General features: G+C 64.5%; 103 protein-coding genes, 1 tRNA gene and 3 pseudogenes (2 of these 107 running past the window's edge). 54 read left to right on the top strand and 53 right to left on the bottom strand.

What is annotated here, in order from left to right; genetic code table 11:
• A protein-coding gene (locus EBN1_RS01040; RefSeq protein ID WP_193759530.1) for a hypothetical protein crosses the window boundary here: on the bottom strand, positions 1–547 show its beginning. Its footprint begins 953 nt before the window's first position; 547 of the gene's 1,500 nt are visible here — the first part of the coding sequence; it begins with the start codon at positions 545–547; the stop codon falls past the left edge of the window.
• On the bottom strand, positions 522–1,424 hold the full coding sequence (locus EBN1_RS01045) for a ParA family protein (protein ID WP_011236058.1): 903 nt from the start codon (positions 1,422–1,424) through the stop codon (positions 522–524). The genes EBN1_RS01040 and EBN1_RS01045 overlap by 26 nt, the downstream gene beginning before the upstream one ends.
• Positions 1,425–1,501: 77 nt before the next feature.
• Between EBN1_RS01045 and tnpA (EBN1_RS01050) the strand changes: the two genes are divergently transcribed.
• The 3 genes from tnpA (EBN1_RS01050) (at position 1,502) to EBN1_RS01060 (ending at position 3,840) form a co-directional block, all read left to right on the top strand.
• The gene (gene tnpA / locus EBN1_RS01050; protein ID WP_041645449.1) at positions 1,502–1,828 is read left to right on the top strand and encodes an IS66 family insertion sequence element accessory protein TnpA; all 327 of its coding nucleotides are present in this window, start codon (positions 1,502–1,504) and stop codon (positions 1,826–1,828) included.
• Positions 1,828–2,166 (top strand): IS66 family insertion sequence element accessory protein TnpB, encoded by a 339-nt coding sequence (gene tnpB / locus EBN1_RS01055; RefSeq protein ID WP_011236696.1) that lies wholly within the window; start codon positions 1,828–1,830, stop codon positions 2,164–2,166. The genes tnpA (EBN1_RS01050) and tnpB (EBN1_RS01055) overlap by 1 nt, the downstream gene beginning before the upstream one ends.
• A 96-nt stretch (positions 2,167–2,262) precedes the next feature.
• A complete protein-coding gene (locus EBN1_RS01060) occupies positions 2,263–3,840 on the top strand; it encodes an IS66-like element ISAzo15 family transposase (protein ID WP_011236060.1) in 1,578 nt (525 codons plus the stop codon).
• Between the two features lie 248 nt (positions 3,841–4,088).
• Here the strand turns inward: EBN1_RS01060 and mobH are convergent, their stop codons facing one another.
• Together mobH and EBN1_RS01070 are read right to left on the bottom strand one after the other, a co-directional pair.
• The gene (gene mobH / locus EBN1_RS01065) at positions 4,089–6,224 is read right to left on the bottom strand and encodes a MobH family relaxase (protein ID WP_011236061.1); all 2,136 of its coding nucleotides are present in this window, start codon (positions 6,222–6,224) and stop codon (positions 4,089–4,091) included.
• A gap of 3 nt (positions 6,225–6,227) precedes the next feature.
• On the bottom strand, positions 6,228–6,689 hold the full coding sequence (locus EBN1_RS01070; RefSeq protein WP_041645451.1) for a hypothetical protein: 462 nt from the start codon (positions 6,687–6,689) through the stop codon (positions 6,228–6,230).
• 620 nt (positions 6,690–7,309) lie between these two features.
• On the opposite strand from EBN1_RS01070, the gene pilL2 reads away from it, so the two are divergent.
• From pilL2 to EBN1_RS01165, 19 genes are all read left to right on the top strand, one after another.
• On the top strand, positions 7,310–7,798 hold the full coding sequence (pilL2, locus tag EBN1_RS01075) for a PFGI-1 class ICE element type IV pilus protein PilL2 (RefSeq protein WP_049780132.1): 489 nt from the start codon (positions 7,310–7,312) through the stop codon (positions 7,796–7,798).
• Complete coding sequence (locus EBN1_RS01080) at positions 7,795–8,481, top strand: hypothetical protein (RefSeq protein ID WP_011236065.1); 687 nt, start codon at positions 7,795–7,797, stop codon at positions 8,479–8,481. The genes pilL2 and EBN1_RS01080 overlap by 4 nt, the downstream gene beginning before the upstream one ends.
• Positions 8,482–8,490: 9 nt before the next feature.
• A complete protein-coding gene (locus EBN1_RS01085; RefSeq protein ID WP_011236066.1) occupies positions 8,491–8,988 on the top strand; it encodes a hypothetical protein in 498 nt (165 codons plus the stop codon).
• Complete coding sequence (locus tag EBN1_RS01090; protein WP_011236067.1) at positions 8,985–9,566, top strand: lysozyme family protein; 582 nt, start codon at positions 8,985–8,987, stop codon at positions 9,564–9,566. The genes EBN1_RS01085 and EBN1_RS01090 overlap by 4 nt, the downstream gene beginning before the upstream one ends.
• Positions 9,567–9,755: 189 nt before the next feature.
• Entirely contained in the window at positions 9,756–11,891 is a 2,136-nt protein-coding gene (traD, locus tag EBN1_RS01095; RefSeq protein ID WP_083782921.1) for a type IV conjugative transfer system coupling protein TraD, read from the top strand.
• Positions 11,888–12,655, top strand: a complete 768-nt coding sequence (locus tag EBN1_RS01100; protein WP_011236069.1) for a TIGR03747 family integrating conjugative element membrane protein — start codon at positions 11,888–11,890, stop codon at positions 12,653–12,655. The genes traD and EBN1_RS01100 overlap by 4 nt, the downstream gene beginning before the upstream one ends.
• 10 nt (positions 12,656–12,665) lie before the next feature.
• A complete protein-coding gene (locus tag EBN1_RS01105) occupies positions 12,666–12,971 on the top strand; it encodes an integrative conjugative element protein, RAQPRD family (protein ID WP_041645452.1) in 306 nt (101 codons plus the stop codon).
• A 7-nt stretch (positions 12,972–12,978) separates the two neighbouring features.
• Positions 12,979–13,215 carry a DUF3262 family protein gene (locus EBN1_RS01110; protein WP_041645454.1) on the top strand — a complete coding sequence of 79 codons (237 nt, stop codon included), beginning with the start codon at positions 12,979–12,981 and terminating at the stop codon, positions 13,213–13,215.
• A gap of 82 nt (positions 13,216–13,297) precedes the next feature.
• Positions 13,298–13,729, top strand: coding sequence for a TIGR03745 family integrating conjugative element membrane protein (locus tag EBN1_RS01115; protein ID WP_049780134.1), 432 nt, complete (start codon positions 13,298–13,300; stop codon positions 13,727–13,729).
• Positions 13,730–13,738: 9 nt separating this feature from the next.
• Positions 13,739–14,173: a TIGR03750 family conjugal transfer protein gene (locus EBN1_RS01120; protein WP_049780136.1), complete on the top strand. Its 435-nt coding sequence runs from the start codon at positions 13,739–13,741 to the stop codon at positions 14,171–14,173.
• A 15-nt stretch (positions 14,174–14,188) separates the two neighbouring features.
• On the top strand, positions 14,189–14,965 hold the full coding sequence (locus EBN1_RS01125; protein WP_011236073.1) for a PFL_4703 family integrating conjugative element protein: 777 nt from the start codon (positions 14,189–14,191) through the stop codon (positions 14,963–14,965).
• 3 nt (positions 14,966–14,968) lie between these two features.
• A complete protein-coding gene (locus EBN1_RS01130) occupies positions 14,969–16,057 on the top strand; it encodes a TIGR03749 family integrating conjugative element protein (protein WP_011236074.1) in 1,089 nt (362 codons plus the stop codon).
• Positions 16,058–16,066: 9 nt separating this feature from the next.
• A complete protein-coding gene (locus tag EBN1_RS01135; protein ID WP_011236075.1) occupies positions 16,067–17,518 on the top strand; it encodes a TIGR03752 family integrating conjugative element protein in 1,452 nt (483 codons plus the stop codon).
• The gene (locus tag EBN1_RS01140) at positions 17,505–17,978 is read left to right on the top strand and encodes a TIGR03751 family conjugal transfer lipoprotein (protein ID WP_011236076.1); all 474 of its coding nucleotides are present in this window, start codon (positions 17,505–17,507) and stop codon (positions 17,976–17,978) included. Before EBN1_RS01135 ends, EBN1_RS01140 begins: the two co-directional genes overlap by 14 nt.
• 13 nt (positions 17,979–17,991) lie before the next feature.
• Entirely contained in the window at positions 17,992–20,844 is a 2,853-nt protein-coding gene (locus EBN1_RS01145; protein WP_011236077.1) for a conjugative transfer ATPase, read from the top strand.
• Positions 20,844–21,371, top strand: a complete 528-nt coding sequence (locus EBN1_RS01150) for a hypothetical protein (protein ID WP_041645456.1) — start codon at positions 20,844–20,846, stop codon at positions 21,369–21,371. The genes EBN1_RS01145 and EBN1_RS01150 overlap by 1 nt, the downstream gene beginning before the upstream one ends.
• A 2-nt stretch (positions 21,372–21,373) precedes the next feature.
• Positions 21,374–22,690, top strand: a complete 1,317-nt coding sequence (locus EBN1_RS01155; RefSeq protein ID WP_011236079.1) for an integrating conjugative element protein — start codon at positions 21,374–21,376, stop codon at positions 22,688–22,690.
• 56 nt (positions 22,691–22,746) lie between these two features.
• Positions 22,747–23,055, top strand: a complete 309-nt coding sequence (locus EBN1_RS01160) for a hypothetical protein (protein WP_041645459.1) — start codon at positions 22,747–22,749, stop codon at positions 23,053–23,055.
• 17 nt (positions 23,056–23,072) lie between these two features.
• A complete protein-coding gene (locus EBN1_RS01165; protein ID WP_011236080.1) occupies positions 23,073–24,686 on the top strand; it encodes a conjugal transfer protein TraG N-terminal domain-containing protein in 1,614 nt (537 codons plus the stop codon).
• An 8-nt stretch (positions 24,687–24,694) separates the two neighbouring features.
• On the opposite strand, the gene EBN1_RS01170 is transcribed toward EBN1_RS01165, so the two are convergent.
• Positions 24,695–24,997 (bottom strand): hypothetical protein, encoded by a 303-nt coding sequence (locus tag EBN1_RS01170; protein WP_041645461.1) that lies wholly within the window; start codon positions 24,995–24,997, stop codon positions 24,695–24,697.
• 158 nt (positions 24,998–25,155) lie between these two features.
• Here EBN1_RS01170 and EBN1_RS01175 point away from each other — a divergent pair, with 158 nt between their 5' ends.
• From EBN1_RS01175 to EBN1_RS22940, 8 genes and pseudogenes are all read left to right on the top strand, one after another.
• Complete coding sequence (locus EBN1_RS01175) at positions 25,156–25,830, top strand: DsbC family protein (RefSeq protein ID WP_049780138.1); 675 nt, start codon at positions 25,156–25,158, stop codon at positions 25,828–25,830.
• Positions 25,827–26,246 (top strand): TIGR03757 family integrating conjugative element protein, encoded by a 420-nt coding sequence (locus tag EBN1_RS01180; protein ID WP_011236083.1) that lies wholly within the window; start codon positions 25,827–25,829, stop codon positions 26,244–26,246. The genes EBN1_RS01175 and EBN1_RS01180 overlap by 4 nt, the downstream gene beginning before the upstream one ends.
• A gap of 11 nt (positions 26,247–26,257) precedes the next feature.
• On the top strand, positions 26,258–27,247 hold the full coding sequence (locus EBN1_RS01185; protein WP_041646743.1) for a TIGR03756 family integrating conjugative element protein: 990 nt from the start codon (positions 26,258–26,260) through the stop codon (positions 27,245–27,247).
• Positions 27,248–27,252: 5 nt separating this feature from the next.
• Positions 27,253–27,774, top strand: a complete 522-nt coding sequence (locus EBN1_RS01190) for an integrating conjugative element protein (protein WP_157866557.1) — start codon at positions 27,253–27,255, stop codon at positions 27,772–27,774.
• Between the two features lie 43 nt (positions 27,775–27,817).
• A complete protein-coding gene (locus EBN1_RS01195) occupies positions 27,818–28,342 on the top strand; it encodes a hypothetical protein (protein ID WP_162014365.1) in 525 nt (174 codons plus the stop codon).
• 10 nt (positions 28,343–28,352) lie between these two features.
• Positions 28,353–29,258: a DUF3262 family protein gene (locus tag EBN1_RS01200; protein ID WP_011236087.1), complete on the top strand. Its 906-nt coding sequence runs from the start codon at positions 28,353–28,355 to the stop codon at positions 29,256–29,258.
• A gap of 30 nt (positions 29,259–29,288) precedes the next feature.
• Positions 29,289–29,951, top strand: a complete 663-nt coding sequence (locus tag EBN1_RS01205; RefSeq protein ID WP_011236088.1) for a hypothetical protein — start codon at positions 29,289–29,291, stop codon at positions 29,949–29,951.
• Between the two features lie 965 nt (positions 29,952–30,916).
• Positions 30,917–31,141: pseudogene (locus EBN1_RS22940) on the top strand (DUF4197 family protein); the annotation flags it as partial.
• 75 nt (positions 31,142–31,216) lie between these two features.
• Here the strand turns inward: EBN1_RS22940 and EBN1_RS01210 are convergent.
• The 6 genes from EBN1_RS01210 to EBN1_RS22945 all read right to left on the bottom strand — a co-directional run bounded on the left by EBN1_RS01210 (position 31,217) and on the right by EBN1_RS22945 (position 37,746).
• Complete coding sequence (locus EBN1_RS01210; protein ID WP_041645464.1) at positions 31,217–34,387, bottom strand: FAD-binding oxidoreductase; 3,171 nt, start codon at positions 34,385–34,387, stop codon at positions 31,217–31,219.
• A 55-nt stretch (positions 34,388–34,442) separates the two neighbouring features.
• Positions 34,443–36,020, bottom strand: coding sequence for an IS66-like element ISAzo15 family transposase (locus EBN1_RS01215; protein WP_011236060.1), 1,578 nt, complete (start codon positions 36,018–36,020; stop codon positions 34,443–34,445).
• A gap of 96 nt (positions 36,021–36,116) precedes the next feature.
• Positions 36,117–36,455, bottom strand: coding sequence for an IS66 family insertion sequence element accessory protein TnpB (gene tnpB / locus EBN1_RS01220; protein WP_011236696.1), 339 nt, complete (start codon positions 36,453–36,455; stop codon positions 36,117–36,119).
• Positions 36,455–36,781, bottom strand: coding sequence for an IS66 family insertion sequence element accessory protein TnpA (tnpA, locus tag EBN1_RS01225; protein ID WP_041645449.1), 327 nt, complete (start codon positions 36,779–36,781; stop codon positions 36,455–36,457). Before tnpA (EBN1_RS01225) ends, tnpB (EBN1_RS01220) begins: the two co-directional genes overlap by 1 nt.
• 19 nt (positions 36,782–36,800) lie before the next feature.
• Entirely contained in the window at positions 36,801–37,433 is a 633-nt protein-coding gene (locus tag EBN1_RS01230) for a hypothetical protein (protein WP_041645467.1), read from the bottom strand.
• 187 nt (positions 37,434–37,620) lie between these two features.
• A complete protein-coding gene (locus EBN1_RS22945; RefSeq protein ID WP_422103704.1) occupies positions 37,621–37,746 on the bottom strand; it encodes a hypothetical protein in 126 nt (41 codons plus the stop codon).
• 552 nt (positions 37,747–38,298) lie between these two features.
• Between EBN1_RS22945 and EBN1_RS01235 the strand changes: the two genes are divergently transcribed.
• From EBN1_RS01235 to EBN1_RS01245, 3 genes are all read left to right on the top strand, one after another.
• Positions 38,299–38,703, top strand: coding sequence for a nuclear transport factor 2 family protein (locus EBN1_RS01235; RefSeq protein WP_041645469.1), 405 nt, complete (start codon positions 38,299–38,301; stop codon positions 38,701–38,703).
• Between the two features lie 132 nt (positions 38,704–38,835).
• Positions 38,836–39,144: a hypothetical protein gene (locus EBN1_RS01240; RefSeq protein ID WP_049780141.1), complete on the top strand. Its 309-nt coding sequence runs from the start codon at positions 38,836–38,838 to the stop codon at positions 39,142–39,144.
• A gap of 24 nt (positions 39,145–39,168) precedes the next feature.
• A protein-coding gene (locus tag EBN1_RS01245; RefSeq protein WP_085938645.1) for an IS3-like element ISAzo18 family transposase occupies positions 39,169–40,304 on the top strand; the annotation gives its coding sequence in 2 pieces (ribosomal slippage) (positions 39,169–39,421 and positions 39,421–40,304; 1,137 coding nt in all).
• A gap of 845 nt (positions 40,305–41,149) precedes the next feature.
• On the opposite strand, the gene EBN1_RS22950 is transcribed toward EBN1_RS01245, so the two are convergent.
• From EBN1_RS22950 to ilvD, 5 genes are all read right to left on the bottom strand, one after another.
• The gene (locus tag EBN1_RS22950) at positions 41,150–41,362 is read right to left on the bottom strand and encodes a VOC family protein (protein ID WP_422103722.1); all 213 of its coding nucleotides are present in this window, start codon (positions 41,360–41,362) and stop codon (positions 41,150–41,152) included.
• A gap of 84 nt (positions 41,363–41,446) precedes the next feature.
• Positions 41,447–41,959, bottom strand: coding sequence for a cytochrome P450 (locus tag EBN1_RS01250; protein WP_241762786.1), 513 nt, complete (start codon positions 41,957–41,959; stop codon positions 41,447–41,449).
• Between the two features lie 71 nt (positions 41,960–42,030).
• On the bottom strand, positions 42,031–42,465 hold the full coding sequence (tnpA, locus tag EBN1_RS01255) for an IS200/IS605-like element ISAzo20 family transposase (RefSeq protein WP_011236098.1): 435 nt from the start codon (positions 42,463–42,465) through the stop codon (positions 42,031–42,033).
• Between the two features lie 91 nt (positions 42,466–42,556).
• Positions 42,557–43,222, bottom strand: a complete 666-nt coding sequence (locus tag EBN1_RS01260; protein ID WP_011236099.1) for a cytochrome P450 family protein — start codon at positions 43,220–43,222, stop codon at positions 42,557–42,559.
• Between the two features lie 48 nt (positions 43,223–43,270).
• The gene (gene ilvD / locus EBN1_RS01265) at positions 43,271–44,974 is read right to left on the bottom strand and encodes a dihydroxy-acid dehydratase (RefSeq protein WP_011236100.1); all 1,704 of its coding nucleotides are present in this window, start codon (positions 44,972–44,974) and stop codon (positions 43,271–43,273) included.
• A 195-nt stretch (positions 44,975–45,169) separates the two neighbouring features.
• On the opposite strand from ilvD, the gene EBN1_RS01270 reads away from it, so the two are divergent.
• The gene (locus EBN1_RS01270; protein WP_011236101.1) at positions 45,170–45,814 is read left to right on the top strand and encodes a rhomboid family intramembrane serine protease; all 645 of its coding nucleotides are present in this window, start codon (positions 45,170–45,172) and stop codon (positions 45,812–45,814) included.
• Positions 45,815–45,947: 133 nt separating this feature from the next.
• Here the strand turns inward: EBN1_RS01270 and pdxR are convergent, their stop codons facing one another.
• A complete protein-coding gene (gene pdxR, locus EBN1_RS01275; protein WP_011236102.1) occupies positions 45,948–47,354 on the bottom strand; it encodes a MocR-like pyridoxine biosynthesis transcription factor PdxR in 1,407 nt (468 codons plus the stop codon).
• A gap of 108 nt (positions 47,355–47,462) precedes the next feature.
• Here pdxR and EBN1_RS01280 point away from each other — a divergent pair, with 108 nt between their 5' ends.
• The 3 genes from EBN1_RS01280 to EBN1_RS01290 all read left to right on the top strand — a co-directional run bounded on the left by EBN1_RS01280 (position 47,463) and on the right by EBN1_RS01290 (position 50,060).
• Positions 47,463–47,924 carry a carboxymuconolactone decarboxylase family protein gene (locus EBN1_RS01280; protein WP_011236103.1) on the top strand — a complete coding sequence of 154 codons (462 nt, stop codon included), beginning with the start codon at positions 47,463–47,465 and terminating at the stop codon, positions 47,922–47,924.
• A gap of 65 nt (positions 47,925–47,989) precedes the next feature.
• Positions 47,990–48,430 carry a carboxymuconolactone decarboxylase family protein gene (locus EBN1_RS01285; protein WP_041645476.1) on the top strand — a complete coding sequence of 147 codons (441 nt, stop codon included), beginning with the start codon at positions 47,990–47,992 and terminating at the stop codon, positions 48,428–48,430.
• A 391-nt stretch (positions 48,431–48,821) separates the two neighbouring features.
• Positions 48,822–50,060, top strand: a complete 1,239-nt coding sequence (locus EBN1_RS01290; protein ID WP_011236105.1) for a hypothetical protein — start codon at positions 48,822–48,824, stop codon at positions 50,058–50,060.
• 368 nt (positions 50,061–50,428) lie between these two features.
• Here EBN1_RS01290 and EBN1_RS01295 read toward each other — a convergent pair.
• The 7 genes and pseudogenes from EBN1_RS01295 to EBN1_RS01325 form a co-directional block, all read right to left on the bottom strand.
• A pseudogene (locus EBN1_RS01295) lies at positions 50,429–50,632 on the bottom strand (integrase); the annotation flags it as partial.
• Between the two features lie 156 nt (positions 50,633–50,788).
• Positions 50,789–51,787, bottom strand: a complete 999-nt coding sequence (locus EBN1_RS01300; RefSeq protein ID WP_011236106.1) for a site-specific integrase — start codon at positions 51,785–51,787, stop codon at positions 50,789–50,791.
• Complete coding sequence (locus tag EBN1_RS01305; protein WP_011236107.1) at positions 51,784–52,728, bottom strand: tyrosine-type recombinase/integrase; 945 nt, start codon at positions 52,726–52,728, stop codon at positions 51,784–51,786. The genes EBN1_RS01300 and EBN1_RS01305 overlap by 4 nt, the downstream gene beginning before the upstream one ends.
• Positions 52,725–53,963 (bottom strand): site-specific integrase, encoded by a 1,239-nt coding sequence (locus tag EBN1_RS01310; protein WP_011236108.1) that lies wholly within the window; start codon positions 53,961–53,963, stop codon positions 52,725–52,727. The genes EBN1_RS01305 and EBN1_RS01310 overlap by 4 nt, the downstream gene beginning before the upstream one ends.
• A 48-nt stretch (positions 53,964–54,011) precedes the next feature.
• Positions 54,012–54,896, bottom strand: a complete 885-nt coding sequence (locus EBN1_RS01315) for a tyrosine-type recombinase/integrase (protein ID WP_011236109.1) — start codon at positions 54,894–54,896, stop codon at positions 54,012–54,014.
• Positions 54,889–55,866 (bottom strand): tyrosine-type recombinase/integrase, encoded by a 978-nt coding sequence (locus tag EBN1_RS01320; protein ID WP_011236110.1) that lies wholly within the window; start codon positions 55,864–55,866, stop codon positions 54,889–54,891. The genes EBN1_RS01315 and EBN1_RS01320 overlap by 8 nt, the downstream gene beginning before the upstream one ends.
• Positions 55,863–57,116 carry a site-specific integrase gene (locus EBN1_RS01325; protein ID WP_011236111.1) on the bottom strand — a complete coding sequence of 418 codons (1,254 nt, stop codon included), beginning with the start codon at positions 57,114–57,116 and terminating at the stop codon, positions 55,863–55,865. Before EBN1_RS01325 ends, EBN1_RS01320 begins: the two co-directional genes overlap by 4 nt.
• Positions 57,117–57,621: 505 nt before the next feature.
• On the opposite strand from EBN1_RS01325, the gene hflX reads away from it, so the two are divergent.
• Positions 57,622–58,944 carry a GTPase HflX gene (gene hflX / locus EBN1_RS01330; protein WP_041645482.1) on the top strand — a complete coding sequence of 441 codons (1,323 nt, stop codon included), beginning with the start codon at positions 57,622–57,624 and terminating at the stop codon, positions 58,942–58,944.
• Positions 58,945–59,274: 330 nt separating this feature from the next.
• Here the strand turns inward: hflX and EBN1_RS01335 are convergent, their stop codons facing one another.
• Positions 59,275–59,784 (bottom strand): GNAT family N-acetyltransferase, encoded by a 510-nt coding sequence (locus EBN1_RS01335; RefSeq protein ID WP_041646751.1) that lies wholly within the window; start codon positions 59,782–59,784, stop codon positions 59,275–59,277.
• 208 nt (positions 59,785–59,992) lie between these two features.
• Entirely contained in the window at positions 59,993–61,225 is a 1,233-nt protein-coding gene (locus EBN1_RS01340; RefSeq protein ID WP_011236114.1) for a glycosyltransferase, read from the bottom strand.
• Between the two features lie 135 nt (positions 61,226–61,360).
• Here EBN1_RS01340 and EBN1_RS01345 point away from each other — a divergent pair, with 135 nt between their 5' ends.
• Positions 61,361–61,936 (top strand): TetR/AcrR family transcriptional regulator, encoded by a 576-nt coding sequence (locus EBN1_RS01345; protein ID WP_197531843.1) that lies wholly within the window; start codon positions 61,361–61,363, stop codon positions 61,934–61,936.
• Positions 61,937–62,330: 394 nt separating this feature from the next.
• Here EBN1_RS01345 and EBN1_RS01350 read toward each other — a convergent pair whose 3' ends face one another.
• The 4 genes from EBN1_RS01350 to EBN1_RS01365 form a co-directional block, all read right to left on the bottom strand.
• Entirely contained in the window at positions 62,331–63,026 is a 696-nt protein-coding gene (locus EBN1_RS01350) for a helix-turn-helix domain-containing protein (protein ID WP_241762787.1), read from the bottom strand.
• A 262-nt stretch (positions 63,027–63,288) separates the two neighbouring features.
• Entirely contained in the window at positions 63,289–65,124 is a 1,836-nt protein-coding gene (locus EBN1_RS01355; RefSeq protein WP_197531844.1) for a reverse transcriptase domain-containing protein, read from the bottom strand.
• A gap of 422 nt (positions 65,125–65,546) precedes the next feature.
• The gene (locus EBN1_RS01360; protein WP_011236118.1) at positions 65,547–67,073 is read right to left on the bottom strand and encodes a hypothetical protein; all 1,527 of its coding nucleotides are present in this window, start codon (positions 67,071–67,073) and stop codon (positions 65,547–65,549) included.
• Positions 67,051–68,094, bottom strand: a complete 1,044-nt coding sequence (locus EBN1_RS01365; protein WP_011236119.1) for a hypothetical protein — start codon at positions 68,092–68,094, stop codon at positions 67,051–67,053. The genes EBN1_RS01360 and EBN1_RS01365 overlap by 23 nt, the downstream gene beginning before the upstream one ends.
• A 299-nt stretch (positions 68,095–68,393) precedes the next feature.
• On the opposite strand from EBN1_RS01365, the gene EBN1_RS01370 reads away from it, so the two are divergent.
• Positions 68,394–69,207 (top strand): IS5-like element ISAzo24 family transposase gene (locus tag EBN1_RS01370; protein WP_076611219.1). Its coding sequence is split into 2 segments (ribosomal slippage): positions 68,394–68,729 and positions 68,731–69,207, totalling 813 coding nucleotides; the frame shifts between segments, so codons are not numbered across the junction.
• Positions 69,208–69,813: 606 nt separating this feature from the next.
• On the opposite strand, the gene EBN1_RS01375 is transcribed toward EBN1_RS01370, so the two are convergent.
• Together EBN1_RS01375 and EBN1_RS01380 are read right to left on the bottom strand one after the other, a co-directional pair.
• Positions 69,814–70,299, bottom strand: a complete 486-nt coding sequence (locus tag EBN1_RS01375) for an OmpA family protein (protein WP_011236124.1) — start codon at positions 70,297–70,299, stop codon at positions 69,814–69,816.
• A gap of 413 nt (positions 70,300–70,712) precedes the next feature.
• Entirely contained in the window at positions 70,713–70,985 is a 273-nt protein-coding gene (locus EBN1_RS01380) for a hypothetical protein (protein ID WP_041645484.1), read from the bottom strand.
• A gap of 296 nt (positions 70,986–71,281) precedes the next feature.
• On the opposite strand from EBN1_RS01380, the pseudogene EBN1_RS01385 reads away from it, so the two are divergent.
• The 5 genes and pseudogenes from EBN1_RS01385 to EBN1_RS01405 all read left to right on the top strand — a co-directional run bounded on the left by EBN1_RS01385 (position 71,282) and on the right by EBN1_RS01405 (position 76,501).
• Positions 71,282–72,253, top strand: a pseudogene (locus EBN1_RS01385) (IS1595-like element ISAzo7 family transposase).
• A 489-nt stretch (positions 72,254–72,742) separates the two neighbouring features.
• The gene (locus EBN1_RS01390) at positions 72,743–73,333 is read left to right on the top strand and encodes a JAB domain-containing protein (protein WP_011236127.1); all 591 of its coding nucleotides are present in this window, start codon (positions 72,743–72,745) and stop codon (positions 73,331–73,333) included.
• A 397-nt stretch (positions 73,334–73,730) separates the two neighbouring features.
• Positions 73,731–74,303: a hypothetical protein gene (locus EBN1_RS01395; protein ID WP_011236128.1), complete on the top strand. Its 573-nt coding sequence runs from the start codon at positions 73,731–73,733 to the stop codon at positions 74,301–74,303.
• Complete coding sequence (locus EBN1_RS01400; RefSeq protein ID WP_157866559.1) at positions 74,300–74,572, top strand: hypothetical protein; 273 nt, start codon at positions 74,300–74,302, stop codon at positions 74,570–74,572. Before EBN1_RS01395 ends, EBN1_RS01400 begins: the two co-directional genes overlap by 4 nt.
• Before the next feature lie 357 nt (positions 74,573–74,929).
• The gene (locus EBN1_RS01405) at positions 74,930–76,501 is read left to right on the top strand and encodes a recombinase family protein (protein ID WP_197531845.1); all 1,572 of its coding nucleotides are present in this window, start codon (positions 74,930–74,932) and stop codon (positions 76,499–76,501) included.
• A gap of 322 nt (positions 76,502–76,823) precedes the next feature.
• On the opposite strand, the gene EBN1_RS01410 is transcribed toward EBN1_RS01405, so the two are convergent.
• Positions 76,824–77,924, bottom strand: coding sequence for a DUF3616 domain-containing protein (locus EBN1_RS01410; RefSeq protein WP_011236131.1), 1,101 nt, complete (start codon positions 77,922–77,924; stop codon positions 76,824–76,826).
• Positions 77,925–78,009: 85 nt separating this feature from the next.
• On the opposite strand from EBN1_RS01410, the gene EBN1_RS01415 reads away from it, so the two are divergent.
• Positions 78,010–78,846, top strand: a complete 837-nt coding sequence (locus EBN1_RS01415) for a DODA-type extradiol aromatic ring-opening family dioxygenase (RefSeq protein WP_011236132.1) — start codon at positions 78,010–78,012, stop codon at positions 78,844–78,846.
• A 46-nt stretch (positions 78,847–78,892) separates the two neighbouring features.
• Here EBN1_RS01415 and EBN1_RS01420 read toward each other — a convergent pair whose 3' ends face one another.
• The gene (locus EBN1_RS01420; RefSeq protein WP_041645489.1) at positions 78,893–79,360 is read right to left on the bottom strand and encodes an Rrf2 family transcriptional regulator; all 468 of its coding nucleotides are present in this window, start codon (positions 79,358–79,360) and stop codon (positions 78,893–78,895) included.
• Between the two features lie 225 nt (positions 79,361–79,585).
• Positions 79,586–82,249 carry an anaerobic nitric oxide reductase flavorubredoxin gene (norV, locus tag EBN1_RS01425; protein WP_011236134.1) on the bottom strand — a complete coding sequence of 888 codons (2,664 nt, stop codon included), beginning with the start codon at positions 82,247–82,249 and terminating at the stop codon, positions 79,586–79,588.
• A 624-nt stretch (positions 82,250–82,873) separates the two neighbouring features.
• Between norV and EBN1_RS01430 the strand changes: the two genes are divergently transcribed.
• Positions 82,874–83,203, top strand: a complete 330-nt coding sequence (locus EBN1_RS01430; protein WP_011236136.1) for a hypothetical protein — start codon at positions 82,874–82,876, stop codon at positions 83,201–83,203.
• A 166-nt stretch (positions 83,204–83,369) separates the two neighbouring features.
• Complete coding sequence (locus EBN1_RS01435; RefSeq protein WP_011236137.1) at positions 83,370–84,071, top strand: VIT1/CCC1 transporter family protein; 702 nt, start codon at positions 83,370–83,372, stop codon at positions 84,069–84,071.
• Positions 84,072–84,092: 21 nt separating this feature from the next.
• Here the strand turns inward: EBN1_RS01435 and EBN1_RS01440 are convergent, their stop codons facing one another.
• Together EBN1_RS01440 and EBN1_RS01445 are read right to left on the bottom strand one after the other, a co-directional pair.
• On the bottom strand, positions 84,093–84,821 hold the full coding sequence (locus EBN1_RS01440; protein WP_011236138.1) for an alpha/beta fold hydrolase: 729 nt from the start codon (positions 84,819–84,821) through the stop codon (positions 84,093–84,095).
• A 126-nt stretch (positions 84,822–84,947) separates the two neighbouring features.
• Positions 84,948–86,225: a phospholipase D-like domain-containing protein gene (locus tag EBN1_RS01445; RefSeq protein ID WP_197531846.1), complete on the bottom strand. Its 1,278-nt coding sequence runs from the start codon at positions 86,223–86,225 to the stop codon at positions 84,948–84,950.
• A 384-nt stretch (positions 86,226–86,609) separates the two neighbouring features.
• Here EBN1_RS01445 and putA point away from each other — a divergent pair, with 384 nt between their 5' ends.
• Positions 86,610–90,287 carry a trifunctional transcriptional regulator/proline dehydrogenase/L-glutamate gamma-semialdehyde dehydrogenase gene (putA, locus tag EBN1_RS01450; protein WP_011236140.1) on the top strand — a complete coding sequence of 1,226 codons (3,678 nt, stop codon included), beginning with the start codon at positions 86,610–86,612 and terminating at the stop codon, positions 90,285–90,287.
• Between the two features lie 19 nt (positions 90,288–90,306).
• Here putA and EBN1_RS01455 read toward each other — a convergent pair whose 3' ends face one another.
• From EBN1_RS01455 to EBN1_RS01490, 8 genes are all read right to left on the bottom strand, one after another.
• On the bottom strand, positions 90,307–90,867 hold the full coding sequence (locus EBN1_RS01455; RefSeq protein WP_011236141.1) for a DUF2889 domain-containing protein: 561 nt from the start codon (positions 90,865–90,867) through the stop codon (positions 90,307–90,309).
• A gap of 93 nt (positions 90,868–90,960) precedes the next feature.
• Positions 90,961–91,272, bottom strand: a complete 312-nt coding sequence (gene mnhG / locus EBN1_RS01460) for a monovalent cation/H(+) antiporter subunit G (protein WP_011236142.1) — start codon at positions 91,270–91,272, stop codon at positions 90,961–90,963.
• Positions 91,269–91,550 carry a K+/H+ antiporter subunit F gene (locus EBN1_RS01465; protein WP_011236143.1) on the bottom strand — a complete coding sequence of 94 codons (282 nt, stop codon included), beginning with the start codon at positions 91,548–91,550 and terminating at the stop codon, positions 91,269–91,271. Before EBN1_RS01465 ends, mnhG begins: the two co-directional genes overlap by 4 nt.
• Positions 91,547–92,029, bottom strand: a complete 483-nt coding sequence (locus tag EBN1_RS01470) for a Na+/H+ antiporter subunit E (RefSeq protein ID WP_011236144.1) — start codon at positions 92,027–92,029, stop codon at positions 91,547–91,549. The genes EBN1_RS01465 and EBN1_RS01470 overlap by 4 nt, the downstream gene beginning before the upstream one ends.
• Positions 92,026–93,642, bottom strand: a complete 1,617-nt coding sequence (locus EBN1_RS01475; RefSeq protein ID WP_011236145.1) for a monovalent cation/H+ antiporter subunit D — start codon at positions 93,640–93,642, stop codon at positions 92,026–92,028. Before EBN1_RS01475 ends, EBN1_RS01470 begins: the two co-directional genes overlap by 4 nt.
• 141 nt (positions 93,643–93,783) lie before the next feature.
• A complete protein-coding gene (locus tag EBN1_RS01480) occupies positions 93,784–94,131 on the bottom strand; it encodes a Na+/H+ antiporter subunit C (RefSeq protein ID WP_011236146.1) in 348 nt (115 codons plus the stop codon).
• Positions 94,131–97,034, bottom strand: a complete 2,904-nt coding sequence (locus EBN1_RS01485; protein ID WP_011236147.1) for a monovalent cation/H+ antiporter subunit A — start codon at positions 97,032–97,034, stop codon at positions 94,131–94,133. Before EBN1_RS01485 ends, EBN1_RS01480 begins: the two co-directional genes overlap by 1 nt.
• Positions 97,035–97,706: 672 nt before the next feature.
• Positions 97,707–99,029 (bottom strand): IS110 family RNA-guided transposase, encoded by a 1,323-nt coding sequence (locus tag EBN1_RS01490; protein WP_041645493.1) that lies wholly within the window; start codon positions 99,027–99,029, stop codon positions 97,707–97,709.
• Positions 99,030–99,400: 371 nt separating this feature from the next.
• On the opposite strand from EBN1_RS01490, the gene tnpA (EBN1_RS01495) reads away from it, so the two are divergent.
• A complete protein-coding gene (tnpA, locus tag EBN1_RS01495) occupies positions 99,401–99,835 on the top strand; it encodes an IS200/IS605-like element ISAzo20 family transposase (protein ID WP_011236150.1) in 435 nt (144 codons plus the stop codon).
• A 99-nt stretch (positions 99,836–99,934) separates the two neighbouring features.
• Here the strand turns inward: tnpA (EBN1_RS01495) and EBN1_RS01500 are convergent, their stop codons facing one another.
• On the bottom strand, positions 99,935–100,969 hold the full coding sequence (locus EBN1_RS01500; RefSeq protein ID WP_011236151.1) for an IS630-like element ISAzo32 family transposase: 1,035 nt from the start codon (positions 100,967–100,969) through the stop codon (positions 99,935–99,937).
• Between the two features lie 382 nt (positions 100,970–101,351).
• Between EBN1_RS01500 and EBN1_RS01505 the strand changes: the two genes are divergently transcribed.
• The 3 genes from EBN1_RS01505 to EBN1_RS01515 all read left to right on the top strand — a co-directional run bounded on the left by EBN1_RS01505 (position 101,352) and on the right by EBN1_RS01515 (position 104,811).
• The gene (locus EBN1_RS01505; RefSeq protein ID WP_041646779.1) at positions 101,352–102,164 is read left to right on the top strand and encodes an IS5-like element ISAzo23 family transposase; all 813 of its coding nucleotides are present in this window, start codon (positions 101,352–101,354) and stop codon (positions 102,162–102,164) included.
• 161 nt (positions 102,165–102,325) lie between these two features.
• Positions 102,326–103,396: a hypothetical protein gene (locus tag EBN1_RS01510; RefSeq protein ID WP_011236154.1), complete on the top strand. Its 1,071-nt coding sequence runs from the start codon at positions 102,326–102,328 to the stop codon at positions 103,394–103,396.
• Between the two features lie 239 nt (positions 103,397–103,635).
• Positions 103,636–104,811, top strand: coding sequence for a transposase (locus EBN1_RS01515; RefSeq protein WP_041645500.1), 1,176 nt, complete (start codon positions 103,636–103,638; stop codon positions 104,809–104,811).
• Between the two features lie 201 nt (positions 104,812–105,012).
• Here the strand turns inward: EBN1_RS01515 and EBN1_RS01520 are convergent, their stop codons facing one another.
• The 5 genes from EBN1_RS01520 to EBN1_RS01540 all read right to left on the bottom strand — a co-directional run bounded on the left by EBN1_RS01520 (position 105,013) and on the right by EBN1_RS01540 (position 112,223).
• The gene (locus tag EBN1_RS01520; RefSeq protein WP_011236156.1) at positions 105,013–106,713 is read right to left on the bottom strand and encodes an IS1634-like element ISAzo14 family transposase; all 1,701 of its coding nucleotides are present in this window, start codon (positions 106,711–106,713) and stop codon (positions 105,013–105,015) included.
• Positions 106,714–106,944: 231 nt separating this feature from the next.
• Entirely contained in the window at positions 106,945–109,068 is a 2,124-nt protein-coding gene (locus tag EBN1_RS01525; protein ID WP_011236157.1) for a S8 family peptidase, read from the bottom strand.
• Positions 109,069–109,242: 174 nt separating this feature from the next.
• Positions 109,243–109,319, bottom strand: a tRNA-Arg gene (locus EBN1_RS01530).
• A 209-nt stretch (positions 109,320–109,528) separates the two neighbouring features.
• Positions 109,529–110,416: a cache domain-containing protein gene (locus tag EBN1_RS01535; protein WP_011236158.1), complete on the bottom strand. Its 888-nt coding sequence runs from the start codon at positions 110,414–110,416 to the stop codon at positions 109,529–109,531.
• Between the two features lie 118 nt (positions 110,417–110,534).
• Complete coding sequence (locus EBN1_RS01540) at positions 110,535–112,223, bottom strand: alpha-glucosidase (RefSeq protein WP_011236159.1); 1,689 nt, start codon at positions 112,221–112,223, stop codon at positions 110,535–110,537.
• Between the two features lie 155 nt (positions 112,224–112,378).
• Here EBN1_RS01540 and EBN1_RS01545 point away from each other — a divergent pair, with 155 nt between their 5' ends.
• Positions 112,379–113,374 carry a glucokinase gene (locus EBN1_RS01545; protein WP_011236160.1) on the top strand — a complete coding sequence of 332 codons (996 nt, stop codon included), beginning with the start codon at positions 112,379–112,381 and terminating at the stop codon, positions 113,372–113,374.
• Positions 113,375–113,406: 32 nt separating this feature from the next.
• Here the strand turns inward: EBN1_RS01545 and EBN1_RS01550 are convergent, their stop codons facing one another.
• Together EBN1_RS01550 and EBN1_RS01555 are read right to left on the bottom strand one after the other, a co-directional pair.
• Entirely contained in the window at positions 113,407–114,264 is an 858-nt protein-coding gene (locus EBN1_RS01550; RefSeq protein ID WP_011236161.1) for a metallophosphoesterase family protein, read from the bottom strand.
• On the bottom strand, positions 114,264–114,599 hold the final stretch of the coding sequence (locus tag EBN1_RS01555) for a diacylglycerol/lipid kinase family protein (protein WP_011236162.1). Its footprint extends 648 nt past the window's final position; the window shows 336 of its 984 coding nt (coding positions 649–984); the start codon falls outside the window, past its right edge; its stop codon occupies positions 114,264–114,266. The genes EBN1_RS01550 and EBN1_RS01555 overlap by 1 nt, the downstream gene beginning before the upstream one ends.

The following is a 114,599-nucleotide window of genomic DNA, read 5'->3' on the forward strand; positions in this document are numbered from 1 at the left end:
CCCGGGCCTTCTCCCAGAAGGTCGTTTCGCCATGAGTCTGGTTTTCGGTGAGATGCGCAGCGAGAACGTCACTCTCGCTCACCCAGGGCCGGAAGACCGCTCGCACCCACTCGTACTTCGCATCCTGGGTCTCACGCCAGAGTTCCTGCACGACCTGTAGCCGGGTGTTGGCGCCGGCATAGCACATGTACCGACCGGCGCCGGGACGGCGGGTCACGGCGATCGCATCGTGGAGGCCTTCGCGGGACTTGATGGAGGCCCGGATGTCCGCGTACAGGGGGTTGGTCCGCAAGCGCGGGTTGCGATCGTAGCAGTCGACGTCCGAGCATCTCAACATCATCCAGCCTTCTGCATCCTGACCCGCCTTGAGGTCGGCCGCGGCGTTCTCAGGACTCTTCACGGTGAGACTGTGGGCGGCGAGAAGCGCCCGCCGCTCGGCCGTGCTTGACGGTCTGGGACTGGGCGCCCGGAGCCTTCCTTGCTTTTCCATGTGCAGGGCCAGGTCCTTGATGGAGATGGTTTCAGGCAGTCGCGTCTTGGATGTCATCACCTACCTCGGCACGCAAAGCGGTCGCCGGCCCACCAGCGTGGTTTCCAGCCAGACTGGGGATCAGCTCCCACAGGAGGGTGTGCATCGTCTCCCGCGCCCGCGCGGGATCGATCCAATGGACGGGAAGCTGCGCGGTCGCGGCGCTCTTGTACGCCACCGCGTGGGGCACGACGGTGTCGAGCACACTCACTCGGCATTTCAGCTTCCGGTACTCGTCGCGAATGGCCTTCACGATTTCGCGCGCATCCCGGGTGTTCTCCTGGCGATAAAGGATCGCCTGCATGGCGGGCACGGAAAACCCGAACGCGCTAGCGGTCTCGACACGATCGAGCAGTTTTTGCGTGCCGTCGAGAAACTCCCGCGCCGACAGAATGTCGGGCGAGACCGGGGAAAGTAGCCGGTCGGCGGCCAGAACCGCGGCATCCTGGAGGTGGCCCACGGCCCCCTGGGTGTCGATCATCACCACGTCGTAATGCTCGGAGATGAGGGGGCTGCGGAGCGCGAGCTTGATGCGCAGCGCGCTGTCCATGCGCGGCGCAAGCCAGTCCTGAAGTGTGCCCTCCGGCGCGTCGGAGACGACAAGATCGAGGCACCCGTTCGGATTGAGCCGGGGCTTTCCTCGTGGCGCACTGGGCGCGAGCGCAAGGTCGATCGTCGAGATGCAGTCGGCGGTGAGCGCCCCCTGCTTGATCATCTGAGTGAGCCCGTGCGGCGCCAGTCGGCCGATCGGGAAATACCGGCTGAGACTGGGCTGGACATCGGCATCGATCAGCAGCACCCGCATGCCAAGGTCTGCCAGGAGCGCGCCGAGATTGGCGTTAAGGGTAGTCTTGCCGACACCGCCTTTGGTCGAAACGACGCTGTAGACGATCATCGGTAAGCGTCCGCCGCTCCCACCTGTAACAGCCCCCCGGTTTTGCCGACACTCCTGATTTTCACCCGGAGGTCGTGATGAGCACACAATCGGAGCGCGTTGCGCGCTGGCGCGAGCACGTGGAGCGGTGGCGCCGCAGCGGTCAGACGCAGGCGGCCTACAGCGCCGCGCATGGCGTGAGCAAGAAGTCACTGGGGTACTGGATTCGGCGGTCGCGCCACGAGTCAGCGCGCGAGGCGGATTCGGTCCTGACGCTGGTGGCGGCGCGTCCTGTCGGCGTTGCGCCGCCACGGCAAGCGGGGGATGTGCTGTCGCTGTGCAGCCCGTCGGGCTGGCGCCTGCAGTTCGGTGCGCTGCCGCCGGCGCCGTGGCTCGCCGAGGTGCTCGCGCACGGGGCGACGTGATGATTGCGCCGGAGCAGATCTGGCTCGCGGTCGAGCCGATCGACATGCGTCTGGGCATCGACGGCCTGTCGGCACGGCTGCAGAACAGCCTGGGCCGCGCGCCGTGCGATGGCAGTGCGTACGCCTTCATCAACCGGGCCCGCACGCGCGTGAAGGTGCTGCGGTGGGATGGCACCGGAGTGTGGCTGAGTCAGCGGCGTCTGCATCGGGGCAGCTTCAGCTGGCCCGCTGCCGACACGGCGGTGTTCGCGCTGTCGGCCGAGCAGTGGCAGTGGCTCGTGGCGGGGGTCGAGTGGCAGCGCCTGAGTGCCGCCGCACCGGCTCACTGGCGGGTGTGACCGGTGTGCCGGCAGCGTCGACGATCCGCCACGTAAAAATTCCTGAAACCCTTGTGGATGCTGGGATTCAGCGCCTTCATCGGGTATAATTCCGGCATGGATTTCGCCGCCGAACTGACCGCTTTCGACCTGCCGCCCGCGCTCGCGCAGCAGGTTCAGCGGTGGGTCGCGCAGGCGGCCGACGTGGCCCGCCTGGAAGCCGAGCTCAAGCTGAGCAAGCTCAAGATCGAGGCCCTGGTCCACGAGATCGCCACCCTCAAGCGCCTGCGCTTTGGCGCGCGCAGCGAGACGCTGCCGGCGGGCATGAAGGACTTGTTCGACGAGACGCTCGCGGCCGATCTGGCCGCGTGCGAAGCCCGGCTCGAGGCGCTGCGCGACGCCGCGGCATCCGAAGCCGAAGCGTCTCCGAAGGCCCCGCCCGAGCGCCCCCGCGCCGGCCGCCCGCCGTTGCCGGCACACCTCGAGCGCATCGAACACCGCCACGAGCCCGAATCCTGCAGCTGCGCCGCGTGCGGGCAGGATCTGGTCAAGATCGGCGAGGACGTCTCCGAGCAGCTCGACATCATCCCGGCCAAGTTCTTCGTGCATCGCCACATCCGTCCGCAGTACGCCTGCCGGCACTGCGAGACGGTCTCGACCGCCCCCGTGCCGGCGGCGGTCATCGACGGCGGCCTGGCCGCGCCGGGGCTGCTGGCGTGGGTGACGGTGAGCAAGTTCGTCGATCATCTGCCGCTGTACCGGCTCGAACAGATTGCCCGGCGCAGCGAGGTGGCGCTACCGCGCTCGACACAGTCCGAGTGGATCGGGCGTATCGGGGTGGCGCTGTCGCCCCTCTACGCTCGACTGGTCGAGCATCTGTTGGCGGGTACGGTGCTGCATGCGGACGAAACCCCCGTCGAGCAACTCGATCCGGGGCGCGGCAAGACGAAGCGGGCGTATCTGTGGGCCTACCGCAGCAATACGCTCGGCGCCGACCCGCCCATCATCCTCTTCGATTACCAGCCCGGGCGCGGCGGGCAATATCCCCAGGCCTTCCTGAAAGGCTGGAAGGGCATGCTCATGGTCGATGACTACGCGGGGTACAAGGCGCTGCTGGGGGGCGACATCGGCGAGTTGGCCTGCATGGCCCATGCAAGACGCAAGTACTTCGAACTGCATCAGGCCAACAAGAGCCCGGTGGCGGCCGAGGCGTTGCGGCGCATCGGCGAATTGTATGCGCTCGAAGAGCAGGCGCGCGACGTCTCGATCGAGGCGCGCGCCGAACTGCGCGCGCAGTACGCCCGCCCGCGTCTGGAGGCGATGTACCTGTGGCTCGTGCAGACCCGCAAGACCGTGGCCGATGGCGCGGCGCTGGCGCGCGCCATCGACTACAGCTTGAAGCGCTGGCCGGCGCTCGCGCGTTACGCGAGCCGTGGCGACTGGCCGATCGACAATAATCCAATCGAGAACGCCATCCGCCCGATCGCTCTGGGCAAGAAAAATTGGATGTTTGCGGGTTCCGAAGCCGCCGGCAAGCGGGCCGCGGTGATTCAGTCGCTGCTCGCCACCGCACGCGCCAATGGCTTCGAGCCCCTGGCGTGGCTCTCCGACACCCTCGAGAAGCTGCCGGCCTGGCCCAACAGCCGCATCGACGAATTGCTGCCGATCAGAAAGAAAGAGTCTGCGCAAGCGTAAGAGGGCGTGGAAGCGGCGGACGCTTACGATCATCGAGCCCTCCTTGAAAAGAGACAGAAGGGGCGAATCGCAAAGGGACGGAGAGCAAATGGGAAAGCAGTGTGCCTACGGGATGGCCGTCGGTACGCGCTCGCGTTGCGACGAGCGGTGTCCCACATGGAATTTGCCTATCAAGAAATAAGATTAGTCAGGCGTCCGTGCTTGTCAAGCGTCGGACATGGCAAATGCAATCACTCGCGGCGATCACGCTACGTCGTTCCCGATGGGGTCTTCTGGGCGAACGGCACAACGTTCGGATTCGCGGGCGGAACCGGATTGATCCAGCGCTCGGGATGCTTGATCACCACCGCAGCGAGCTTTCCAGCCGGTTTCGCGCCCCGCCCGAGCACCGTGTAGTGGAGCACGTTGGCATTCCCCGAGCCGACAACGTGCCACCTCGCCTTGATGACGTGCCGCTGGATGCCGGTTCCCACTTTGTCGCCGCTTGGCGCGTGCGGCGGACCGGTGCCGTCATCGCCATACAGCGCGGCAAATTCGCGGAATGTCCGCGGCGAGACCAATGCCATCCCTTCGGGCACGAAGTGCACGGGCGCGCCTGCCTCGTTGTATGGAATCGAGCCGTCGGCCAGGCCTTGTTGCAGCCATGTCATAAAGCGCAGCGCGGCGTCGCTTGGACCGAGACCTTCGCTGCCCATCCTGTTCGGTTGCGCGGTATCGGCGGATCGCGTTGGCTCACGCACGAATGGGGTGACGGGGCCGCTCATCGGCGAGGGTATCCGGGGTAATGTTTTCGGATTCGGGTCATCCTGTGCAGTCACTGAGTCGTCATCGGAGAGGAATCCGTCCTTGTCTTCCTCCTCTGTCGCGGCGGGATCCGGCACAGCAGGGCGCCGTTGCGGCGCCTGAGTGACCGTCGTGTCTGACAGTCTGGAGGCGGCGTGCGGCGGCCGGGGCGCGGGAATGTCCTGACCCTGGCATTTCTTGCCGGGTCGTGGCCGCGCTTCCTCAGTATCGCGCGCGAGAGCCTCTCCCTGCCCCGCGTCCGTGCCCTCACCCGCCTCTCGCCTGTCACGCGCGTTGCGCGGCGGTTTCACGACCATCGTTCCCTCGAACGCAGCCGGGTACGCGTCGGGGCTGCCGAAAAGCTTGTCGAGCGGAAACCTGAGCATGGCGAGTTCGTGCGCGTAGCCGCCACCGCGCACCTCCACGTACCAGACGGCCTGCCCGGTGTCCGGATTGCGCTCGAGCACGCCATAGTCCTGCCAGGTGTCGAACAGGCGGTCGTTCTTGCTCGCGCCCGGAAGGCTCTCGCCGCCGCCGGGTTCCACACGCGCGATCTCCTCGCGCACCGCGTCGGCCAAGCGCTTGGCCACGAACCAGATTGCGCCATCGGCGACCCAGCCTGCGGCACCATCCCGATTGAGTGGCAATCCTCCTTGGCGCAGCAGCCGGCGCATCGCGGCCATCAGCTGCTCGATCAGCGGGACGGTTGTCGCAGCGCTGAACTGACTGCGCGGCCCTTGCTGCAGATTGCTGGCTGCTGAGCGCCGATCGGCCAGGCGCACGATCTCGGTCAACACACTCGTTGCGTCATCGCCCGACCATACCGCCTGCAGCTCGAGCATGACCGACGGCTCGCGCGCCAGGAAGGCGAGCGCCGTGGCCGGCACGATGCGCGGCGCCAGGACCAGCGGCAGGCGGCGGTGCGCTCCGTAGTCGCGCTCCGCCTTCGGTGCGAAGCGGACCTCGTACTCGGCTGCGCCAGCGGCCACCATGTCCCCCGCCATCGGCAACCACGGGCGCAACGGTCCGTCCGCGCGTTCCGCGAGCACGACTCGCAGATCGGTCATCGGCTTGCCGATGTCGTGGAGCAGCGCGGCGAAGATGACCGCATAGGTCCAGTGATCCCGCTGCCGGTCGACTACTTCGGCAGCGCCCCCACGCGGAAGCAGATAACCATTGCGGATCGCAATCGCGGCGTGCACCACCTCCACGGTGTGGGCCGCGAGTCCACCGACATGGGCGTGGTGATGCGCCTCGCTCGCCGGCAGGAGCTGCACGTACCGCAGGGTCTGCCCGATCGCGGGCGCGAAGTCCCGCTCCCAGACGGCCTGGCTCAGCTTCGATTCGCGGTGGATCTGTTGCAACGCACCGGCGAGGTTGCAGACCTGGATCAGTGTGGAGGCGTCGAGGACCTGAAGCCATCCCGGGCGGCTGGCCGCGAGCGCCCGCGCGTCACCGGCCGTCGCGGTCGGTGACCCGGCCGCATCCGGGGCGGCCGGGCACGACGCGCGACGGCCGCTCCTGTCGTGATAACTGGCCCAGATTAACCAGACGGCCAGCACTGCCGCAACGAGCAAGAATCCGGCAGCCAGCATGGCCATGGGTCACCCCCGGCGCTCACGCATCTGTGCGGCACAGAACTGGGTCAGCAGCCCGATCTGGAGCACTTCCCGTCGCGGGTAGGGGTGTTCGGACTCCCAGACCTCGACGGTCGCGCCCCGGCAAAAGGCGCTGAAGGATTCCACGAGGGGCTCCCACTTCTCGCCGCCGCGCTTCGCACGGAAGCGGCAGAACGGTAGCGCCGACAGGTCCGCGGCCAGCCGCGCCGGGTCGACCGGCTCGAGGATTTCCACGTAGCGGGCCAGGAGATCTCGCACAGCGAGAACGGGATCGTCCTCCGGGTAGAGGTAGGCCTCGAGTCCGTCGAATTGCGCAAGCCAACGGAGTACGACACCGCGCCAACCCGGCTCTCCGAGGCCCTCGAGGAAATGGCCGATCGTGATGACCGCCTGGGTTCGGGCGTCCTCCTGATGCGGCGGAATCGGTGGTGGCGGCATTTCGTTCATCAGCGTTCCATCTCCAGAATGCTGTCCGTTGCCTTGTTGTTTGCCTTCGCTGTGATCCCTTAAGCGGCCGGCCGTGCGACAGCCGTATGCGTACTTTCGTCGCATGCCAGCATTCGCCATCCGTGCAACATGCCCGCCTGCAGCGGCCAATCGAATAGGGTGCGGGAGGTTTTCCTTTTCGTCATCGGTAAAGTCTCGGAAGATTCCGCGACTTTACGCTTGACATGCCGCAGGGATCGTGATCACCCCTTTTCCGCCTTTGCAGCCGCGTGCACCGGCACGCTGCCGCACCCCTAACCGGTCGGCATTTGCCGCAGGCACCCCGTGCCCGTCAATCCTTCGCCCAGACCGGATTCAAGGGCTGGGCGCCCTTTCGGATTGGGCCGGTAACCCGTTGCTGCGGACCGCCGCCGGGCTGCCGCCTTTTGGCGCCGTTTCCGTGACTATCATTTTTGCCCTATCCACGCAAGCATAAAGCCGAAAAATCTTTCTCGATTTGACGAATGCGCCGCGCGGCCGCGCTCGCCACACTTTGCACCGTGACTGGCCGCTGACCGGAGCCTGCATCCCCGACGGCGCCTCAGCGGCGGAGATGCCTTTTTCAATCACGGAGCAGTTCGATGGATCGCGTTACCGCAATCACTCTTCTTCTGCTTGCCACCCCCGTGTCGGCCACGCATCCGGACCCGACGCACCCGGATCCGGTCCGCCTCGCGCGTTACACGACTGCGCCGGCGACGCCGGACCCCGCCATGACGGATCCAATGGCGGTCGTGGCCACCGTCCATTTTCCCCGCGAGCACGTGCGCACGGTGCGCGATGCGGTTGCCTTCCTGCTCCTTCGCACGGGCTTTCGGCTCGAATCGACAGATTTGGCGGCGAGTGCGCTACTCGACATGCCCCTGCCGGAGTCCCATCGCGATCTTGGCCCCTATCCCGCCCGGGCGATCCTCGAGGTCCTGGTCGGCCCGCCTTATCGCGTGCAGATCTCCCTGGTCGATCGCACGCTCTCCATTGGTCTCACGGATGAAGGCAGCAACGCCGAGCGGGTCGCCGCCGTTCGGCCGCCGCTCGCACCGCAGGCCGCAGCGCTGGAGCCGCTGAAGTGACCGCCCCTTCGGCACAGGCCGAAAGCGAATCGACGGCGCGCATCACGCCACGGCTCGCGAGGATTGCCCGCAACCAGCGCCCGGTGATCCTGGCCCTCATCGCTGCCCTGGTCCTCGCCGGCGGCGCCTTTCTGTTCGTCGCGTCTGAGCAACCAGCGGCGCCCGCCCCGTTGCCGCAAGCTCAACCCCTCGAAGCGATCGGGCAGCACACATCCCCCATTCCGGAGTTCGACGCGCCGGCCCCCGCCGATCCGATCGGCTCGCCTCGCCTGGATCAGCTCGACGAGCGGGTCGACGCATTGTCTCGTACCGTGGAGTCGATCGACGGGCAATTCTCGGAGATCAACAACCGTCTGGTCTCGCTCCACCAGGTGAGCGACGAGCTTCGCGTGCGCCTCGAGGCTCTGGCTCAGCGGCGCGAACCCGCCTCCGTTCCGGCGCGCCGCGTGGCGCCGACCAGAACCGGAGCCGTCACGAAAACCAGGATCCCGGCAGTAGTTTCGGTCGATACCTGGGGCGGTCAGCCGTCCGTGGCGATCCGGGACGTCAAAGGCGACCTCGCCTTTTACCGTGAGGGCGATACCGTCGGTGTGGCACGGATCCAGCGCATCGACGCACAGGCGCGCCAGGTTCACCTGCGCCTTCCCGACGGCACCGTCACGGCCGTCGGCGTACGGCACTGAGGGCATGTCGTGAGAAAAGTCCTTCCCGCCTTCGCCCTGCTGATCGTGCTGACAAACGTCGGCGCCGTGGAAACAGGGGAAACCCGAATCGACACTGTCGGCCGCAGCGCCACGGACCCTGGCCGATCCGAACGCGCCCCTATGGAAGTGTCACGGACCGATGTCCTGGAGGCCGGCTACTGGGGAATCACCCTCGAAGAATTGCACCGCGCCCGGCATCTGATGCGCGGCCCGCGCGGCGCCTTCAGCGACCCCCGCATCAGTCCGATCGAGGTGCTCGGCATCCACGCGCGATCCGACACCGAGCGCGACCGCTACGCCGCGCTGTTCGCGAAGCTCCTGCACGAGGACACCGACCGCGTGCTGGCGTGGCAGCGGGCTGGCGACACCGCCATGCGCCGACTCTATCCAACCGACAAGGCGGTCGACTTTTCTTTCGGTCGTCCTGCGGGCGGGGGAAAAACACTGCCCAACTGGTTCTTTTCACCGGGGGGTTCGGCGCAATGACGCCCAATGCCACCCGCCGCGCCTTCCTGGTGCAGGCCTCCGCAGCGTTGGCGCTGCTCGCCGTACCGTCGCGCTCCCACGCCCGGGCGCAGGTGCGCAAGACGCCGCCCGCATATCCGCCAATCCCGCCGGCCTATCGCCACGTCGCCGAATCGCTCGCGCTTCCCGCCGCGATCCTGTACGGCGTCGCGATCCAGGAGTCGGTGATGCGCTGGGGAACCGTCTCTTTGCCTTGGCCCTGGACCCTCAATGTGCGCGCCGTCCCACGCCGCTACGGCGCCTATGAGACGGCGGTTGCCGACCTGGAGCGAATCCTGGCGCAGGGCGTGCGCAACGTGGACTGCGGAACCATGCAGGTCAACTGGCGCTACCACGCCGACAAGCTCCGTACCCCCGCGCTCGCGCTGGAGCCCTGGCACAACCTGAAGGTGGCCGGTTTCATTCTCCTCGAGTGCCGTGCGACCACCCCGAGCTGGTTCGACGCCGTCGGCGCCTATCACAGCCCCGGCGACGCCGAACGGGCTGCCCCCTACGCCCGATCAGTGTTTCGCCATATCGGCAGGATCCGCGATGCCTGAACGCGCGCCCTCCTCCCTACTGAAGGCTTTTGTGCTCGCCGTGCCCCCCGCGGCGCGTCACCGCAGCGCCTACGATTCCCCTCCCGCCGCAATGGCGGTTTCGGCACAACCGTGGCCACTCTCCCACCGGGCCTCCTCCCTGCCCACCCTCCCGGCCACGGTTGTGCCTACCTTTTCGAGGGGCTGGAAGTGAGCCGCGGAGCGATCGAGGCCTGGCTCCGACCGCCAATCGAGATCTGGAGCGCAGCGGCTTCGGCAGGGTGCGGGCTGATCGCGCTGGTGGCCCCCTGGGCGCTGATGATGCCGGCCGAACTGGGACTCGCGACCGCCTCCCTCGCCTTCGGCTTCGCCGGCTTTCGCGGGAATCAGGCCTGGCGGGTCTGGCGTTATCAGTACGGGCTGACGCGCTACAAGGTCACCGCCGTAGCACCCCACCGGCTTCCCCGCATCCCCGGCAAGCTCTACCTGGGCGAAGGCTTCGCCTGGGGACAGCAGCATACGCAGCGGCGCATGGATGCGACGCGTCCGCACGCCCAGGCGTATCTGGTGGAGGGCCCGTTCATCCGCTCGACGCGGGCGGCGCTCCGGGCCCTGCGCTCCACGCCCCTGAAGCCCCTCGCCGCAGCGCTCATGCTGCCACGCTGGTGGAACCCGCTCTCCGAGCCGCCGGACCTCGGCGGCACGCCGGTCCTGCACGGCGTGGAGCCGAAGGAGGTCCCTGTCACGCTCGGGCAGAAACACCGCCCCGGCCACCTCCTCGTCCTCGGTACGACCCGCGTCGGCAAGACGCGCGGCATGGAGCTCCTAGCCACTCAGGACATCCGCGACGGCAAGGTTGTGATCGTCATCGACCCGAAAGGCGACGCGGACCTCATGCTGCGTGTCCATGCCGAGGCGGCACGGGCCGGCCGCCTGGACCAGCTCTATCTCTTCCACCTCGGCTACCCGGACATCTCCGCCCGCTACAACGGCATTGGCAATTTCGCCCGTATCACCGAGGTCGCGAACCGCACCACCAATCCGCTCCCGTCCAGTGGAAACTCCGCCGCATTCAAGGAGTTCGCCTGGCGTTTCACGAACCTCGTCGCCCAGGCGCAGGTGGCCCTGGGACAGGTCCCGACCTACGACCTGCTGCTGCGCGATATCACCGACATCGAACCGCTCTTCCTGCGCTACGCCACGCACGTGCTCCAGACCCAGGGCCCCGGCAACTGGGAAGTGCTGGTCGAACAGGTACAGGCCCGTATCGAGAAGCGGCAGCTCAGCGTGCCGCGCACCCTGCAGGACCGCAGCGAGCGCCTCATCGCCTTGGTGCATGTACTGAAGGACCTGCAACTTCCCGACGCCGTCCTGCAGGGGCTGGCCACTGCGGTGCGCTACGAGCGGAGCTTCTTCGAGAAGATCGTCGCCTCCCTGGGGCCGTTCCTCGAGAAGCTCACCACCGGCCCCGTTGGCAAGCTCATCTCCCCGGACTACTTCGACCCGACCGACACCCGGCCGATCTTCGACTGGATGCAGGTCATTCGCCAGGACGGCATCGTGTACGTGGGTCTCGACGCCCTCTCCGATGCCACGGTCGCCGCAGCCGTCGGCAATTCCATGCTCGCCGACCTCGTCAGTGTCGGGGGCAAGCTCTACAAGACCGGCCTCAATCCGCATCACCCGACGGGCAAGATCGTCCTGCCTGAGGTGGCCTGCCACTTCGACGAGGTGAACGAGATCGCCGGTCCCGAGTTCGTGCCGATGGTGAACAAGCTGGGCGGCTCCGGCTTCAGCATCACCGCCTACACGCAGACCATCCCGGACATCGAGGCCCGGCTCGGCGACGCCGCCAAGGCGCGCCAGGTGCTGGGCAACTTCAACAACCTGGTCATGCTGCGGGTCAAGGACCCCGGCACGGCCGAGTTCTTCTGTAATCAGCTGCCCGACGTCGACGTCCAGCACCTTATGGTAGTGACTGGGGTCAGCGACACGGACGGCTCAACCGAGACCGATTTCACCTCCCGGAACGAAGACCGTCTCACCACCCTGCGCGAGCCGATGGTGTCGCCCGCCGACATCATGGCCCTGCCCCAAGGCCAGGCCTTCGCGCTCCTGGAAGGCAACCGCCTCTTCAAGCTTCGCTTCCCGCTCCCCGATCCCGCCAACGACCGCTTCATCCCCGCTTCACTGCAGGAGATCGCCGTCCAGATGCGCGCCAAGTACCGGACGTCCGAGCACTGGGCAGGCCAGACGGACTGGCTGAAGGACATGCCGGTCGGACTGGTCACGCCGCTCGGCTTTGTTGACGAGCCTGCCGACGAGCCCGGAGGGGAGGCCAAATGATCTCCGCAGCAAACCCGGCCACTCAGCGTCCGCCGCCCCGGGCCTCTACCGCGCCCGGCGCCGCCCACTCGCGCGGCCCGCTCGGAGCGCTTGCGGGCCTCGTGCTCGGACTGGTGTTTGCGACTTTCAGCTCCTGGGTCTTCGGGACGGCGCTGATGATCGTCGGGGACTACAGCTTCTGGAAGGAGCGCGGCCTCGATCGCGCCCGGGCCGCGGTCGACGAGGATCTCGGTTATATCCGCGGCTTCCCGCGTTCGCTGATGGTCGAGGACACGGTCGGCTTCGCCGCCGGCCTTGCCGAGCGCATGACGCGCCCCTACACGTGGCTGGGTGCTCCTGCCTTCATCGCACGCGCCCAGGCCGTGGAGCCGGACAGCGCGACCAATCGCCACGCCCGCATCGCGGTACAGGCGATCAAGGAAGGCGGGCGCTGGATGGAGATCTCACTCCACGTGGCGCGGGACACGGCGATACGCCTTGCCGTCGCCTTTTATGCCTTGCCCGCATTCGTCATGGCGGTCTGCATCGGCCTCATCGACGGCCTGGTGCGGCGTGACCTGCGCAAGTGGTCGGGGGGCAGGGAATCCTCCTATGTCTACCACCACGCGAAACGCTTCACCTGGTGGTTCCTGACCGCCGGTTTCACCGCCTATCTCGCCTGGCCCTTCGGGGGCTTCAACCCGGCCTACCTTGTCCTCGTTTTCGCGCTCCTGGTCGCAGCGTCGGTCTCGACCACGGCCTCCACCTTCAAGAAGTATCTCTGAAGGAGTCACCATGCACCCATCCTTCCGATTGCTGCCGTTCGCGCTCGCCATCGCCGCCTTCGCGCCATTCTCCGTCGCCTACGCCGACGACGATCGCGAGCGCGAGAACCTCGCCCGCCTCGAGCACGAACTCGCCCTCCTCACCCGTGAGGTCCGTGCCGCCCGGGGCGACGCGCCAACCCGCGCCCGGATCCACTTTCAGTACGAGGACCTCGCCCGCGATCTGGAAATGATCCGCGCCGGCATCGCCGATCACCTCAGCGCGCCCCGCCAGCCTCGCCCGGTCGAGCCGCTGAAGGGCGACTACCGCCGTTGATCTTGTCATGTCCCTGTCATCCGAACAGGCAGCCGCCTTCGCGCAGGCCGCGGGCTTGTCGGCCGGCGACATCGCGGAGGTCCTGGCGCTGCTCGTGGGGGCCGTCGTCGTCCTCTGGGCCGCCGATATGATGCGCCGCCTCGGCATGGAGGCCATCGACAACCCCAAGCGGCTGCCCCAGATGACGTTCTACAAGCTGCGGGTCCTGATCATCGTCTTGCTGCTGATCTACTTCCTCACCTAGATCGACGGCCAAACCGGCAGGCGGGCCGCGGGTCTGTCGGCGATTTCCAGGCGCGGCGTATCAACCTCCGGAGTACGACACGATGAACCCTTTCCCCTCCCAGGCGACCGCCGTCCCGGCGGTACCACTCACACATCCCTTCGCAGCCCCGGCGAAGCCGACTCACCGGTTCCTCGCCCGCGCTTCGGCCCTCACGGTCGGCATTCTCGCCTTCGCCCTCATGTCCGATCCCGCCCTCGCCGAGCTCCCCACCGCGGTGACGGCCGACGGGGCCGCGTCCGGCGACTACATCGAGATTCTCAAGCAGTACTTCAAGCTCGGCCTCCTTGCACTGGGCCTGATCATCGCCGTGATCGCATTCCTCAACGTCGGGGGCGGCTTGCTCGCCATGTTCAACAGCTTCCGAACAGGGCGAGCGGAACTGGGCGATTTGGGCATGTTCGCCGTCCTCGGTGTCGTGATCCTCGTTCTTGTCATGTACCTGCTCAACGAAGCGGCCGTCATCATCACCTAAACCCCCACCATGGAACCGTCCAGTCCTCTGGCCCAGCCTGACGCGACCTTTGGCGCGCACGGCGCGCCGCTGCCCGATCGCGTGAACGCCGAGCCCGCCATCATCCGGGGTCTCTCGTCCACCGAGTCAGTGTGGGTCATCGGACTGGCGTTTCTCCTCTGGTTTCCGGTCAGCGGCGTCCTGGGCTTCGCCTTCAGGAGCCTGCCGATGGCGGTGTTCGTCATCGTGACCGGCCCGCTCGCCACCGCGTGGCTCGTCTCGGGACAGATGGCCACGGTCAAACGCAATCGGCCCGACTACTACTACATCCACCTGGCGCTGCACAGGTTCGCATCGATGCACCTCATCCGCTCCCCCTTCGTCACACACTCGGGCGCATGGGACATCGGCCGCACGCTTCCTCCAGTGCAGGACCGCAAGGCCCGCCGGCGGCCGCTTCTTTGATCTGGAGCAATGGCCATGTCTGGACTCACCGCCGCCCTCGCCAACCGTGACGCGACGATCCGCCGTCAGGCGTGGTTCATCGCAGCGCTGATGGTGTTGCTGCTGATCGCCTTGGTCAGTTGGCGCACCACTGCCACCGATATCATCGCCCACGTACCGCCCGATCTCTCCCGCGGAGCCACCCTGCAACTGGGCCGCGTGACTGAGGTACCTCACCCTAACGTCTATGGATTCGGGTTCTACATCTGGCAGCAGGTCAACCGCTGGGCCAAGGACGGCTCGAAGGACTATGGCGCGCAGATCTTCGCCCTGCAGCACTACCTCACCCCCTCCTGCCGCGAGCAACTACTCCAGGACTTGCAGATCAAGGCGGGCGACGCCGAGCTCATTCAGCGCACGCGCGCCCTGATGGAGATCCCGGGCTACGGGTACAGCGCCAATCGCGTCTCCAACCACGGCAACGGCGGCTGGACGGTGCTCATTGACGCCCAGCTCATCGAGACGTCCCGGGCCATGCCGGTCAAGGACGCCTTCGTCCGCTACCCCCTCCACGTCGTGCGCTACGACGTCGACCGCGAGAAAAACCCCTGGGGCCTGGCACTCAACTGTTTTGGGGGCCGCCATCCGGAGCGGATCGACCCGCACGCCCTGGAAGTGCCGGCTGAGCCGCTACCGCACCCCGCCGCCTCGCTGCCCCCCACCCTCAAGGCGCCGGACTTGCCGCCCGCGCCGCAAGCGCCCGCCCTGCCCCAGAAGCCTGCCGCTGCGCGTGCGGGCGAATCCAAGGAGTGATCGATGTCCGCCGCATCCCGTCTCTTGATCGCCGGCGCGTGTGTGCCCCTCGTCGCGCCTGCGATGGCCGAGCAAGTCGTTCAGCCACCAGGTCTCGCGACGCCGAGGCCGCTTACCGCACCGGTCGACACCGGCGTGCCGGCCCCTTCGAGCGTGGGAGCGGAATCCTTCGGCCTGGGCGCGCTGCCGCAAGGGCGGATGGTTCTACCGCAAGCGGTCAGCACACCGCCCGCGGCGCCGCTCCCGGCCACTGTTCCAGCCCCCGCTCAAACAGACGCCGCGGCATCCAAGAAGCAAGATTCCGTGCCGCCGCCCGAGACGGAGGAAGCGCCATTGAAACCCGCCCCCCGTGCCCGCAAGGCCTCGTCTCATGACAACGGTGGCACGCAGCACGCGCTCTTCGAGCGCCTCCCGGTTCACGTCCTGCTCGCCCCCGACGCGGAGCGTCTGGTGCATTTCCCCTTCGTGGCCTTGATGGACCTGCCACCCGGGCTCGAAGGGCTCCTCGAGGTTCAGATCATCGAGGACACGGCCTATCTCACCGCCAACGCCCCCTTCCCGCGGGCCCGGGTGCATGTGCAGGCAATCGACGGCACCGCCAAGATCCCGCTCGACATCGAGGCGGCGGAAGGGGTAGCGGTGGCCCCCATGCTCCAGGTGCATCTTCCCAGCGGCGACGATGCGGACGATGTCGCATCCACCGGGTCGCGGGAGGCGCCGACCGTCGACATGATCGAGCTCACCCGCTACGCGGCCAAGACGCTCTACGCCCCAAGCCGCCTGGTGCCCGTCCTGCCGGGCGTGCAGCAAGAGCCCGTGGACCGCAAGACGGTGCCCGGGCTTTACCGCGGGGCCGAGGTTGAGACTGCGCCGTTGGGCGCCTGGTCGAGCGGGTCGCTCCATGTGACGGCGGTGCGCTTCACCAACCGCTCGGACCGTCCTCTGGAGCTCGACATTGAGCAGTTGCGCGGCCGCTGGATCGCCGCCACCCCGCAGCACTGGCGGCTGCTGCCGCGCGGCTCCGAGGCGGACACCACGGCCGTGTACCTGATCTCGGACCGCCCCTTCGCGGCCGTTCCGCTCTGGCGCTAGGACGTCATCATGCATGTCAGCCAGAACAAGCTGGTGCCCGTCCTCACGGCCGTTGCCCTGACGGTGACGGGCTACATCCTCTACAAACAGAGCGAGCATCCGGGCGTCGAGCCGGGCGCGCCGATGACGGAGGTGCCTCTGCCTCCCACGCAGAAAGGGGCCGATGCCGATACACCCCAGGAGACCCTCAAGACCGTCGTGGCGGGCTACAGCGAACTCAACGATCGCGTGGCGGCGCTGGTGGATGAGAACCGGCGCCTGCTCGAGGAGAACACGCGCAAGCAGCGCACCGAGGACCGGATCCGTGAGCAACTCCGCAAGGAGCTTCGGACCGAGATGACGGCCGAGATTGAGGCCCTGAACCGCCGCCAGGCGCCCACAGCAGATACCGGCGGACTCCTCGAATCGGCGCTCGGCCCCGGTAACCTCCCCCGTGGTTTCGGTTTCGACAGCGGCTCGAAGGCTGGCAATACCGGCGGGACGGTCGCGGCGGCGCCCACCCGCGTGCTGCCGCTGGGTTACGAGATGGGCAAGGGAGCGGACGGCAAGGAGGGCGTCGTTCGCAAGCTGGCACTGGCAGACACCACGGCCACGGCCGCCAGGCGCACTCGGACCGCGCCCTCCTCCCAGGCACGCAAGACGGTTCCCGCCGCTATCCCCTTCTTCACCATCCCCGAGAACGCGACGCTCACCGGTGTCGCCAACATGACGGCGATCGTCGGCCGGGTGCCGGTGGACGGGAAGGTAACCGATCCCATGCAGTTCAAGCTGCTCCTGGGCCCGGAGAACCTGGCCGCAAACGGTCACTACCTGCCGCGAAACCTCACGGGCGTGGTCGTCTCCGGCATCGCCATCGGCGACATGACCCTTTCCTGCGCCGAGGGTCTCATCCAGTCGCTCACCTTCGTGTTCAATGACGGGAGCATCGAGACGGTGAGCCGCCGCAATAACGGCACCACCCCTCTGTTCGGCGCCACCGATAGCTCAAGCGGCCACATGCCGTCGCTCGCTGCGGCGCCGAAGCTCGGATGGATCTCCGACCGATACGGCAACCCCTGCATTCCGGGACGATTCGTCACGAACGCGCCCGCTCATCTCACCGATGCGATCGGGCTGCGGAGCCTGGCGATCGCGGGCCAGGCCGCGGCGGCTGCGCAAACCACCCAGACGGGCAACGTGTTCGGGACAACGACGAGCCGCGTCACCGGCGACACGGGAACCTACATCCTGGGCCAGATGATGGGCGGCGCCACCGACGAAGTGACGAGCTGGATCATGCGGCGGCTGACCAACTCCTTCGACGCCGTGGTCGTTCCCGCCGGCGGGGAGGTCGTGGTGCACATCGACACTGAGATCCCGATCGACAAATCCCCCGAAGCCCGCCGGCTCGACTACGGGCGCCTGGACACCGGCTCCGCGCGACTTTCCCAACTCAGAGGCACCTACCATGGACTCGACTGACCCGACCTGCCGAATCGTCTTGCCGCTCCTGGCTGCCATTACCGTCACAGCATGCAGCGTCGCCGGGCCGCGCTCCTCGCCCCTGCCCGCGGAGGGGCCGACCATGGAGCAGATCTACCGGGATCGCACCGGCGAAGCCGACCGTAACCGCGCACGGGAAGCGCTGCCGCTGCGCCCGGCGGAGGAGATCCGCCCCGGGCCCGTGCGCGAGTCGGCCCTGCAGCAGATCGAGCAGCGCTTCGCGCGGCTCGAGAACCCGGATCTCATCATGGTTGTCTTCCCGCACCTCGCCCACGGCAAGTATCCGGTGCCCGCGTATGTGACCGCCTTCCCCATGTACGAGTCGGTGGAGTACCTGCTCCCCGGAGAGGGCGACGGCCCGCCCCGTCCAGAGACGCCCAGCGTGCCTTCGGCACTGGGCGGGAGCGAAACGACCGTCCGTGCCCCGGGCGGCAATTAGGGGGAGACGGCGCATGTTCGGCTTCACCCGCATGCTGGGCTTTGGCCCGAGCCACGACGATCCAACGAGCACGGGTGCGTCCCGGTCCGGCGAGCCCATCGTGCCCCGCCAGCCCTTCCGGATCCGCGACCGGCGCCGCTTCGCGGCGCGTCCGCCCAGCATCACCGATCAGTTGCCCTGGGTGGACTACGAGCCGGAGACGAACACCTTCCTCTTGGAGGATGGTGTCTCCCGCGCCCTCCTCTTCGAGCTCGAGCCCATTGCCACCGAGGCCAGCACCGACCAGTACCTGCAGGCGCGCTGCGTCGAGATCCAGTCAGCGCTGCAGGCGCTGCCGGAATACGACGAGGCGCCCTGGGTGGTGCAGTTCTTCTGCAACGACGACACGGATCTCTCCTGGCAGATCGAGCGCCTTCGGGATTACATCCTCTCGGTGCATGAGAAAGCCCCGGAACGCGCCCGCGCCATCCTGGAGAGCGACTTCACCCGGCATTTTTTCGGCGAGATGGCCGAACACTTGGCCCAGGTGTCGCGACCGGAAGGGCTCTTCACCGACGAAGGCGTATCGGGCAACCGCTGGCGCGGCCAACTGCGGCGGGTGCGCTGCGCGATCTATCGCCGCTTTCCCGAGGGCTTTGACTTCTCGCGGGAAGTCCTCGACCCCGTCGAGAAGCTCCAGCAGACGGCCCGGGGCCTGATCGCCGGGCTCGGCCAGACGGGCGTCAAGGCCCGGCCCATGAACGCCGCGGACTTCTACGCGTGGCTGCTGCCCTTTTTCAATCCCAAGCCGGACTTCGCGGCCACGGCCGGGGAGTTGCTGCGCCTGTGCACCTACCCCACCGAGGATGTGGCAGCGGAGGGGCTGGACCTCGCGGAACTCCTCTTCCTCTCCCCGCCGCGCTCGGATCACAAGGCCGGGCTGTGGTTCTTCGACGGGCGCCCGGTGCGCGCCCTGGCGCTCCAGTCCGTATCGAAGAGGCCGGAGATCGGTCATTTCACCGCGGAACGCGAGCACGCCGGCAAGCACTTCGCACGCTTCGAGCGGCTCCCCGACGGAACCATGCTCTCCGCGACCATGGTGATCTACCCGCAGGACACCATGCGCCGGCGGGTCGAGGGCATCAAGAGCGCTTCACGCGCCAACACGATCGACGCGATCCACACCCATGACGAGGCCGTCCAGGTCCTCGACCACATGCGCGCCGACAAGCTCTACCCCTTGTACCTCGTGCTCTTCGTGCGAGGCGAGGACGTAAAGCAGCTGGGCCGCCAGGTGGCCGATCTCACCGCCGTGCTGCACACCTCGGGCCTCAAGCTGATCCAGCCCACCGACGAGTTGCAGGGCTGCGACGTCTTTCTGCGCGCGCTCCCGATGTGCTTCGACCCTGCCTATGACGGGAAGCAGCTCCGCCGCAGCCGGTTGATCTTCGCCTCCCAGATCGCCGCCTTGCTGCCCCTCTACGGCCGTGCCCGCGGGACCGGGCATCCGGGCTTCTGGCTGTGGAACCGGGGCGGTGAGCCCTTCCTCTTTGATCCGCTGAACCCCCGCGATCGCAACAAGAATGCCCACTTGCTCACGCTGGGCCCGACGGGAGCCGGCAAGTCGGCCACCCTCTGCTACCTCGCGATGCTGGTGATGGCCATCTACCGCCCGCGGCTTTTCATCGTCGATGCGGGAAATTCCTTCGGCTTGCTGGGCGAGCACCTGCGCGCCCACGGCCTCACTGTCCATCGGGTGGAGCTCACCCCCGACGCGGACCTGTCGCTGCCGCCCTTCGTCATGGCGCCTCGGCTCTTCGAACAGGAGGAAGAGAAGGCGCTGGCGCGCGCCATGGAATCGCCCGAGCTCGAAGCGCTTCCATCTGACAACTCGGAGCCACCACGGAAGGTGAAGGATGACGACGATGAAGAAGGCGCCGATCCCGGCAAACGGGATGTCCTGGGCGAAATGATCATCGCGGCCACCCTGATGATCACCGGAGGCGAGGAAGGCGAGATGCGCAAGATGAGCCGTGCCGACCGCTACCTGATCGCGCGCGCCATCCTGACCGCGGCGCACCGTGCACGCGATGAGGGAAAGCCCCATCCACGGGCCCAGGACGTGGCCCAGACGCTCATGGCCATGCGCAACGACGAGAGCCTCGGGCTCGCCCGCCGCGATCGCGCCGAGGAGATGGGCCAGGCGATGATGGTCTTCTGCGACGGTCTGCGCGGGCGTCTCTTCGACCGCTATGGCATGAATTGGCCGGACGTCGACGTGACCATCGTCGAGATGGGCACCCTGGCCCACGAGGGCTACGAGGACGCCCTTGCCGTCGCCTACACCTCGCTCGTGAACCACGTCCAGGCCCTGGCGGAAGCCACCCAGCACGACCATCGACCCATCGTGAATCTGACCGACGAGGGCCACATCGTGACGATCAACGAGCTCCTCAACGTCTATGTCGTCAAGATCACGAAGATGTGGCGCAAGCTCGGCGCGTGGTTCTGGCTGGGAACGCAGAACATGAAGGACTTTCCGGAGAGCGCCTCACGCATGTTGAACATGTGCGAGCACTGGATGCTGCTCACGATGGACCGGGACGAGATCGAGCAGGTCGGCCGCTTCCGCACCCTCACCGCTGAACAGCGCGCCCTGATGGAATCGGCGCGCAAGGAGCCGCCGAAGTACACCGAGGGCGTCATCCTGAATCCGAAGATGCAGGCCCTCTTCCGCAACGTTCCGCCGCCCCTCGCCATCGCGCTGGCAATGACGGAGAAGCACGAGAAGGCGCAGCGACAGGACATCATGACCGCCACCGGGTGCACGGAGCTCGAGGCAGCCTATGCGATCGCCCGCGAGCTTGCGGCAAAGAGGGCCGCGTGATGGACATCCTTCCTCACACGTGCAGCGAGTTTCCCTTTGCGGTCCGGCTCGACCGCGTGGTGGCCGAGGCCCGGCCGCATCACCGGTTGCTCTTCCTGGAGCATCTCCCGGACGACACGTTCATGCCCTGGGCTCGCGCGCGGGCGCTCGCCGAGCCCGAGAATGTGGCCCACCTCCATTTCTATGCCGATGGCCGAGGCCTCGTTACGGGCGTCGTCGCCGGCTATGACGTGGAAGGCGACGGCCTGGACGACGCCCTGCGTACGGTCCTCACCGGCCGCACCCTCGTCCTCGTCGCCGGCGCCGATACCGCGTTCAGGCGGCTCGGCGCGCCGTTCCTCGCGTGGCTCGACTGGGCCGCAGCCCATCTCCCCCTGACCGTTGCCTGCACCGGCCACGCCGGGCGCTTCCTCCCGGGGCTGCGCCAACACGCTGTGGTCGTCTCTCAGTTCTCCGACGCCCCGGTCGGCGACACGAGTGCCGGCCGCGCCGGCAATGCCGTCCAAACACCCCGCCAGGACTCGTAACCATGCGCGCCACGTCCCTCGCCCTACTCCTCGCTTTCGGCGCGGCGACCACGTCCGCGGAAGCCGTGGAGATCCCGAGCTCGGGATCCAGCCTCTATTACCGTCTCGGCGGCGGCGACCCCGCGTCACGGGCGCCGAACCCCTCCGGGGTGCCGTACAAGCTGGGGCTCTCCGGCGTGGCAAGGATGCACTACGCCTGCGGTGCGTACGACTTCGAGGTGTCGTTCCAGAACCTCATGAACCAGTTCGCCCACCTCGGCACCCAGGTGACCCATGCGGTCCAGGCCGGCATCGCCGCCCTGCCGCTGTATCTGTTCCAGCGCGCCTCACCCGGGCTGTACGAGCTGTTCCAGACCTACGCAAAGAAGGCCGAGGTGGCCATCCAGATCGCCACCAAGACCTGCGAGGAAATGGAGGCCCAGGTCAAGGCCGGAGAGGATCCCTATGAAGATTTCATCCGCGTGGCGCGCGGCGAGGCTTGGAAGAAAGAGGCCGCCGGCGGGAAGGATGTGGTGCAGGCGAAGGAGAACGTGGGGGCAAAGAACGGAAACGATGGTGTGACCTGGGTGGGTGGCGTGAAAGCGGGCGGCGTTGGTCAGAAGGCGATCAAGATCGTCTACGACACAGTTTTCGGCGGGTTCAACGTCACCATGGGCCAACCGCCGACTGCATCGGCCCCGGCCTATTCAGCAGTAAAGCTGACTGAAACTTTCTCAACCCCGGACGTGGCGGCCACCTATGCAACCGATGTGCTCGGCGATCTTGAGATCTTTACCTGTACCGATGACTCGTGCCCTCCGCATCAGTCGAAGATGGGTCTCGGCCTCGTTCAGAAGTTCGAACTCGAGATTCCGGATGCTCAATCGGAAGTTGAGATCTTGCTCGCCACGCAGGTGCCACGAGGAAACGACCTGAAGGCCGCGTCGGCCCCCGGTCTTCTAATCACCCGCGAGGTGATCGACGCGATTCGAGAATTGCCTTCCATCGAACGCCACATTGCTAAGGAACGCTTGGCCCAAGACGTCGCCTTGGCACGAACGGTCGACAAGGCCTTGACGATCCGCAATTTACTTCTTACCGGCCGCATGATGCCCGAGGTCTATAAGACCGCGAACCAGCAGCTCGAAGCGAAGCTCGCCGAACTGAACCGCCATATCGACGACGTGCTGTACGAGTCCAACGTCCGCAAGCGGGTCATCTCGGAGACCGCCGGAACGCTGCTCGACAGCTACCACGCGTTGCGCGCGGCATCGGCCGCAAACTCGGTTCAGCAGCCCGTCGACAAGCGTCCCCTCATCGACGGCCGGGTGAAGAAGTGACCGTTCATCCGCTGCACCCATCGGCCCGGCGCCCGCGGCGTTTCCTTCGGACGGCCGTGATTACCGCCCTCGTCGTCCTGTCGCTGATTGTCTGCATGGTGCTCGCTCTCGTCCTTTTCGGACAGCAGGATGCCTTGTTGGCAGCGCATCACCGGATCCGGGCAGCCACGCCGTGGCTGGCGCTGTTCCAGTTGGCGGCAATCGCCGCCCTGTGGCTTGCCTGGCCATGGCTGGTGGACCGGCTTCGTACGCGCTGGCCGGAGGACGCCCGTGCCGCTTTGCTCGCCGCCCGCCACCGCATCTGCATCGGGCTCCTGCTAGTCGAACTCGTGGTCGTGCTCGGCCTCCCCTTCAACCTTCTCTGACGAGGAGTACTCAAGCGATGGGCGTCGACAGCTACCTCGAGCTCTTCACCACGATGTACGGCTGGGCCTTCGCCGGTGTGATCCGCGACATCCTGGTGGAGACGGGCCTCATCTTCCTGCCGTTCCTCATCGTGCTCATCGACACCTGGCTCCACGCGCACCAGATGAACGTCGGCGAAGGGGCGGATGCGGCGTGGATGGTCCGGAAGATGGAGGTGGAGTTCTGGAGCGCCGTCTTCGTGCTCGCCTTCTGTTTCACCCCGGTCGGGACCAGCCTTCAGAACGTCAATCTCTACTACACTCCGCCTGCCACAGCGGTGAGCACGGCGCCCTTGAAAGCCACCGGATCAGTCTCGGACAGCACCTTCGACGAGGCTTTCGAAGGGGTGCCGCAGCAGATCGCCTTGCCTCCGTGGTGGTTCACGGTGATGAGCCTGTCTGCGGGGTTCAACGATGCCGTGCGCGGCGGCATCTCGGGCGGTCTGAGCGGCTTGCGGCAAGTGGAGGAGCTGGCAAGAACCGCCGCGGTTGAGGATCCTGCACTGCGCGCCGAGACGCAGCGCTTCTACAACGAGTGCTACCTGCCCGCACGCTCCCGGTATCTCCCCAACGAGCTCTCGCCAGCGGCAGAAACAGCTCTGGCCGCCTACGGTGCAGCCGATCCGGACTGGATCGGCAGCCACGTGCTCCAGGCCGATCCCAAGCTGTACCCGGCGTTGCACGCCCGGTCCGGCGTGGCCGGTTTTCCCCTGGACATCGGCGATGGCGACGCCGACCTGGACGAGAACACGGTGGTCCCGGACCACGGACGGCCGACGTGCCTCGAATGGTGGCAGGACGGCACCAACGGACTGCGCGCCCGGCTTGCCCAAAGCATCGGAATGGTTGGCGCACTGGACGATACCCTGCCCCAGCAAGTCGCAGCCCTTTTCAGCTCCGTATCGGCCGAAGTCCGGCAGGACGGCCTCGCCCGCCTCGCCATGGGTCGCTCGGGCCCCGTGATCGCACCGGAAACCATGCTTCCCGACAGCCGGCCCTGGTATCAGGCACTGATGAGCGCCGTGCCCGACGTCGCCGGCATGGCAGGGATGGTGAACAAGGCAATCCACACCCAGGCGTCCCGCTTCCCGATCATCCAGTTCGCCACCATGGCCCAGCCCCTCATCCTGATGGCGATCTACATGTTCCTGCCGCTGATCCTCGTCTTCGGGCGCTACAGCCTGTCGATCATGTTCCTTGGCGCGCTGGCGATCTTCACAGTCAAGATGTGGGCCGTCATGTGGTTCATCGCCGCCTGGCTCGACGAGCATTTGTGGGTGGCCATGTACCCCTCCGCCGAGACGTTGTTCCACAACATCCTGCACCTCGAGTTCGATGCCGCCCTCAAGCGCAGCACGCTCAATACCTTGCTGATCGGTCTGTATGTGGGTCTTCCTTTGGTATGGAGCGGAATGATGGCTTGGGCCAGCCTTCACGTCGTGCACGGAATTGATTCGATGAAAACCAGTGCCATCAACGCTGGCATGGCCGCCGGACAGACAGGCACGTTCGCTCTGTCAGGCCGCCTAGGCCAATTTGGCCGAGCACTCAGCGCCGCTCGGCAGGCGCAACAGTGGGGACCACTACGATGATCACATGGTCAGTAATGGAGGATTGGAGCCCCAGAATACGCTCCGACCCGCTGCCCGTCGCGGCCCACGGCGATGGGCTCGCGCCCGTGCTCTGTGTACCCGGCATTACTGAAATCCCCGTTCTCGGCCGCACCGGCCCCGGAGTCGAACGGCGCAATGTCATTCCGCCCGAATACGCCAGCACCGCGTTCGCTGCGCTTCATTTCATCACGCTCGGTCACCAAGAAGAAATCCAGCAGTCTCGCCGCCGCCCCCAGGAGCACGGCGACGCCGACGAGCGCCGCGCGGCCAACACTCGCCAAGGTCTTCATGCGTGTCTCCTGTGAGGATTGATTTAATGACAGTTACCCATTCTCAAACATACGCCACCCTCCCCTGGGCGGCCACTGCCAATCTGTGCCGCGCTGTAAGCGCCCTCGCTCTGGCTGCCGGCGCCTGCCTCGCCTTCGGCACCGAGTCACGAGCAGACGTGCATCTCGAAGCGATCAAGGCGGCGATTTCCCGTCATTCGAACGGCAACGTGCAGGTGGACGCGGTCGCGGCGACCCCCGTCCCGGGCATCTTCGAAGTCACCAACGGCCGGGAGGTCTTCTACGCCGATTCGACCGGTCGCTACGCCTTCGTGGACGGTCGGCTCGTCGACATCGCGGAGAAGCGGGACCTTACCCAGGCCCGCCTCGAGCAGCTTGCTGCGATTCCCTTCGACGAGTTGCCCATCGACCTGGCAATCAAGACGGTCCGCGGGAACGGCGCCCGCAAGCTGGCGGTGTTCGAGGATCCCGCCTGCCCGGTCTGCCGTTCCATGCAGGATACTCTGGCCGCTCTCGACAACGTCACGATCTACACTTTCGCCTATCCGGTGGTCTCGCCCGAGTCGATCCCGGCCGCGGTTTCGGCCTGGTGCGAGCCGGGCGACCAGCGGGACCGGCAGTGGCAGACCTATATGGACGGCGCTCCGCCTCCCCAGGCGATCGCGCCGCAGTGCGAGCCGGCCATGCAGCAGGTGGGCCGCATCGTGGAGTTCGGCCGTACCCGGGAGATCCGGAGCACGCCGACGCTCGTCTTGGGCGACGGGCGGCGAATCGTGGGCGCGATGCCGCGCGAAGAGCTCGATGCGGCGCTGACGCGAGCGGCTGCGCGATGAGTAGCCTGCACACGCGGCTTGTGACCGCCCTGGTGGCCTCTATCTGGGCAGTTCCACCCGTCGGCGCGCAGGAACAGGTGGAGATCTTCCTGCTCGCCACCCACGAGGTTCGGGGCGCCCAGGGGGCGAAGGTGTTCCATGTGGACGCGGTCGAGCACCTTGCCGCGTCGCTGTCGGCTGGTCTGCCAGCGGATCCGACCCAGGCCGCAGCCCTTGCGCGCCGACGTTTCGATGCCTTGAGCCAAGCCGAACGGCAGGGCGCCGGTGCGGGCGCGCAAGCCCTGGCGCTCGCCGCCCAGTACGGGCTGACGAAAGTGCCCGCGATCGTCTTCGATCGACGGGCCGTGGTCTACGGTGTCCTCGATGTCGAGGAGGCCCGGGCGCTTTACCATGCGTGGCGGGCGCGGGGCGGATGAGGGCCAAGCCAATGAGCCGCTTCGTCCGGCTCTTTGCTGCATCCCTGTGCGTCGGGACGCTGGCATCACACGGCATGGCGGCTGAAGTGACCACGACCGCGGCACTCGTCGCCCAAGCCGTTGCGAGCTACCCGACCTGCAGCGCCTGGCATGCCTCGGGGATCTGCTTCTGGCTGGTGTGTTCGCCGTTCGGGTGCAGCGTTAAGACCTCGGTGCGATTCTCTCACTTTGCTCCGGATTTGGTGGTGAGCACCTACCACGATGTCGCCACGCATCCGTGGCCGGAGATCGGCATTCCCTTGGCGGCCGCGACCAAGACGACACTCAGTTCGCTCCTCACCACGCCGCTCTCCGACAGCGCGGGCACCCACTCCCGGGGCGACCGCACCGACAAGAACCGGCGTTTCCGCGACGCCGATGCCATTGGTCACCCTGCCACCCGCGTCGGCACCTGCCCCACGGCGGTCGATCCGTTCGTTCCCTATTACCAGTCCACCCTGGACGCCATGGTGTGGCGGTCCTACCTGCCGGCCGAGTTGCTCTATCCGGCCTCATGGATCCCCGGCATGCGTGAGGTGGGGTCCTGGCCGGCCAATACCTGGGGCAACGTCTATCCGCGTACCGGCGAGGTCGTGCAACAGCACGAGGTGAAAGGTGCCGCCGTGCTCTCCCAGCGGATCGCCGACTTCGTGACCCGCTCGGGTCAGCCGCACGTGTATGTGCCCGTGTCTTCAGGGAAGCGGGGGGTGCGCGACGGTCAGCTCGTCTGGGACCCACCGCCCGCCATGGAGACGAACCTCCTCGGCGGACTGTGGCAGATGAATGTGGCGGTCCCCACCGGCTGCCACGTCTTCGGCTTGAATGACACGCTGAGCCCCGTCTCCTATGGGGATGCCAAGACGACGCAATCCGGGAGCTACGCCTATACCTTGTGGCGGCCGTACGCCTGCTGCCGCGTGAGGGGCAAGTTCATCGGGTATCTCCAGTGGGGCATGTGGTGATGACGATGCGTGTGCTCGTGTCTGCGATCGCCGGGACGCTGGCGTTCCCCGTCTGGCCGGCGGATCTTCCCGCCTTACCGCTTACCGTCATCCACGACGCCGGCGGTGTCCCGATCGCACCGGACCCGCGTCGCGAGGCTTCCCCGGCGCCGCGTCCGGTTTCGCCGGGGCCCGCTGCCGTGACGCGAGCCGCGGTTTCCTTCCCGGTGGTCTCCACCCGCGCCGGGCCTGGGCGATTGCTGCAGAATCCTATGCCCGCGAGACTGCCAGGCGGCCTTGGCCAGCCCATCTTTATCGTCGGCGACGATGCGCCGTCCCAGCAGTGGCTGCAGCGCAACCTGCAGGCGCTCCACGGCATGGGGGCGCGGGGCATCGTAGCGACCGTACGCTCGCCGGCGGATCTGGAGCGGCTGCGCATCGCCACAGGCCTGCCGATGGTACCGATGCCTGCCGACGACCTCCTGGAGGCAGCCGGCATCCGGGTCTGGCCCGTCCTGATCGCCGCCGACGGCTCGATCTCGCAATGAGGTGCCTCCTATGAAGTGCTTCCCTTCGTTCCAGGCGTCCGTCATGGCCGCCCTCGCGCTGCTTCATCTCACCATGGGCCATGCCGCCGAACCGTCCGGTAAGGCTCACGTGCTTGCCGGCGCGCTGTTCGCATCGGTGCCGTCCGGCAGCCTTTCGGGCGCGGACCGCGCCGCAGTCGCCGCCCTCGCCCCCCTTGCCTTGCGCGACGGCGTGGTCGTCAGCACTGTCCGTGGCTGCGAAACCGCGATGCACCCGGAGGTCGCGCTCGAGGACCTTAACGGCGACCGTGTGCCCGAGGTGTTTATCCTGGCCGGCAACACTTGCACGTCCGGCATGACGGGCAAAAGCGTCTGGCTCTTCGCCAGGCGCCGCGACGGTCGTTGGGCCCAGCTGCTCGATGCCGGCGCCGCCGGCTACCGGATCCTGCCGACCGCAACCTTCGGCTGGCGCGACATCGCCCTGGGCGGGCGCGGCTTCTGCGAGGGACTCTGGCGCTTGGGCCCTCAGGGCGAGTACGACTATGCCCGGTCCATCCAGGCCGACGGCACGCCGTGTCCCGAGCGATAGGAAGAGCACGATGAGCCTACCCCGCCGCCTCTCCTGCCTGCTGCTCCTGGTGGCCACCTTCGCTTGGGCGGGCGTGACCTACACGGACTTCCTGAAGGCGCTGGCCCAGCGCGAAAGCAGCCTCAACCCGGCAGCGACCAACCTGCACGGTTATGCGGGCCTGTTCCAGTTCGGCGAGGCCGCTCTGGAGGACGTCGGTCTCTATGCGGGCGACGGGACTTCCAAGAACGACTGGAGCGGAAACTGGACGGGCAAGTTCGGCGTCACGTCCTTGGACGACTTCCTCGCGAACCCGGGCGCGCAGACGCAGGCGGTCGCCGCTTACCACGCACAGGTGTGGGACACGCTGAGGCGGGTCTACAGCGCCGACAAGTACGTCGGCTCCACCGTCAGCGGCATCACGATCACCCAGTCCGGCCTGGTCGCCGCGGCGCATCTCGTGGGGGCTGGAAAGGTCGGCGACTGGCTGAGTTCCGGAGGTGCCACGACCCCCAAGGACGGCAACGGTACGACGATGACCTCCTACCTCTCGGCCTTCGCGGGCTACACCGTCGGTGGCTCGGCGCCCTCCTGGGCAGAGGTGCTCGTCGGCAATCCGGCCCAGTCGGGAGGCGGAGGCTACGTCCATACCCCGCCACGAATGGAGGCGGGATCATCCGGGCTTCTGTCCGGGGTGAAGAGCCACGGCTTCGGGAGCGCAGGCGAAGGCTTCCGGGCGGCGACGGGGTATCAAATGGACGAGGTGCGCACTATGTTGACCGAGCTCGTAGCCATGGTGCTGCTGACCTGGATTGCGTACGTGGCCATCAGCAAATGGCGAGCTTACGGCGCGGGGGGCGAAACAACTCGTGACATGACGTTCGATATTCTGCGGGCTATGGTCACCACATCCATCGTGCTGTTGTGGATGGCCTGAAAGTTCTGTGGATCAAGTTAGGTGAGGACCATGGAGACCGACTGGATGATGAGGCGACTGCGCCACATCGGCTTGGCTTTGTTGCTTCCGGTGGCACTCGGCACCACGTCGGCGCGGGCCGACGTGCTCGACGGGATCGTGTTTGGCATGAAGTGCCTCGGGGCGGCGGATCGCCAAGCCTGCGAGGAGCGGTCAAAGCGCGAGGCGGAGGAGACGCGTGACCGGTTGAGGCAACGACCCGAAGCGTCGGATCGAGAACAGCGTGTAGGATCCTCTGAAGAGGAAGAGTCGGCAGGCGAGAAGGTTCACCGCAATTGGATCGTGAACGTCGTTTGTCGGCAATTCGCCAAACGTTCGCCGCGTGACGTAGACACGAACTATGCGCGCGCCATGACCCACTACAGCTTCATGACGCCAAGAGAAGCGAAAGCGCTACCTGGCTTCGGTGAAGGTGTTATGCGTGCGGCAGGGTATTCACACGAGGTCACGCCAGGCGCCCTCTATCGTCTCGAACAAGTCGTCCATTCGCCCGACGTCGCCGGCGGGAAACGCCAGTACAAGTTGATCCTCAACCTGGCGCGCAACGGCTCGGGGACACGCGTGACAGGCCAGTACTGCGTCACGACCGACGATCCGGCAGGGTGGCAGGATTTGCCACCCCAGGTCCTTTCGAGTCTCAACAACACATTCTGACCCGGGAGACCAGCGATGCTCGAGGATGAACGGCCCTGCCCATACTGTCGCAGCGCCCGCGAAAACAAGACGAACGTCGAACGGCCTTGTCGGGCCTGCGGCGGCTCCGGGCGTGAGCGGGGCTCAAACGACGACGTTTGCCGGGCATGCAACGGCCGGGGGATGGAGTCGACGTGGGAGGACCAACCCTGCTCCGCGTGCCACGGCCGCGGATACCTGTAAAGCGTGCTTCGCCCCACAGTTAGGCAGCGCCCCCGTGGCCTGCAGCCGCGCCGCACGCCACGGTTGCGCACACCTTATCCACAGAGCTGTCCCACGCTAGCTGTGGATAAGTCTGATCGAATCGTGGTGCATGCCTGGTCTGCTCGCGGCGGACTTCCGCAAGCTAGCCGTTGATGGCCGCTGTCATAGGGGTTTCGATGAGAATGACGGCGGCGCTGGGGCGACCCATCCCTGCCTGCGCTTTCGGTAAAACACGGACATCGTCTACGTCACCGTGGCCCGGCGCATGGCATACGTTTCGCGCCCATCCGACAATCGTCCAGCGACTCATCAGCAATAAGGCCCTCCGGATCGAAGAGTGCCCTGGCTCCGACAACTGAGCGCCCTGCCCTTCGTCCCCGACTCCGACTGCTAAGTCGGATGGCAACTTCACAAGAGCACCTGACGTTCGCCGACCTACTGCTCTCGTCGCATCGCCGGCTTGAACTGCCGGCCAGCATGCCGTTCGGCGGCTTGCCAACGTCAGGTTTACGGCGCCCCCTCAGAATCACACTTCCGGCCATCACCCGCCGTTGGAGATCCGGCCAGGACTTCCCTCGCTGGATCGTCTTGGGTGACCGGTTTACGGCGGCCAACTTGCACCCCGCCTTGGCTCGACCCGGCCAGAAGGAGACGGTAGAGATTTCGCCCAGTAGCGGCCATTGCCGCGCACGGGACAGGGTGGCGCCCGCAGGACGCTTGAAATGGTCAGCGCCATGACCCGCGCGACCAAACAGGCTGGGACCAAGGCAATACCGTTGCTCGCGACTGCCATCGAGAACCTGAGCATGCAGGATGCGAAGGGCACCCTGAGCGGCGACGAAACCGCGGCGACGGAATATTTCCGCAGGACCACCAGCGACCAACTCACCCAAAAACTCCTGCCCCTCGGCACTCGGGCGACGGGCCGGGTCGGCCTGGCGGAAAAATACAGGCCTTGCGATCGTGTACGTCCAGGCGTCGGTGTGGTGGAAGGCGTGCGCGCGGCGTGGCGTATCGAACCATCACGCCAGACCGCAGCGCCGCATGAAGATGTTGGTAAAGGTTCCGCCGCCCAACGCGCGCTGAACAGCCTTCCACGCATCGATGCGCGGATTGCCGTAGGTGCTCTCGAGATCGATGAAGCGCAGCATGCCGTTGCTCTGCCCCCAATGCAGCGCACCGCCTTCGTTGCGCGTGAGTTGCTCGACCAGGCGCACCAGGCCATGCCCGTCGGGACGGCCGATCAGCGACACCTCGACCATGCCGCTCGGATCGAAGCGCTCCATGCCCAGCCACGCGCTGGTGCGGCCGGTGACCCGCAGCGAGAGCCAGCCGGCGGGGAACATTTTGCTGTCGCTGGCGACACCCTGGTCGAAGGCGGCGAGCACGGTGTCGACAAAGGAAACCGCATCGGGCACCACGACCATCAGCCCGGGCTGGTCGAGGCTCGGCACCTGCGGGAAGAAGCTGAAGGCGGCTTCCACCGAGGTGCCGCCCAGCGTCGGAAACGCGCGCTCGGTGCTTCCGCCGGCCATCACCTTGTAGCCCACGTCGATGGTCGGATCCGCGGGGTTGCCGGGCAGCGGAAAGGTCTTGCGCATCACCAGGTCGGTGACGGCGCGCACCGCCCACGGGTAATTGTTCTCCTTGCAGAAAACCAGCAACGCATGCAACTGGTCGAGCACGCTGCCTTCGCTCGAAGGGCCGTGAAAGTGGAAGTTGAGCGCCTCGTGATGGCCGAATTCAGGACTGTTGGTGATCGCGTTGCGGATATCGTCGGCGCTGACGTCGGTGGAGTTGGCGAGCGGTGCCACACCCTGCTTGCCCTGGAGCGGCACTTCGGCGCGGTTGCTGACGTAGCAGTTGTGGCTGCCGTCCGCATTGCGGATCGGATTCACCACGACTTGGGCGAAGCGATTGGGGGGGTTTCCCAGGTTCGGATTGGCGCGCAGAAAGTCGCGCATGCCGGTCCACGCCCCGTTGAAGAAGTCGGCAAACGCGTTGGGCGAGGTCTCCGCATTGAAGGCCTCCCAAGTCGACCACCTGTTCCATTGCAGCAGCGAATACTGCGGCACGACCTCGAGGATCACCGCGTAGATGACGCCCATCGCCCCCATCGACACGAGGGTCGCGCGGAACATGTCGTCGTCGTAGTGAATGGTGTCCGCAAGGCATGGGTAGACCCGCCGCAGGCGGGCCGGGTCGGTGACGTGCGCGGCCGGTTCGATCCAGTGATGCACGCCGCCGGCGCCGACCAGATAGAGGGCGCGGACCGCGTCGGCGAGCGGCGGACGATCGAAGTCACCGCCGTGCGTCCCGGTCGAGAAGGCGCCGGCGATGGTCTGGCCCGAGGAACCGCCCATCGTCCGCAGCGCGCGGCGAGGGCTCTGCTCGTCGAGGAGGGTGTTGAGAAAGTTGAGGGTCATGCCGGCTTCGACGAAGAAGAAACCGGCCGGGTCCTGGCCGTCGGCGAGCACCGCGGAGAGAAGCGGCTGCAGGCTGCGGTCGAGCGTCGTCGTCTCGACTGCGTGACCGAAATTGCCCTCGAAATTGCGCGCGAAGCTGTGGAGCTGCGCCTCGTTGAGCGCGCCGGCGAGCCCCAGCCGTCGCAGCGGTCCGGCCACGGCCTGGATCGCGCCTTGCATCGGGGTATCTTGCGGCAGCACGGTCTCCGAGAAGCCCCAGCCGCTGCCCAGCGCGCGCACGCTCTTGCCCTGCGCCTCGGCGTCGCGGATGGCGCTGGCGAGTTCGTACTGCGTCGTCGGGCGATACTGCGTGGGGGCCGGCAGAAAGCCGAGGAAGGTCTCGTCGGAGTCGACGATGCCCCAGTTGCTCCACGGCTGGTCGCCCCGTGCCCACGCGCCCGACATGTCCTCGAGGGCTTGGCAGTGCTCGGCCGGCGACTGGAAGAACACGAAGAAGAGCCGCCCTTCTAGATGGCCCGAGGCCATCGCGCGCACCTCGACCGGGCCGCGCGCCGCCACGTCGGTGGCAAAGTCGACCGGCATGCGCGTCTGCCCCGGAGCGACCGGGACGGCGGCGGCCACCTGCAGCGCGTCCGGGCGGCTCGACAGCAGCCTTACCTCGATCCCGCCGGCTGGTGCAGGACAGGAGAGCTCGACCACGAAGCGGCCGTTGCTGCCTGCGACCAGCTCGTCGCCGGCCGGCACGTCGCGGATGAGATCGAGGCGCGCCACGCGCTGAATGGTCAGCGCCAAGGGGTTCGCCTGGCCGCACGCCTGCGGGCCGGCAAGACTGCGCGCTTCCAGCGTGAACGTCTCTTCGCTCGCCGCATCGAGCGCCACGCAACCCTGCGCGCCGTCCTGCCGCACGATGTCGCCTGCGGCATTACGGATCACGACCTCGATGCGCGCGCAAGCCGGAAGCGACGCGCTGGGCAGCGGGTCGTCCAGTCGCACCTCCCAGCACAGGTTGATCAGCCGGCAGGCCTCGGCCACCACCACCGGTCCAGGGTCGCCATCTGCCATGAATGAGGCAATCACCGGCGGCTGGATGACGTTGATCAGCACGGGCGTATCAGGGGTCACCGAGCCGCCCGGGAAATCGGGAAAATCGAAACCGCACAGCCGCTCCAGGTTACCGCCCGCGCCGCGGCCGCCGGTGGCGAAGGGCCCGCGCAGGAAGACGTTGCCGGTGCGCGAGTTGGCAGGAATGCGGAATCGCAGCTCCTGCGCGGTCACACCGACCGCCGCGGCAGTGATGTCCTGGCCGCGGAAGATCAGGCGCACGTCGGCCGGCAGCGGCACCGGAAATTCGCGCCCCGCTGCCGGGCGTCCGATGAAGATCAGGTTCGGATCGTAGTCATGGCACACGCAATCCGGCTCGACCGAGGCCAGCAGATCAAGATAGGGGTCGTCCAGCACGCCCGCCACCGCTTCCTCGTAGAGCGTCGCGCACAGGTCGGCCAAGTTCTCGCACCATCCTGGCTCCAGCTCGCCGGGACCACCCGAATCGGGCGGCGTCGGGATATCGGGGGGCGGCAGGCCGCCGTCGTCCGGTGGCAGGATGGGCTCCGAGGGGCCGCCGAAGCCGCCGCTCGGATCGGTCGGGTCGCCGAACCCGCCGAAATCCCCGCCGGTCGCGCCACTTGGCGCCTCGCCGGGCGTCGTACCGGCGCGCGTCGTGCCGCCCTCGACCGTCGCCTGCCACAGGGCGCTCTCGAACTGCGCCACCAGGCCGAGGCGGTTACGCAGATAGGTCGTAAGCGTCCGCCGCTTCCACGCCCTCTTACGCTTGCGCAGACTCTTTCTTTCTGATCGGCAGCAATTCGTCGATGCGGCTGTTGGGCCAGGCCGGCAGCTTCTCGAGGGTGTCGGAGAGCCACGCCAGGGGCTCGAAGCCATTGGCGCGTGCGGTGGCGAGCAGCGACTGAATCACCGCGGCCCGCTTGCCGGCGGCTTCGGAACCCGCAAACATCCAATTTTTCTTGCCCAGAGCGATCGGGCGGATGGCGTTCTCGATTGGATTATTGTCGATCGGCCAGTCGCCACGGCTCGCGTAACGCGCGAGCGCCGGCCAGCGCTTCAAGCTGTAGTCGATGGCGCGCGCCAGCGCCGCGCCATCGGCCACGGTCTTGCGGGTCTGCACGAGCCACAGGTACATCGCCTCCAGACGCGGGCGGGCGTACTGCGCGCGCAGTTCGGCGCGCGCCTCGATCGAGACGTCGCGCGCCTGCTCTTCGAGCGCATACAATTCGCCGATGCGCCGCAACGCCTCGGCCGCCACCGGGCTCTTGTTGGCCTGATGCAGTTCGAAGTACTTGCGTCTTGCATGGGCCATGCAGGCCAACTCGCCGATGTCGCCCCCCAGCAGCGCCTTGTACCCCGCGTAGTCATCGACCATGAGCATGCCCTTCCAGCCTTTCAGGAAGGCCTGGGGATATTGCCCGCCGCGCCCGGGCTGGTAATCGAAGAGGATGATGGGCGGGTCGGCGCCGAGCGTATTGCTGCGGTAGGCCCACAGATACGCCCGCTTCGTCTTGCCGCGCCCCGGATCGAGTTGCTCGACGGGGGTTTCGTCCGCATGCAGCACCGTACCCGCCAACAGATGCTCGACCAGTCGAGCGTAGAGGGGCGACAGCGCCACCCCGATACGCCCGATCCACTCGGACTGTGTCGAGCGCGGTAGCGCCACCTCGCTGCGCCGGGCAATCTGTTCGAGCCGGTACAGCGGCAGATGATCGACGAACTTGCTCACCGTCACCCACGCCAGCAGCCCCGGCGCGGCCAGGCCGCCGTCGATGACCGCCGCCGGCACGGGGGCGGTCGAGACCGTCTCGCAGTGCCGGCAGGCGTACTGCGGACGGATGTGGCGATGCACGAAGAACTTGGCCGGGATGATGTCGAGCTGCTCGGAGACGTCCTCGCCGATCTTGACCAGATCCTGCCCGCACGCGGCGCAGCTGCAGGATTCGGGCTCGTGGCGGTGTTCGATGCGCTCGAGGTGTGCCGGCAACGGCGGGCGGCCGGCGCGGGGGCGCTCGGGCGGGGCCTTCGGAGACGCTTCGGCTTCGGATGCCGCGGCGTCGCGCAGCGCCTCGAGCCGGGCTTCGCACGCGGCCAGATCGGCCGCGAGCGTCTCGTCGAACAAGTCCTTCATGCCCGCCGGCAGCGTCTCGCTGCGCGCGCCAAAGCGCAGGCGCTTGAGGGTGGCGATCTCGTGGACCAGGGCCTCGATCTTGAGCTTGCTCAGCTTGAGCTCGGCTTCCAGGCGGGCCACGTCGGCCGCCTGCGCGACCCACCGCTGAACCTGCTGCGCGAGCGCGGGCGGCAGGTCGAAAGCGGTCAGTTCGGCGGCGAAATCCATGCCGGAATTATACCCGATGAAGGCGCTGAATCCCAGCATCCACAAGGGTTTCAGGAATTTTTACGTGGCGGATCGTCGACGCTGCCGGCACACCGGTCACACCCGCCAGTGAGCCGGTGCGGCGGCACTCAGGCGCTGCCACTCGACCCCCGCCACGAGCCACTGCCACTGCTCGGCCGACAGCGCGAACACCGCCGTGTCGGCAGCGGGCCAGCTGAAGCTGCCCCGATGCAGACGCCGCTGACTCAGCCACACTCCGGTGCCATCCCACCGCAGCACCTTCACGCGCGTGCGGGCCCGGTTGATGAAGGCGTACGCACTGCCATCGCACGGCGCGCGGCCCAGGCTGTTCTGCAGCCGTGCCGACAGGCCGTCGATGCCCAGACGCATGTCGATCGGCTCGACCGCGAGCCAGATCTGCTCCGGCGCAATCATCACGTCGCCCCGTGCGCGAGCACCTCGGCGAGCCACGGCGCCGGCGGCAGCGCACCGAACTGCAGGCGCCAGCCCGACGGGCTGCACAGCGACAGCACATCCCCCGCTTGCCGTGGCGGCGCAACGCCGACAGGACGCGCCGCCACCAGCGTCAGGACCGAATCCGCCTCGCGCGCTGACTCGTGGCGCGACCGCCGAATCCAGTACCCCAGTGACTTCTTGCTCACGCCATGCGCGGCGCTGTAGGCCGCCTGCGTCTGACCGCTGCGGCGCCACCGCTCCACGTGCTCGCGCCAGCGCGCAACGCGCTCCGATTGTGTGCTCATCACGACCTCCGGGTGAAAATCAGGAGTGTCGGCAAAACCGGGGGGCTGTTACAGGTGGGAGCGGCGGACGCTTACGATAGGTCGTAGCGTGAGTGGTGTGCACCGGCTTTCTCGCCCCGTCGCGCACATCCAGCTGGAATCCCGCCTGCAGCACGTCGCGGGCGCCGCTCAGCACCTCGTCGCAGCGGCGCGCAGCGCCAGCCGACGCACCCGGGCCGCCGCCCGGCAGCGCGCCTTGCCCACTTGGCGCAGCACCGGAACCGGCGCCGTCGGCGCTACCCGAAGCGGCTCCGGCGGGGGCCGTCGCCGAGGCGAAAAGCGGCCCCAGGAATCCCCGCACGGGACGCGCAAGCTCGTCCCGCAACGCCTTTTCCGCATCCTTGCTCCCGCCCAGCACATTGCCCGCGAGCCGCGCAATGGCATTCAATTCGCGGATGGCGGTGGTGACAGCCTTCGGGGCGCGGGCGTGGCGCAGGCGGACGTTCTGCACCCACGCAGCCAGCGCGGCCAGCGCAACCAGCCGGTCGCGCGAAATGATGGCAGAGCCGCGCGACGCAGCGGCAAGTTTGGCCGAAATCCTGCCAGCCGGAGAAGATCGTTGCGCCCTGGAGTCGTCGCTGCGCATGCCTTTCGATACGTCGCGGTCCGTCATGAAGGTCTCCTGCCAGGGCACACCGCGCGCTCGTCCCGGCGCCTTCGCGATGACGTACCCCAAAAATAGACCATGAGACGCCACCGGCAAGTGGCCGGTCGCCCTGATCGGCGGAGCGACCTCGCGCGCGCCACACACACCGGTCGTTCGCGACAGCCGCACGGCGAGCGAGGGTCCGGGAGCCAAATCAGGCCCGCCTCACGCCGCCTACCGTCCGGTAGAACTTGATGAAGGCCCTGACCTTGCGCGGCGTACGCTGCCCGGGCGGATGCACGGCATACACGCCGCCGGTCGGGAGCAACCGCTGCGGCAACAGGCGAACGAGGTTGCCGCTCGCGAAATCAGCTTCGACGCTGAAGTGATCCAGCCCGAAGATCGCGGCGGGCGCCGTGTCGGATCAGCGCGCGCAGGGTGGCGGCCGAGTCCCCTGCGGCCGCGGCGGTTCTCAAACCGAAGGCCCGTCACAGCAACCGCCGACCGCGCAGCCTCAATCGTCGTCTCCGGTACCCACGGCACCCTCGCAACCTACTGCGCCGCCTTCACCCGTCGCAGCAACCACTCGTAGCGACAGTACTGCTTGGAGCGGGTGGATAGCCGTCGGCGGCGTCGGAAACCCACCCCCGGGGGTGTTCGCGAGGGGGCGAGCTTGTCCAGAGCTATCGCGCAGTCTGCTTTCCTCACCGGCCTCAAGCGAAGCGAAAATTCCAGTGCTGGCGCGAGTAACGTCCAACCCCTCCATCGAGCGGACCGCCACAAGCAAGCTTCGCCTGCCAAGCAAGCTTCGCCTGCGTGCGTCTGCCGCTCAAGTCGAACGTTGGGCGTCAGGAGTATCATCGTGGGTGGGCGCGACGAAGGAGGTCAAGTCATGCCGAACGTGAAGGCAGCGGTCACCATCGAGGTCTTACAAGCCTTTGCCGAGGCGTGGAATCGCCATGATACTGAGGCCCTCATGTCGTTCATGAGCGATGACTGTGTCTTTGAAGCCTCTGCAGGCCCGGAAATCTGCGGCACCCGCTACGCGGGCCGTGAGGCAGTGCGGGCTGGCTTCGCTGAAGTCTGGGCAACCTTCCCCGATGCTCACTGGGGCAACGCGCGCCATTTCGTCCACGCGGACAGGGGAGTGTCCGAGTGGACGTTCACGGGAACGCGGGCGGACGGCACTCGCGTCGAAGTACAGGGTTGTGATCTGTTCACCTTTCGAGACGGCAAGATCGTGCTGAAGAACTCCTACCGCAAGAACCGTCCGCCTCTCGGTAGCCCGAAGGGCTGAGTCTGCGGGGGCGCCGAGCCCATGACGCGCAACCTTTCCATCGATCGGACGTCTTCCGCCGGCAAGCTTCGCCTGCTTGCGTCTGCCGCTCAAGTCGAACGTCGGCGCCTTGTGCGCGCCGAAGGAGCATGAATGCACCCCATCGTCTATATCGACACCTCCTCGATCCGCGACGGAAAACTCGAGGAACTTAAGGTGGCCATGAAAGGCTTGGCCGCGTTCGTGGAAGCGAATATGCCGCAGCTAACGTCGTATGGCTTCTTCCTCGATGAGACCCAAACACAGATGACCGTCGTCGCCGTTCATCCCAACTCGGAATCGCTTGAATTCCACATGGATGTAGGTAGCGGCGAGTTCCGAAAATTCGTGCATCTCAGAGCGGGCCCCGGAAATTCGGACAGCCGGATAGGTGGTAGCCTTGCCCCAGCGATGGCCGCGTGAGCGGCCCTGAAATGGAGCAAGAGCATGACGAGAAGGAAACGGCGAAACCACTCGCCGGCGTTCAAGGCGCAAGTGGCGGTGGCCGCGCTCAAAGGAGACAAGACGCTGGCCGAGCTGGCGCAGCAGTTCGACGTCCATCCGAACCAGATCGCCGACTGGAAGAGCCAGTTGATGGAGCGCGCCGCGCACGTGTTCGGTGACGCCTCGGCGACCGCGACCGCCGCACCGGATCTGACGAAGCTGCACGCCAAGATCGGGCAGCTGACGCTGGAGAATGATTTTTTAGAAAGCGCGCTCACCAAGGCGGGCCTGCTGAGCGCAAGAAAATGATCGACCGCACCCATGAACTGCCGCTGACGCAGCAATGCCGGATTCTGCGTCTGGCGCGCTCGTCGATGTACTACACGCCGCGAGAAGTGTCGGCGCACGATCTGGCGCTGATGCGCCGGATGGACGAACTGCATCTCGAGCACCCGTTTGCCGGAGCGCGGATGCTGCGGGATTTGCTGCGCGCCGAGGGGCATGCGATCGGGCGCAAGCACGTCGGCACGCTGATGCGCCGCATGGGCATCGAGGCGCTCTATCGCAAGCCCAACACGTCCCGGCGCCGCCGCGGTGACGAGATCTATCCGTACCTGCTGCGGGATCTGAAGATCGAACGCCCCAACCAGGCGTGGGCCGCCGACATCACCTACATCCCGATGCGCAAGGGTTTCGTGTATCTGTTCGCCATCATCGATTGGTCCTCGCGCCGAGTGCTGGCGTGGCGGCTGTCGAACACGCTGACCACCGACTTCTGCCTCGATGCGGTGCGCGAAGCGCTGCATCGCTACGGCCGCCCGGAGATCTTCAACACCGATCAGGGATGCCAGTTCACCAGCACCGATTTCACCGACCTGCTCAAAGACAACGGCATCCAGATCAGCATGGACGGCAAGGGCTGCTGGCGCGACAACGTCTTCGTCGAGCGGCTGTGGAAGAGCGTGAAATACGAAGAGGTGTACCTCAAGGCCTATGACAGCGTCGCCGAGGCCAAGGCCCACCTGGGCGCCTACCTGCGCTTCTACAACGAACGCCGGCCGCACCGCGCTCACGACGGGCGCACCCCCGACCAGGCGTACTTCGGCGCGCTCCGCGATGAGACGCCGCTGGCGGCATGACGGCACAAAGGCTGGCTCCGTGGATTTATGGACGATGCGCTTCGCGCACCGGGCCGCTTGCCGTGGAAAAGTCTGACGACTTTCCCACCGCGCAGCCCTTCGCCCACAAGCTCCACCGAGCTCGAACCGATTTTTATAAAATATGAGAAAGTCAAAACCAACCCAGACCTCGGGCCCCCGGCCCTAACCGGCAAGGCTCCACTTATCGAACCGGATTCCCTGTCCAGACAATCGGGGCCACCTCTCTCATCGACCTATCGAAGATCGAAGTCTACGGGCGAGTTAGCGAGGGGGTGCTTGAGCGGCTGCACCAGAAGGCACGAATGCTGGGGAGCGGGACCGTGGCCGTTTATGAGTTCTATGCAGGGTTCGCTCGGTGAGAACGAAGCGCTCAGCCTACTTCAGCCAATAATGCTGCCGCAATCTGTGCTTAGCGAGCATGCCGCCCAGCCATCACTTGCAGGGGGCGCGCCGCAAGCGGCGCGTCCCTGAAACAGAACGTTGAACGACAGCGTCGCGCCAGTCTCGATGACGGCAATGGGTCGAAAGTTCGAGTTCATCGGCCGCAGAAGCCGCCATTGACCGTCAGCAGCGGCTGAACGGCGGTTGTCCGGCACATTGCGGCCCGACTCAGGCTACAAGACCAACGGCCGTTCAGGCCGAGATGCTGAAGCACAGCATCCGGCAGGTCTCGGAGCGGAACAGCCATTCGAAAGTCCGTTGTCGAGAGAAGGTGACCGGCCGGCAGCAGGCGGGATTTCTCGCTCGGCGAGCACCGCGACCTGCCGTTCGTCGCTGACACGGCATCCGCATCAGCCGTGCCGAGCGGCCCGATCGCAGCGATATCAATCTTTCTCATCCCCATCATGGCTTCGAACGCGCTGAGCCGCAGCTGGATCAGGATCGGTGATGGCGGCTGTCAGGGCGCGTGGCCTGATTTGCCACAACAGTCTCCACTTGTCTTTGCACTCGCCGCATGCGCTTTCCTGTCCGTCATTTTCTACAGTCGCCTTCCACAGGAGGTCCGTTTCAGTCTGGTCGTTGGTCCAACCTGAAATCCCACGGCAACAACATCTGCGGGCGCCGAGTTAATGGTAGGTGGCACGTGCCAGCATCCAACTCATGCGCCAAGGCGAACGGGGTTACGCCAGCACGATCGGTACCATGGCCCAGCCGCCAACTGGAGACACGGCCCGCTCGGCTGGCCGCTGCGAGTCGAGTGCAATCGACGACGTCGCGGCGAGGAGTTCTTGCATCGCGATGCGCATTTCCAGCGTCGCCAGCAAGCGTCCGGGGCACGCGTGCCTTCCGATGCCGTACACCAGGTTTCGGTCGGCGTTGCGCTCCGGATCCATGGCGTCCGGGTCGCCGAAGACCGCCTCGTCCCGGTTCGCGGACGTCCAGTTCAGTTTCACGCGTGCGCCTTGCGGCAGTTCCGCGCCACCGATCGTGACAGGGCACGTCGTCACGCGGCGATTGGACACGAACGGGTCGTCGATCCGAAGGATCTCATCAATGATGGCATCGATCTCGGCGTCAGGCACGCCCGAGCGCAGATAATCCTGCACAGCTGGGTGCGTCGCCAAGTAATGGACCAGCACGCCAATACACTGTGCGATGGAGCCCAGGTCCCCACCCGTCCAGTCAAATACCACCGGCAAAGCCGGTGGCTTGATTTTGTGAGCGCCTCAAAGGCGCCCATGAAACCGTGGGCCGCCCCTGGCGGCTACGCCATCGGAAGCCTCATCTGATCGTAACGCTCGTCCTCCTCTTCCTGAGCGCGGATGTACGCCCGCACGATCGCTTCGTCCAGACCAACCGTAGAAACGAAGTAGCCGCGCGCCCAGAAGTTCTCGCCAGTAAAGTTCTTCTGTCGGCCGCCGAACCGTCGCGCGATCTGGATCGCACTCTTGCCCTTCAGATACCCGACCACGTTTGAGACCGCATACTTGGGAGGAATGCTCAGGCACATGTGCACGTGATCGCCCATCAGATGCCCCTCCACAATCTTCGACTCCTTGTGTGCCGCCAACTCGTGGAGCATCTCCCCAAGATGCCGACGTAACGCCCCGAACAGCTTCTTCTGGCGCCTCTTCGGTATGAACACCACGTGATACTTACAGTCCCATCTCGTGTGACTCAGGCTCTGATACTCTTTCATCGTGAATCTCCTTCTCTTGGCGGAGATCGAAAATTCACGCTGACCGTCGTATAGGTCAAACCTCTGTGAGTCCCCCGGCAAAGCCGGGGGCTTACCTCATTACTGAGTTACGCAGAACCGACACGATCTCCGCGTCGGTCAGCGGCCGGCCGTTCACTTCGGTGCGCATGAGCCGGGCGGTGACATCGTCTGCGCCGTCCTCGTGCGCAGCGCCGCGGCGCGGCTCGAGCACGGAGCGGATCAGGTCGTCGAACGACTCCGCCACCCGCTGCGTCCACGACCGATCGCCCGAGCGCGTCGCGGCATGGTTCTCGGCAACCCAGTCCACGAGGCGATCTTCGAGATCGGCCGGCCAGCCCAACCACGCGCTTTGCGCCCGGACCGCAAACCGGACGCCCACTTGGGACACGGCGTCGACGGCAACGCCCCTGGGCAGCGACGCGGCCAAGCCGGTCGCCACCCGACGGAATCGCTCACGGAAGGGCGCGAGCGCCTCCGGGGTGAGGAAGCCGTCCACGGCCTCCCGGTATGCCGTGTGCTCGGCCGAGTCCATGCCGTTCGGGACGTGGAGATGGCTCGACACCGCGCTGGAAAACCGGTCATCGCTCAGCGCAGCCTGCACGACCAGTTCGTGTCTCAGCAACACCCACTCGCCCTGGGCGTTGCGCACGACGCCGTGCCGGGGACGCAACTCGTCGGTGTAGGCCCTCAGGTCCCTGCCAGTGGCAGACAGATCATCAGGCATGTGGTCGGTCATCCCTATCCCCTCCATGCGTTCCAGGCAGACGGCGGTCGATGCCGACACCTACAAGTCCAGATCGGTAACCGCGCCCTTGCTCGCGGAACTGGCGAACTTCGCAAACTTCGCCAGCACGCCGCGGGTGTAGCGCGGGGACGGCGGCGTCCAGTCGGCGGCTCGGCGCGCGAGCTCTTCATCACCGACATTCAGCTGGACGAGCTGCCGGTGCGCGTCGATCGTGACCGAGTCCCCTTCGCGAACCAGCGCAATCGGGCCACCGACGAACGCTTCGGGGGAAACGTGGCCGACGACCATGCCCCAGGTGCCTCCCGAGAAGCGGCCGTCAGTGATCAGCCCGACCGACTCTCCCAGCCCCTGCCCGACGAGCGCCGACGTCGGGGCGAGCATCTCGCGCATGCCGGGGCCGCCCTTGGGTCCCTCGTAGCGGATTACCACGACGTCACCCTCCACGATCCGGCGCGCCATGATCGCCGCCATCGCGTCGTCCTCGGAGTCGAAGACGCGCGCCGGGCCGGTGATGGCGGGATTCTTCAGGCCCGAAATCTTCGCCACGCAGCCTTCCGGCGAGAGGTTGCCCCTGAGGATCGCCAGATGGCCCTCCGCGTACAGCGGATCGGACAGCGTCCGGATGACGCCCTGATCGGCACGCGGTGCCGCCGGCACGTTCTCCAGGACCTCCGCGATCGTCTGCCCGGTGATCGTGACGCACGCGCCATGCAGCAGCCCGGCGTCGAGCAGCAGCTTCATCACCTGCGGGATGCCGCCTGCCTGATGGAGATCGGTCGCGAGGTAGCGCCCGGACGGCTTCATGTCGACGATGACCGGCACGCGACGCCGAATGCGCTCGAAGTCGTCGATTGTCCACGGCACTTCGGCCGCGTGGGCAATCGCCAGAAAGTGCAGCACCGCGTTGGTCGAGCCTCCCGTCGCCATGATCACGCTGACAGCGTTCTCGATCGCCTCCCGGGTGACGATGTCGCGCGGGCGAAGGCCGCGTTTGATCGCCTCCACCAGCACCCGGGCGGACTCCGCGGCGCTCGCGAGCTTCTCAGCGTCCTCGTTGGCCATCGTCGAAGAATATGGCAGGCTCATGCCGAGCGCCTCGAACGCGGCGCTCATCGTGTTTGCCGTGTACATCCCGCCGCACGAGCCGCTGCCGGGGCAGGCGCGCTTTTCGATTTCCTTGAAATCGACCGGGTCGAGCTGCCCCGCGATGAATTCCCCCACCGCCTCGAAAACCGAGACGATGTTCAGATCCCTGCCCTTGTAATGCCCCGGTTTGATCGTGCCGCCATAGACATAGATTCCAGGCACGTTGGTGCGGACAAGCGCCATCATGCCGCCGGGCATGTTCTTGTCGCATCCGCCGATCACGACGACCCCGTCCTGCCACAGCCCATTGACGCAGGTCTCGATGCTGTCGGCGATCACTTCCCGCGATACCAGCGAATACTTCATGCCCTCGGTGCCCATGCCGATGCCGTCGGACACGGTGGGAGTACCGAACAGTTGCGGATTGGCCCCGGCCTCCTTCAAGGCCGCGGCCACGGTATCGGCCAGCGGTTGCAGCCCGCTGTTGCAGGGCGTGATCGTCGAATGTGCGCTCGCCACGCCAACCATCGGCTTGCCGAAATCAGTTTCCCGATAGCCCATCGCGTAGTACATCGATCGATTGGGCGCCCGCATCACGCCTTCGGTCACGTTGCGGGAACGTTCATCGATCCGGGCTGGACGGGTAGGGTCGGACATATCGTCTCCTTGCTGGTAGCGGTTCGCATCCCCGGCTTCAGGGCATCGGCCGCGCCCCGATGTTCCTGTAAATCATAGGCCGAGGCGCCCACGGCCGCACTGGCCGGCTGCGCCGCCCGCCGAGGTCGCGAGCGAGCCTAGAATGAAGCAAGACGCGCATATAGCGGGCCGAAGTCGGCCGATGAGGCAAGGACGATGGACGTAGACATTCCCGACCCAGCCTACACGAGTTCCGAGCGCGCCCGCGCGAGCTTCCGCCTCGCGTTCAGGATCGCGCTCTGCCTGGTCGCTTTCCTGTGGCTGATCCAGTCGGTGAACACGGCGCTCGACCTGGGCCTCGAGCGGTTCGGCGTGCGCCCTCGCGAGTGGAGCGGACTGCCCGGCATCGTACTGGCGCCGCTGCTGCACGGCAGCTTCGGCCACCTGATCGCCAACACGGCGCCGCTGCTGGTGTTGCTTACGGCGATGCTGCACCTCTATCCGGGCTCGGCCGTCCGGGCACTCCCGGCGATCTTCCTCGGCCCCGGCGCCGCGGTGTGGCTGCTCGGCCGCGCATCGGTCCATATCGGTGCGAGCGGTGTGGTCTACGGTTTGGTCGCTCACATTTTCCTGGCCGGCGTGATCCGACGCGATCGGCGCGCATTCGCCGCGTCCCTGCTCGTGTACTTTCTCTACGGCAGTCTGGCCTGGGGAGTCCTACCGATTCAGCAGGGGCTGTCGTGGGAAACTCACCTGGCAGGTGGCCTGATCGGCGCGCTGTCGGCGATAGCGCTGCGGCGTCTCGATATCCCGCCTCGCCGCCGCTATGCCTGGGAGGACGAAGAAGGCGGGCGCGAATGATCCATTGCATGGCGCGACGAAAACCGGCCACCCGCGCGTGAAGCGCCGCGAGAGCGTCCCTTGCGGTCACTTCTGCCGCCGCGCCGCCGCGATGGATCGCCCCCACTCGTATTCACGACAACATCACGCTGCGTCAGGAGAACGTCTGGATGAGTTGACGTAGACGATCGCATGCGACGGGGAGATGAGCTTCGGGTGTTGTGGCGACACCGAGAAGAAGCCCCGGGCGTTGAATTCCGGCGGGACTGAACCACGTAGACAGTGGAGACGGCGCCAGCCCGAAGGCCAGTGCTTCTCGGGCGATAACGCTGTCGCGCGCCCCTTCGGGTAGCCATAGCAGTACGCCGAGGCCTGCCGGACGGGCGGGATATCCCATGGACTGCACCATTGCAAGGAGCGCATTACTCCGACCAGCATATACGCGCTTCATGCGACGTAGATGCCGCATGTAGTGCCCGTCGCGCATGAACTCCGCCGTTGCCCACTGCACCGCGGGACCGGGAGCGGGAGCGAGACACAGGACCGTTTCGGCAAATTGCGGCACCAAGGCAGGAGGCACGACGACGAAGCCGAGCCGCAGCGTGGGACTGATCGTCTTGCTGAACGAGCCGATGTGGACCACACGTCCGCTGCTGTCCAGTGATGCCAGCGCGGGGGCCGCCCGGCGCTTTAGCTGGAGCTCACCGAGATAGTCATCCTCGATAATCCATGCGCCGGCGCGCGTTGCCCATTCGATCAGTCGAACCCGGCGGGCGAGCGACAGCGGGACTCCGGTCGGAGCCTGCTGCCCGGGCGTCACCAGCGCCAAGGCCGCATCCGGCGCATGCTGCATGCCGTAAGCAACGTCGATGCCGTCGTCGTCAACGGGGATCGGGACCGGGGCGAGCCGAGCGATTTCAAGCGCTTTGCGGCTGGGAGGAAAACCGGGATTCTCCACCCAGGCGGATCGCCCTTCCGGCTGGAGGACCCTGAGCGCGACGCCGAGTGCGCCGGAAAAACCCGCCGTGATGAAGATCTGGGACGGACGGCATTCGATACCCCGCGAAAGTGCCAGATGCGCCGCAATCTCGCGTCTGAGTTCGGGTTCGCCGCGCGGATCAGGATAGACGAGCGGAGCGGCGACTTCGGCGCGGGCGGCCTGAGCGCGCAATCGGGCGAAAAGTGCGACCGGAAAGCTGTCCGAGGCGGGCACGCCGTTCTGGAACACGGCTGTCCCGCTAAGGAAGTCCTGGTACAACTGCGGCAACGCATCCGCCGTCCTGGACGGGTCCGGAGCTGCGCGCTTCGCCGGATGGTCCGCCACTCGCGTACCGCCGGAACGCGACGAGACGACGAGCTGCTTATCCGCCAATCGCTCGTAAGCGGTCTTGACGGTGCCCCGTGCGACGCCCAGTTGTGCGGCGAGGTCCAGCCACGAGGGCAATCGTGCGCCGGGCGCGAGCACTCCGCTGTCGATCGCTGCCGTGACGCCGATGCGGATCTGTTCGGCCAGGGAGGTCCCGGCCGTTCGATCGAGCTTGAGATCGAGGATCTTCGCCATGCTCCATGGTACATCCTGAATATACGTTTTTGGTTCTTTTTAATGAACCTCAGCGACTACATACTCCTGTCCACACGATCCCGTGCTCCCGAGAAATAGGTTTTTGAAATGAGTGAAAGACTGGATTACACGAAAACCTCGCCCGGTGGCGTGAAAGCCTTCGGCAGCGTCTACGGCTACGTCATGCAATCCGGGCTCGATGACGTGCTGGTCGACCTGGTCTATCTGCGCGTGAGCCAGATCAATGGATGTGCCTATTGCCTGGACATGCACACTCGCGACCTCGTCAAGAAAGGGGTGAAGGTCGAGAAGTTGGCGCTCGTGCAGGTGTGGCAGGAGGCCGGGGAACTGTTCAGCGATCGCGAACGGGCAGCCTTTGCGTGGGCGGAAACGGTGACCCGGGTGGCGCAGACCGGCGTTCCGGATGCCGAGCTCGAAGCCGTCAGCCGCATCTTCAACGAGAAGGAACTGGCTGACCTGACGATGGCCATCGGCTTGATGAACGCCTACAACCGCCTCGCGATCAGCTTCCGTCGCACACCGGAAGCGGTTCTTGCAGCCAGGTCCTGAAAAGGGTTCGAATTTTTTCTACCCGACGACGGCAGTTCGCGTCGCTTCAATTACAGGTTGAACACATGGAACAGCGATTCGACATCACCAAACTTATCCCCGAGGGCTATAAAACCATGTACGCGCTGCACACCTACGTGCAGGGCGCCGGTCTCGATCTCGGCCTGCTCGAACTGGTGCGCCTACGCGTGTCGCAGACGAACGGTTGCGGCTTCTGCGTCGCCATGCATATTCCGCTGGCGCGAAAGTACGGCCTCACCGAACATCAGATCAATCTCGTCGCCACCTGGAAGGAATCGCCGGTCTTCAGTGTTCGCGAGCGGGCGGCACTGGCTTGGGCCGATGCGGTGACAGCACTTGCCGGACAGGAGGTGCCGGATACGGTCTATGAACAAGTGAAGGCCGAGTTCAGCACTGAGGAGATTGCCAACCTCACGCTGTGCATTGGTGAGATCAACACCTGGAATCGCCTCATGATTGCGTCGCGCACGCCGCCAGCGCTGTAAAGGCGGCGTCGGCCGATCGTTTCAGAAACGATTCGCAGTGAGTGCGAGCAGACTGCTGTTCTTCGAATCCAGCCCACGCGGCGACAAGGCGAAGAGCAGCGAGTTCGGTTTCCCTCTGCTGTCGGCGATCACGGCACCATCGCGCGTGGGCTGAGGGCTCGCCCCCGGCCCACAATTTCACTGTGCCGGCGGCGCCCGAGACTTGGGACCACCTGGTCAAGTTGATTACTTGAACGTTGTCAGTTCTTTGTCGTCGGTATCCACTACAAAGATTGCAAGCAGCTTTGCGGGTTTGGTTTTGCTCGCGTTGCGGCTCACTGGATGACTGGCGCCCGGCGGCTCCGACCAACTCTGCCCAGCCGTGTAGATTCGGCGTGAGAGGACAACCCCGATGGAAACTTCGCCAAACCCGATCGATATTATCGAGAAGTATTTCGACGCCGAACTCAGGCCGGAAACTCTAGGGGAGTTCGATGGCATCGATCCCGAGCGATGGATCGACTTCTCCAAGCACTATCTCGCTGCGATGAAGAGCGGCTTCGCCAACGCATATCTCGATGCACAAGCAGCTCCGGCCCACGCCGTCCGGCTCTACTTCGAGCCTTCAATCGCCCACGACTGGGCAGAGGCCCTGCAGAAACGCTTCGTCGAAACGCCGCTGCTCGGCTACAGAGCGTTCCTCCCCGGAAACCCTCGGATCACTCGCGAGCAGGTTTCTGAGTTTCTCAATCCGCTAAAGAAACATCTACTGCTGGCGGACTCGGTATTTGTCAAAGATAACTTCTACTACTGCTTCGATATGGTCGCCGACACAGTCAGCCGCAACGGTTGGCGGGCTGACCCCAACGTGGTGTCGCTCGTTGATATGAGTATCGCCCGGATACGAGCCTATCTGCCCATCCTGGCCGAACTGCGCGACCTCATTTGGTCTAACGCGCTAGTGTTCATGCCGTACTACATCACGCCGACCTTTCCGTATGCCAACGTGCCGGCCAAGCTCAATGGTCATGTCGAGCGACTGCGTATCGTTGACCCATCTGGGGAGGTATGGAAGGACGGCATCCCAGCGCACGAGTTCGAGAAAGTCCTTGTGCCTTGGCTCAATGCCCGCCTCCTGGGCCTGGACCCTGTTTACCTGACGGACGCGATGGCTCGGATCGGAGGGACGCTGAGCTTCGACGGCGATGCAGCTACGTCTCCGGCGAGTGACTTGCTATCGGTGAGTATCCTACCCTTCGGCGGAGCGGGCGAGATCGATCTGGACACGCTCTGGGATATGCGCCGCAATGAATCCGTTTTCGCACATGTTCGCTTGCTAACTGCCCAGTGCAAGAAGCATCTGGAGGACAACCTCGGCCAAGGGGCGACACCGAAGGCCGCAAACGCATTGGGCAGGCAGTTCCTGCAGGACCACCTTGCGTCCCTCCCAACGCAAAAAGTCATTTCCTTCGCGGAGAAACCGTCGGTGTCGTTGGTCTGGCGGACCGCGCTCGCTGTCGCCACGCTTGGCACATCAGAGATCGTCGGCCCATTGGCATCCGCCGTCCTGGACAGTAGCGTCGCCAAAGCTGCCCTCTCTCGCCTAGCCCCCGAACGCCGAGCAATCGCCTACCTAAACGCTGCCCTATGATCGTTGCTTTCCATTTTTTGTGTCGCAGTATTCCTCACCCGCGTAGCCGGGAGCTTGTCTCTACGCGCAGGCCGCCCAACAACCGGTTGCAGCGGACGGTCCGCTGCGCCACCCGCCGCTGAACGGCGACGTTGAACGACAGCTTTCGTCAAAAGTCAACGGCGGCATTGGGTCGAACTGACTCATCAGCGAGCGGCCGCTTACGGGAACCGAACCTCCAACGGCGGCTTTCCGGCGATGAATTCGAAGAGTTGTCGGTCGCAACCCGACCCCTATGTGCAGGACGCAACTATGCGCAGTTGGCTGGATATTGTCGGTGCCGACCTTGATTCGGCGAGGATTTGGGCCGGCACCGTCTGCGCATAGTTTCAAAGGGTCTGCAGGAAGCGCATGAGCGAGTCAGGCGCCTGGAACCGACGGATGGTGGTGTCGGGTGGGTCCAGTCGTGCGAGTGCCTTCTCCTTCATTGCGAGGTCGGCCTCGACGTAGCGGTGGGTGGTCGTGGCGCTTTCGTGACCAAGCCATAGGGAAATCACGTTGAAGGGCACACCCGCTTGCAGCAGATGCATGGCCGTCGTGTGCCTCCTATGTCGCTGAAGAGATAGTCGCCACTATCTACCCTTCCTGACTATGTCGAGTGACCCAGAGGAGCTTTCACGATCGTTCGACAAATCGCGTGGTGCCTTGCGTGGTGCCTTACACATCACCCGACATAGTTTTTGTCTGCCCTACAGACTATTCAAGAAGTTCAGGAGCTGGTCTCCCGGTTTATAGCGCCCGGGCGTGCCGTGGGGTGGAGCTGTCTTCGCAAGGGCCTGCTCCTTCATTTCGAGGTTCGCATCGAGATAGATCTGCGTGGTCTCCACCGATTCGTGTCCGAGCCACAAGGCAATCACCGAACGATCAACGCCCGCTTGAAGCAGGTCCATGGCCATCGTGTGCCTCAAGCGGTGAACAGTGATTCGCTTCTGCGTCAACGAAGGGCACGCCTCCGAGGCCGCCAAGCGATGCTTGTTCAGCAAGTACTGCACGCCGTGGACGCTGAGACGCTCGCCCTTGGCGCTGGGGAAGAGCACGTCGCCCTCTCCGCGTTGCGGCTCGCGCAGCCAGGCTTTCAACACGGTGAGCGTGGACTTGGCCAGCGGCGTACAGCGTTCCTTGCGACCCTTGCCCACCACGCGCACGTGAGCGCCGGCCCCGAGGATGAGGTCGTCGCGTTTGAGCCCGGTCATTTCAGACAAACGTAGCCCTGTCTGCACCGCCACCAGCAAAAAGGCGTGATCGCGCCGGCCAGACCACGTGTGCTGATCCGGAGCCGCCAGCAAGGCATCGACTTCGGCACGTGCGAGAAACGAGACCAAGTTGCGCGTGAAGCGCTTGCTGGGGATGGCGAGCACCCGCTGGATCTGCGCGGAATGCTCGGGGGCCTCGAATGCCACGTAACGAAAGAAGGAGTGGATCGCAGTGAGGCGCAGATTACGGCTACGGATGCTCACCCGTCTGCACTTCTCCAAGTCATCGAGAAACGCCACGATCAATGGGGCATCGATCTCCTCCAGGCTCAGCCGTGACGGTGACTTATGCAGCCGTTGCTGAACGAATTTCAGAAATTGACGAAAGGTATCGCGATAGGAGCTGATCGTGTGCGGACTCGCTTGGCGTTGCTGCATCAGGCGCTGGGTAAAGAAACGCTCCAACAGCGCAGCAAAGCTGGCAGGGGTGATCATGGCCGATCCTCCCAGCGCCGCTCGAGCCGGCGCATCGCCTCGCGCATCAGTTCCGGAGAACTGCTCAAGTACCACTGCGTATCCTCGACGTGGACATGGCCGAGGTAGGCGGACAGGATCGGCAGCTGACGCTGCGGATCTTGATCACATTGGTACCAGCGCACGAGGGTATTTGTCGCAAATGCGTGCCTCATGTCGTGCAGGCGTGGTCCGTGACTGTCCGATACCCCGCGTAATCCAATCTGCCGCGACAAGGCGTAGAAAGTTCGGTGAATATCGCCGCCGTCCAAACGATTGCCCGAGCTGGATACGAACAGGTAGGAGGACACCGGCCGTGCCTCCCAATGACGGTTGCGTCGCGCGATGTAGTCGGCAAGTACTTCGCAGGTGGAGCCATGCAAAGGTACGAGTCGAGACTTGCCGAACTTGGCACCGCGAATCGTCAACGCCGCCGCCTCGAGATCCACGTCCTGAAGCTGGAGGTTGCGGGCTTCGCCCAGGCGCAGGCCCGAGACGCTCAGTAACCCGAAAAGGGCATGGAAGGTCCACGGGCGCAGCGCACCGCGTTCATAACGGCACGGCATCGTGAGCGCCGCGCCCAGCAAGCGCCGAATCTCCTCATCCGAGTACAGGTACGGGCGCGCTCGCTTGGGTTGAAACGGCAACAAGCCCGGCGGCGGAATCTGCGTGCGTGGGTCCGTGGCACTGTGATGGCGAGCAAATCCGCGTACGAAACTCAGTCGCTGCGCCCAGTGCGCCGGTTGGACGTTTGAAGGTTGTTGCGCCCAGGCGAGCGCCAACTCATGCGTTACATAGTCGGCGCGGCGCCGCTCCATGAACGTGACGAAGTCATGTAACGCCTTGCCCGCCTCGCGCAGCTTGAACCCCAGAGCGCGCCGCAGACTCAGGTACTCTTGAACGGCCTGTCGCAGCGTGTTCATCGCGCACCTCCGGGCCACGGCAGAGCCAGGGTGCGCAATGCCTCGAGGTCGACCTTGGTGTAGATCTTCGTGGTCTGTGGATGGCGGTGACCCAGCAGCTCGCCGATCTCGCCCAGCGAGGCGCCCTGGCGCAACATCTCGGTGGCCAATCCGTGGCGAAACTGATGCGCCCCCCTCGTAGGGGCGTGGATGCCGGCGCGCTCGATCGCGTGCCGGACCAGGGAGCACACACCGCACGCTCCCTGGAAACCGCGGTTCGGCGCTCTGGTACGCAAGAATACGCGACGGCTGGCGCTACGCGGGCGCCCCGAGTGCAGGTAGGCGACGATCGCTTCGCCGACCTCGACCGGCAAGGGAAACTCGTTTCGCTGGCCACCTTTGCCGCGTACATGCAATTGTCCTGCGTTCCAGTCGATGTCATCGAGTTCGAGAAATGCCACTTCGCCCGAACGCAAGCCCAGTCGTGCGAGCAGCAGCAAGATGGCATAGTCACGGCGCCCTGTCGGCTGATCCCGATCGATGCTGCCCAGCAACTGACGGACTTCTTCGGCTGCGATCGCCCGCGGGATCGACGTCATCGACCAGTTCGCCACGACCGGTACGGCGGCGGCCAGATCCCGGGTGACGTCGCCACGATAACGCGCATAGCGCAGGAAGGAGCGCAGCGCGGTGGTCATGAGCTTCGCGCGCTTCAGATGCAGGCGCGGAACTTGGCCCTGCACAAATCTCACGACATCGCTGGCATTCAGGCGCGAGAGCGTGGCGCCTTCCTCGCCAAATTGTTGCTTGAGAAACTCCCGGACGAACGGCACGTAGTTGATGATCGTTGCTGTGGCTAAACCACGTGCTTCGCACAAATACTGCGCATAGTCTTGGACACAGTGCTCAACTGCGGTCAGTCGGGTGGGCTCGACCTTCTCCTGCGGAATCACGCCCTCACGGCGCAGAAAGGTAATGAGGTGTTGAAGCACCGCCGTATCACCGCGACCAGGTCGCAGATACCGGGCGCGATCACGTAAATACTCGACGGCGTGCGCACTGCAGATGCTGTCCACCTGGATTCCGCTTTGTCCAAGCCATCGACTAAAACCTGCAGCGATCCGAACGTGCCGCCTCAGCGAAAAAACGCTGTACCCCTGTTCGCCCACGAAGTTCGCAAATGACGCAAGGTGTGCCGCCAGCGGCCCTTCAGGCGGCCGCGATAGAACGACTTGCTCATGGATGAAGTAGGTCATGATCGACTCCTCTCCCCGAATTACGGGGGGTGCTGAGAGGAGTCCAGATTATCTTTCTCTAAGCTGCTGCAAGTACTTGAAACTTCGGGATCTAGCGGCACAACGAGACATAGTCAGGAAGGGTAGATAGTGGCGCAGCACGTGCGGCGAGACATGCTTCTTCAAGAGGCTGGGCTCCTCTTCAGACGCGCGGGCGACCGCGAGTTTCAAGCGCTGGGCGACATTGGATCGGGACATCGCCTGTCCATCACGATTGGGTAGCAAGGCGGCCTCGCCACGGCGTGTCGGATTCAGCCGCAGCCAGGCGCGGATCTCTTGAACCGTCGTCTTCCACAAGGGCACCGATCGCTGCTTCCGCCCTTTGCCACGCAGGTGGACGCAGGCCGCGCTGTCGAGCACGACATCGATCACACGTACGCCGATGATTTCGGAAACCCGTGCGCCGGTGTTGTAGAGCAATGCGAACAGCAAGTGGTCACGCTGCGAGGACCAAGTTGCTCCGGGCTGTCCGAGCACCGCTACCATTTCCTCCCGCGTGAGGAAGCCCACCATGGGCCGCTCGAAACGCTTCATGGGCACCGCCAAGGCTCGTTCGACGACGTACAGAGATGCCACGTCACGTCGGCCGGCGAACTTCAGGAACGCACGCATTGCGGTCAGCCGCAAGTTGCGGGTCCGAATGGCGTTGTGCCGCTCGTGTTCCAGATGGTCCAGAAACGCCAAAATCATATCGGGCTGGAGGTCGGCCAGTTGCAAGGCGGTCGGTGTCTTACCCAATTTCTGAGCGGCGAAGTCAAGAAACAACATCAGCGCATCGCGGTAGCAGGCCACCGTGCGCGGACTGACTGCCCGCTGGGCGACCAGATACTCGGTGAAGAATTGCTGGACCAGCGCGGCAAATGACGGCGGCTTCGGGGTGGCGGTATTACGCATCTGGCACCTCCGCCTGCGACATGAACGACTCGAAGCACCCTGCGGCCAACGACATCAACTCCGGCACCGCCGAGAGATACCAGTAGGTATTGGTCACCATCGCGTGCCCGACATAGGTCGATAGCGACAGCATCGCCTGATCGATGTCCACGCCTTGGGCTTGCCACTGCACGATCCGTCTCACGACAAAGGTGTGCCTTAGGTCGTGGATGCGCGGGGCATGGTGCGTGCCGCGGTTGTTCCAGGCCAGTTGCTTACGCAGGCCGGCGAAGACGCGTTCTACCTCGTTCCTGGTCAGGGGCGAGCCTCGCCGTTGCCCGCGGGTGACGACGAAGAACGGTGCATCGGCCCGCGCAGACTCGATGACGAGGTCGCGCATCCAGCGATAGCGACGCAGCGCTTCGACGGTGCTCGGGTGCATGGGCACGTAGCGCGACTTGGCGAACTTGGTCCGCACGATGGTGAGCATGCCGTACTTGAGGTCGACGTCGGTGTCGCTCAGCGCCACCGCTTCCGAGACGCGCAGGCCGGTGCTGGCGAGCAGACCGAACAGGGTTTCGTAGACGAGCCCCCGCAAACCGGGCGCCGCTCCCAGCCGCCGGGCCGCGGCCAGCAGCGCGACGATCTCGCCTTCGCTGTAGATGTGCGGAGCCTGCCGCTGCGGCAGCCGGCCGAAGATCGCGTCATCGGGGACTTCGGTGCGCGGCTCGAACTGCTGCAGCCAGCGCGTGAAGGAACGCAAGCACTTGAGCCGGCGCGCCCAGGTGCTCGGATCGGTGCTGGCGTGGCTATCACGCCGCGCCCAGTCGGCCATGACCTCCACGGTCAACGGGCCGTGGTGACCGACGGCTTCAACATGACGGGCGAAACTATGCAGCGCATAACCCGGCGTGCTCAAGGCGAAGCCCAGGCCACGACGCTCGGCCAGATAGTGCTCGACGTGCGTCTGCACGGAGATCGCGGAGCTCATACTGCGCTCCCCGGCCAAGGCAAGGCGACCTCGGCAAGCTTGCGACTGTCGAGCTTGGCGTAGATGAGGGTGGTGTTCAGCGAGCGGTGACGTAGGACATCGGCGACTTCCTTGAGGGAGGCCCCTCCCGCCAACAACCTGTTGGCCATCGTGTGGCGAAGCAGGTGCGAGCGCGTGTAGGGCAAGCCGGCGCGCTTGAAGGCCTGACGAATCGTCTTGCGCACAAGGTCGGGACCGGCCGGCTGATCGCGTGGTGCCACATGGCGGACGAAGATCGCGCGGTTGTGCGTCTTGGGGCGTTCGTGCTTCAGATAGGCAGCGATAGCGGCGCCCGTGGTCACCGGTAGCGGCAGCACGTCGTCGTGGCGACCCTTGGTGTGGCGTACCGTGATCGTGCCCGCGCGCCAGTCGATGTCGTCGAGGCTGAGTCGGGCGACTTCACCGCTGCGCAGCCCGAGATCCAGGGCGCAGCGCACGATGGCGTCGGCACGCCGCAGGGAGCGCCCCGCCTGACCGAGCGAGCCGACCAGCTGCTCGACTTCTTCTGTAGTCAGGGTCTTGGGAAGTGAAGCCAACTGCCAGTTGGCAGGGTACGAGACCGCGCCGATCAGGCCGTGCACGGCGTCGCCAAGCGAAGCGCGGTAGCGGAAATACCCGCGCAGCGCTGCCACCACCGTGCCAGCGTTTGCCGGCTTGCTGTAGAGCTTGGCTTGCTGCGCGAAGAAGCGCCGCACATGGTCGGGCCTGACGGCAGCGACGTCGATCTCGTCCTCGCCGAAACGGGTAACCAGCAATCGTCTCACGATACGCAAAGCCGAGCTTCTGGTCTTGGGGGCCAGACCGCGTATATGGTCCATGTGCTCGTCGTAACGACGCAGCTCCTCGTCCACTGGCGTTGTGCGCATCGTTGGCGGGGCAACTACGCCCTCTGCTCGCAATACCGCCAGCAGATGCGCGAGGGCGGCGCTCAAATTGCGTCGATCACGGTGAACAGCGCCGGTGCAACGACATCTCGGAAGATGATCGTCAAGAAACTCGGCGATGGCCGCCTCATTGATTTGGCTGACGGGCAGGCGACCGTCATGCATCCACTGAGCGAAGTGGGCAACGCTGCCGACGCAATTGACGAACGTAGTCTTGGCGTAGCCGCGGTCAGTCAGGTACTGCTTGAATGCATCAACATGAGGCGCGAGAGGCCCTTCGGCGAGCCAGTCGATGCAGGCGGGTCGAGGCGATCGTGTGTTTCCCATGGTGGTCTCCTGAGGTGGAGCCACCACTGCACTCGGCAGCGGAAACTATGTCGAGGATTGCGATGACCGAGCCCGTCGGACACCGGGCCACGGCTCGTTGGATCAAGTGCCCCCTGCAGGAACTGCGCATAGTTGCGTCCTGCACATAGGGGTCGATACCGCCAGTTCGATCAATTGGACACCTGCCGTTCGACGGCGCTGAACGCCGTGGGACGGTTTTCCGCAGCACTGCCGCCACTCAATCGGGCGTGTCTGGCCGGCGGCTGAGCAGCACCTTGGCGCCCCGGCGAAGGGTGACGTCCTTGAGGGTGATCATGAAGTCAGGGCTCTGATAGGGGGTTGCGGTTGCGGGCGGATAGGGGAAAGAACGCGCGCGGGGACCGCACTGCGGAGCTCGACCGAATCGGGACGGACGCAAGGATACGTGCTTTGGCGAAGTTCACCGAATAGGCCGTCGCCGAAGTGTACTATCCGGCTTTGCCCACTCACGAGACGTAATCTCCGAATGCAAAGCGAAGTCCAGGGAAAGCCCACGTACGCCGTCGCCGCGGCCGTCCAACTGCCGAACGTGAGCGATGTCGAGTTCGAGGCGTCACTGACCGAGCTGCGCGAGCTTGCGAAGACCTTGGGGCTGACGGTCGTCCACACCTTCATCCAGAAGCGTTCCGGCTTCGACACGACCGCCTACCTCGGCACCGGCAAGCGGCAGGAAATCCGCGAGTTCGTCGACGCCGGCGGCGTCGTCGACGGCAAGTCCCACGAGATCGACGTGATCCTGGTCGACCACGAGATTTCGCCGTCGCAGGCGCGCCACCTCGAGCTGGAGGTGGGCTGCGAGGTGACGGACCGCACGATGGTCATCCTTGAAATCTTCCATCGCAATGCGCGCTCCCGCGCAGCCCGCGCGCAGGTGGAGATCGCACGCCTCGGCTACATGGCCCCGCGCCTGCGTGAGGCGGCGAAGCTCGCGGGACCGCAAGGTCGGCAGCGCAGCGGCACCGGCGGCCGGGGCGCCGGCGAGTCGCACACCGAGCTCGACCGACGCAAAGTGCGAGACCGCATCGCCGAACTGCAGGAGGAAATCGATGCGATGGAGGTCGAGCGCAAGACGCAGCGCGCGCGTCGGCAAGGGCGTCAGAGCGTTGCGAACGTCGCGCTCGTCGGCTATACGAACGCCGGCAAGTCGACTTTGATGCGGGCGCTCACCGGCAGCGAGGTGCTGGTCGCCAACAAGCTTTTCGCGACGCTCGACACCACCGTGCGGGTCATCTACCCGGAGAGCGTGCCGAGGGTGCTCGTCAGCGACACGGTCGGATTCATCAAGAACCTGCCGCACGGGCTCGTCGCGTCATTCAAATCGACGCTCGATGAAGCGCTGGATGCCTCGCTACTGCTCCACGTCATCGACGCCAGCGATCCCGGTTTCGAGCGCCAGCGGGAGGTCACGGACCAGGTGCTGGCGGAAATCGGCGCCGATGTGCTGCCGCGCCTGCGCGTCTTCAACAAGATCGACCACGTCGGCGATGCCGAGGCGCAAGCCGAACGCGAAGCGGCGTTGCGGGCGCAGTACCCGGACTGCGTCGTGATGAGCGCCCGTCGTCCGGAAGACGTGGCGAAGCTGCGCCAGCGGATCGTCACCTTTTTCCAGCAGGACCTTGTCGCCGCCGAACTCTTCCTTCCCTGGTCGGCACAGCAATGGCGCAAGGACATCTACGCGAATTGCGAGGTGGTGGACGAGCGGGCGGACGACGAGGGCGCGTTCTTCCACGTGCGCGGGGAGCGCGACACCGTGGAGAGCCTGCGCGAGCAGTTCGAGCAGGTGCGATGAGCTGAGGGTATCGGCTCTACAAGCGAGCGAAGAACCAGCGCCCGTCCAGTTTGACAGACCGGCGCTGCGCTCCGCTGCCAAGCGGTATGCCGCGAAGCTCGTTCGGCCACTTCCGTTCGGTCCCCTTGGCTTCAGAGCCGACATTCGAGCGCCCGCTCGACGCTGCCATTTGCCCGATTGCCAGATAGTGCAGTTCGGCCGAAACTGCCTGCCAGCTCGCACAACATGAGGGGCGGCAATGCGCGCTTACACTGGCCGCCCAGTTCTCACGCGGATTGAACGGCAGATCACGACCGCCTCGATCTGACGGTTTCGACCCAGACCCACCAATCACCTGGTCATGCCAAATGCGTGATGATAGGTGACCGTGCCAGTCGCCATCGGTTGTCCGAACGACAGTGCCATGAAGTATTCGGGAGGCACGTCTGGCAACACGAGACCGGCCTCGTTCGCAAAACCGAATCGCTTGTAATAGGAAGGGTCACCAAGGACAACGCAGCCTGATGCACCTTGTGCGGAAAGCCGAGCGAGCGCCTCGCGCATCAGTTGCGCCCCGATGCCGCGTCCCTGCAGCTCGGGAATGACCGATACAGGCCCCACCCCGAACCATCCTGCCGCGCCACTGGATATGGAAACCGGTGAAAGGACGACATTCCCGACGATTACCCCATCCATTTCAGCGACCAGCGAAACCGAGAGCGCGCCGGCATCGCGCAACGCCGCAAGGATGAACTGTTCGTTGTGGTCCGAATGAGGCGCGTGGCGAAAAGCTGATTCCGTTACGGCCTCGATTGCCGCAGCGTCTTCTGGAGCTTCGGAACGGATGATTAGTTTCGTCATGTGGGTCACTGTAGGTGGCAACAGACGCTTCTGGCCGATACTTCCCTGCCGGCATAGGCCCCGCAGGCGCCCGCTCGGCGCAAATCGTCCAGGCGCCGAGCGGCTGCTTGCTGGAGCGGTTCCGAAGGGATCGTATCGGCCAGAGGCGCAATTTTGTCCGCTTGGTAGTTGTCGTCAAAACGACGATTTCACTCGGCAAGCCGTCGGATCAGGTGCGCATCGCCACACAAAACGAACCCTTGATCAGTTTCTCAATCTCGCCTACGGCGGTGCCCAGCCCATCTTCCTTTTCCATCTGCTCGCCAAGCTGCGCTGCCCGCTTCTGGACCCCCTCGCCTTCGACAAAGCCTATCGCCTTCCCCAGCAGCCCGGCCTCCAGCTTCGCCGCATCGAGTGCTGGCGGCGCGACGCCCAGACGATTCAGGCGTTCGGCCCAGAAGGCTTGATCGCCGGCAAATGGGATGACGACGGACGGCTTGCCAGCGCGGGTGGCGGAATGGGTCGTACCGGAGCCACCATGATGGATGACGGCGCTGGTGCGCGGGAGCAGCCAGTCGTGCGGGGTGGTACCGATACGCAGGATGTTGTCAGGCAGCCCGACGTCGTCCATGCCGCTCCAGCCGGGGTAGAAAAGTGCGCGGCGGCCGGCCAACGCAGTCACCAGCGTTTCTGCCATGTGTTGCCCATCTATCCCGGCCATGCTGCCGAAGCCGACATAGACTGGCGGCGGGCCGGCGTCGAGAAAGTCGGTGAGTTCGGGCGGTGGCGTGAAATCGGCGACCGGCGTCTGCCATTGGCCGCACAGGCGCGCGTGGGCCGGCCAATCTCCGGGCTGCGGCAGGATCGTCGGTGAAATGCCGTAGAGCATCGGATGTTCGATCGGCAGATCTCGACGCGGCGGCAGCCTGAGCACACTCTGGCGCGCTTCATTCAGGGTTTTCCTGAAAGCAAACCAGAGCAACTGGTTCGTTGCCCGGAGGCTGGCATGGTTGAGCCAGCGTGGCACCAGAGCGGCGGGCAGGAAAGGCGAAGGAAACTCGCGCGAAGGCGTGAGCGGAATCATTCCGCTGCCGATGACCGGGATGCTCAGGCGTTCGGCCACCGATAGGCCGATGAAGCCCGCCAGGCCGGACGTGAGGATGGCGTCGCAGCCTTCGGCAGCCGCCAAGGTTTGAACCGTCCAGGCGCGGGTGTTGGCGTTGGTCAGTTCCACCAGTGCCTTGGCCGTGCCTTTTGGTCCGTGGCGGCTCCATTCGGAGAACAACTGGCGGACGTCGCCGGGCAGCGCCGAGTTGGCCAGGCCGAGTTCTTTGGCCGAGCCGAGGGCGCGCGCATCGCCGAGCAGATGGACAGCGTGGCCGCTCCTGCGCAGCGCGTGGCCAACGGCGACGAGCGGCCGGGTGTCGCCTTCCGTGCCGTACGTGAGGATCAGCAGTTTCATAGAAACGCCCTAAACAGTATACGTCGTATACTTTAGCGTCCTTTATACTTCTCGGCCATGATCTCTCTGACCGATCTGGAAACCCCTACCAAGGTGCTCGCGAGCGGCCGGCGACCGCTGAAGAAGGCGCACCTGATGGAACGCATTGCCGCTGCTGCGGGGGAATTATTTCAAGCCGCTGGCTACATGACCGTGACGATGGAGCAGATTGCCGCCGCCGCCCAGGTCTCCAAGCGCACGTTGTACAAGTATTTCCCGGCCAAGGAGGCGGTGCTGGCGCATCTGCTGGAACGGGAACTGGCGCGCGACCTTGCCGGCCGCGGTTTACGATTCGACCTGAACGCTCCGTTCCGTGCCAACGTCTCCGCACTACTGGCGGAGTCGGCTGCCTGGTGCGAGCGTCATCCCGACTATCTGCTGCCCTATATCCGCTACAAGTTCGCCAGCTTCGAGCCGAATGCCGAAACCGCCGACAAACCCGCCGACAGCGGGGACATGGTGCAGATGTGGACGCTGCTGATCGCTGCGGCCCAGCAGCGCGGCGAACTCGATGCGACACGCCCGGCCGAACAACTGGCGATCTATTTCCATTACCTGTATTTCGGCGCGCTGATGCGCTGGATCACGGATCGGCGGCTCGATCTGAAGCAGGAGTTCACGACAGTGGTATCGCTGTTCGTCGATGGTGCCTGCGCTGCAAGGCGACAGTAGTATTCCCCTGCAAAGCCGCGGAATTTACATTATGAGCATGTCAAAGCGGCAATTCGGGGGCTAACGGGATCCCGGTCCTTTATGGCAACTTTTAAGGTTATCGATCACTGCACGGGTGGTCCGGGCGCAGTCCGTCGGAGGCGGACAGAGCGGCCGCTCGAACGAATTTGCGTACGGGCTGCCGCGTCCAGTACCGGCCGAACGGCAAGTCCCGGCCCCGGCCGGTCGATCACCTTCTCTCGACGACAGACTTTCGAGGGGCTGTTTCGCCCCGAGACCTGCCGGATGCTGTACTTCAGCATCTCGGCCTATGCTGACGTTTGACCCCCTTCAAGACAAGGACGGCTCTGAATCCAAGAGCAGTCCTTGGCATATCTATGAAAGCCGGGGCGACTCACCATCGAAGAGGCATTGATCGAGGAGTTGCGAACTCCGTCGGCTCCTTTCCCCGTGGGAATGCAATCACGTAAAGCACTGTGACGGGCATTGGCTTCGCATCCGGCACACCACCTTTAACAACCATTTTGCGGGTTGCGTATCGCAGTGACACCCCAAGTGCGTCGAGCGCGTCGATGTGTTCTTGAAGGACGTCGTAGATGGAAAACTTGTCCCGCTGCGAGTATATGTCGGCGCAATCCCTATAATCTCGGAAGTAGTCAACCAACTCAGCGAAGCACTCGTCGGCTTCACGGCACAATTCGAAGGCCGGTGTAGACAGGTCCATTGAGGCTAATTCCACCAGGCTGGCCAGCTCTTTTCCTGTGCTTAGCGGCAGTGCCTGCAGCGTGATGTTTTCCTTGTCGAACTTCTCCTTCGACGCATTCAATTCGTCTTCGGTCGGGATGACGTAGGGCTTGTTGAACGCGTCAATATCCTCGATCTCAAAGGCTCGTGCCAAAGCCCTGCGTGTATCAAGGTCAGAGGCTTTGCCACCCTCCACGCGTTGTATGGTTCGGGTGCTCAGGCCAGAAAGCTCGCCCAGTTGCTCTTGCGACCACTGTCGTAGCTCACGGTGAAGCTTCACCACCATGCCCAGTTCTTCCGGCGTGAGTAGGCGGGATCGTTGTGCTTTGTCATTAACAGACATCATCGTTCTCCATCGGTTGTTTGATGGAAGCAGTGTGGATCGCATCGATGAACGGCAACACGACAGCAGGACGACAGTACGACGACACGGGTCCAAAGTGGAGCTTTGGCTTCCTATGCGTGCTACTCGGCCGTTCCTGCGGCCAATCCGCACTGATTGAGCGGCGGCTATTTTTCCCGCGGATTGTCAGCTGCCAGATCTCCGGGTCTCATCCGGAGGTAACGGCGGATTAGACGGCGGTGTAACCTAATCCGCGCGCAGACGTTTAGGGCATAACCGGCGGTGGCGGAGTCGGAGCGGGTGGAGGTGCGGTCGGTTTCGCAGAGGGCGCCGCCGTCGCAGGCGAGGCAGGCGCAGCTGCACTCGCTGCGGGCACGAGTACCGCCGGCGCGACCAGCGATGCTTTGTATGCTGCAATTAGCTCATCGATGATCTCGATGCACAAGTTTTCGTCATGCCCATCGCCCATGTACGCTCCGCGTTGAGCCATGCCCGCAACTCGGAAGCGGTCATCGGTGAACGGGCCTCCGCTGTTGCCGGGCCGGATGCTGCCTGCGCCGGTGATCGTGAAACTGTTCATCCCTGCGTGTGGCGATGTTCTGTTCAGGACCGTTTGACTGTTGACGTCCGCCAAGTTCCACTGTTTCCACGCCGGGTAGCCGATGAGAAATCCTTTCGCACCGGGTTCGATGGGGTTGTCCATCGCAGAGAAATATCGGTGCTGTGGTGGGTCTTCGAAGGCGAGCAGGGCAAAATCCATCTGTTCGTTCCGGTAAAGAATCTTTGCGTCCCATGACTTCTTCGTTCCCGGCTGAATCAGTTTCAAGGCCTTGTCGGAGAGGAACGGGCTTTCGTAGTCGATCTGCGCAAGGAACTTCCCCTCTTCGCCGTTCTGCCATTCAAGTACGTGATTGCAGGTGACGAGCAGGTTCAGTTCGCGGTAGACGAAAGCGGTTCCCTGACTGATCGGGACCTCGGTTCCGACTCCCGGTTCATCATAATCACCCATCCACTCCACGACGAAGCAGGCGTCCCGTGCCGTCTCTTTGTCACGCACGACGGGTTCGACCGGCAGTTTGGGGGCCGTGAACGTGCCAGTAGCGGCGGTGATCAGTACCGCGCTGTTGTAGCGTTCGGCAAGCCGGGTATAGATCAAGTCATCCTTGCCGCGCACCATGCGCAAGTAGAGCAACTTCCCCCACAAGACGTTCTTTAGGTCGGGCACCTGACCGCGCCGGGTTTGACGCTTCCACGGCTTCTTTTCGTAGGCGCCGCTTCTTGCGGCCGTCACTCGCTCGTTCCACACTTTGTTCGCCGCTGCGTAGCCATGGCTCTCCCAAGCGATCAACGCACCGCGAATCCGATCAATGAAGACACGCGGGACGTTGGGGAACTGGTTTATCGTCAGCCCTGTTACCTCCATTCGTCGGTTCCGGTCGCAAAGACGCGTTTTCGCAGAGTTGATCTTGAAGTGATGCTGATTGACGATAATGTCGTGCAGTTCTGTTCCGATCACTGTGTCTCCGTCGCTATCGACGGAGCAGATCGCGGCCGGCAGTTTGATCGTCTTACGGGTGCGAAACGAAAACGTGATGTCGTCGGCGTACCGGGAATATCGCGCGAGGCAACGGCGGGCGAGCTCAGTCAGGTCGCGGTCCAGCGTCCGGCATACGAGGTTGGACAGAAAGGGTGAGGTCGGAGCCCCTTGCGGCAGCGTCTTGTCGAGCGTGCAGATGTGCGCGATGACGGTCGCAACTTCGTGTGAGAACTTGAACGGGTGGTGCAAAAGCACCCCGCGGACGCGGTAGAAGGTGATGCTTGGGAAGAAGTCTTCAAGGTCGATGTTGAAGATGTGGTGATTCTTCGGGGAGCAATGCACCTGTGCGTTGGTAAGGATGCTGCGCTTGGCGACGAACCCATGCACCGCGGGCTTCAATGGCGTGGAGCGCTTTTGAAGGAAATCCAGCACCTTCAACTGTATGACTTTAAGCCGCTTGCGCGGCTCGAAGATCGTGCGGTCCGAGCCGTCCCGCTTTTTGATAGTGAAACTCTTATATGGCGGGCGTGGGTATATGATCGCCTTCAGGCTGTCGTACGGCATGCCAAGCACGTCTCGTGAGAATGAGGCTGGCTCACTCCGGACCAGTGCCTCGACAATCTGGTCTAAGCTCAGCAAGATCGCCATAGCAGCCCGTTGCGCGTGTTGAAGTTGGGGGATGCCGCCCCCGTCCGTCTTTCTCCTGTATCTGTGGATCGCGCAATATTGCTAAGCGACGATCGGCGAACCGCGCGGGGTTACCTCGTGGGAAGCCTACGTTAACGTGGGCCCGGTTAAGCTCCGGAGGGGGCGACGAGCGATTGTAAGGGCTGGCGCAATCGAGATGCAACTTTCCAAGCGGCGCTTTTCTTACATAGCAAGGATGTGATTAGGGGCCCGAACTAGGGATAGGAAAAACTCATAGTATCAAAGGAATGGCACGAACGGCACGCCGAGCAGCATGATGGTCGCCCAAACCTAAATGCTCACTTTGGGCGGACGGCATCTTTCGGCTTCACGTCCAGCTCACGCCCTCCGACGCTTGCGGGCCTAGCCGGCTCACTGGAAACATCCTTCCGGTTGCCATCATCCGCCGCGCTACCGCTGGCCGCCGAAGATCGACCTACATCGCTAGTCGCATCTGGAACCGCCCGCGCCGGTATCTCAGGCGAGGGTTCAACCGTTTTGACGGTTGCTGCACCTCTACCCCACCAACCAAAAATTACGATGGCTGTTAGTACTGCAACCCCAACGCCCCCTCCCCACGCCACCTTGAAGAAAGTGCGCTCCGCTCGATTGGCGGGCTTACTGACCATGCTCTCGTATTCAGATCGCGGCAGAAAACGGTACAGCCGCGGCTGCCAATCCCTCCTCAACTGGCGTTGGAGCTGTATAAAACCGTAGCCAGAATAGATAACCACCCCGACGTACGCAGCCACAACGGCCATTACCGCTACAATCAACTCATAGCTTGCTGCGGTGCTAACGCGGGCGGCAATAAGGCCAAGGCTGATCGCCAACGCGCCGGCGACCGCGGTTACCAGCTGTCTCGTCGCGTCGGTAACCTTGGCGGTTTCCTCCGTCACGGCCTTTCGCAGATCGGCCAACATCTTCAGCGTATCGCGCCCAAGATCTGAGAGTGATACTTGATAGGCAACCTTCGCTCCATCAAGTGAAGATGAAATATTGCTAATGAAACACTGGAAATCATCACCATTGCCGCCAGCGGAACGAGCAATGTCATTTGCCAGCAAACCGTGGCGCAGTTCTGCCTCGCGCTCGTTCTCAAAAACCCAGCTCGCGGCACGCTGAAGGTTATTAAAGTGATCAACGCCGATATCATCGGCCAAGCTAGCGCGTTCAGCGGGCACGCTGATAGAAAGCTTAGGAGGCCCCTTGAACTTCAACTTCTTATCTATCGGATCGATCTCGTCAGCCAGCGAGTTGAGGAGAGCAAGTGAAGATGCCCTCATCCAGACTTTGGAAGCCGGATCCTCAAATGAGGAACTTACCTCCTCTCGGAGAAGCCATGGGCGAACATCCTCTGGCGCCAATCGTTCTGCGCCGAACTCACGGACCAAAGAGCGAGGGCTCTTAGTATTGGCTGAAGGTTGATATGGTTCTACTTCACCCCACGATTGGAGCACCCTCGCATGGGTGACTATCCGCTGTGTCAGTCTCGCCACTTGCCAATTGACAGCGGTGTGACCAACTCTGAGCCACTCAGCAAGACCAGTATTGGTCAATAATACAAGCGCATCGCCACCAAAAGATGGCTTTCGGAGCCGTAGCCGATACGGCCCGAAATCCTGAAGTAGCTCATTATCCCGCCACTCCGTCCCTGCGCTGTCATACAGATCGAAGCTCCAACCCAGCTCATTGCATATTTCAATAATGTTCTTAGCTGCGTTAGTCGCCAAGCCCGACACCGAGATGTCATTCTCAGACTCTCTAATGAAGGCTTCATCGGTGCTCAATCGATCGAGCAGCTCAGCGAGCAGGATCACGGACAAGCTTGTCCTCCGTTACGCAGGCGGTTTCGATCGTAAACCTCTCCGCACCGGCAGCCAGTCTCTCACGCCGAACGGTAATCCCTTCTGCATCATCCGGATAAGTCAGTGTTACCCCTTCCGTTGTGCGAACTTTACGAAGAGGCGCTCGCCGTAGCACCTGTCTGTCCGGTCTGAACTCTAGCCCTTCAAGCTTGGCCACACGAATCCTACGTCGAGTGGTTGACTGTATCGTACTCCTGACCTCTTCATCCTCAGGGTTGCCAGCAGCTGCCAGTACCGCGTCCGTTATCGCTGCCTCATTTATCTCCTGGCGGTCACGAAGAATTCCCTGCGCTCGCCGAAATGCACTAGGGACGTCCTGCTCAGGAAGCAGTTCCTTACAGGCAGTCAGCGTCGTTCGCAGGACTTCGATAGTCTTCTTGTTCAAATCTTCATCGCTGAGCGTTCTGGAAACGTCGAGAAAGGTGGCAAAGTAGTCACCGATCTCCGGAGAGGACTTCATCCGATCTCGGGCGGAGATGGGCAACTCTGCGACGCCGCCAACCACACGCACGATGGTTGACTTCTGAATCGCCTTTTTATCGGCGATGAACGCCGTGACTATTCGTCGCAACAGGCCACCTTCATCCACCGCGGCTTGCTCGATCGCCTCGCGGTAATCATACTTCACGAAACTGTATATCTTTGTCACTGGGTCATGTGTGGACAGCTCAAAGATAAACAACGCACCGTCACGGCTACTGCCCACGTGCAAACGCGAAAACTCCCGCGATAGCGCCTGAGCTCCTTCCTCGAAGCTCACTGCACCAGTTGCAATCAGTTCAATCTGCCCCTTTGTATTAGAGGTTTCCTTGAAGCTGTAGACCGGAGATACGTCCGTATCACGAATTCGATCAATGAAGAATTCTTCATGCTCGACTGCGCGCGCCGGTTGCGGTGAGAAGGCGCCATCACCTACCACGTGAAGAATCATGCTGGTGATATGAAGTGAGCCGACCTCTTCGTCCGTAAAGAAACCCAAGTCCATTCCCCCGTTATTGGTGTGGCGAGGACTGATACATCCTCATTATGTTCTCCACCCTCGCTTGCAAGCCGAGAGCGCCGTCGCCAGCTTCCCTATGGTGAACTCCGACCGCAAGCGGCAGCGGGGGTGAATATTATACCGGCGTGATGCGACACTGCTCGGCAGCGTTTGGAGCCGAGGAGGAGTGAATCGCGCAGGCTTCACCACCTGCTTTAGAGCCTCTGCCAGAACTGTCATGGCGAAACCTGAGTTGATGGCGTCAGGTCCAATGGCTTTGGCGTTGAAGGAGTGCAGCTATGGCCGTGGAGCTTTTGCCGGACGCGCTGTGGGCGGAGATCGAGCCGTTGTTGCCCGAACACGATCCGTCGCCGTCGATCGACGGCGGCCGGCCGCGGATACCCGACCGAGTGGCGCTCAAAGGCATCATCTTCGTGCTGACCTACAGTATTCCGTGGAACAAGCTGCCCAAGGACTTGGGGTTTGGCAGCGGCCGGACGTGCCTGCGTCGCCTGCAGGAATGGCAGGAGGCCGGAGTCTGGGCGGCGTTACACCAGAAGCTGCTGGCCCATCTGAATCAGGCCGATCAGATCGACTGGTCAAGGGCCGCCGTGGACGCCGGGAGCGTCCCTTCCCCCCCTGGGCGGCGAAGACACGGGCCCAAACCCAACCGACCGCGGCAAGCTCGGCACCAAGCATCACTTGCTGGTCGACCGTAACGGCCTGCCGCTGGCCGTGGCGCTCTCGGCGGCCAACACCCACGACAGCCAAGTCTTCATTCCGCTGCTCGACGGCGCGAGAGCGATCGCCGGAAAGCGCGGCCGGCCCCGCTGGCGACCTCACAAGCTTCACGCTGACAAGGGCTACGACTTCCGCTTCTGTCGTGACTACCTGCGCCGCCAGGGCATCCTTCATCGCATCGCCCGGCGCGGCATCGAGTCCAAGGAGCGCCTCGGCCGACACCGCTGGGTGGTCGAGCGAACGATCTCCTGGCTTCATCGATTCCGACGCCTTCGGATCCGGTACGACAAGCGCTCCGCCATTCACTTGGCTTTTCTCCTGCTCGCTTGTTCGATCATCGCGTGGCGCTTTGTACAACGGTTTTGTCACTGACTCTTAAAGCCCGAACGGCGCTTGTGGGCCGATGCAGTGAATTCGAGCATTCCGATACCGGCCGCTGGCACGGTATGAGCCTTGGGCGGCAGGTGTCGAAAATACTGCGGCCGCTGAAACGTGGGCGCTGGCCGGCAGCTTCGGCCGAGGAGGCGTCTCCGACCAATCGTCTCCAACGGCCGCTGTACTTCATCACCTGCCCTTTGGTCAGACGCTGCACGAAGGCCTGCAGGCGCAGGCTCTAATGTGTTGCGTCCCCCGGGTGAATCCGCCTCAGCACTGCCGCCGCTCAATCTGCGCGGGCTGGCCGGCAACTGAGGCCCACTTCCGGTCCTGGGCCGGAACGGACATTGACAATCCGATCCATGGACGTCCGCGGCGATCAAAATGGTGACCGGACGTAGAGCAAGAAACCGACTTCTGGACTCGCTCGAGATAGCTCCGGTGCCGCCGCATTCCGTCGCCTCGCCGCAGGGGGTGAAGAGGAAGATCTCTCGTTTCCGGTCCCGGGCGAGGCGTTGTTCCGGCCTGTCAGGCACTTCCCCGCCGACACGCGAAAAACCGGGGAGTCCCCGGCTGCTCCGTGTGCTGCGCAATGGATCCCGCTTACTGCACGCGCACCTCGACGCGACGCGCCTCGGCGGCGTCACCACCACCCGACGTGACGGCCGGACGGCGCAGCAGCACGCGCTCGGCAGGCACGCCGGCAGCCAGAAGCGCCTCGCGCACCGACAGCCCGCGGTTCTTCGCCACCTCGGCGTTCACCGCGGCGCCACCGGTCTCGTCGTGAAAGCCGGACAGCAGCGCCTTCTTCTCCGGCGCCGCCTCCAGTGCGGCGATGACGGTCGCCAAGTCGGCCGACGCGTTCGCGGGCAGCGCCGTTTCGCCGACACCAAAGTAGAACTTCACCAGCGGCTCGCCGACTTCCGCAACTTCAACGAATCCGCCTGCCGTCGTGGCCAACGCCGGTTCCGCATCGGCCGCACGCAGCGTCCAGGCTCCAAGTCCGATGACCAGCGCGATCACAAGCGCTATGACGCCGAAGAGTACACCGATGACGACGTTGAGTTCGCCGTCTTCCTGATCGAACATGTCCTAAGCTCCAGTCATGGGTTGTCCCGTGCAGCCGGGGTCGGGCGAGAGTTTAGCCCAATCCCGTGCGGTCACCGTTATTCATGGCGAATTCCGAATGTGGAGATCGGCAGCTTCGTTCGCAGGCCGTAGGCATCGCCACTTGCCAGCTTCAGCCGCAGCGTGGTGACGGAAGGAGAACCGGGCGGACTTCGGGCTGCACGGCGATCGTTGGGGCGGTGCCACACCTATGGTAGTGGCCATTGGCCTTTATGACGCCGCAAACCCGTAGAGCACGTTTCTTCGTTCGATTTCATCATGGGCAAGGGCTATCGGATTTGACGGACGCGTTCGTCTCGGATCGGCCCACTTTTGCCTCATCCCCCAAGCGGAATCGCCCCCCGGCTCAGGCCTGTCGGCAGCAGCACACTTTCTTACCGGGCACGCACCATCCATTCCTGCACCACGCCGCGCTCACCCACCCGCTCATAGCCGCGCCACAGTTGCACGCCATGGCGGGCGCTGATCAGCACCGGCTCGTAGAGTTCCACGGGCGCGTAGCCGCTCGTCCACGGACTCTTGAGGCGAAGCCGGCGCGCGCCGTTGGCTACATCCAGGACGAACTCTCCCGAGTGCTCGGTCTGACTCGCCGCCTCGTCGCGCGCCAAACGCACGCCATCGCGGCGCATCACGCGCACGTCGAACACGCCCGCCCCGCGTCGTCGCCACTTGCTTCGCCGTTGCGCTCAACCGGCGGTGAACCCGCCGCTGGGCCCGCGAGGAAGAGCGCTTGATCGCACTCCGGACACACCCGGCAGACCGCCTGACCGCACTGCGCATGCTCGAACGAGCTGATCGGAACCGAGGTATGGCAATAGGGGCAAACGGCGTGCGGGGCGTTACGAGGATCAGTGTTCATCATGGCGGGGCTCCTATGAACTGTATTTTCGTAGGGGGTATCCACTTAGCTCCACCGACCCCGGAGTGCTGTATATTTATATATATGATAGCTCCGGTTGCAGGGATGGACTACCCCCGAACGTGGAACGAGTTCTTGGACTGGTTCCCGACGGAGGAGGCCTGCATGGCCTTTGTCGAGCGGCTTCGCTGGCCGCACGGTTTCACCTGTCCGGCGTGTGGGGTGGTCGAGCCGCCGTAACGCGCCAGTCGGGGACGCTTGATGTGCCGCAGTTGCCGGCATCAGACGTCGGTCACGACCGGCACGATCTTCGAGAAGACGCGCACGCCGTTGCGCGTATGGTTGGCGGGGGCTTGGTATGCAACCAACCAGAAGCTGGGCGTGAGTGCCCTCGGCTTGCAGCGGGTGCTTGGCCGAGGCAGTTACCAGACGGCGTGGACGATGCTGCGCCGCTTTCGCCGAGCCATGGTGCGCCCGGAGCGCGAAAAACTGCATGGGCTGGTCGAAGTCGATGAAACCTATTTGGCCCTCACCGACCGGCAGTTACCCCTTACGGCCGCGGGGCGCAAGAGCAAGACCACCAAGGTCCTGGTCGTCATGGCGGTGGAAATCCACCAGCCGAAGGGGTTCGGGCGAATTCGGCTGCGCCGGGTGAGCGACGATAGTGCTGCGAGCGTAATTCCGTTCGTTCAGGAAGCCGGCGACGCCGCGGCCGTCGTGCGTACCGACGGCTCGGCTGCCTATCTGGGATTGAAGTCGCTCGGATATGGGCACGAGCGCAAAGTCATGCTCGGCGCGGAGGATGCGGCCCATGTCGCAATGCCCGGCGTCCACCGGGTCGCGTCGTTGGTGAAGCGGTGGATTCTCGGTACGCACCAAGGCTCAGTGCAGCCCGACCAGCTCGACTTCTACCTGGATGAATTCGTGTTCCGTTTCAACCGCCGCGCCTCGCGCTCACGCGGCATGCTGTTCTACCGGCTGATGGAGCAGGCTGTGCGGACTCCACCTGTAACGTACGCCGATGTTGCACGGAAACGGCGACCACCTCAGGCTTAATGGAGCTAAGTGGATACTCCTTATTTTCGTACAGTCTTTCTGCCTCTTCAAGAGCCGATCGCCCACGTTCGAGAATTTGTCTCCTAACGAGCTGATCCTGCAACCGTCGAGTTCGGCGCACTCCACTACGAGAATGGAATGTTCTACGCGCGACCTCTTCTTTCGGCCGGGGCGAATGTCTACGGCCCGCTATGGAGGATCGCGGTCGCCTTGCAGCCTCTCGATTGGCCGATGATTGAGAGTGACTCGGCGCGCAGGAAGCGACGCGCGAGCACGTCGAGGCGCCGCAGGCGAGCTAAACGTCTTGACTGGGTCGGCTGCCGCGCCTATGAATATTCTGTCTGGTCGAAAGACTGCACGGCATCCGGTCAGCCCCTGTAACCGGAACGGCTTTCGGGCTCGGGGTCACTTCGTAGGTTCATGTTCAATCCCGTGGGGAGTTCCTCCCCCACGGAGAGACGGCTCTCCGCATTGTCCAAGGAGACGCCGATGTTGCCCTTCTACGCTTCGCCTACTTCGCTCGCGGATGCCGCCCTGCTCGAGCGTTTCTTCGGCCCCGAGGCCGAGGACGTCTGGGAAAGCTGCGGCGGCTCGTGGAGCCGGGTCGTCGAGTTCGCCCGCGAGCCCCGCACGCCAGCTTGGGACGCATTGTCCAGCGCGCTCGAAATTCTGCAGCGCAGTTTTGCCGAGCAGCTTGCCGCGGGGGACGTTCTCGACGCCCCCGATGTGGTCAAGCCGTTCCTTCGAACTTTCTTCGCGGGGCGACCCTACGAAGTTTTCGTGGCCCTCTATCTCAACGCCCGCAACCACCTCATCCTCGCCGAAGAGGCTTTTCGCGGCACGCTGACGCAAACGAGCGTCTATCCGCGCGAGATCGTGCGCCGGGCGCTCGAGCTTCGCGCGGCCGGCGTGATCTTTTCGCACCAGCATCCGTCCGGCGCCTGCGAGCCGTCGCTCGCGGACGAACTGCTCACGCGAACGCTCACTTCTGCGCTCGCGATGGTCGAGGTGCGGGTGCTCGACCACTTCGTCGTTGCCGGGCACTCGACGGTCTCGTTCGCCGAGCGGGGTCTTCTCTAGACGCGCACCGAAGCTCAGGTTTCCTCGCGCTTCGCGCGGCCACTGCACCTTGCACGTGGCCGCTTTTCTCAGGCGGCCGATGCCTGAGAAAAGCGGCTCCGCCGCCCAACAATCCTCCACGACCGTCACCGCACATCCCGTCACCACGCCTCCTTGCCAACGCGCAGCCGAGGCACTAGATTGAACACGCTGGCCGATCGGCATCCTGCCGCATCCACAGACGCGCGGATCCCTAGCTCCGTCTTCTAGCACGCTCTCGCTTCCTTTCCTTGCTCGTCGAGCGGCGCCCTGCGCTGCTCGAACATCGTCCCGAATCCTTACGCGTCGCCGGTCCATGAGCTGCTCATCGGACCGAAGGCCGGCGCCCGGACCCACGAACCTCAGCAAGGAGAAGGACATGAAGCACGATTACTCCGGCCTACGGGCAGCGCGCCGTATCGCCCACGGCAAGATCCGCCCCGCGACCGACCCTGGCAACGCCACCATGCCGGCCGATCGCGTGCGCATCGAAGACATCGCGCACGTACTGGCCACGACGTGGTGCTTCGCAGGCCAGACGAAGACTTTCTACTCGCTCGCGCAGCACGACTATCTCGCGAGCGTGATGGTCCCCGCTCAAGACGCCCTCCCCGCCCTGCTGCTCGATATCGAGGAAGCGCTCCGGCAGTTGCTGGCGAGCCGCGAGACGAACGGCCGTACCACCGCGGCGATTCGGGTGAAGTTCGGGGTCTCGGGCGCCCTGCCTTCCTCGGTCCGGGATGCCGATCTCATTCTTCGCGCCACCGAACAACGCGACCTCGAGCGACCGCGAGACAGCCTGTGCCCCGCCCTCTTCCAGGTTCGGCCGTTGTCGCTCAAGCTGCAGCCGCTTCCGCCGATCGTCGCGAAGCACCTTTTCATCGATCGCTACTACGAGCTGCGGCCCCAGGCTGATCCGAGGCGCCGCCACCCTGAGGAGGGCGTGACATGAGGCGCGACGACACCCCGGTCGGTTTCGGCGGCGCTCGACGGATCTACCGCTTCCACTTCGGGTGGTCGACCTCCGGTCGCGTCAACCACTTCAATCTGGCTGCACCGCCCCGACAAAAGCCCGGCTGCGCCAGCGAGGAGGTGATTCAACGTACGCCGGGCGGCAGCTTCCCGGGCAATGGAAGCGCCGAATTGAGAACTTCGGCTCAAGCCGGTCGCCACCGAACACGCCGCCGCGCCAACGCTGCTGGCAGGAGGGTCGGCGAATGAGTCGGCAACAAAGCGCTACCTCACATGGCGAACAAAACGCTGCCACTCGCCCCGACAAGTGGAAGAACCTGTCACATCGAGGCGTTGAAACGAGCTCCGCTGCTCCGGCGGGTCGGCGCGTACCTACTCACGCACGGAGGAGCGTTCCTGGAGCAGTTCCTGCCGCCGAGCGGGAAGACCGTCCTCGAGCACGCGACGGCGGCGAAATCGCTGCCGGCGCCGAAGGAGTGAATCGGATGAGCGCGCTCACCCCTGCCCACCTCGCCCTGATTCGCCTCATTGCACGGCAGGCTGTTCGGGACCATTTGACACCACAACGCAAGAAGCCGCGCGGCATGGAGCCAGAGCGTTCAAATCGTGCCGTTCAAAGCCGGCGGGCAACCCGATAAGCTATTTCAGATGCGAACCGCCGCTTACTGCCGATTCTCGTCCGACGCTCAGCGCGAGACCTCGATCCGCGACCAGCTCCGAAACATCGAGGTCTATTGCCAGCGCGTGGGTTGGCAGGCCCCGGTCCTCTACCAGGACCAGGCGGTCTCAGGTTCGCGCAGCGATCGTCCCGGGTACCAGGCGATGCTCGAGGCGGCCGAGCTCGGTGCCTTCGATGTGCTGCTGGTCGATGACCTCTCGCGCCTGTCGCGGGACCACATTGAGAGCGCGCAAGCAGTGCGCCGGCTCAAGTTCTCCGGGATCCGCATCATTGGCGTGTCGGACGGAACGGACACCAGTCGCGACGGCTACAAGCTCGAGACGGGCCTTCGCGGGTTGATGAGCGAGTGGTACCTCGACGATCTGGCGAAGAAGACGCACCGCGGCCTCATGGGCCAGGCGCTGGAGGGCTACAGCGCGGGAGGTCTGCCCTATGGGTACCGAAGCGAGTTTGACGGCAATGGCCACCGCCGTCTCATCGAAGAGGAGCAGGCGCGCTGGGTCCACTTCGTCTTCGAGCGCTATGCCGCGGGCGCGAGTCCACGACAGATCGCCGACGAGCTCAACCGTCGGGGCGTTGCGAGCCCCCGTGGCGGCACCTGGGCGCACTCTGCGCTCTACCCCGACAGCAAGGGCGTGGGCATGCTCGGCAATCCCATCTACAACGGCCGCCAAGTGTGGAACCGCACCGCCTGGATCAAGGATCCGGCAACCGGCCGGCGCCGGCGCACGCTGCGCCCGATGTCCGAGTGGGTGATTATCGACTCGCCCGAACTCAAGATCGTCGACGACGAGCTGTGGAGAGCATGCGAGGCGCGCGCCCGGGCGGTGAAGCGTAACACCGCGGCAAAACGGAAAGCCGGCAAGGGCTCTGGCGGACGTGCGCCGAAATACCTTTTCTCCGGGCTCCTGAAGTGCGGTGAGTGTGGTGGAGCGTTCGTGATCCAGGGGCGCACGGACTACGGCTGCGCGACGCACAAGAACCGCGGTCCGTCGGTGTGTGAGAACCGGTTGAAGGTGCGGCGCGCGACCATCGAAAAGGTACTGCTGGCCGGCATCAAAGACTCGCTTCTTTCGGACGAGGCCTACCGGGCCTTCGAAACGGAGGCATGTGCGCTGTTGAAGCAGGCCAAGCCTGACCCGGGCGTCGCAAAGCGGAAGCTTGCGCACGCGCACAAGGAGCTCGACAACCTGATGGCGGCGATCCGCGCTGGCATCATCACCCCCACCACCAAGGCGGCACTGATGGAGGCCGAGCGCCAGGCCGCCGATGCGCAGGCCGAGCTTACCGCGATCGAGCGCTTCGAGCCGACGCAGATCCTACCCAGGGCCCGCGAGATCTACCGCGACCTGGTGGCCAGACTGGAAGCGGTCGAGGACATCACCAGCGCACGCGAGGCGATCCGCAAGATCGTGGGCGGCGAAGTCCGCCTTATTCCGGAAAACGGTGCGCTGACTGCCGAACTGGCGGAGCCGGTTTTTTTTTGCTTGGTGAAATAACGATCAAATCCTGCCCCCGCAACCAATAAAGTACAGAAAACCCAATCACTTCACGGTGGCTGGGTTTTTTGCTTTTGGGGTGCGCCGAGCGCGGCGCCCGCACTTGCTCGCTGCTCAACGTGCTGCTGGTTGCCGTCACCCTCCCTTTCGCAAGAACGCTGGCAAGGAAAGGTCCTTCGAATGGCTGATGCAGGCATGTTCATGATCTGCCAATTCGCGTCATCGACACTACGTCAGCTCGATGGCGTAACCGGCTCGCCAGGAAACTTTCGCGTCGCGCGCTTCCCGCATCTCGCGGGCCTCTGACAGGAAACTGCCCAGCTCAGCGGCGCGCCGTACGACGGAGCAGCAGGTCGCCGAACACCGTGCATTCACCGTCCTTGCGCGCAGGGCCGGGCGAATCGTAGAGGACGATCCATCCCGGCGCGGGCAGGCCGAGCTCACGCGGCACCGCGCAAATGGCCTCGGCCCGGTTGACGCCCCGTCCGTGCGGCAGCGACAGTCGCTGCGGCACGGCCGCTTCGAAATGCACCGGCTCGCGGTTCTCGGCCAGCACGGAACGGGCGTTTGCCCACCTGAACACGCGAATGTCGCCGTCGAGCACCATTGTCGGCCCGGCGAGGAGGTGCAGATCGTCTCCGGAAAAGTGCAGGTCGCGGATGCCGAGGCCCTCGAGTTGCAGGAAATGCTTGCGGATGAGCGTGTCGCCGTCGTCGAGCGGAGCCAGCCGCAAGTCTTCGCCGTGCGCTTCGACGGCGATCTCGAGCAAACCGGCCCAGCCTCGCAGCACGGGGCCTCGCAGCCCCAGCAACAGCCGCTTCCCATCCACTGCCAGCCCTTCGATGTCGAAGCCGTTATCCTTGCCGGAGATGGCCAGGTACGGTCCGAAATGAGGGTCATCGTCGAGCAGCGCTGTGAGCTCGTTCGAGCGGGCGTCACCGGCGAGCTTCTGCGCGCGACGCCCGTCCCTGGCCTCGCGCACGAGACATGGCACGCCGTCCCGATCTGGCTCGATCGGAAGGCGCGCGAGCACTCTTCTGTTCGCGTCGAGCGTCACCTTCGCGAGCCGCTTCGCGTTGTCGGCATGCGATCGGCTGACTTTCGGGTTCTTGCGCTTCAGCCCGTGCGAGCCGACTACCCAGAGGTAGCCGTCGACGACTGCCATCCCTTCCAGGTCGGCCTCTTCATCGGGCTCGCCGGGCAGGTCCAGCAGGTCGGCAAGGGAAACGTTGTGAGGATCGCCGTACCGGAGCGCTTCGGCACCGACCGGATCGAGACGCCGCAGACGATCGATGGCGCAGGCTTCATCGCCTGCGACCCACAACCAGTCTCCCGAAAAAGCGGCCCCCGAGAGGTTGGTGTGGACGAGCGAGCCCGGCGAGAATTCCAGACGTACCGCGTTGCCGATGCGTGAATTGGGCATGAGTTTCACCTCAGCAGGATTCAACCGTACGGCGCCGCAAGTGGTACTTTTGCAGCGTTTGCGTTTCCCCAGGAGAGTGGCGCATATGTCAGCAACTACGCAAGCCGTCCCCGCGCGCGTCGATTCCCGGATGCCGACCCTGTTCATTCCCCATGGTGCCGGCCCCTGCTTCTTCATGGACTGGAACCCGCCCACGGCATGGGACGCGATGGCGGGCTTCCTCAAGAGCGTGGCCGGCACCCTGCCGCAACGCCCGCAAGCCGTGCTCCTCGTTTCAGCGCACTGGCTGGAGCCCGTGTTCAGCGTCACCAGCGGCGCACGGCCGGAGCTGATCTACGACTACCACGGTTTCCCGCCGCACACGTACGAACTGCGCTATGACGCTCGTGGCGACCCCCGCCTCGCGGAGCGGATCACCACGCTGCTCGGCGAGGCGCAGCTCGCGGCGAAAACGGACGCCCACCGCGGCTTCGATCACGGCATGTTCATTCCGTTGAAGCTGATGTTCCCGACTGCCGATATTCCGGTGGTGCAACTGTCGCTACGCCGGGGTCTCGACCCGCTGGCGCACCTGCAGGCAGGTCGGGCGCTCGCGGCGCTGCGTGACGAAGGGGTGTTGATCGTCGGCAGCGGCATGAGTTTTCACAACATGCGCGGCTACGGCGACCCCCGTTTCGGGCCCGTGTCCGACGAGTTCGATCGCTGGCTTACCGGGGCAGTCGAGGCGCCGCCGCAGTCTCGCCATCAGGCGCTGGTCGACTGGGCGCAGGCACCTTCGGCCCGTCTTTCGCACCCGCTGCAGGCCGAAGAGCATCTGCTGCCGCTGATGGTGGTCGCCGGTGCCGCCGGCGAGGACGGTGGTCAGCGCGTCTTCTCGGATCACGTGCTCGAAACCACGCTTTCCGGTTTCCGGTTCGGCTGAAGCGACGACACGACTGCTGCCCGCGGGAATCGCTTCGCGGCCCGGTTCAGGAGTGCGCGACGTGCGCACTCCGTTCTTGTGCAGGAGGAAACCACCTGAGCAATTTTTCCAGACGTTGCGGATCCTGCTGAAGATCGCTCAGGCTGTATTTCCCGAGCACTGCCAGGAACGCTTCCTGCGCCTCGTCCATGATGCCAACCAGCCGGCATGACGGGAGGATTCGGCAGGTCGGCTCGTGGCAGTTTATCGGCGTCAGCGTCTCCTCGACGGCCTCGACCACGGTGCGCAAGTTGATTTTCGTCGCCGGACGATTCAGGCGAATGCCGCCGCCTTTTCCCCTCAGGGCTTCGATGTAGCCCAGCCTGGCCAAGTGGTTCACGATCTTGACCAGATGATTGCGGGGAATGTCGAAATGCTCCGACACGATGGAGATCGTTACCAGTTCGGCGGGTTTTTGCAGTCCGAGAAAAATCAGCGTACGGAACGCATAATCAGTGTATCGGGTCAGTTGCATCGCGGGCTCTTCGCATGTCCCGGCACTTCTGCCCTCCTCCCGCTGGCAGACCCAAACGGGACGGACCGGGCAATCGGCCGTACACGACAGATTAGCACGTGGCCATCGATAGGTGTATCTGGCATGCAGCTTATGAGGAAGCGAGCGGCCCTTTCGAGCCGCCCGCATTCTGTTTCTGCTCGTCACCGAAGGCGACGCAGCGATCGTCGATAGCGCTAACGGGCCTCAGAGCAGTGCCGGCAACTGTTGCAGCAGCGCCATGCCGTTGCCGAGATGCTTGCCGGTCACGACGTATCCCACCAGTTCGCCCTCGTCATTGACCGCCTTGCCCGTCAGGCCGGTTTCATCGGCATCCACCGTCCATTGAAGGCCGTCGGCGACCGTCACGCCGCCGACCTGGATCGGCATCGCGGGCGTTTTCACCATCGTCGGCATCGCCGGCAGGCGCAACCCGGTGCGCTCGCCAGCGAGCGTTTTCGCCAGCGCCTGGGCCGCCAGCGACAGCGGATGCATGAACGGCAGCACCCGTCCTTCGATCTCGGCGCAGTCGCCCAGCGCATAGATATGCGCGCTGCTGCTCTGCAACTGCGGATCGACCCGGATTCCCCGATTGACCTGGAGGCCGGCTGCCTCCGCGAGTTCAGTGCGCGGCCGCACGCCCGCCGCCGACACCACCGTATCCACTTCAAACGTTTCCCCGTCCGAAAGCCGCACGGTGGCCCCTCCGGCGCTCGAGTCGATCGACACGATGTTTTGGCCCAGATGCAGCCGGCACCCTTTCTGCACCAGCCTGGCTTCCAGTTCCTGGCTGACGAACTCGGGCAACACCTTGGCAAGCGTACGGGGGGCGATGTCGGTCAGCCACACCTGCTGCCCGCCTTCGGCCAGATCGAGCGCAACCTCGGTGCCGGTCAGGCCCGCTCCGATCACCAGCACCCGCTTTCCCTGCGAGAGCTGGTGCAGATACGTTTCGTAGTCCGCGAGATTGTTCAGCGTGATCACCCGATCGACAGCGTTTCCTTCGAGCGGAGGGATCCACGGAGTTGCACCGAGCGCGAGGACGAGATCCCTGTAAGGCTGGATTTCGCCCGCGAAACTGATCGTCTTCGCTTCGGCGTCGATCGAATCCACCCGCGTATGCGTCTTGATCGTGACGTTGAACTCGCGGGCGAGCTCTTCTGGTGAACGCTGCACCAGATCCGATGGCCCGAGCTTGCGGCTGAAGCCATGGACCAGTTGGGGCTTCGGATAGTCCGCGCCAGCGTCCGCGGTGATCACCAGCACCGGAGTGTCCTGATCCTGTGCGCGGAAAGCCCGGACCAGTTGGTAAGTGGCGCTGCCGCCGCCGATGATCACGACCGGCGCGGGCTGCAGTCCGTCCCCCCGGGAAGCGTCCGCCGCGCCGTCCCGACGCGGATGCAGGGGCTCGAACTCGGTTTTGCCGAGGAGGCATTCGGGGCACAGGAACGTTTCCGGCACCTCGGACCATGGCGTGCCGGCATGGACGCCCTGCCCCGATTCTCCCTTGGCCGGGTCATAAACCCAGCCGCAGGTCCGGCACCTCATCGAACCGCCGTCAGCCTCCGCGACGTTCGGGGTCGCAGTCGCTGCTGCAACGGGCTTTGCGGCCGGGCGGACCGGTTGTCGGGCGAACGCTGACGCAGGAGCGCTATCCCCGGCCTCGACAGGGACGTAATCGCCACGCCATTGCTGCGCAACGCGCCGGCCGAACGCGAGGCATTCGTCGAGCGCGCCGTCGGTGGGCTTCCAGACCGCTTCGATCCCGCCGCTGACCTTGAAGCCCGCCTCCTCCAGCCGCTGAGCGATCCGGTCCACGGCGCCGCCGGCCCAGCCGTGGCTGCCGAACGAGGCCGCGTGCTTGCCGCGGAAACGCAGGCCGCGCATTTCTTCGAGCAGCGCCGCGACATGGGGCAGCATGCCGTTGTTGACGGTCGGAGAGCCGACCAGAATGCCTTTCGACTTGAACACCTGCGTCAGCACGTCGTTCTTGTCCGAGATGGCGAGGTTGAACATCTTCACTTCCACCGACGGGTCGGCCGAACGAATCCCTTTCGTGATCGCCTCCGCCATCTGCCGGGTGCCGTTCCACATCGTGTCGTAGATCAGCGTGATCTGGTTTTCCTGGTAATCGTCGGCCCACGCCAGGTACTGCTCGACGATCTGCGCCGGATTGTCGCGCCAGATGACTCCGTGGGCCGTGCAGATCATTTCCAGCGGCAGCTTGAACGACAGCACTTCGTGGATTTTCGCGGCAACACGCGCACTGAACGGCGTCAGGATGTTCGCATAATACTTGAGGCACTCGGCGCGCAGTTCCTCCTGGTCCACGAGGTCGTTGAACATCTGCTCGCTGGCGTAATGCTGGCCGAAGGCGTCATTGCTGAACAGCACTGCATCCCCGGCGAGGTACGTCATCATGCTGTCCGGCCAGTGCAGCATCGGGGCCTCGACGAATACGAACTGCTTGCCATTGCCCAGATCCAGCGTATCCCCGGTCTTGACGACTTTGAAATTCCAGTCCTTGTGAAAATGTCCTTTCAGGGACTTGACGCCGTTTTCTGTGCAGTAGATCGGCGTGTCGGGAATCCTCGCCAGCAATGCCGGCAATGCGCCGCTGTGGTCGATTTCGGCGTGGTTCGCGATGATGTAGTCGATCTTGTGAAGATCGATTTCCTTTTCCAGATTGTCGATGAACTCCTGTGCGTACGGGCTCCACACGGTATCGATCAACGCGACCTTTTCCTCACGCACGAGATAGCTGTTATAGCTCGAACCCTTGTGCGTCGAGTATTCGGCACCATGGAATTCCCGCAGCTCCCAATCCTGTTTTCCGACCCACGTGATATTACTTTTCACAGCAAACGACATCGCACGCTCCTGATTATATAAAGGTGCCAGCCCCTGAAACACAGGGTGCTACCCATGAATTTTTAATAAATAAGCTATATGCTTCTTTATCGTATCAACTTGCATTTAACGGCATGAAACAGAAACATGAGTATGCCCCCGTTATTCTGCCCATACACCGCTTAAAGCACCGATTTCACGCTACAACAAGCTACGACTGAAATCTTGCAGCCCTGCCGAAAGCAAGGATTGCAGGCTATCAGAAGATATATATTCCTTGCAACTTCAAATTGAATTAATTTCTGCCCTCTTTCCCCATAGCCGAAATCTGCAAGGATTTAAATTGACCCTCGTCAATTTCGGCCATGGCCCAGCCATCGTCATTATTTACACATCATCAATCCCCTTGCGGGATCATCGTTTTTTCCCCGTGAAGCCGAAAGGGGTATTTTCGCGCCTTCCCGCAACATGACTCCCCCGCCTGTTTATGGGCGAATTTCCATGATGCCATGACGGTTTAATCCTGATTTGCAAAAAATAATCTAAATCAAAGCTTGCAATCACGGCAGCTCTTATTCTGAATCACGACGCAACTGAATTGCGCCAACAATCATGTTAATTGTGACATTATCTTCGGAGCTAAAAATGCAGAAATATCTGAAAAATACAGGCGTCGCTCTTGTCGCCGCATTGGGCGCCTCCGTCGCCATCGCCGATTCTTCATCGGCACCGGTGCGCATCGGGGCCGAAGCGGCGTCGCACAATCACGTTGTGCACGCGACCGCCGGATTCCAGAACGAAGCGGTGGTGAATGGGTGGCGCCGTGTCGAAGGAGAAGCCGTCTGGGTGCTCGACATGAAGACGCCCGCGGGCCCGGAAGGAAAAACGCGCGCCCAGGTCCATCAGGAGCTGATCGCCTTTCAGAACGACCCGGAAGCGCTCCGGCGGCACGCCAGTTTCTATCAGTGGCCGTGACGTCGGGGAGCCGCGCTCCTCGTAAGCCAAACCGATAACGCCGCCGGATTTTGCCGGTTTCACGCGTGAAGACGGACAGGCGGCGCGGGCCGGAAATTCACCCCAGGCTTGACGGCACCTCTGTAGCGGCCATGCTGTACGGATCGACGCCTATGGAGTGCCGATCATGAAGTTCGCGCGACGCCACACTGAACGTCACCGCACCGATCGCCTCGGCTGGATGCGTGCTGCCGTGCTCGGCGCCAACGACGGCATCGTTTCGACGGCCAGCCTCGTGGTCGGCGTCGCGGCTGCCGGGTCAGGTCAGGGGGCTGCCCTCGTGGCCGGTGTCGCCGGACTGGTGGCGGGAGCGATGTCGATGGCCGCAGGCGAATATGTATCGGTGCATTCGCAGGCCGATGCGGAAAATGCCGACCTGTCGCGCGAGCGCACCGAACTCGAGCGGCAGCCCATCGCCGAACACCGCGAGCTGGCCGCGATTTATATCGCGCGCGGCCTCGAACCGGGTCTCGCACACCAGGTTGCCGACCAGCTGATGGCACACGACGCGCTCGGCGCCCACGCGCGCGACGAACTCGGAATTTCCGCAACGCTGAGCGCACGGCCGGTCCAGGCCGCGCTGTCGTCGGCCGCGAGCTTCGCGGTCGGAGCAGCGCTGCCGCTCGCGGTGACGGCGCTGGCCCCTGCGCAGGGCCTGATCGCGTGGGTTTCGGGGACGTCGCTCGCGTTCCTCGCCCTGCTCGGCGCCGTTGCCGCCCGCGTCGGCGGCGCCTCCGTGCCGACAGGGGCCTGGCGCGTCACGTTCTGGGGCGCGCTCGCGATGGCCGTCACTGCCGGCGTCGGGGCGCTGTTCGGGGCGGTTGCTTGAGGCGGTGACGAACGACCGTTGTCAGGTTCCCGGCGTCTTCGGCGGCATCGCGAGCGCCGCCAGCCAGTCGCGCAGCAGCCCGGTCACCTGTTCGGGCTGCTCGAGCGGCACGAGATGCCCGCATTCCTCGATGACGTGAAGCCGCGCCCCGGAAATCCCCGCAGCCAGTTCACGGTGCACGTCCGGCGGCGTGATGACGTCATCCTGGCCGCACAGGACGAGCGTCGGGCATTCGATGTCGGCGAGCGTGGGCCGGCTGTCCGCGCGGCTGATGATCGCGCGCTGCTGGCGTACGAACACTTCGTACCCGAGCCCGGTCGCCATCGACTGGAACACGCCGCCCACCTCGGGGGTGTTCGCATGGTCCGGGTGCGCCATGCGCGCCAGCAGTTTTTCGATGACTGCCGGAAAATCGGTGGCACCGAGTTCGATGAGCTCCTCGCGCGCCGCCGTGCCGTCGGGAGTGTCGGGGCGCGCGCTCGTGCTGAGCAGCGCCAGGGCACGTACACGGTGCGGTGCCCGGCGCAGGATCTCGAAGGCGACATACCCGCCCATCGACATCCCGGCGAGCACGAACGGACCATCCGGCGCTTGCGCCAGCGCATCGTCCGCAAGACCGCTCATCGAATCCGAACCGGTCAGGTCGGCGATCGTGATGCCGGCCACGTCCGCCAGCCCCTCTGCCTGGTGCTCGAACAGGCTCGCCCCGTTCAGCAGTCCCGGCAACAAAAGCAGGTTCATCTTTTCCATGTCGATTCCTCTCTCGATCTGTCACCAGGACGGCAGTGCGCCCCCGAAACCCTGAATCCAGTCTAGTCCCCCCGGCCGGCCGAGTCGAACCGCCGCAAGGTGCGGGATTTGCGCGCCCCGGCCCCGTCACAGCTGCGACTTCAGCGGCAGCACGAATTTCTCGATCAGCTTGTCCTTCATCGGCCGCTGTTGCCACATTTCATAGGTGTAGCGCTGCGCCTGCGCGAGGTCGGACTCGAAGACCGCGATCATTTTCTCGGCGAACGGCCGGTCGTAGAGATTGAGGCTCGCCTCATCGTTGAGGCGGAACGAACGGATGTCGAAATTGGTGGATCCGACCGACACCACCTCGCGGTCGATCACCAGCAGCTTCGTGTGCAGCATCGTCGGCTGGTATTCGTGGATCTCGATGTCGGCCTGCAGCAGCGGCCCCCATCCGGCTTTCGACGCGAACCGCACTGCGTCCGAATCGATGTACGGGCCGGGCAGCAGCACGCGGACGCGCACCCCGCGTTCCCGGGCGGCGATCAACGCCTTGACGATCAGCTCGTCCGGCACGAAGTACGATGCGGCGAGGTCGATCGAATGTTTCGCGGCGCTCACTGCCATCATGTACATCAGGTGCATGCTCTCGCTGCCGCCCGACGGCGACGCGAGGAAGAGATGCGCGGCCACGTCTCCGACCGGCGACAGCTCCGGGAAATAGGCCGGACCGCTGAGCACTTCGCCGGTCGTCTTGATCCAGTTGTCGTTGAACGCCGCCTGCATCTGCGCGACGGCCGGGCCCTCGATGCGGTAATGGGAATCGCGCCAATGTTCGGGATCCTGCGCGTGTCCGAGCCATTGGTCCGCGACCCCGACGCCGCCGGTGAAGCCGATGCGTCCGTCGACAACCAGCAACTTGCGGTGCGTACGGTTGTTGAGCCGGTCGAGCGAGTACCAGTGCAACGGCCGGTAGCGATGGACCCGCACCCCGGCCTGCTCCATCTTCCGCAGCAGGCGCTCGTCCATCTTGATGCTGCCCGCCCAGTCGATCGTGACATGGACCGGAATCCCGGCCTGCGCGCGCTCGGCCAGCGCATCGGAGAATTCCCTGCCGATTTCGCCGGACCAGTAGATGTACGTCTCGAACGTGATCGAAGTGCGAGCGCCACGAATGGCCTGCAACATCGCCGGGAATATCTCATCACCGTTCTGCAGTGCAGTGACGCGATTGCCCGCGATGATCGGCGGCCCGAGCAGCACCGACATCTCGCGCCGGAACTGCGGCGCGGCGACGGGGAAGCGGTGCGCGAGCACCTGTTCCAGCTTCTTTTCCGGCGTGGAGAAGTTCATCCCCACCAACGCCACGACTCCGGTGCCCACCGCCGTGATCGCGGCGGTCCAGAGCATGCGTTTGGACATCCATTTTCGTGGCATCGAAAGGCCCTTTCGGCGAGATGCAGACAGTCCGACGCGGCAGGCTCGCGTTCTGCCGGTCACGTGGGAAATTGAAACACAGAAGCGCATGAGGAGGTGAGGCCTGCTTACCCGAAGTGACCTCTCCAGCCCGGTGCGGGGGCGGCTCGGCAGCGTATCTGCACCAGTCGGTTGTCAAAACGCTCTCATAACGCCCCCCGGCGGGGTTCGGCCTTGCGGAGGGCAGTGCGTGAGGCCGTCCAACCGTGCAAGAATCTCGTCCACCCGTCGCATGCCCGCCGCGCTCGATCGCGGGCTCAGGTGACGGCCGGATGTGTACGCGAACGGCAGCCGCAGTCCCCGATCGCGCTTTCAGGAGTCCTCCTCGCGATGAAGCCCGAAATCCCTGATCCCGCCACTGCCGCCCTCCCCGCCGCTGCCCGTTCCGAACTGCGCCGGCGCATCGACACTGCCTGGCGAACGCCCGAACCCGAATGCGTGCCGCCGCTGATCCGCGCCGCGCGGATCGATGCCGCACTGCAGGCGCGCATTCGCGCGCAGGCACGCGAGCTGGTCGCAGGCCTGCGCGCGACGCGCACACACTCCAGCGGCGTCGACGCGCTGATGAAGGAGTTTTCGCTGTCGAGCCAGGAAGGCGTCGCGCTGATGTGCCTCGCCGAAGCGCTGCTCCGCGTGCCGGACTCCGCGACTGCCGACCGGCTGATCCGCGACAAGCTCGCCCACCGCGACTGGCACGCGCACCTCGGCCACAGCCCGTCGTTGTTCGTCAATGCCGCGACCTGGGGCCTGCTGGTGACGGGACGGCTGGTGGGGACGAGCAGCGCGCAAGGGCTTTCGAGCGCTCTCACGCGGATGCTCGCGCGCGGCGGCGAACCGCTGATCCGTCGCGGCATGGACCTGGCGATGCGCCTGCTCGGCGAACAGTTCGTCACCGGCCGCAACATCGCCGAAGCGCTCGAGCGCAGCGCGGCGGCGCGCCGGCGCGGCTACCGCTACTCGTTCGACATGCTCGGCGAAGCGGCGATGACGGCGGCCGACGCGCAGCGCTACCTCGCCGGCTACGAGCAGGCGATCCACGCCATCGGCAAGGCGTCGGCCGGCCGTGGCGTCGTCGACGGCGACGGCATTTCGGTCAAGCTGTCGGCGCTGCATCCGCGCTACGTGTGGTCGCAGCGCGGGCGCGTGCTCGCCGAGCTGCTGCCGCGGCTGAAGTCACTGTGCATGCTGGCAAGGCACTACGACCTCGGCCTGAACATCGACGCCGAGGAAGCCGACCGCCTGGAGCTGTCGCTCGACCTGCTCGAAGCGCTCGCGCTCGACGACGAGCTCGCCGGCTGGCAAGGCCTGGGCTTCGTCGTGCAGGCGTACCAGAAACGCGCGCCGCGCGTCGTCGACTGGATCATCGAGCTGGCCCGGCGCAGCGGCCGGCGCCTGATGGTGCGGCTCGTCAAGGGCGCGTACTGGGACGCAGAAATCAAGCGCGCCCAGGTCGAGGGCCTCGCCGGCTACCCCGTGTTCACGCGCAAGCTCTACACGGATGTCGCTTACCTCGCATGCGCCAGACAGCTGCTCGCAGCACGCGACGTCCTCTATCCGCAGTTCGCGACGCACAACGCCCACACGCTTTCGGCGGTGTTCCAGCTCGCGGGCGACGACTACGCGGCCGGCGACTACGAGTTCCAGTGCCTGCACGGCATGGGCGAGCCGCTCTACGACCAGGTCGTCGGCGACACCGGCTCACGGCGCAGGGTACGCATCTACGCTCCGGTCGGCAGCCACGAGACGCTGCTTGCGTACCTCGTGCGGCGCCTGCTCGAAAACGGCGCGAACTCGAGCTTCGTCAATCGCATCGTGGATGAAAACGTCAGCATCGACGCGCTGGTCGCCGATCCGGTCGAGGAAGCGCTGCCGCTCGCCGGCGCACCTCACCCGCGGATTCCGCTGCCGGCCGACCTGTACGGCAGCGAGCGGCGCAATTCGGCGGGCCACGACCTCGCGAGCGAGCCGGTCCGGCAGCGCATCGGCGCTGCGCTGCAGCTCAGCCGCAGCGTCGTGCGCCGCGCCGGACCGCTGCTCGCGAACGGGCCAGCATCCCCGGCCTCGCGCGACAACGTGCTCCCTGTGCGCAATCCGGCGGATCACTCCGACGTCGTCGGGATGGTCGTTCACGCCGATGAGATCGACGTCGAACGGGCGCTCGCGGCGGCATCCGGCGCCGCGCCGGGCTGGGCGATGCGGGCCGCGGCGGCGCGCGCCGCCTGCCTCGAGCGCGCTGCCGAACTGATCGAACGCGACACGGACGAACTCGTCGCGCTGGCGGTCCGCGAAGCGGGCAAGTCATGGGCCAATGTCCTCGCGGAAGTGCGCGAGGCCGTCGATTTCTGCCGCTACTACGCTGCCCGGGTGCGCGACTTCGACAACGCGAGCCATGCCGCGCTCGGACCGGTGCTGTGCATCAGCCCGTGGAATTTCCCGCTGGCAATTTTCACCGGCCAGATCGCGGCGGCGCTCGCCGCAGGCAACCCGGTGCTCGCCAAACCGGCCGAACAGACTCCGCTGATCGCCACCGCGGCAGTGGCCCTGTTCCGCGAAGCCGGCGTGCCCGCGGCCGTCCTGCAGTTGCTCCCCGGCCGCGGCGACATCGTCGGCGCCGCGCTGGTGGCCGACCCGCGCGTGCGCGGCGTGCTGTTCACCGGCTCGGTCGAGGTCGCTACGCGGATCAATCGCGCGCTCGCCAGACGTGGGGGCGACGTGCCGCTGATCGCCGAAACGGGCGGGCAGAACGCGATGATCGTCGATTCGACGGCGCTCGCCGAGCAGGTGGTCGCCGACGCGATTGCGTCGGCCTTCGACTCCGCCGGCCAGCGCTGCTCGGCGCTGCGCGTGCTGTGCCTGCAGGACGATGTCGCCGACGCCGTGCTCGCGATGCTGCGGGGCGCGCTCGATGAAATGCGGCTCGGCGACTCGTCGGATGTGCGCAACGACATCGGTCCGGTCATCGACGCGGACGCGCAGGCGGCGCTCGAGCGCCACGTCGCCGCGATGCAGGCAAGCGGCGCGAGAATCACCCGCCTCGCGTTGCCGCAGCGCTGCAGCCGGGGCACTTTCGTCGCGCCGACGATCATCGAGGTCGGCGACATCCGCGACGTCGGCGACGAGCACTTCGGTCCGATCCTGCACGTGCTGCGCTACCGCGCTGAGGAGCTCGACCGCCTCCTCGACGCGATCAACGCGACCGGCTACGGCCTGACGATGGGCGTGCATTCGCGCATCGACGAGACGATCGATGCCGTCATCGCGCACGCCCGCGTCGGCAACCTCTATGTCAACCGCAACATGATCGGCGCCGTCGTCGGCGTGCAGCCTTTCGGCGGCGAAGGCCTGTCCGGCACCGGACCGAAAGCGGGCGGCCCGCTGTACGTCCATCGCCTGCTGCGCCGCAGCCCGGGGCCGGCGTTGGAGGGCCGCGACCGGCTCCCGGACGGCGAGGCGTTCGGCTGCCTCGTCACCTGGCTCGACGGTGCAGGGCGGACGCTGATCGACGACGCCGGCCGCGCATTCCTGCACGAGCGGATCGCCGCCTGCCGCGCGACGCGCCTCGCTGGCCTGCGGCTCGCCCTGCCCGGGCCGACCGGCGAAGACAACAGCCTGCGTTTCGTCCCGCGCGGCCTCGTCGCCGGCGTCGCCACAACCACCGTCGGACGCCTGCACCAGCTCCTCGCCGCGCTCGCGAGCGGCAACCGCATCGTATTCACGGACGATGCCGCGCATCGCGCGCTGTTCGACGCGCTGCCGGGCCCGGCCCGAAAGGCGGTGACGCTGGACACCGACTGGCCAGGACACCCGTTCGGCGCGCTGCTGCTCGACGGCACCGCGGCAGAGGCCGACGCGTGGCGCGTCCGCCTCGCCGAACGCGACGGCCCGATCGTGCCGCTGCTGCAGCCCGAACCCGACTATGATGCGGCGCGGCTCGTCCATGAGCGCACCGTCAGCATCAACACCGCCGCCGCCGGAGGCAATGCCAGCCTGATGGCGCTCGGCGCCTGATGCGGCGGTCAGCCCGGCTTCACTCGCCGGCGAGTTCCGGATATTCGCCGCGCAGCGTCTCCCCGTCGCGCCGCCATGCGAGGCACTCGCCGACGAAGGCGACGGCACGCGCATCCGGCCAGCGTCGCGGGTCGGGGTCGATGGCGATCTGGCGGGCGACGCGGTCCGGCCAGGAAGCCTGCGTGTAGGTGTTACCGACCTGGGTGATGAGGTCGGTCAGATGCGCACATCCTTGCGTCCCGCCGACGCGCTCGCGGACCTGCCGGCCGAATCCGGGCCCGATGTGGAGCCCGATGAGGCGACGATAACCCTCAGCGGCTTCCGGACACACCGGCCACGGCACCGCCATCATCCGCGCCTCGACGTCGAGGATCGTGAAATCCCCGTCGATCAGGAACGCGATCGTCATGTGATGGATCAGTTCGCCGGGACGGATCGGCTCGCGCGAGCGAAAAATCATCTCCTGCGCCTTCTCGTCCGCGACCGTCGCTTCGACTTCATACAGGCCGTCCTTGCGGCGATAGGCGCGGCAGGTGATCTGTCGCGTATGCACGAGTTCGCGCTCGCTTTCCCCAAGCATTCCAGCCTCCTCCGGAGCGGTGGCCGCCTCCGCCACCGCGATGGCAAAAGTCAATGGTAATCGCAGCCGGCGGGGATCGACAGCACAGGCTGTTCAACCGCGGCGGCGGTAGATCGAGGCACGCATCAGCAGCATCGCGGTCACCGGCGACGTGAGGACGACGAACACTGTGATCAGCAACTCATGGACCACCGGCCGTTGCGCGAGCACCGACGAAACCAGGATCGAGGCAAGCAGGATGCAGCCGGTGCCCAACGTGCTGCCCATCGTCGGCGCGTGGATGCGGGCGTGGAAATCTTGCAGCCGCAGCAGTCCGAGCGAACCGACGAGCGTCAACAGGCCTCCGACCACCAGCAGCGCTGCCGCGGGGAGCGCCGCCCACAACGGCACGTTCATCGCGTTCATGGCTCGATGACCTCGCCGCGGAGCAGGAACTTGGCCATCGCGGTGGCGCCGACGAAGCCGAACAGCGCGATCAGCAGCGCGATGTCGAAGTAGATGCTCGAGCCGAAGCCGATCCCCAGCGTGAGCACGACGAGCATGCCGTTGATGTACAACGTGTCGAGGGCGAGCACCCGGTCCTGCGCCTGCGGGCCGCGCAGCAGGCGGAGCGCGGCGCATCCCATCGCGACCGAAACGCACATCAGGGCGAAGTACACGGCCCACGGAAGGACATTGTTCATTCGAAGATCTCCATCAGAGGTCGTTCGTAGCGCTGCTTGACCGTTCGTATCCACGCGGCTTCGTCCTGCAGGTCGAGGATATGCAGCGTCAACACGTTGCTCTCCCTGTCGTATCCGGCCCAGACGGAGCCTGGACAGGCGGTGATGATCATCGCCAGCACGGCGAGTCCGTGCGGATCGCGCAGTTCGAGCGGAATCTTCATGAAACCGATGTGCGGCTGCCGCTTCGACGCGCCCACGATGATGCTGCCGACTGCAATGTTGGAGCGGATGATATCGACGAGGACGTCGAAGAACAGGAAGACTGCGACGTCGAAGCGCCGCGGCCACGCGGACACCGGGCGCAGGGCCGCGACGGCGAGCGTGACCAGGCCCGCGAACAACACGCCGAGCGCGATCTGCCCCGGCGCGAGGCTGTCGTTGAGGGACAGCCACATCACCAGCAGGAAGATCGGCAGAGTCGGCAGTCTGCGCTTCATCGCCCAAAACCTTCCGTCGCCGCCGGCAGCACTGCTTCCACGTAGCCACTGCCTTCGAGGTATCGGGCGGTCGCGTTGAAATACGTCATTGCCGGCCCGGCGCCTCCCGCGAGCGCGACGCACAGCAGCAGCAGCGCGGTGACGGGAACGGCTTCGATCCATTGCAGCCGCGGCACGCTGCGCTCGGTGCTCCAGAAAATGCGTACCCCGATGCGCGACAATGCGACCACGCCGGCGAAACCGGAAATCAGCAGCGCGGCAATGAACAGCCCGGGGTGCGGGGCGTTGGAGCCGGGTCCCGGTTCGAAAGCGATTGCCGCGACGAGCAGCGTGAACTTCCCGACGAACCCCGACAGCGGCGGCAACCCTGTCAGCAGGACCGCGCACAAGACGAACGCCAGGCCGAGGAAAGCCATCGCGGCCGGGATCGGAAAGCCGACGACGCTCTCGATCTGTCTGGGGTCCTGGGGATCCTGGAGCCCGAAGGCTTCGAAGCTGACCGCGAGGAGGTCAGCGGCGATCGCCCGGCCGCGCTCGGCCATTTCGATGACCATGAAGAACGCCCCGCTCGCGAGCACCGAGCTGACGAGATAGAACAGGCCGGGACCCGTCAGCGCGTAGCCGTCGAAGCCGAATGCCGTCAGCAGCGTTCCCGACGAGACGATCACCGTGCAGCCGGCGAGGCGGTCCAGCTGCTGCGCGGCGAGCATTCCGAGCGTCCCGGTCGCGATCGTCGCGAGGCCGGTGTAGAACATCCATTCCCCGCCGAACGGAGCCGGCGCGGCGTCGCCGAGCAGCGTTTCGAAGCGCAGCAGCCCATAGACGCCGACTTTCGTCAGGATCGCGAACACGCCCGCCACCGGCGCAGCCGCCGCGCCGTAGGCGGCGACCAGCCAGAAGTTCAGCGGCCACGCACCCGCCTTGACGAGGAACACGACGCCTAGCAGCGCCGCGGCCGCATCCACCAGCGCCCGTTCGTCTCCTGTGAGGAGCGGGATGCGCAACGCCAGTTCGGCCATGTTGAGCGTGCCGGTGACACCGTAGATGAGGGACGCCGCGACCAGGAAAAGCAGCGACGCGACGAGATTGACGACGATGTAATGCAGCCCGGCCTTCACCCGCGTCGCGCCCGAACCGTGCAGGACGAGCCCGTACGACGCGGCGAGCAGCACTTCGAAAAAGACGAACAGGTTGAACAGATCCCCGGTCAGGAAGGCGCCGCTGATCCCCATCAGCAGGAACTGAGAAAGCGGCAGAAAATGCGTGCCGGCGCGCTCCCACCGCGCGAGCGAATATACAAGCGTCGCGAGTCCCAGCGTCACGCCCAGCGTGAGCATGATCGCCGACAGGCGGTCGACGACCAGCACGATACCGAACGGCGCGGCCCAGTCGCTGAGCGCATAAACGCCGACCTCGCCGCTCCACGGCGCGGCGATCAGGCCGCCGCTCATCCCCAGCAGCATGATCGCGACGACCAGCTGCGCGATCGTCGATGCCAGCGCGAGAATCGTGCGCGCGCGCCGCCGCGTTTCGCTGAACAGCAGCATCGCCGCTCCCGCGAACAGCGGCAGGACGACCGGCAGGATCGGCAGATGCTGCAGCCAGCCGCTCACTGGAGCACCCTCGCGCTACGCGCGGTCCCGCCAAGCGGGCCTGAGCGCTTCTTGGGGCGGCCCGGCGAAGTGCTCATGCCGGAGCTCCGCCAAAAGGGCAATCGGCCAGGCGTGATGCGGCCGCGGAACGCATCGGCTTCGTCATTCCTGCTCCGGCTCCCTTCCGTCGACATGGTCGGTGCCCGTCAGCCCGCGCGAGGCAAGCAGCACGACGAGGAACAGTGCGGTCGTCGCGAAACCGATGACGATCGCAGTGAGCACCAGCGCCTGCGGCACCGGATCGGCGTAAAACGCGGGGTTGCTGCCGTGGGACGGCGCGATCACCGGTGCACGGCCGAGATTGAGTCGTCCCATGCCGAAGATGAACAGGTTCACCGCGTAGGCCAGCAGCGACAGGCCGATGATGAGCTGGTAGGTGCGGGGGCGCAGCAGCAGGTACACGCCCGAGCCGCCCATGATCCCGATCGCCAGCGCAAGGACGATTTCCATCAGACGAACCCTCCGCGAGCAAGCATCGCCTTGCGGTGATGGCTGCGCAGCGACTGGTGCGCGATCGCGACCAGCATCAGCACTGTCGCCCCGACGACGAGCAGGTAGACCCCGAGATCGAACAGCAGCACTGTCGACAGATGGATTTCACCGAGCAGGGGCAGCTTGCCGTGCCACGACTGGTTCGACAGGAACGGCTCGGCGGCGAACCACGCGCCGGCCCCGGCAATCCCGGCCCCGAGCAGCCCGAACGCAATCCAGTATTGGGGATGGATGCGCAGCCGCGACTCCACCCATACCGTGCCGCCGACGATGTACTGCAGGATCACTGCGGTCGCGAGCACGAGCCCGCCGACGAAGCCGCCGCCCGGCGCATTGTGCCCGCGCAACAGGAAGAACAGCGACACCAGCGTCGCCAGCGGCAGGAGCAGTCGCACGATCACCGCCGGCAGCATCAGGTAACCGTCCGGCAGCGGCGCGCCGGGGTCCGGCAGCCGCTCTTCACTGTCTCCGTCCGGTCCGTCCTGCTCGCTTTGCTGGCGCGGCAGCGCGACGCTCTCGGGCGCCGGGCGGAACCGGCGCAGGAGCGCATACACGGTCAGCGCGACGATCCCGAGCACGGTGATTTCGCCGAAGGTGTCGAACCCCCGGAAGTCGACGAGGATCACGTTCACGACGTTCAGGCCGCCGCCGTCCGGCAGCGCCCGTTCGACGAAGAACGGCGAGATGCCACCGTCGGTCGGAGGGCGTGTCAGGATGGCATAGGCTAGACCGGCGAGTCCGAGTCCCGCTGCGGCTGCGACGAGGGTGTCCCGGGCACGCCGTACGTGCGTGCTCAGCGGCACCCGCTCCCCCATCCGGAAACGCTCGTCGCGCCGCGGTAACCACCGCAGCCCGAGCAGAATCAGCACTGCAGTGACGACCTCGACGGTGAGTTGCGTGAGCGCGAGATCGGGCGCGGAGAACCAGACGAAGGTCAGGCTCGTCGCAAGCCCGGCGCCCCCGGACAGGATCAGCGCCGCGAAACGGTGATGCTTGGCCTGCCACGCGGCGGCGACGGCGCACGCCGCGCCGATGACCCACATCAGCACGAAAGCCGGGTGGGGAGGAAGGATCGGACGCGTGCCCCACGACCACCCTGCGGTCAGCGCCGGATAAAGCGCCCCGACGACCGCGACCCCGACCACCAGCAACAACTGCGTCTGCAGGCGGCGCGAGGACAACGCACGCAGCACACGCTCGGAACCCGACATGATTCCGGTCTGCGCCACATCGAACGCCCGCTTGCCATCGAAACGGCCGAGGAGCGGCGCGCGGATCCCCGGATAGCGCCGCAGCAGAATGGTCAGCAGGATTCCGCCGGCGAGCGCGCCGAAGCTCATCAGCACGGGCAGGTTGAACCCGTGCCACACCGCCAGGCTGTAGGCGGGCGCATCGGCGCCGAGGATCGCCGTCGTCGCCGTCTTCAGGAACGGACCGACAGTGTGCGCCGGGAAAACGCCGACCAGCAGGCACATCAGCACCAGCAGCGCGCTCGGCAGCAGCATCCAGCGCGTCGGTTCGTGCGGCGCGCGCGGCAGGTCGGTCGCCTTCGGGCCGAGGAAGACTTCGTCGATGAAGCGCAGCGAATAGGCGACGCTGAACATCCCTGCGACCGTTGCCGCGAGCGGCAGCCCGATCCGCTGCACGTCGGGGCGCTGCAGGAAGACGGTTTCGGAGAAGAACATCTCCTTCGACAGGAAGCCGTTGAGCAGCGGCACGCCGGCCATCGACGCGGCAGCGACGAACGCCAGCGTCGCCGTGAGCGGCATTGCGCGGTAAAGACCGGACAGACGTTTCAGGTTTCGCGTGCCCGTCTCGTGGTCGACGATGCCGGCCGCCATGAACAGCGAAGCCTTGAACGCGGCGTGATTGACGATGTGGAACACTGCTGCGACCAGCGCCAGTTGCGTGTTCATCCCGAGGAGCAGCGTGATGAGGCCGAGATGGCTGATCGTCGAGTACGCGAGCACGCCCTTCATGTCTTCCTGGAACAGCGCCAGATAGGCGCCGATCACCAGCGAGAACAAGCCGGCGCCGCCGACGATCCAGAACCATGCGTCGGTCCCCGAGAGCACGGGCCACAGCCGCGCCAGCAGGAACACTCCGGCCTTGACCATCGTCGCCGAGTGCAGATAGGCCGAAACCGGCGTCGGCGCCGCCATCGCGTGCGGCAGCCAGAAATGGAACGGAAACTGCGCGCTCTTCGTCAGCGCGCCGAACGCGATCAGCGTGAGCGCCGCCGGATACCAGGGATGCGAACGGATCACCGCCCCCGAATCCAGCACGACATCCAGATCGTAGCTTCCCGCCATATGGCCGAGCAGGAGCACGCCGCCAAGCAGCGAAAGTCCGCCCGCTGCCGTGACGGTGAGCGCCATGCGCGCGCCCCGGCGAGCATCCACGCGGTGGTGCCAGTACGCGATCAGCATGAACGAGGCGAGGCTCGTCAGCTCCCAGAACATCGTCATCTGGATCAGGTTGCCCGACAGTACCACGCCGAGCATCGCGCCCATGAATGCGAGAAAAAAGGAGAAGAACCGCGGCACCGGATCGGCCGGCGACATGTAATAGCGCGCATATACGACGACGAGGGTCCCCATCGCGGCGACCAGCATCGCGAACAGCCACGCGAAGCCGTCGAGCCGCAGCGAGAAGCTCAGGCCGAGTTCCGGGGCCCACGGCAGCGACGCACGCACGACGCCTCCGTCGGCGACCTGCGGGTACAGGCTCGCAGTCAGCAGGGTCGTCGCGAGCGCAACCAGCCCGGCGAGCCATGCTTCGGCGTTTCGGGCGTTCGACGGGAGGAAGGCGGCGCACAGGCTGCCGGCGAACGGCAGCAGTATGATCAGGAGCAGAGTCATTTTGCTCCAATGCTAACCCGTAATTGCGTATCCCGGCGAGCCACCATGCCGTAATGCTAAAAGACGCGCACAGACGCAGTACCCCTCGTCCTCGCCTGCGCCCTGATACGTTGATCGAAAGCCTTCGACCCCGTACGGGTAGCGGATTTCAACGGCAGACTTCAGAAGGACAAGCGAGAAAAACCTGATCGAGAGGCTCATCGCTGGCTCGTCGACATGACGTCGAGGACGAGCAGGAATCCAGAGACGACTGGAAGATGAACCGAGGGCGCAACTAGAACAACGGCGGGAAAGCAAAGCATGATCGTTTCCCTCATAGGCGGAAACGCCCTCTCTTAGCAGTATTTTTACGCCCCCCGCAAGCTGTGGCGAAATCCGGGACAAGAAATAATTCTACCATTGAACTTGGTAGAAAGTCTAGTCCCATACGACTTCCAAAAGTCAAAAACATGGAGGGATCATGAGGGCAAGACTTCGAAGGTAGGAGTGCGCGACGACGATGCGCAGCAGATCGCCAATCAACACATGATAGCCAGTGGGTGCGGTACTTAGCCGTTTGAGCTTATGTGCAAGTGGTGTTCCGGAAGGAAATATGAGAGAAATAGCCAATGGCATTACTCAGAAGACAGGAACTTACTAACTCTCAAGAAACAGAACTGACGGCAGCGGTTTTCATGCGGCCACCGCGGTCGGTTGAAGTTGAAACCCGAAGGCAGCGGCGCGGCGCTTGAGGGCGGCGATACTACGTTGCCGCTGCTGTTCCTCGTAACGTTGTTGCCCCTGATCGACGAATTGTTCGCCGCGCGTGAGCATGAAGTAGACCAGGCGGGCCAGTTTGTGGGCGACAGCGGTATTGGCGCGGGGTTTGTCCATGCGTGCGCACAGCCGGTGGTAGAAGGCGCCGAGGGCTGAGTTGCTGTGCGAGAGCGTCATGGCCGCCATCTTCAGCGCATGCCGCGCCCGATTGGCTGAGCGCTTGGTGCTGGACGCGAGCACCTTGCCGCCGCTGATCTTGGTGCCCGGACAAAGCCCGAGCCAGGAGCAGAAGTGCTTGACGCTGGCAAAGCGACTCAGATCGGGCCCGATCTCCGACAGGAGCTTCATGACAACGGTGACGCCCAGGCCATTGATGCGCGTCAGATCGACGCCGGCCCAGTTAGCCAAGGCTTGACGAAGGCCGAATGCCGTCGCCAGTTTGCTGCCGCTGCGCGGCGCTTGGCCGAGATCAAGCTGGGTTTGACCGCGTTCGGCCAGCAGCGTCTGCAGCTTGGCATCGCACTCGGTGAGGCGACGCGCAATGTCGTCGTACATCGCTAGCGCCTGGCCGAGCACGAACAGATGTTCCTCGCGCCAGTTGCCGGTCAGTGCCTTGACCACGTCCTCGGAGCTGGCCTTGACCCGACGATGGCGAAGCCGAGCCAGCACCTGCGGATCGCGCTCGCCGGCGACAATGGCGCGGATGATCGCCTCCCCGGTCATGCCCATGATGTCGCTGAGCACTTCGGTCAGCTGGAGGTTCATCTGCACGAGCGCCTTCTGCATGCGCTGCACCCAGCGCGCCTGCTCGGTCAGGAGGACCTCGCGTTGGCGCACGATCGCGCGCACGACGCATACCTCGCCCGCCGGACGCCAGGCGGCGCGCAGCAACCCGAGGCTCATGAGTTTCTGCAGCCACTGGCAATCCTGCACGTCGCTCTTGCGGCCGGGCACGTATTTCAACTGCCGCGCATCGACCAGCCAGACCTTCAGCCCGCGCTGTTCCAGCACCTCATGCACCGGAATCCAGTACACCCCGGTCGATTCCAGCGCCACGGTATCGACACCACAGGCCAGCAGCCAGTCGGCCATCCCGTTCAAGTCGTCGGTCATCGTCCCGAATTCGCGCACCGAATCCTCGGCCACATGCGGCGGCACCGCCACCCAGTGACTCGATGCGCCGACATCAATCCCCGCCGCATTGGGAAAGACTTCCTCGTTTCGCTTGCGCATTGCCATGGTCTGCCTCACGATCGTTGATGAACGGCAGCGCCAGGGGAAGCGTCGAATTCGACTCGATCTCTCAAACGGGATGCGGCTCTCACCGCTCACCACTGTCACCGACGATTCCCGGACCATGCTCAGTAACGGGCTCGCACAACGGCGTCGGCTAACGCCGTGTACTTGCACCAATGACGGGTCGGTCATCTCGGCGCTGCCGTTCACTTTGTAGCGCATCGTCGTTTCTTCGCGAACACCGGGCACGGTCACGGGCTTGGGATGCTCAGTAATGAGGTAAGCCCCCGGCTTTGCCGGGGGACTCACAGAGGTTTGACCTATACGACGGTCAGCGTGAATTTTCGATCTCCGCCAAGAGAAGGAGATTCACGATGAAAGAGTATCAGAGCCTGAGTCACACGAGATGGGACTGTAAGTATCACGTGGTGTTCATACCGAAGAGGCGCAAGAAGAAGCTGTTCGGGGCGTTACGTCGGCATCTTGGGGAGATGCTCCACGAGTTGGCGGCACACAAGGAGTCGAAGATTGTGGAGGGGCATCTGATGGGCGATCACGTGCACATGTGCCTGAGCATTCCTCCCAAGTATGCGGTCTCAAACGTGGTCGGGTATCTGAAGGGCAAGAGTGCGATCCAGATCGCGCGACGGTTCGGCGGCCGACAGAAGAACTTTACTGGCGAGAACTTCTGGGCGCGCGGCTACTTCGTTTCTACGGTTGGTCTGGACGAAGCGATCGTGCGGGCGTACATCCGCGCTCAGGAAGAGGAGGACGAGCGTTACGATCAGATGAGGCTTCCGATGGCGTAGCCGCCAGGGGCGGCCCACGGTTTCATGGGCGCCTTTGAGGCGCTCACAAAATCAAGCCACCGGCTTTGCCGGTGGTATTTGACTTTTTAAAAAGTAATGTCAGATAAGGGCGTACTGGCACTCGGGCTGAAGGAAGAACGATTTGACGAGGCTGGGCAGTCGTTGAATCCGGCGCAGCGCGCCCAAGGCCAGGCGCTTCATTTCGTCCTTGTCCTGCACCAGGCGCTTCGAGACCTGACGCTTCACGTGCGCCCAGACCTGTTCGTCGGGGTTCAGTTGCGGCGAGTACGGCGGCAGGTAGAAGAGCCTGAGTTGGCCTTCGAGGCTGTCGACGTAGGCCCGAACCAACTTGGCCTTGTGAATGGGGTGGCCGTCGACGATGACGAAGACCGGTTTGTCGGCGCCGATCATCAACCGCTTGAGGAACTCGCGAAACACCGTGGCGGTGACCGAGCCTTCGTGCAGCATGAAGCGAAATTCGCCCTGCGGGCTCACCGCCGAGATCATGTTCAGCGAGAAGCGCCGGCCGGTCACTTCGACCACCGGCGTCTGCCCACGCGGCGCCCACGTCGTGCCGGTGTGGTAGTCGGAACGGATGCCCGACTCGTCGGCGAAGTAGATCGTCGCGCCTGTCGCACGCGCTTCGGAGCGGATCGCCGGATAGGTTTCCGCCTCCCATTGCCGCACCAGCGCGGCGTCCTGTTGCCAGGCTTGGTAGAGCGGCTTCTGCGCGCTGAAGCCGAGTCCTTTCATGAGCCGGCTGACCGTGGCGATCGACAGCGCCTTGCCGAACTGCCGAATGATCAGCGCGCGGATCAGCGACAGCGTCCACAGCCCGAACTCGAACTTGTACTGCAGCGGCGTGTGGTCCCGCACCGCCTGCGCGAGCCAGCGCATCTCCTCCGTGCTCACTTTCGACGGGCGCCCGGGAATCGGCTTGGCGAGCAACGCGTTTTGCCCGCCCTGGGCGAAGTCGGCCAGCCACCGAAAGACGCTGCGCACATTCACGCCGAAGGCGGCCGCTACGCTTTGCACCGTCTGGCCTTCCCGAACCGCCTTGATCGCCTGCTGGCGCATCACCTGAAGCGAGTGGTGGTCGATCGCACGACCGTCCGAGTTCCGTTTGCATTTCATCCGCGTATTGTCTCATGGTGTGACAATACTTACGAGAATGTTAGTAAGCGACAAATTCAAACTGGAAAGCTAATGATTTCAATCTATTGCGATGAATATATGGGCCGACGGTGTCGTCCTACTTGCTGACTTCTGAGTAAGGTGACACTGAAAAAATGGTGAAACGCCGTTGTTGGGTAAGCGCTCGACATGCTAATATCGTAAGCATGACGAGAACGTTTAGGCGCGATGCCTCGTCTGAGGCTACCCAGATCGAGTCGTTTAACCACGATACCGAACGGGTGATTGTGCAACGAAAGCATTTTCGTGATGAAAGTCACGACACGCTCTAGAGCGTGTTATGAACTTATGCAGCTGATATAGTTGATGTTTTTTGATCACTGTGAGCAGAAAACCCTACCCGAGCGATGTCAGTGAAGAGGAGTGGCATTTCGTGGCGCCGTATCTGACGCTGATGACCGAGCAGGCGCCGCAGCGCAGCTACCCCTTGCGCGAAGTGTTCAACGCGTTGCGCTGGCTGGCTCGGGCCGGCGCGCCATGGCGACTCTTGCCGAATGATTTTCCGCCCTGGCAGATGGTGTATCAGCAGTTTCGCCGCTGGAACGATGCGGGCTGTTTCGAGGCGATGGTGAGCGACATGCGTTCGATCATCCGAGTCGGCGACGGTCGCAAGGCCCAGCCCAGTGCCGTGATCCTCGATGGGCGAACGCTGCAAAGCAGCTGCGAAAGCGGGCCGCGGGCCGGCTACGACGGCTACAAGCGGCGTCGGGGCAGCAAAGTACATATGGCCGTGGATACGCTGGGGCAACTCATTGCGCTGACCGTCACGCCGGCCAATGAACAGGAGCGCGCGCAGGTCAAGGACCTGTGCGAGGCGGTGCAGCAAGCCACGGGCGAAACGGTCAAAGTGGCGTGGGCCGACCAGGGCTACACGGGCGACGAAGCTCGGAAAGCGGCCAAGGCGGCGGGTATCGATCTTCAAATCGTCAAACTTCCCGAGGCGAAGAAGGGATTTGTATTGCTGCCCCGGCGCTGGGTCGTCGAGCGCAGTTTCGGGTGGCTGTCCCGATTCAGACGACTGAGTCGGGATTTCGAGCGGATGCCGCAAGTGCTGGCCGGATTGCATTTCGTCGTCTTCTGCATCCTCATGCTGCCCAAGGCCGCGTTCTGGCTGGCACTGGAAGCAAGTTCATAACACGCTCTAGGCTTGACTGGATAAGTGCCGAGGGATCCCGTTACGGTGTTTTGCAAACAGGGGAAACTACTTCGCCCGATTTGCGACAAGACGGATCACACGAAACTAACTTCGGGGCAGCCCGTGAGCCTAGAGAGGCACCAAACCATGAGGAAAATAGAATGTTGAGGAGAATCGACCGGAAACGGCTAGCTTGCAGCCTGTTTTTCACCCCACTTGCAGCGGCCGCTAGCGGATATCTTGAGAATCCACAACCTGGATCGATTGAGTCGGGAATCGGTCTCGTTTCAGGCTGGCACTGCACAGCCAAAGAGATAGTTGTCTCGGTTGACGGCGTCTCGCTCGGGAAGTCCGGCGTGGGCAGCATCCGCAACGATACCGAGAGCATCTGTGGGCACCCTAATACAGGGTTTTCCCTGCTTTACAACTACAATATCCCGCAGCCTGGCACCCATGTCATTAGGGTATATGCCGATGGTGCTCTGATGGAGACAAGGACTTTCACCAGCATCCGATCCGCTGGAGTTCCGTTTATGAGTGGGGCTAATAAGCGAATTGAAGCTGGCGATTTTCCGCAGGTTGGTTCAACGGCGATACTGGACTGGAGTCAGGCGAAACAAAGTTTCGTGGTGACGGAAATCCGCACCAGCGGCAGCGGCGCCAGTGACCCGGAGAGCGCTTGCGGTAAAACGGCGCTTCTTGCCGGATCATGGAAGATGGACTTCACAATTATCTCCAAATTCACCGAGAACTATAGCTTTGACGCTGACAGTCTCGCAGTAACTGGCGATAGTGATCTGCCTTGCCTGATCCTCGGCTATGATAGTTATGGTAATTTTGACGTCAGTGGCGCCTATGCATCTTCGCTCGGACGGTGGCTGATCTTGGATGAGGGCATCTCCATGGATGAAGCCTTTGAAATGTCTTTTACGACTTCCTCGAGAATGGACGGCTTCTATCGTCAGCGTTACAGTGACGGCTCGCTCAGCAGTAGGTATGCCGCTGTCGCCACGCGTACCGCAGCCCCCTTAAACCTTGAAACGCAGTCTCTTTCGAACATGGACGCAGGTTCTGCTGAGAAGAATGCATTATCCGAAATGTCCGTTATGGACACGCTGAAAGCGAAGGCTGCCTCCACCGTTTCCAAACAGGCGGATTTCTCGGACGATACTCCTGATCTCGGAGCCATTGTCGAACGGCTTCAAGAATTGACGAGATCTGCAGCCCATTAATCACTAGGCGACAACCTTGACGATGCTCCCCTTCGCACACCATTGACGACGGGAGCGTCGTGCTGCTTAAGTCTCCGGCGCGGAGTTCTGGTAGCGGCAGCCTGTTATTGACACTCGAGCCTCTTGCAAAAGGAGCTCTGCACGGGGGATTTTTTGCGGCGGGAGGCAAAGGCGGAGGGTGCGGGCGGCCATTTCTGGCATGATGCGGTTATCGAAGCCAACATCATAACGCCCGCCCCATGGATGCTATCCGACGCGAACTGATCCTGCAACGCTGGAACGTGATTCAGCACGAACTGCTGCCCGAGTTGAAGAACGAGGTGGGCGCGCTGACGCCGAAGCTGGAGAAAGTCATCCACACCCTGGAATGGGTGCGCATCGAGGAATTCACGGCGTCGACATGGTGTCGGGTGGGGCGTCCGCCCTGTGAGCGGGCCTGGCTGGCGAACGCTTTCGTCGCGAAGGCGGTGCTGGGACTGACGACCACGGTGGGGCTGATCGAGCGCCTGACGGTGGATCGTGCGCTGCGGCGCATCTGTGGTTTCCCGCTGTGCCGCAAGCTGCCCTCCGAAGCCACGTTCTCGCGCGCGTTCGACGAGTTTGCCGCGGCGCGTCTGGCCGAACGGGTGCATGAGGCGCTCATCAAGGAACACCTTGGGGATGAACTGATCGGGCACCTCAGCCGCGATGGCACCGCGATCGAAGCGCGCGAGCGCCCGGCCCACACCAGGGGTGCGGCGGCGACACCGGCGCCTGCGGCCCAATCGTCCCTGAGCATCGAGGAAGAAACCGCCGCGCCAACGCCACCGGTGCCGGCGAAGAAACGCGGCCGCGGCCGCCCCCGGCGCGGCGAAGTCCGTGCCCCCGCCAAGGTTTCGCCCATCCAGCGCCAACGCCAGCAGCGCCTAGCGCAGAGGCTCGAGGACATCCCCACGGTGTGCGACCGCGGCACCAAGTGCAATGCCCAGGGGTACAAAGTCAGCTGGAACGGCTACAAGCTGCACCTGGACACCGCCGACTGTGGCGTGCCGATTGCGGCGCTGCTGTCGTCGGCCTCGATGCACGACAGCCGCGCCGCCATCCCCCTGTCGCTGATCAGCGCTCAGCGCGTCACCAACCTCTACGACGTCATGGATGCCGCCTACTGCAGCTTCGCGTTGCATGAGCACTGCCGCAGCCTCGGCCATGTCCCCTTGATCGACCACAATCCGCGCGGCGGCATGAAGGAGGAGTTCGAGCCTGCCGACGCGATCCGTTACAACGAACGCACCGTCGCCGAGCGCAGCAATGCACGGCTCAAGGATGAGTTCGGCGGCAACACCGTCCGCGTCAAGGGCGGCACCAAGGTCATGGGACACCTGATGTTCGGTGTCCTGGCGCTGTCTGCCGATCAGTTGATGCGATTGCGACAATGACACGCCGCACCTCAACGCCTGCCCTGACACCCTTGCCGTCGATGACGCAGGACTCGCTCCGTCCAAAAATGGCAAAAACATGCCAATGACCTAGCCGGAAAGCCCTGCCGACTTCGCCGACGAGAAAATCTCGCTCCCCCGAGTTCGACAGTTACGCTCGCAAGTGCTTGTTTTTGCTACAGCGAACTTTCAAAAATGCCACTACAACAGCGCCAACTGCTCCGGCGCCGCTGGTTTTCCTATCCCCAGTGCATGAAGTACCTCGTTCTGCTCGGTGCTGATCGTCGACACCCCGGCCACCGGCTCGCCGCCGTTCAGGCGCACGCGGTGATGCTGGATGCGCTGCAGTTGCTCGAGCGCCCGCTCGGGCGTGTAGCCCGCATCGGCGGCCTTCAGCCGGCTACGCATCACCCGGTGCAGGATCAGCGCCATGAAGCAGATCGACGCATGCGCGCGAATCCGCTCGGGCAGGCGGTGATACACCGGGCCGATCTCGATCTCGGACTTGAGCACCTTGAAACCGCGCTCGATGTCGGCGAGCGACTTGTAGCGCTGAATCACGTTCTGCGCGGCGAGGCCCTCGGCGTTGGTGACCAGCAGCAGCTTGCCGTCCATCATTTCGGCAAGACGCTTCGCCTTGTCGTCGATGTGGTAGCTGAAGAGCTCCTCACCCAGATCCACCTTGAGAATGCGCGACAGGTGCGCTTCGCTGACCGCGTGGTAGAAGCGCGCCTTGGCACCGCTGTCCGAGAGCTTGCGCCCCCTGTGCTTCACGCCTTCGTCCTGCTCGGTGAGCTTGCCCGACCATTCGTCTGCCTGGCGGATCAGCGCGTCGATGCGCTCGTTGCGCTGCCCGGTCTTGGCAGCCGCTGTTACCGGGTCGTGCGCGACCACCAGCCGCAGATCGTTCCAGGCGTGCTCCGAGACCACTTCCTGCGTGGCGGTGGCGCACTGTTGCTCATGGAACGGTTCGAGCAACTCGATGAACTCGTTGTAGCGCCGGCCTGGCACCGCGACGATGAATTCGAGCGGCTTGCCACTGGCCAGGCGCACGGCCTTGAGTGCCTCGAGATTATCCAGGCTGAGCAGTCCCCGGTCGGCGACCAGCACCAGGCGCTGCACCGACGGGAAGCGCTCGAGCACCTTGGTGAGCGTGGGCAGCAAGGTGCGCGTCTCGGCCGTGTTGCCGTCGAACACCTCGTGGTAGATCGGCAGCCCCTCGGCGGTCTGCACCACGCCGAGCATGAACTGGCGGGCAATCAGCCCCTCCTTGGCCATGCCGTACTGGCGCACGTCGCCGGCCTGCTGGCTGAGCCCCTCGCTGCGGATCGTGGTGAGGTCGTAGAAGACCACCGACAGATCCTGGTCGATCAGCGGGCGCAGCAGCCCGGCGACCACCGCATCGACCTCGTCCTGATAATCCACCAGCGCATCGAGGCTGCGCAGCAACTGCTGGTGCGTGACCACCTTCGGCCCGAACTCGGGCAGCGCCACCGTCTGCACCCAGCGCAGCACGCCGAGCTTGGATTCGGGGTCGCACAGGCGGTTGAGCACCATCAGGCGGATCAGCGCTTCCACGTCGGTGGTGCGGCGCGTGCGGCGAAACACCCGGCGCAGCCCGGAGAAGCCCAGCGACCGCCACAACTCCGTGAGTGCCCACACATTACCGAGTGCCCGCGCGGACTCGAACGACACCGTCGGCGCCGGTGGCTTGGCACCCATCGGCTCACGGCCGGTGATCTTCAGCAGGCCATTGATCACTGCGTCGAGCGAACCATCGACCTGCTCGGCGCGGCCAAGCGTGGCGACGGTGCGCTTCTTTACCCGTCCGGCCTCGTCGCGATAGGACTCGACGAGCTGGACGTAGCGGCGGCCTCCGGAGGTAGTGAGCTTGACGTGCATGCCGCCACTTTAGCGACCTACAAAGTACCGTCAAGTTTGGGCGTGGCTGTTACAAACGTGCCACCACAGCACTTTTGCGGTCGCGGCCGTCAAACCCGCGCCGGCGCTGGAGGCACTTTCCGAAAAGGGGCGAAAATCGGGGTTAAGTGTCGAACCCCGGCGCTCCCGGCGGGCGAGCGCCTCAGCTTCACAATTCCGAAGTCGGACTTTTGCAAGAGGCTCACTCTGCTGTCAAAACTGCCCATGCCAACTCATTGCCCCGCCGATCTTGCTCGCGTCGTTAACGTTGTCTGCGTTGTCGCGCCAATGAAAGCCGAACGATAAATAAGCGTTTACGGCTAACGGATACAGATACGCCGCCGAAAGCTTGATCTCTCTTTTTTCGGAGACCATGGATGCCATGTGGCGTTCGATGCGTTCGCTGCCATCTTCATTGAAGCCATTGACCCATTGCGCTGTCAGTGCTCCAGCCGTCACCGCGACAGGCCTTGACAACTCAAGAAGCAGGCGGTCATTCTTTCGCCAGTGATGCTCGCCAATCAAACCTAACGTCCATGCGTCAGAATACGAGTTCACATCATAAAAAATGCCGGTCTGACGCATCGAATTTCTTGCGCCACTGTAGCTAACGAATGAAGTAATTGTATTTGACCATTTGTGCGCCGCCCGGAAGGTCATTACCCTTCCCCGTGAGTACTGACTCCCCTGCTTAAGACGAGTTCCCAGAATACCCTGCTCCGTGAACAGGGACCCCTGAATACTAATCCAGAGGTCAGATCCAAAAGTTCTGCTGATCTCGGCGATTGACGCCCCGGATCCACCGGACTCTCCTCCGCGATTATCACGTGTCAGGAATCCAACTTTCGTCTTCCAAGCGCCAGCGAGTTGAACGCCGATCCCAGCATGTCGTGTTGCGTTGACGAATCCGAAGTACGGATTATCTGACAGCCCAAAAGCTGCAGATCCCATGCCCGGCAGGGCCGAGTCAGCGAGCCCATGCCAGACTCCAGTCAAGGCGCCAGTCGCGAAAGTAATTTCGATCGGACTGCCCGAGAAATGCTGTACAAGGTACGTACCTCCTGCTCTAGAGCCACTTGCCGCCGGGCCAGATCGAGCAAGAAAAAGGCGGCCATTGGTAACGGGGATCCGTTGACTACCCAGTACGGCTACAGCTTTTTGTAACGTGTTCGTCTCCAACTCGCCAGAACGCATTCGAACTAGTGGGATGTCAGTTTTAAAATCTCTTCCGAAATGGTCAAACCCGGATAGGCTGATGCCCTGCAGTCGCTTCGCCGCACCTGCTGCCGCGGGCGAAAGCTGTGCCTGCGCCTGGCTCACCGGAATAGTGCCGGCATGAGTCAAAAGGCCCAAACCCCCAACCGGCCGCATCGCTTTCTCGACATTGAGAAGACCCCAACCGTACATCGGGTCAACTCCTGGCTCCCCCAAATCCGTTGCCGTACTAAAAAGAATCTCTGCGGTTTGCCTGGCGTTTAGCGCTGGCCACCTTGATTTCAATAGCGCTGCTGCACCGCTCACGACGGGGGCGGCCATTGAAGTTCCACTCATGTGCCCGTAACCGCTCGCGGATGCATTGTAGGTCGACATCAGGCCGACACCGGGTGCGACGATATACCGATTTGCTGTATCACCGGCGCTGTTTGAAAAACTGGTGAGTTGATTATTTTCGTCAACGGCGCCCACAACGATAATCTGGCCGTTCACAGGTGCCTCTTTTGCGTATCGTGCTGGCCAAGTCGGATTTCTTCCACCGCCATTGCCAGCGGCAACGACGACAAGCTTGCCGGCTTGAATGTTGCCGAGAAGCGCTGACTCGAAGTAAGCATCCAGTGGTCTCGGCGCGCCAAGACTGAGGTTTACCACAAACGCTGGGCTGTCATTCACGTATCTGAGCCCATTTCCAAGGGAAGAACTAGTTGCGATGCCGTCATCGTCGAATACACGTACCGGAAGGAGACTGACCTCCGGGGCTATTCCGTGCATTCCTCGACCGTCTCGCGCCGCTCCAATCACGCCCGCCACGTGCGTACCGTGGCCATCACGATCTGCGAGGAAGGGGGCCGCAATCGTGATTTTGGTCGTTGCGTCGAATCCGGTAAGCAATCGGCCAAAAAACTCCGGATGCAGCCCTTGCACCCCGGTATCAAGGACTGCGACCGTAACTCCCTTCCCTCGAACACCGGAATCGACCGCCGCGATGCCTTTGACCTGCGTCACGAAGGCGCTGTTGTTGCGTTCGGCCTGTCTCGCCAAATTGAGCCACGTGAGCGACTGTGACGCAAATACAGGACAACTCGCGACAGAGAGTGTGAGCGCGAGAAAGAGCTTTTTCAAAGACTGTACTCGATCTTAGAATTTTCATTATGCAGCGGTGGGTAGTTGAGGGCACCCACAGCTATTCGCAGGTAGCCCTTTTCGCCTATGGCTACCAAATGGCTACCAAAACGTCGGGGCATGCACCAAAGCAAAAAGGCCAGTCTTTCGACTGGCCTAAGTGCTTGATTATTCTGGCGCGCCCGGAGAGATTCGAACTCCCTACCCCTTGGTTCGTAGCCAAGTACTCTATCCAGATGAGCTACGGGCGCCTTGTGAAGAAGCGAGATTTTAACAGGTCTCGCTGCTGCGTCAACCACCTCACGGTATTTTTTCGGAATCACCGCAATTTCATCGAAAACCCTGTCGAATCATCGATTTGATGAACTTTTCCCGCTCTTGCGAGCTACCGTGAGACGCGCAGGCCGGCATTATGGACAGGCCCTGCGCGCCGCGCAAGCACTTTCGCGGGCGGCGCGGCTCAGCGGGTGTAATAGCCCACGCCGACGATCTTGTCGCCGACCTTGCGGAAAAAGCTGTGTTTCGACTCGAGCTTTTCCGTCAGCGGATTGCGCCAGGCGTAATCGAGTTCCCCTTCGCCCTTGCGCCCAACGATGTTCAGCATGTCGGTGACGACGGCCTTGCCTTTCGGGTCGCGCAGCGCGCTGCCGTCGGTGCCGACCATTGCGGGAGAACCGCCGTGGGCGACGAAGCGCCGGGTCGGGATATCGATGACGAAGACGTAGAGATCGTCCTGAATGAAACCGCCGTCGACCGCATTGAAAGCGTCCAGCGCGGCGTCGCCCTTTTCGTTCAGCGCGGTCACGGCGCGCTCGAGCAGGCCTTTCGCCTGCTCGGCAGTGGCGCGCGGCGTGTAGTAGCCGACGGCGATGATGCGATCGTCTACCCGCTCGAACAGCGTGACCTTCGGCTCGATGCGGTTGTCGACGCGGTTGAGCCAGCGGTACTCGATACGGCCGTGGCCTGTTTTCGCCGCCGTGTCGAGCATGTCGCGAAAAAACTCCTTGCCGGAGCCATCCTTCATCGTCGCGACGTTGCGTCCGACCAGCGCAACGGACGGCCCGCCGCTCGCGAGCATGTCGCCATCCAGGGTCAGCACATAGACGTACAGCTCCTTGTCGCTGAACGCCGGCGACCGGTTGAAATCGGTCAGCGCGGCTTCGCCCTTCTCGCGATAGTGCGTGACGGCCTTCTCGAGCAGGCGGCGGCTGCGGTTCTCGTCGGCGCGCTGGACGAGATCGGCCTGTGCGGCCGGAGCTGTTGCGGCGGATGCGAGCGCGGCGGCGTGAGCCGTCGGAAACGCGAGGCTGCACAGGCACAGGGAAACGATACGAAAAGTTGTTTTCATGGTCTGGAATCAGTTTCAGCAATGATTGGATGCACAAAAATTATCGGATATGACGGTGATTGTCGAGACATGCTCGTCGCACGCCTCCCGACGCCCTCCACAGCGGCCGCCCGTTCGGTCAGCGAAAACGGTACACGCGCGCCTCGTACGGCTCGAGCAGCAGACTGTCGGTCGGGGTGTGCGGCTCGACCGGCTGGTTCGCGAGCAGCAATCCGCCGCCGTCCAGCAGCAGGTCCGGCTGGTGGTATCGGGCTTCGTCGCGCGTCATGTTCGTGATGATCACGTAGCGCTGCGAACCATGCGTTCGGCTGTAGGCATAGATCTGCGCGTCGTCCTCCATCAGCAGCTCGCAGTGGCCATGGACGAGCCCGGGCTCGCGTTTGCGCAGCGCGATGAGGCGGCGGTAATGGTTCAGCACCGACGCGGAGTTGCGCTCCTGCAGCTCGGCGTTGATCTCGTTGAAGTTCGGATTAACGCGCAGCCACGGCGTGCCGGAGCTGAACCCGCCGTTCGCCGACCCGTCCCACTGCATCGGCGTGCGTGCGTTGTCGCGCGAGACGATCGACAACAGGTCGATGATGTCGCCCTCGGCGAGCCCTTCACGCTTCATCGACGCGAAGCGATTTTTCGTCAGGACGTCGTTGAAATCATCGAGCGCCGCAAAGCGGCTGTTCGTCATGCCGAGTTCCTGCCCCTGGTAGATGAACGGCGTGCCCTGCATCAGGAAATACATCGTTGCCAGCGCAGTCGCGCTCTCACGCCAGTAGCGGCCGGTGTCGCCCCAGCGCGAAACGACCCGGGGCAGATCGTGGTTTTCGAGGAACAGCGCATTCCAGCCGGTGCCGTCGAGACTCTTCTGCCATTTCGTCAGCACGGCCCTGAGCGCCGGAAGGTCGAGCCCGTTGCGCGGCGCCTTCTTCCACAGCGCGGAATGCTCGAACTGGAAGATCATGTTGAGCCGCCGGTGCTCCTCGCCCACCCAGGCTCTGGCCTGCTCCGGCGACACGCCGTTGGCTTCGCCGACGGTCATCACGTCGTAGTGGTCGAACGTGTGGCGGCACAACTCGTCCAGGTAGTCGAGCACGCCATCGACGTTCATGTGCTTCTCGAACGACGGCACGTAATCGAGGCCGTGCGGATTCGGCATGTCGGGCAGCCCCGGCTCCTTCTTCTTGTGGCTGACGGCGTCGAGCCTGAAGCCGTCGACGCCCTTGTCGAGCCACCAGCGCACCATTTCGTAGATCGCGGTCCGCACTTCCGGGTTGTCCCAGTTCAGGTCCGGCTGCCGCTCCGAGAACAGGTGCAGGAAATACTGGCCGGTCTTGTCGTCGTATTTCCACACCGAGCCCTTGAAAATGCTCTCCCAGTTGTTCGGCTCGCGCCCGTCCTTGCCGTCGCGCCACAAGTACCAGTCGCGCTTCGGGTTGTTCAGCGACGCGCGCGATTCGAGAAACCACGGGTGCAGGTCGCTGGTGTGGTTCGCGACGAGATCGAGGATCAGCCGCATGCCGCGGCGGTGGACTTCGGCGAGCAGGCAGTCGAAATCCGCCATCGTGCCGAAGTCGTCCATGATCGCCCGGTAGTCGCTGATGTCGTACCCGTTGTCATCGTTCGGCGAGCTGAACACCGGGCAGATCCAGATCACGTCGACGCCGAGCGACTTCAAGTAGTCGAGCCGCACGGTGATGCCGTTCAGATCGCCGATCCCGTCGCCGTTCGAATCCATGAAGCTGCGCGGATAGATCTGATACACGACGGCCTCCTTCCACCATGCCCTGCCACCCGCGTTGTCGCCTGCCGTCCTCATCCGTGCTTCTCCTCGCTGTCGAGTGCCAAACCGTCGATTGTCGCAGTTCCGGCCCGTTCCGCGAGTTGCCGCGTCTACGTCCGGGCAGGCAAGGTGGACACTTTTGCGCGCGGCGGGCACTCTCCCGGTTCTGTCCATCCGCTTCGATCGCCCCGATGCCCACTGGCTGCTCCGACACCTACCCCCGGCTGATCGGCGACATCGGCGGCACGCACGCCCGCTTTGCCGTCATCGACTCGCCGGGCAGCCCGCCGACGCGCTTTCGCACGCTGTGCTGTGACGATCACGCCGGACTCCTGGAGGCCGTCCAGGCTTACCTGCTGCTGGAACGGGGACTTGCCGGGCCGCGTGTCGCCGCGTTCGGCATCGCGAATCCCGTCGAGGGCGATCGGGTACGGATGACGAATCACGACTGGTCGTTTTCGATCGAGCAGCTGCGCATCGAGCTCGGGCTCGCGCGGCTCGTGGTCCTCAACGACTTCACCGCGCTCGCGCTGTCGCTGCCCCGACTGCAGGCCGGTGAACGGCGTCAGATCGGCGGCGGCAACGAGTGCGCCGGGCGGCCGGTCGCGCTGATCGGACCGGGCACCGGTCTCGGCGTGTCGGGGCTGGTGCGCTGCGGCAACGGCTACGCGCCGCTCGAAGGCGAAGGCGGCCACGTCACGCTGGCGGCGTCCACGCCACGCGAAGCGGAGCTCATCGCAGTGCTCGCCGCGCGCTTCGACCACGTGTCGGCCGAGCGGGCGCTGTCGGGACCGGGGCTGATCGCCCTGCACGACGCGATCCGGCAGCTCGCGGGCGCCCCGCCGCTGGCCCTCGAAGCGGACGAGATCAGCGCCCGGGCGATGGCCGCGAGCTGTCCATGGTGCGCCGAGGCGCTGCAGGTCTTCTGCGGGATGCTCGGCAGCGTCGCCGGCGACCTCGCGCTGACGCTGGGCGCATTCGGCGGCGTGTATATCGGGGGGGGAATCGTGCCGAAGCTCGGCGACTTCTTCGATCGATCGGATTTCCGCCGGCGCTTCGAACAGAAAGGACGGTTTTCCGAATACCTCGCGCGCATCCCCTGTTACGTCATCCTCGCCGAATATCCTGCGCTGCTCGGCGCCGCGACGGCGCTCGACAACGCGCTCGCCGGCGAAACGGGCACCTGACGGGGATAACGCCCGGCAATCGGCCGTGCCGCTCAGCCCGGCAGCGGAACCGCGCCCTGCGACAGCAGGCTCCAGCCCGATCCGGTGCACACCGCCTCGCGACACGTCACGATCGTGAAGCGGCCGATGCGCGCGTCGTGATCCCGTTCCTCGATTTCGATACGCCGCAGGCCCGCCTCCCCTGCGCCGCGCAGCGCGATCGGCACGAAACGCACCAGATTGTAGGAATTGGGCCGACCGTTGCGACGCCGGGTCGACATCGATGTGCCGGCCTGCAGCACCAGCGCATCGCGCGAGCCATCGCCGGTCGCCACGCAGTACGGCAAATGGATGTGTCCGCCGAGAAACAGGTCGGCTCCGGCGGCGATCCAGGCGGCGAGCGCCGCATCGGCACCGCGGACGCGGTTGCGCCGGTCGGAAGGCTCGATGATCTCGAGCGGGTGGTGCAGTGCGACGACCTTGAAGGACTCGCCAAGGGCCGCAAGCTGGCGAGCGACCTGCTCGACGAGCGGCGCCGGCAGTTCGCCATGTTTATGGCGCAGCATGCGGGTCGAATTGACGCCGACGACCGCAACACGGCGGCCCCGCCACAGCGGGGAAAGCGACGCGCAGATATGGCGACGGTAGTGGCGGTAAGGCGCGGTGAAGCGGGTGAAGAGGTCGAACAGTGGCAGATCGTGATTGCCGGGCAGCGTCAGCACCGGAAGCGGCGCGAGACTGTCGAGGAAGGCTCGCGCAGCGCGAAACTGCGCCTGCCGGGCGCGCTGCGTGATGTCACCGGTCAACACGACGAGGTCCGGCGCTTCGCGCAGCAGATCCTCACGCAGCGCATCGCGGACCGGCGCCTCCTCGGTGCCGAAATGCGGGTCCGAAATATGGGCGAGCCGCATCACGCGCGCACCTCGGGCACTGCCGGCACGAGAACCTGCAGCGCCTCCGGCACCGATCTCACGACGAGCGGCAGCTCGCAGTCGACGAGTTCGCCGTCGAGCGCGACGCGGATATGCGGCGTGCCCTCGTCGAGCCGCTCGATCTGCACCGTCAGCGCGCAATACTGGCGCAGGTTTTCCGCGGTCTCGAGGCGGGCCAGCGCACCGCGCAGCACCAGCGCCAGCAGGTCGTGGCGGCCGACCTCCCGCAACGCGAGCACGGCCAATTCGCCGCGCGCGACGCACACCGCCTCGTCCAGGCCGAGGTGCTCCATCTGCAACGCGTTGCGGCCGAA

The organism is Aromatoleum aromaticum EbN1 (genome assembly GCF_000025965.1).
Classification (GTDB): Bacteria; Pseudomonadota; Gammaproteobacteria; order Burkholderiales; family Rhodocyclaceae; genus Aromatoleum; species Aromatoleum aromaticum.

Bases quoted from the DNA above. Each gene is read 5' to 3' on its own strand.
- EBN1_RS01430 (WP_011236136.1), top strand. From the start codon at position 82,874: ATGCAGAAATATCTGAAAAATACAGGCGTCGCTCTTGTCGCCGCATTG.
- EBN1_RS01515 (WP_041645500.1), top strand. From the start codon at position 103,636: ATGGATGCTATCCGACGCGAACTGATCCTGCAACGCTGGAACGTGATT.
- EBN1_RS01415 (WP_011236132.1), top strand. From the start codon at position 78,010: ATGTCAGCAACTACGCAAGCCGTCCCCGCGCGCGTCGATTCCCGGATG.
- EBN1_RS01155 (WP_011236079.1), top strand. From the start codon at position 21,374: ATGCGCGCCACGTCCCTCGCCCTACTCCTCGCTTTCGGCGCGGCGACC.
- EBN1_RS01235 (WP_041645469.1), top strand. From the start codon at position 38,299: ATGCCGAACGTGAAGGCAGCGGTCACCATCGAGGTCTTACAAGCCTTT.
- EBN1_RS01170 (WP_041645461.1), bottom strand. From the start codon at position 24,997: ATGAAGACCTTGGCGAGTGTTGGCCGCGCGGCGCTCGTCGGCGTCGCC.
- EBN1_RS01270 (WP_011236101.1), top strand. From the start codon at position 45,170: ATGGACGTAGACATTCCCGACCCAGCCTACACGAGTTCCGAGCGCGCC.
- EBN1_RS01260 (WP_011236099.1), bottom strand. From the start codon at position 43,222: ATGACCGACCACATGCCTGATGATCTGTCTGCCACTGGCAGGGACCTG.
- mobH (WP_011236061.1), bottom strand. From the start codon at position 6,224: ATGGCCATGCTGGCTGCCGGATTCTTGCTCGTTGCGGCAGTGCTGGCC.
- EBN1_RS01500 (WP_011236151.1), bottom strand. From the start codon at position 100,969: ATGAAATGCAAACGGAACTCGGACGGTCGTGCGATCGACCACCACTCG.
- EBN1_RS01045 (WP_011236058.1), bottom strand. From the start codon at position 1,424: ATGATCGTCTACAGCGTCGTTTCGACCAAAGGCGGTGTCGGCAAGACT.
- EBN1_RS01355 (WP_197531844.1), bottom strand. From the start codon at position 65,124: ATGCCGTACGACAGCCTGAAGGCGATCATATACCCACGCCCGCCATAT.
- EBN1_RS01345 (WP_197531843.1), top strand. From the start codon at position 61,361: ATGGAACGCATTGCCGCTGCTGCGGGGGAATTATTTCAAGCCGCTGGC.
- EBN1_RS01230 (WP_041645467.1), bottom strand. From the start codon at position 37,433: ATGACGGACCGCGACGTATCGAAAGGCATGCGCAGCGACGACTCCAGG.
- EBN1_RS01520 (WP_011236156.1), bottom strand. From the start codon at position 106,713: ATGCACGTCAAGCTCACTACCTCCGGAGGCCGCCGCTACGTCCAGCTC.
- EBN1_RS01445 (WP_197531846.1), bottom strand. From the start codon at position 86,225: ATGTCCAAACGCATGCTCTGGACCGCCGCGATCACGGCGGTGGGCACC.
- EBN1_RS01120 (WP_049780136.1), top strand. From the start codon at position 13,739: ATGGAACCGTCCAGTCCTCTGGCCCAGCCTGACGCGACCTTTGGCGCG.
- EBN1_RS01285 (WP_041645476.1), top strand. From the start codon at position 47,990: ATGGAACAGCGATTCGACATCACCAAACTTATCCCCGAGGGCTATAAA.
- EBN1_RS01310 (WP_011236108.1), bottom strand. From the start codon at position 53,963: ATGACCTACTTCATCCATGAGCAAGTCGTTCTATCGCGGCCGCCTGAA.
- norV (WP_011236134.1), bottom strand. From the start codon at position 82,249: ATGTCGTTTGCTGTGAAAAGTAATATCACGTGGGTCGGAAAACAGGAT.
- EBN1_RS01215 (WP_011236060.1), bottom strand. From the start codon at position 36,020: ATGGATTTCGCCGCCGAACTGACCGCTTTCGACCTGCCGCCCGCGCTC.
- EBN1_RS01185 (WP_041646743.1), top strand. From the start codon at position 26,258: ATGAGCCGCTTCGTCCGGCTCTTTGCTGCATCCCTGTGCGTCGGGACG.
- EBN1_RS01100 (WP_011236069.1), top strand. From the start codon at position 11,888: ATGATCTCCGCAGCAAACCCGGCCACTCAGCGTCCGCCGCCCCGGGCC.
- EBN1_RS01165 (WP_011236080.1), top strand. From the start codon at position 23,073: ATGGGCGTCGACAGCTACCTCGAGCTCTTCACCACGATGTACGGCTGG.
- pdxR (WP_011236102.1), bottom strand. From the start codon at position 47,354: ATGGCGAAGATCCTCGATCTCAAGCTCGATCGAACGGCCGGGACCTCC.
- EBN1_RS01435 (WP_011236137.1), top strand. From the start codon at position 83,370: ATGAAGTTCGCGCGACGCCACACTGAACGTCACCGCACCGATCGCCTC.
- EBN1_RS01125 (WP_011236073.1), top strand. From the start codon at position 14,189: ATGTCTGGACTCACCGCCGCCCTCGCCAACCGTGACGCGACGATCCGC.
- EBN1_RS01105 (WP_041645452.1), top strand. From the start codon at position 12,666: ATGCACCCATCCTTCCGATTGCTGCCGTTCGCGCTCGCCATCGCCGCC.
- EBN1_RS01390 (WP_011236127.1), top strand. From the start codon at position 72,743: ATGTTGCCCTTCTACGCTTCGCCTACTTCGCTCGCGGATGCCGCCCTG.
- EBN1_RS01070 (WP_041645451.1), bottom strand. From the start codon at position 6,689: ATGAACGAAATGCCGCCACCACCGATTCCGCCGCATCAGGAGGACGCC.
- EBN1_RS01140 (WP_011236076.1), top strand. From the start codon at position 17,505: ATGGACTCGACTGACCCGACCTGCCGAATCGTCTTGCCGCTCCTGGCT.
- tnpB (WP_011236696.1), top strand. From the start codon at position 1,828: ATGATTGCGCCGGAGCAGATCTGGCTCGCGGTCGAGCCGATCGACATG.
- EBN1_RS01410 (WP_011236131.1), bottom strand. From the start codon at position 77,924: ATGCCCAATTCACGCATCGGCAACGCGGTACGTCTGGAATTCTCGCCG.
- hflX (WP_041645482.1), top strand. From the start codon at position 57,622: ATGCAAAGCGAAGTCCAGGGAAAGCCCACGTACGCCGTCGCCGCGGCC.
- EBN1_RS01375 (WP_011236124.1), bottom strand. From the start codon at position 70,299: ATGTTCGATCAGGAAGACGGCGAACTCAACGTCGTCATCGGTGTACTC.
- EBN1_RS01145 (WP_011236077.1), top strand. From the start codon at position 17,992: ATGTTCGGCTTCACCCGCATGCTGGGCTTTGGCCCGAGCCACGACGAT.
- tnpA (WP_041645449.1), top strand. From the start codon at position 1,502: ATGAGCACACAATCGGAGCGCGTTGCGCGCTGGCGCGAGCACGTGGAG.
- EBN1_RS01395 (WP_011236128.1), top strand. From the start codon at position 73,731: ATGAAGCACGATTACTCCGGCCTACGGGCAGCGCGCCGTATCGCCCAC.
- EBN1_RS01420 (WP_041645489.1), bottom strand. From the start codon at position 79,360: ATGCAACTGACCCGATACACTGATTATGCGTTCCGTACGCTGATTTTT.
- EBN1_RS01205 (WP_011236088.1), top strand. From the start codon at position 29,289: ATGGAGACCGACTGGATGATGAGGCGACTGCGCCACATCGGCTTGGCT.
- EBN1_RS01510 (WP_011236154.1), top strand. From the start codon at position 102,326: ATGTTGAGGAGAATCGACCGGAAACGGCTAGCTTGCAGCCTGTTTTTC.
- EBN1_RS01320 (WP_011236110.1), bottom strand. From the start codon at position 55,866: ATGAGCTCCGCGATCTCCGTGCAGACGCACGTCGAGCACTATCTGGCC.
- EBN1_RS01335 (WP_041646751.1), bottom strand. From the start codon at position 59,784: ATGACGAAACTAATCATCCGTTCCGAAGCTCCAGAAGACGCTGCGGCA.
- ilvD (WP_011236100.1), bottom strand. From the start codon at position 44,974: ATGTCCGACCCTACCCGTCCAGCCCGGATCGATGAACGTTCCCGCAAC.
- pilL2 (WP_049780132.1), top strand. From the start codon at position 7,310: ATGGATCGCGTTACCGCAATCACTCTTCTTCTGCTTGCCACCCCCGTG.
- EBN1_RS01135 (WP_011236075.1), top strand. From the start codon at position 16,067: ATGCATGTCAGCCAGAACAAGCTGGTGCCCGTCCTCACGGCCGTTGCC.
- EBN1_RS01545 (WP_011236160.1), top strand. From the start codon at position 112,379: ATGCCCACTGGCTGCTCCGACACCTACCCCCGGCTGATCGGCGACATC.
- EBN1_RS01325 (WP_011236111.1), bottom strand. From the start codon at position 57,116: ATGGGAAACACACGATCGCCTCGACCCGCCTGCATCGACTGGCTCGCC.
- tnpA (WP_041645449.1), bottom strand. From the start codon at position 36,781: ATGAGCACACAATCGGAGCGCGTTGCGCGCTGGCGCGAGCACGTGGAG.
- EBN1_RS01305 (WP_011236107.1), bottom strand. From the start codon at position 52,728: ATGAACACGCTGCGACAGGCCGTTCAAGAGTACCTGAGTCTGCGGCGC.
- EBN1_RS01115 (WP_049780134.1), top strand. From the start codon at position 13,298: ATGAACCCTTTCCCCTCCCAGGCGACCGCCGTCCCGGCGGTACCACTC.
- EBN1_RS01110 (WP_041645454.1), top strand. From the start codon at position 12,979: ATGTCCCTGTCATCCGAACAGGCAGCCGCCTTCGCGCAGGCCGCGGGC.
- EBN1_RS01535 (WP_011236158.1), bottom strand. From the start codon at position 110,416: ATGAAAACAACTTTTCGTATCGTTTCCCTGTGCCTGTGCAGCCTCGCG.
- EBN1_RS01300 (WP_011236106.1), bottom strand. From the start codon at position 51,787: ATGATCACCCCTGCCAGCTTTGCTGCGCTGTTGGAGCGTTTCTTTACC.
- EBN1_RS01200 (WP_011236087.1), top strand. From the start codon at position 28,353: ATGAGCCTACCCCGCCGCCTCTCCTGCCTGCTGCTCCTGGTGGCCACC.
- tnpA (WP_011236150.1), top strand. From the start codon at position 99,401: ATGAAAGAGTATCAGAGCCTGAGTCACACGAGATGGGACTGTAAGTAT.
- EBN1_RS01290 (WP_011236105.1), top strand. From the start codon at position 48,822: ATGGAAACTTCGCCAAACCCGATCGATATTATCGAGAAGTATTTCGAC.
- tnpA (WP_011236098.1), bottom strand. From the start codon at position 42,465: ATGAAAGAGTATCAGAGCCTGAGTCACACGAGATGGGACTGTAAGTAT.
- EBN1_RS01150 (WP_041645456.1), top strand. From the start codon at position 20,844: ATGGACATCCTTCCTCACACGTGCAGCGAGTTTCCCTTTGCGGTCCGG.
- EBN1_RS01190 (WP_157866557.1), top strand. From the start codon at position 27,253: ATGCGTGTGCTCGTGTCTGCGATCGCCGGGACGCTGGCGTTCCCCGTC.
- EBN1_RS01465 (WP_011236143.1), bottom strand. From the start codon at position 91,550: ATGAACAATGTCCTTCCGTGGGCCGTGTACTTCGCCCTGATGTGCGTT.
- EBN1_RS01240 (WP_049780141.1), top strand. From the start codon at position 38,836: ATGCACCCCATCGTCTATATCGACACCTCCTCGATCCGCGACGGAAAA.
- EBN1_RS01130 (WP_011236074.1), top strand. From the start codon at position 14,969: ATGTCCGCCGCATCCCGTCTCTTGATCGCCGGCGCGTGTGTGCCCCTC.
- EBN1_RS01470 (WP_011236144.1), bottom strand. From the start codon at position 92,029: ATGAAGCGCAGACTGCCGACTCTGCCGATCTTCCTGCTGGTGATGTGG.
- EBN1_RS01315 (WP_011236109.1), bottom strand. From the start codon at position 54,896: ATGCGTAATACCGCCACCCCGAAGCCGCCGTCATTTGCCGCGCTGGTC.
- EBN1_RS01180 (WP_011236083.1), top strand. From the start codon at position 25,827: ATGAGTAGCCTGCACACGCGGCTTGTGACCGCCCTGGTGGCCTCTATC.
- EBN1_RS01490 (WP_041645493.1), bottom strand. From the start codon at position 99,029: ATGGCAATGCGCAAGCGAAACGAGGAAGTCTTTCCCAATGCGGCGGGG.
- EBN1_RS01280 (WP_011236103.1), top strand. From the start codon at position 47,463: ATGAGTGAAAGACTGGATTACACGAAAACCTCGCCCGGTGGCGTGAAA.
- EBN1_RS01440 (WP_011236138.1), bottom strand. From the start codon at position 84,821: ATGGAAAAGATGAACCTGCTTTTGTTGCCGGGACTGCTGAACGGGGCG.
- EBN1_RS01060 (WP_011236060.1), top strand. From the start codon at position 2,263: ATGGATTTCGCCGCCGAACTGACCGCTTTCGACCTGCCGCCCGCGCTC.
- EBN1_RS01350 (WP_241762787.1), bottom strand. From the start codon at position 63,026: ATGATGTCTGTTAATGACAAAGCACAACGATCCCGCCTACTCACGCCG.
- EBN1_RS01540 (WP_011236159.1), bottom strand. From the start codon at position 112,223: ATGAGGACGGCAGGCGACAACGCGGGTGGCAGGGCATGGTGGAAGGAG.
- EBN1_RS01550 (WP_011236161.1), bottom strand. From the start codon at position 114,264: ATGCGGCTCGCCCATATTTCGGACCCGCATTTCGGCACCGAGGAGGCG.
- EBN1_RS01195 (WP_162014365.1), top strand. From the start codon at position 27,818: ATGGCCGCCCTCGCGCTGCTTCATCTCACCATGGGCCATGCCGCCGAA.
- tnpB (WP_011236696.1), bottom strand. From the start codon at position 36,455: ATGATTGCGCCGGAGCAGATCTGGCTCGCGGTCGAGCCGATCGACATG.
- putA (WP_011236140.1), top strand. From the start codon at position 86,610: ATGAAGCCCGAAATCCCTGATCCCGCCACTGCCGCCCTCCCCGCCGCT.
- EBN1_RS01480 (WP_011236146.1), bottom strand. From the start codon at position 94,131: ATGGAAATCGTCCTTGCGCTGGCGATCGGGATCATGGGCGGCTCGGGC.
- mnhG (WP_011236142.1), bottom strand. From the start codon at position 91,272: ATGAACGCGATGAACGTGCCGTTGTGGGCGGCGCTCCCCGCGGCAGCG.
- EBN1_RS01340 (WP_011236114.1), bottom strand. From the start codon at position 61,225: ATGAAACTGCTGATCCTCACGTACGGCACGGAAGGCGACACCCGGCCG.
- EBN1_RS01455 (WP_011236141.1), bottom strand. From the start codon at position 90,867: ATGCTTGGGGAAAGCGAGCGCGAACTCGTGCATACGCGACAGATCACC.
- EBN1_RS01400 (WP_157866559.1), top strand. From the start codon at position 74,300: ATGAGGCGCGACGACACCCCGGTCGGTTTCGGCGGCGCTCGACGGATC.
- EBN1_RS01090 (WP_011236067.1), top strand. From the start codon at position 8,985: ATGACGCCCAATGCCACCCGCCGCGCCTTCCTGGTGCAGGCCTCCGCA.
- EBN1_RS01485 (WP_011236147.1), bottom strand. From the start codon at position 97,034: ATGACTCTGCTCCTGATCATACTGCTGCCGTTCGCCGGCAGCCTGTGC.